Source organism: Nevskia sp., assembly GCF_051860985.1.
In the GTDB taxonomy this organism is placed as follows: Bacteria; Pseudomonadota; Gammaproteobacteria; order Nevskiales; family Nevskiaceae; genus Nevskia.
In genome coordinates this window covers 1-112,805 of record NZ_JBIMKV010000003.1, presented here as the reverse complement: position 1 = coordinate 112,805, position 112,805 = coordinate 1, and the positions used below count along the sequence as shown (strand labels likewise).

Sequence of the window (112,805 nt, the reverse complement as noted above, 5' to 3'; positions counted from 1 at the left end):
CCCTGAAATCGTTCACTCCCTTCGATGATCTACGAGAACCTGCCCGACGCCCGCGGCCACTTCGGCCCCTACGGCGGTCGCTTCGTCGCCGAAACGCTGATGGAGCCGCTGCGTGAACTCGAAGCCGCCTACCAGCAGCTGAAGAACGATCCGGCGTTCCGCGCCGAGATGGATCGCGATCTGGCGCTTTACGTCGGCCGTCCCAGCCCGCTGTACCCGGCCGAGCGGCTGACCAAGGAATGGGGCGGGGCGCAGATCTTCCTGAAACGCGAGGACCTGAACCACACCGGCGCGCACAAGATCAACAACACGGTCGGCCAGGCGCTGCTGGCCAAGCACCTGGGCAAGACCCGGATCATCGCCGAGACCGGCGCCGGCCAGCACGGCGTGGCGTCGGCGACGATCGCCGCCCGGCTCGGTCTGAAGTGCGTGGTGTACATGGGCGCCGACGACGTCGAACGGCAGAGCCCGAACGTCTACCGCATGAAGCTGCTCGGCGCCGAAGTGGTGCCGGTGACCAGTGGTACCCGCACGCTGAAGGACGCGCTGAACGAGGCGCTGCGCGACTGGGTCACCAATGTCGACGACACCTTCTACGTCATCGGTACCGTCGCCGGTCCGCATCCGTACCCGATGCTGGTGCGCGACTTCAACGCCGTGGTCGGTCGCGAACTGATCGGCCAGTCGCAGGACATGCTCGGCCGGCTGCCCGATGCGCTGGTCGCCTGCGTCGGCGGCGGCAGCAATGCCATCGGCATGTTCCATCCGTTCATTCCGTTCGACGGCACCGCGATGTACGGCGTGGAAGCCGGCGGCGATGGCGTCGAGACCGGTCGCCACGCCGCGCCGCTGTCGGCTGGCAAGCCGGGCGTGCTGCACGGCAATCGCACCTATGTGATGGCGGACGACAACGGCCAGATCATCGGCACCCATTCGATCTCTGCCGGCCTGGACTATCCCGGCGTTGGCCCGGAGCACGCGTGGCTGAAGGACATCGGCCGCGTCAACTACGTGTCGGTCACCGATACCGAAGCGCTCGATGCTTTCCACGAGTGCACCCGCACCGAGGGCATCATCCCGGCGCTGGAGCCTTCGCACGCGCTGGCCTATGCGAAGAAGCTGGCGCCGACGATGGCGCGCGACCAGATCATCGTCGTCAACCTGTCCGGCCGTGGCGACAAGGACATCTTCACGATCGCCAAGCGTGAAGGCATCAGCCTGCTGTGAACATCCTGTCCGGGCGAGCGGGCATCCGTATCCGGACCGCTACAGAAAGCACGAATCCATGAGCCGCATCGAAAGCACGCTGGCCGCGCTGAAGGCCGAAGGCCGCACGGCGCTGATCCCGTACATCACCGCCGGTGACCCGCACCCGAGCCATACCGTCGGCCTGATGCATGCGCTGGTCGACGGCGGCGCTGACATCATCGAACTGGGTGTGCCGTTCTCCGATCCGATGGCCGATGGTCCGACCATCCAGCTCGCCTGCGAGCGGGCGCTGCTGCACGACACCTCGCTGTGGAACTGCTGCGCGATGGTGGCCGAGTTCCGCAAGCGCGACAGCCGCACACCTGTGGTGCTGATGGGCTACCTGAATCCGATCGAGACCCGTGGCCTCGACGCCTTCTGCGCGCTGGCCAAGGCTTCCGGCGTCGACGGCGTGCTGATCGTCGATCTGGCGGTCGAGGAAGCGCCGGACTTCGCACCGGTGGTGCGCGCGCATGGGCTCGACCTGATCTTCCTGCTGGCGCCCACCTCGTCCGATGCCCGCATCGACGCGATCGTCCGGCAGGCCAGCGGTTACCTCTACTACGTGTCGCTGAAGGGCGTCACCGGCGCGGCGCTGCTGGATGTCGCCAGCGTCGAGGCCAAGCTCGGCCAGATCCGCCGCCACACGAGCCTGCCGATCGCGGTCGGCTTCGGCATTCGCGATGCCGCGTCGGCCGCGCTGGTCGGCACCGTGGCCGATGGCGTGGTGGTCGGCAGTGCGCTGGTTTCGCAGATCGAGAAGCACCAGGCCACGCCGGCCGTGCTGCCCGGCCTGCTGAAGGCTCAGCTGGCCGAGATGCGTGCCGCCCTCGATGCGCCGGCCGCCGTCACCCAAGTGGCTTGAACGTTGCGATTATCTTCGCTTGACCCCCGCCCCCATACGGAAGACTGCAGATGAGCTGGCTCGAAAAAATCTCCGGATCGAAGCTGCTGACCGGCGGCGTGCGCAAGAAGAGCGTGCCGGAAGGCCTGTGGATGAAGTGCGATTCCTGCCAGTCGGTGCTGTATCGCGCCGAGCTGGAACGCACGCTCGAGGTCTGCCCGAAGTGCGGCGCCCACCGGCCGATCGCGGCGCGGGCGCGCATCCATCATTTGCTGGATGCCGAGCCGCGCGTGGAGATCGGGGCCAAGGTGCGCGCCACCGATCCGCTGAAGTTCAAGGATTCGCGCAAGTACACCGAGCGCCTTGCCGAAGCGCGCGAGGACACCGACGAGGAAGACGCGCTGGTGGTCGTCCGCGGCCAGCTGATCGGCCTGCCGGTGGTGGTCTGCGTGTTCGAGTTCGGCTTCATGGGCGGCTCGATGGGCTCGGTGGTCGGCGAGAAGTTCGTCCGTGGCGTCAACGAGGCGCTTGCGCACGGCTGCCCGGTGATCTGCTTCGCGGCTTCCGGCGGTGCCCGCATGCAGGAGTCGCTGTTCTCGCTGATGCAGATGGCCAAGACCAGCGCCGCCCTCGCCAAGCTGGCCGAGCGCGGCCTGCCGTTCATCTCGGTGCTGACCCACCCGACGATGGGCGGCGTGTCGGCCTCGCTGGCGATGCTCGGCGACATTCACATCGCCGAGCCGAAGGCGCTCATCGGTTTTGCCGGTCCGCGCGTCATCGAGCAGACCGTGCGCCAGAAGCTGCCGGAAGGCTTCCAGCGCGCCGAATTCCTGCTGGAAAAGGGCGCGATCGACATGATCGTCGACCGTCGCGAACTGCGTGAAAAGCTGCACCGCCTGCTGGCGATCCTGACGCACTTCACGCCGGGCGTGCCAGCCGCTGCCCACTGACGCAGCGGTGTCGGCCGTGCGCCGGTCGCTGTCCGACTGGCTTGAATGGCAGGAGCGGCTGAACCCGCGCGCGATCGAACTGGGGCTTGATCGTTCGCGTACGGTGGCCGATCGCCTCGGCCTGCTGCCGCCGGCGTGCATGTCCGCCACCATCGGCGGCACCAACGGCAAGGGATCGTCGGCGACGCTCGCGGCCGGCATCTGGCAGGCGGCCGGCTACAAGGTCGGCCGGTACCTGTCGCCGCACCTGCTGCGTTACAACGAGCGGATCGCCATCGATGGCGTCGACGCCAGCGACGAGGCGATCTGCGCGGCCTTCGCCGCGATCGACGCTGCCCGTGGCGATCTGCCGCTGACCTATTTCGAGTTCGGCACGCTGGCCGCGCTGTGGCTGTTCCGCGAGGCACGGGTCGACGTGCAGGTGCTGGAGGTCGGGCTCGGCGGCCGGCTCGACGCCGTCAACATCGTCGATGCCGACGCCGCGCTGGTGACCAATATCGGCCTCGATCACACCGACTGGCTGGGCCCTGATCGCGAGGCGATCGGCGTCGAGAAGGCCGGCATCTTCCGGCCAGGCCGTCCGGCGATCTGCGCGGAAATCTCGCCGCCGGCGAGCCTGCGGCAGCAGGCCTCGCGCATCGCTGCCCGATGGCAGCAGGCAGGCGCGGACTTCGTCGCCCGTCGCGACGGCGATCGCTGGCACTGGCGGGCCTCGGATGTCCGCCACGCCGCGTTGCCGCTGCCGGCCTTGCCGGGCGCGATGCAGATCGACAACGCGGCCGGCGTACTGGCGCTGGTCACGGCGCTTGCGGACCGCCTGCCGGTCGACCGCGCAGCGATCGAGGCCGGACTGCGCGGTTTGTCCTTGCCGGGCCGCTACCAGAGGGTGGCGGGGCTGATCGTCGATGTCGCGCACAACCTCGAATCGGCCGCCGTGCTGGTCGAGCAGCTGCGAGCCGATGACAACGGCGGCGGTGTCACCCGGGTGGTGCTCGGCATGCTGTCTGACAAGCCGGTGGCGGCGGTCTGTGCGAGGCTTGCCGGCGTGGCGTCGCGGTTCTACTGCGCCGGCCTGCCGCCACCGCGCGGCCTGCCGGCCGAACGGCTGCTGGAGATGGCGGCCGCAAGCGGCGTGCCGGCCAGCGGCCATGACAACGTGGCCCTGGCGCTGGCGGCCGCCCGCGCCGATGCGGGGCCGAAGGATCGGATTGTCGTCTGCGGCTCATTCCTGACCGTGGCTGCGGCACTGGAGGAGGCGCGATGGGGGAGTTGATGAATGGGCTGCTCCGGCAGCGACTGGTTGGCCTGGCCGTGCTGCTGGCGGCCGCGTTCCTGCTGTCGCTGCTGCTGCCGGGCGCGCCGCAGCCCGACGAGGCCGAGCCGATGACGACGGTCAGCATCACCGGCGAAGAGCAGCTGACCGAGGCCGATGCGGTGCCGCCACCGGACGACCTGCTGCCGGAACCGGTCGACGACTCGCTGCCGGCGGTCGAGCCCTCGGTGACGATCGCCGATGTCGAGGCTGCCGCCGAAGCGCCGCCATTGCCGTCTGCACCGGCAGCTGCACCGACCGCCGCACCGGTACCGGCCCATCCGGCCGAAACCCCGAAGACAGCGCCGAAGATCGGTGTTCACCGCGCGCAGGATGTCATCGAACCCCGGCCATCGGCGAAGCCGAAACCTGCAGAGATCACGCCGCCGGCGCCGAAGCCGGTCGAGGCTGCGCCGAAGCCGAAGCTGGCCGAATCGGCACCGACGCCGACGAAGGAAGCAACGCCGGCAGCCGGCTGGTACGTGCAGATCGGCAGTTTTTCCGACGCCGGCAGCGCCGAGACCATCGTCGCCTTGCTGAGAAAGCTCGACGTCAAGGCGGCGATCACCCGCATCAACGGCGCCAAGGGCAAGCCGCTGAACCGGGTGCGCGCCGGCCCATATGGCAGCGAAGCGGCGGCCAAGGCCGCGCATGACAAGATCGCGCGCAACGGCTATCCGCAGGCGCGGATCGTTCAGGAACCGGGGCGCTAGCGTCGCCGTGCCGCCACCGGCGACGAGCCTGCACTAGAATGCGCGCGCGGCAACGCGGAGAGATGGCAGAGTGGTCTATTGCGGCGGTCTTGAAAACCGCTGACCTTCACCGGTCCGGGGGTTCGAATCCCTCTCTCTCCGCCATTTTTCAAAAGACCGACTCGATGTCGGTCTTTTGAAAAATCACTGGAAAGCCAGAGAGAGGGATTCGAAGCCGCGACAGCGGCCGGGCCCGAAGGGACGAATCCCGTTGCCGAGCAAAAGACCGACCTGATATCGGTTTTCTTAAGAATGCCGGTTCCTTCTACGCATCGGGCGCTCGGCATGGCTACCGTCAGTCGTTGGCTCGCAGTCGCCGCCGTTGGCGCGAAGCCTGAAAGTTCGTCAGCGCATTCCGTAAACTGACGCACTTTTCACGAGGCCGTTGCATGAACGATCTTCCCACGCCGTCGTCGCCGCGCCGCAAGGGCCCCACGAAGGGCATCTACCTGCTGCCGAACCTGTTCACCACCGGCACGCTGTTCGGGGCGTTCTACGCGATCGTGGCCTCGATGAATGGCAACTTCGACGAGGCGGCGCTCGGCATCCTGTTCGCGATGATCGCTGACGCGCTGGATGGCCGGATCGCGCGGATGACCAATACCTCGACCGATTTCGGCAAGGAGTACGACTCGCTGTGCGACATGGCGGCGTTCGGCATCGCCTCGTCGATCGTCGTCTACGCCTACAGCCTTCGCTTCCTGTCCGACTACCAGTGGCTGGGCGGCAAGCTGGGCGGGGTGCTGGCGATGACGTACGCGACCTGCGCCGCGCTGCGTCTGGCGCGTTTCAACGTGCTGGCGGCGATCAAGGGCAGCAGCAAGGACTTCTTTGGCCTGCCGAGTCCGGCGGCGGCGGCGCTGGTGGTGTTCTTCGTCTGGACCTGTTTCAAGTACGAACTCAGCGGGCTCGATGTGCTGATTCCGGCCAGCATCATCACGCTGGGGGCGGCGCTGCTGATGGTGTCGTCGATCCGCTACAACAGCTTCAAGAAGCTGGATCTGTCCGGCCGCATGCGCTTCCTGCCGTTCGTGGCGGTGATCGGCCTGCTGGCGCTGGTGTCGATCAACCCGCCGCTGATCCTGTTCCTCGGCTTCTTTGCCTACGCGATGTCCGGCCCGGTGGCGACCGTGGCCCGCCGCCTGCGCGGCAAGCCGACGCCGCCCTGAACGAGTGACCGCCATGCTGCCGCGCCTGAAGATCGATTACGTTTCCGACCTGGCCTGCCCCTGGTGCGCCATCGGCCTGGCCGGGCTCGTCGAAGCCGCCAGCCGGCTGCAGGGAATCCTGGAGGTGGAACTGCACTTCCAGCCGTTCGAGCTGAACCGCAACATGCCGCCGGAAGGCGTCAGCATGGGCGAACATCTGGCAGCGATCACCGGTGCATCCGCTGCCCAGATCGAGGACGAACGCCGCAATCTCACCGCGATTGCCGCCGAAGCCGGGCTGGCTTTCAAGCTCGATCGCGAGACGCGCATCTGGAACAGTTTCGACAGCCACCGGCTGGTCTACTGGGCCGAGCAGGCGGGCGATCCGCTGCTGCTGAAGACAACGCTGTTCAAGGCCAATTTCTGCGAAGGGCGGCAAATCTCCAACCACGAGGTGCTGGCCGACATCGCCGCCGAATGCGGGCTGGATCGCGCCCGGGCGAAGGAAATCCTGTCGACCGAAACCTATCTCGACGAGGTCGACGAGCGGATGAAGCTGTGGATGAGCCGCGGCATCCGCGGCGTGCCGGCGATCATCTTCAACGAGCGGCACATCGTCGAAGGCGGGCAGTCGGCGAGCACCTTCGTCAAGGTGATGCGGCAGATCGCCGGACTCGATCCGTCGCCGCCCCCCGCGGCCGCCTGAGCGAGGAACGGTCGCCGCCGGTATTTGCGCGGCGCGCGACTTCCTCTATCATCCGCGCTCATGCAAGCCCGCATCCGCTCTCTGAAGCTCATCGCGCCGATCTCGCTCGGCCGTGCGCTGCTGCTTGCCCTTCGACTGCTGCCGTAAGGCAGACCATCGAACCTGCCCGTCCGGGGGCCACAACCGGACCACTTCAGTACCCCATTTCCAAAGCCTGACACTGGCGGTATCGGCTGGCATCATGCCGGCCTGCCGTCGGCGATCCGTATTCGCGAGAACTCCATGAAAGACCAGCTCATCATCTTCGACACCACCTTGCGCGACGGCGAACAATCGCCCGGCGCAGCCATGACCCTCGACGAGAAGGTGCGCATCGCGCTGGCACTGCAGAAGCTGAAGGTCGACGTCATCGAAGCCGGCTTCGCGATCGCCAGCCCTGGCGACTTCGCGGCCGTGCAGGCCGTGGCCCGTGCGGTCAAGGAATCGACGGTCTGCTCGCTGGCGCGCGCCAATGCCGCCGACATCACCCGCGCCGGCGAAGCGCTGGCACCGGCGGCGCGCAAGCGTATCCACACCTTCATCGCCACCAGCGCCATCCACATGGAGAAGAAGCTCCGTCTGGCGCCGGACCAGGTGATCGACAACGCGGTCGCCGCCGTGAAGCTCGCCCGCACGTTCACCGACGATGTCGAGTTCTCGGCCGAAGACGCCGGCCGTTCCGACATCGATTTCCTGTGCCGCATCTTCGACGCCGTGATCAAGGCCGGCGCCACCACGCTGAACGTGCCGGACACCGTCGGCTACAACATCCCGAGCCTCTGGGGCGAGCGCTTCAAGACGCTGATCGAGCGGGTGCCGAACGCCGACAGGGTGATCTGGTCGACGCACTGCCACAACGACCTCGGCATGGCCGTCGCCAACTCGCTGGCGGCCGTGATGAACGGCGCGCGCCAGGTGGAGTGCACGATCAACGGTCTTGGCGAGCGGGCCGGCAATGCGGCGGTCGAGGAGATCGTCATGGCGATCCGCACCCGTCACGACGTGTTCCCGGTGACCACCCGCGTCGACGCGACGCAGATCGTGCCGTGCTCGCGGCTGGTGTCGAACATCACCGGCTACCCGGTGCAGCCGAACAAGGCCGTGGTCGGCGCCAATGCCTTCGCGCACGAGTCCGGCATCCACCAGGACGGCGTGCTCAAGCACCGCGAAACCTACGAGATCATGCGGGCGGAAGACGTCGGCTGGTCGTCGAACAAGCTGACGCTCGGCAAGCTTTCCGGCCGCAGCGCCTTCCGGGCGCGGCTTGAGGAACTCGGCTACCAGTTCAAGTCCGATGGCGAACTTGCCGAAGCCTTCGCCCGCTTCAAGGATCTGGCCGACAAGAAGCAGGAGATCTTCGACGAGGATCTTCAGGCCCTGGTCACCCAGGCCGAGCAGGCAAGGGCCGAAGACCGCGTCAGCCTGCAGTGGCTCGAAGTGACCTCGAAGACCGGCACCCGGCCGCTGGCCAAGGTGGCGCTTGCCGTCGACGGCGAGATCCGCGAGGTCGAAGCACTGGGCGATGGGCCGGTCGATGCCGTGTTCGCGGCGATCGAGCAGAGAGTCGGCACCGGTGCCAAGTTGCTGCTGTACTCGGTGAACAACATCACCACCGGCACCGATGCGCAGGGCGAAGTCACCGTTCGGCTGACCAAGGAAGGCCGGGTGGTCAACGGCCTCGGCGCCGACACCGACATCGTCATCGCTTCGGCGAAGGCCTACGTCAACGCGGTGAACCGGCTTGAAGTGCCAGTCAGCCGTGCCCATCCGCAGCACGCCGACTACGTGGCAACGCCGTAAGCGCAGCCCGGCAGGCGTAGCCGGAATCAAAAAAGCCGGCGATGGCAGCTGCCATCGCCGGCTTTTTCATGCCCCGCCGGCAGGCCGGCGAGGCATCCGGATTCAGCGCGGCGCCATGCGGATGGCGCCGTCCAGCCGCACCGATTCGCCGTTGAAGTAGCCGTTCGAGCACATCTCGACGACCAGGCTGGCGTATTCGGCCGGCGAGCCGAGACGCTTCGGGAACGGCACCGACGCCGCCAGCGCGTCCTGCACGTTCTGCGGCATCGACGCCATCATCGGGGTCAGGAAGATGCCCGGCAGGATGGTGTTGACGCGGACGCCTTCGTTCATCAGGTCGCGGGCGATCGGCAGGGTCATGCCGAGCACGCCGGCCTTCGAGGCCGAATAGGCCGACTGGCCGATCTGGCCATCCTGCGCTGCGACCGAAGCGGTATTGATCACCACACCGCGCTCGCCGTGTTCCAGCGGCGCGGCCGTGATCATGCCGGCGGCGCTCTTGGCGATGCAGCGGAAGGTGCCGATCAGATTGATCTGGATGGTCTTTTCCCAGGTCGCGAGATCGAAGTGCTTGATCTCGCCCGTCTTCTTGTCGAAGCCGGCGGTCTTGGCGGCGGTGGCGATGCCGGCGCAGTTGACCAGGATGCGTTCCTGGCCGTGGGCGGCACGGGCCTTGGCGAAGCCGGCGTCGACATCGGCATCGGACGTCACGTTCACCTTGCAGAACACGCCGCCCAGTTCGGCGGCCAGCGCTTCGCCGCGCGCTTCGTTCATGTCGAAGATGGCGACCTTGACGCCGAGGGAAGCGAGCTTGCGGGCAGTGGCTTCGCCGAGCCCGGAGGCGCCACCGGTGACGACGGCGGCGACGGATGCATCAAGAATCATGGGGAATCCTCATCGTTGATTGGAAGTTGATTATAACTTTCGTGCAAACCGCGCTGTCCCGCCGGAAATTTGCAAAGAAGCTGTGCGCCAGATCGCAATGGCAAGGGCTGCGTCAGATCCGGGTTTCGAGACTTGTCGGTATAAGCAAGCGGCGTGACCGGCTCCTGCCGCGACCGTTGATCGGCTGAAAGCGACCGTTCAGGTCGGCTTCGTTGATCCCCGACTGCGGTTTTCCGGTCCTTGGTCGATAGCAGCACATCCCTGCAACTCGCCGGACTCGCCTCCGGATCACGAGGAGAACCCGCACCATGCTCAGACTAGACGACAGCATCTTCGAGTACGCCCTGTACGACGTCTTCAACGCCGTCGGGGCCCAAGCCGGCACCGCCGTCGATCTCCAGACGCTGCGCGATCAGTGGCGCAGCACGGGCTTGCGACACACGGATTTGTACGTCGCGCTGGACCTGCTGACCACCGCCGAAAGTCTGGTGGCGGTCGGGCCCCAGGTCTGGGCACTGACGGCGGACGGCGCCAGCCGCGCACGGGCGCTCGGCGCGGTCGCCGCGCCGACGATGGCCGACCAGGTGGCCCGCAGCGTGCTCAAGCTGATCCGCGAGCGGGTGCCTGCCGGTGCCGCCGGTCCGCGTCATCCGGTCGGCCGTCGGGGCGTCACGACGCGCGTCCGGGTACGCACGTCGACGCGGCTCGGCGGCGCCTGAATCGTTCGCGATCGGCGCATCCGGCCCCGGATGTGCCGTGATTGCCCGCCGGAGCCGGCGCCGAAATGGCACCATATCGCGTGGAATTTTCCACGGATTTTCGATGCGGCAGTCCCGCAGGTGCAGAACATGAACGTCACCCGCTCGACCTTCAACGAGGTCATGGTTCCCAACTATCAGCCCGCCGACATGGTCATGGTGCGAGGCGAGGGCAGCCGCGTGTGGGACCAGGACGGCCGTGACTACGTCGACTTCGCCGGCGGCATCGCCGTCACCCTGCTCGGTCACTGCCATCCGAAGCTGGTCGCCGCGTTGACCGACCAGGCCGGCAAGCTCTGGCACCTGTCGAACGTGATGACCAACGAGCCGGCGCTGCGGCTGGCACAGAAGCTGGTCGACGCCACCTTTGCCGACCGCGTGTTCTTCTGCAATTCCGGCGCCGAAGCCAACGAGGCGGCGTTCAAGCTGGCCCGCCGCTACGGCAATTCGATCGACCCCGCGAAGCACGAGATCATCTCGTTCTACAACGCCTTCCACGGCCGCACGCTGTTCACCGTGTCGGTCGGCGGACAGGCCAAGTACACGCAGGGTTTCGAGCCGATCCCTGCCGGCATCACCCATCTGCCGTTCAACGACATCGCCGCACTCGAAGCGGCCGCGTCGTCGCGCACCTGCGCCATCGTCCTGGAGCCGATCCAGGGCGAGGGCGGCATCCTGCCGGCGACGCCGGCATTCATTGCTGCCGCACGCCGTCTCGCCGACCAGCACCAGGCGCTGCTGATCTTCGACGAGGTGCAGAGCGGCATGGGCCGCAGCGGGCATCTCTACGCCTATCAGCACTACGGCGTGACGCCGGACGTGCTGACCTCGGCGAAAGGTCTCGGCGGCGGCTTCCCGATTGGCGCGATGCTGGCCACCGAGGCGGCGGCTCAGGTGCTGGCCTTCGGCACCCACGGCTCGACCTACGGCGGCAACCCGCTGGCCTGCGCGGTCGGCGAAGCGGTGCTTGATCTGGTCAACACGCCAGCCGTGCTGGACGGCGTCGGGCAGCTCGCCCAGCGGATCCGCGACGGTCTCGATGCCATCGGCCGTCGTTATGGCGTTTTCGCGCCGAGCCGTGGCCTGGGCCTGCTGATCGGTGCGCCGATGAGCGAGGCCTGGCGTGGCCGTGCCAAGGACATCGTCAACGCCGCGATGGCCCACGGCGTCTGGACCCTGGTGGCCGGTCCGGACGTGTTGCGTCTGGCGCCGTCGCTGGTGATCAGCGAGGCCGACATCGCCGAAGGCCTGCGCCGGCTGGAAGCGGCGGTCGCCGGGCTGGTCGGCATGCCGAGCGCTGCCGCTGCCTGATCACCGTCAGTACCGCAGCCACGAAAAAGCCCGCCATCGGCGGGCTTTTTCGTGATGCAGCTCAGCGGTTCAGCGTGTAGAGCACGCGTTCGTTGCGCCAGTCGACCACCAGACCATCGGCCACGATCTCGGCGATCCGTGGCCCTTCGGCCAGCGGGTCGCCTTCGCGGTAACGCTTGCCGTTGACCAGCACGAAGCGGCGCTGCGGATCGGCGTTGTAGACGTGGACATCGACGGCCAGCGGCGGAAACTCCGCGCGATAGGCCGCCGGCATGTCCTTGAGCCGGCGCAGCCCGGGCGGCACTTCGGTTGTCGCTGCGGCGGGCCGTTCGGTGGCCGGCGGCTGGCCTTCAGGCGCGGAATGCACGGCCGTACCCGGGGCTGATGGATGCGATGCCGGCGAGACAGCGACCGATGACGCGGCATCGGTTTCGGCGGCGAGCGCCGGCGCAGGGTCCAGCGTGATCGGTGCCGGCCCCGGCGCGGGGGGTGCGGCGGCAACGACGGCGGCCGCAGCTGGGGCCGGCTTGGGCGCGGCTGGCTGCGCAGCCTGGCGTTCCGGCGCCATCGACGGCGTGTACAACGTCGGTCCGGGGGCCACTGGCGCAGCGCCGGGATTGGCCGGCGGGTCGGTTTCGACGGGCACGAAATCGTTGTCGGTGGTGACCGGCACTTCGCCGGTCAGATCGTCGAGCGAGGCGATGCTGTCGCCATCCTCGATCCGCGCGCTGGCCCGATCTTCCACGGGGGGCGCGGTTGGTTCGACCACCGCCGGCGCGGCGGCAGCGGGTTCCGGGCTTGCCACGGCTGGCGCAGCCTTGCCGGTGGCACGGAACCACAGCGCCGCAGCGGCCACCAGCAGCGCTGCTGCAACGGCCAGCGCCGCGATCCAGCGCTGCTGTTGCGGCCGGGATTCCGGCAGCGGCGGCGGCGCGGCCACTTCATCCAGCGGCGCCGGTGCTTGGCCGAGCTTGCGCTCGCGCTCGGCTCGCTTCAGGGCGTCGAGGATCAGACTCATGGCGCATCTCCCAGCGATGGCCAACCGGTGTTCGGTGCCAGGTTGGCGAGCAGCAGCAAGGTGCGGGCATCGGCCACGCCCTCGTCCGGCAGGCCATGGGCGACCTGGAAGCGCGACAGCTGGCTGCGCAGCTCCGGCCCGAAATTGGTCGGCAGCGCGCCGCTCAGCGTCTTGCCTTCGGCCTTGGCCAGCACCTTGCGCAGCCAGACGATCGAATCGCCCTTGGTGGTCCGGTTGATCTGGCTTTCCGGGATCGGCCGCTGCCACAGCAGCAGGAACTCGCCGTTCCACAGCGGATCGAGCATCGACAGCGACAGCCGCAGCGGGCCGTCGGCGGTATCGACGCTCATGTTGTCGCCGTCGATCGCGCGCAGCAGCACGTACTGGCGGCGGCCATCCTCGAACTCCAGCGTCAGGATCGCCGGGCGATTCATCTGCCGCAGTTCGTCCCAGCCGGCCTCGCCCTTGAAGCAGTCGAGGCCATTCTTGGCCAGCGCCTTGCAGACGTTCTCGCCGCGCGGAATGTTCAGCCCCGGCTGCCACAGGCCGATCAGCCGGGCCATCACCGCCGGCAGCGGCTGCGCGGTGGCGCGCAAGGCGCCGAGGCCGGAGGGCTTCGGTGCCGGCGGCGGCGTCCGCACGGCAGCGGTTGGTGTCGTCGTCGAGGCCGGCATTTCAGCGGCGGCGGCCGGTGCCGGCGTACTCGCCGCCGGTGCTGCCGGCGAGCGCGAACGACCCAGCGTCTGGTCGAGCAGCACGCCTGCGATCACCAGCGCCGCAACCGCCAGCGCTGCTTCCACCCACGGCAGCGGCAACGCCTGCGGACGCAGCCGGCCGAACCAGCGGCTCAGGCCCCGACGGCCGGACGGCGCGCCGAGCACCTCGACCGCCGCCTGATCGACGATCGCCGCCGTCACCGCGCGCACGCCACGGGCGTAGGCGCCGAGCAGCGCGCGGTCGCAGATGATGTTGATCTGGCGCGGAATGCCGCGCGAATAGTGGTGCACGCGGCGCATCGCGGCGTCGGTGAACAGGTCGGCCGGGCCGCCGACCACATGCAACCGGTGGATGATGTACTGCAGCGTCTCGACCACGCCGAGCGGCGTCAGGTGGAAGCGTGCGGTGATGCGGCTGGCCAGCTGGCGCAGGTCCGGCCGCGCCAGCAGCTCGCTGAGCTCGGGCTGGCCGATCAGCATGATCCGCAACAGCTTTTCCTTGTCGGTTTCCAGATTGGTCAGCAGCCGCACCTGTTCCAGCACCGGCTGCGGCAGGTTCTGCGCCTCGTCGATGATCAGCACCGTGCGGCGGCCGGCGGCGTGGCTGGCCAGCAGGTGCTGGTTCAGCGCATCGACCAGCACCTTGATCGACGGCTGGCCTGCTGCCGTGCCGCGACCGGGATAGTCGACATCCAGTTCGTCGCAGATCGAGGCCACGAACTCGATCTCGTTCTGGCGCGGGTTGTGGATCATCGCGATATCCACATTGGCCAGCTTCTGGGCCAGCAGGGTGCGGACGATCGTGGTCTTGCCAGTGCCGACCTCGCCGGTCAGCTGCACGAAGCCGCCGTACTGGCCAGTGCCGTAGAGCAGATGACCGAGCGCTTCCTGGTGGTGACCGCTCATGTACAGGAACGCCGGGTCCGGGGCGATCGAGAACGGCGGCTCGCGAAGGTTGTAATGCGCGGCGTACAAGGGCGGGAGCGGTTCGAAAAAGGCGCGGAACGCGAGTCGCGGGAGTATAGCGAATGGTCCGTGGCAGCCGATCGACGGCGGTTCCTACGTAGTTTCCGCAAGCGGCCTGCGGCAAGCGCGGATGTTGCGCAGGCGGGCCGCAGCCGACCATGACGGCAGTTCCCAGCACCGTGACCGCCATGACCACCGAAGCCGCCGCCCCGACCCTGAAGACCGACTGCCTGCTGTGCCCGGTGCGCAGCTGCCTCGTCCACCGCGATGGCGGCGAACAGGCCCAGGCCTGGAGCGACATGCTGGCACCGCGCCAGGCGCTGATGCCCGGCGACGGTGCGCTGCAGCGCGCGGGCGACCGGCTGGAGGCGCTGTACTCGGTACGCGGCGGCTGCGTGAAGACCTATACCGTCGATGCTGCCGGCCACGAGCGGATTCGCGGCTTCTATTTCCCGGGCGACCTGATCGGCCTCGACGCCATCGGCGGCGGCATCTGCCTGTCGACCGCCGTGGCGGTGGTGCCGTCGCAGGTCTGCGTCGCACCGCTGGCCGAGCTGCAGGGGCTGATGGGCCGCATGCCGATGGTCGCGATGCGGGTCATGGAGCAGACCAGCCGGGCGCTGGCGATGTCGCTGGCCATTGCCGGCGACTACACCGCCGAGCAGCGGCTGGCCGCGTTCCTGTTGCAGCTGCGCGACCGCATCGGCCTCGGGCTCAGCGGCTGCCTGCGCCTGCCGATGGCCCAGCGCGATGTCGGCAATTACCTGCGGCTGGCCAATGAAACCGTGTGCCGCAGCCTGAAGCGCTTCGAGCAGAAGGGCTGGCTGCAGGCCACCGAGCGCGGTCTGAAGCTGCTCGACGAGGCCGCGCTGCGCACAGCGGCAGCACCGGTCGGCCTTGATGTTCCGGCGAACCCGCGCATGATCCAGGGGGCCATCCGGCGGGCGGCCTGAGCGCCGCACTTCGCGGCCATCGAGCCGGCCCGAGGGCCGGCTTTTTTGTGCCGGTGGCGGTCGATGCCGCTCAGATCAGCCGCGAGTAGCGCGCCGTCGCCACGGCGGGTGCGGCCACCGCCGTGGCGGCCGGCGACAGGTAGGCATCGAACGGCATGGCGATGGCCCGCAGCAGGTAGCGGCCGGTCGGCGTCACGGTGATGCCGCTGCGGTCGATCACCACCAGGCCGTCCGCCGCCATCGCATCGAAGCGCGCCAGTTCGGCGACGAAATGGCTGCGGAAGTCGATCCCGTGCACGGCCTCGATGTCGGCGAAGCGCAGCCGTCCCTCGCACATCAGCGCGGCGACGACATCGCGACGCAGTCGGTCTTCCGCCGTCAACAGCAGGCCGCGATCAATCGCCAGCCGGCCGGCGTCGATCGCGGCATTCCAGTCGGCCAGGCTGCGGGCGTTCTGGCCGTAGCTGTCGCCGATGCTGGAAATGGCGCTGACACCGAGGCCGATCAGGTCCAGCCCGGCGCGGGTCGCATAGCCCTGGAAGTTGCGATGCAGGCTGCCATCGCGCAGCGCGCGGGCCAGTTCGTCCTGCGGCAGCGCGAAGTGATCCATGCCGATGTACTGGTAGCCGGCGGCCAGCAGCCGCTCGATCGACAGGTTCAGCAAGGCCAGCCGGGTTTCGCCATCGGGCAGCTCGTCGATGCGGATCTGCCGCTGCGCCTTGAAGCGGTCTGGGACGTGCGCATACGCGTAGGTCGAGATGCGGTCCGGACGCAGCGCAATCACCTGGTCGAGCGTGCGTGCGAAGCCGGCAAGCGTCTGCTTCGGCAGGCCGTAGATCAGGTCGGCCGACAGCGACTCGAAGCCGGCCGCGCGGGCCGCCTCGATCAGTGCCGCGACCTCGGCATAGGTCTGGCGGCGATTGACCGCGTCCTGCACCGCCGCATCGAAATCTTGGATGCCGAAGCTGGCACGGTTGAAGCCGAGCCGCGCCAGTTCGGCCAGCGTGGCCGGCGTGATCGAGCGCGGATCGATCTCGATCGAGTACTCGCGGCTTGCGTTGCGGGCCAGCTGGAAGTGGGCATCGAGCCCGTCGAGCAGCCGCTGCAGCTGGGCGATCGACAGGAAGGTCGGCGTGCCGCCGCCGAAGTGCAGCTGCTCGACGCTCGGCCGGCCCGGCAACAGTGCGGCCTGCAGCGCGGCCTCGCGGATCACGCGTTCGACATAGGCATCGCCGAGCGCGTGATCGCGCGTGATGATCCGGTTGCAGCCGCAGTAGAAGCACGGGCTTTCGCAGAACGGCACATGCACGTACAGCGAAAGCGGCGCGCCGATCGCCGCCGCGCTGCGCTGCGCCGCAGCGGCATGCTCGGCTGCGCCATGGGCGGGCGTGAACTGCATCGCCGTCGGGTAGGAGGTGTAGCGCGGGCCGTTGCCGTCATGACGGCGGATCAGCTCGGCGGACGGCAGCGGCGACAGCGGACGGGCGTGGCTCATGAGGCAGACACCGGGGCAGGCGCGGCGCACCAGCTGCGCAGCGGATCGGAAGGAACGAAGACGGTGGCGGCCAGGCTCAGCAGGCCGATCGCCACCAGCCACCAGCCGCTGCGGCGACGCGGCCAGAGCGCCCGGCTGCGCCAGCCGACCAGCGCCAGCAGCGGCGTGCCGCCGAGCGCGAAGGCGCCGGCCAGCAGCGCGCCGTCGACGGCGCGACCGGACAGCGCCGCCAGCAGCAGCACCGAATAGAGCAGGCCGCAGGGCAGCGCCGCCCAGGCGACGCCGCGCAGCAGCAGCGCCACCGCAGCGCCACGTCGCGGCGCCTGCAGGGACGGCCGGCAGCAGGCCGCACCCGCCGCCGGGCGCAGCAGCAGCGAGGCGCCGATCGCCACCAGCAGCGCCGCCGCCAGCAGCTGCAGCAGGCGACCCAGCGCGGGATCGGGCAGGTGACGCAGCAGCTGCTGGCCGATGCCGCCGGCCGCGGCGCCGAGTGCGGCGTAGCCGAGCAGACGCCCGCCGTGCAGCAGCGCCAGCGCGCGGCCGATCGGCAGTGCGCCGGCGGCGCGCGCCTGCTGGGCCGACAGCGCGCCGCACATCGCCACGCAATGAACGCTGGCGGCGGCGCCGGCCAGCAGCAGCGCGGGGGCGCCGAGGACGGTGACCGGCAGGGCGTTCATGGCCGCTCCCGGCCCGGTGTGTCGCGGGCGGGCGAACGCAGTGGCGAGCGCGGGTGATGGATCATGCCGCCAGTGTCGGCGCCGGCGGCGGTGGTCGCCTTGACCTGGGTCAAGCCCGGCTCAGCGTTCGTCGTCCGGCAGCTGGCGGGCCTGCTCGTCGAGTCGTTCGAACTGGCCGCCGAACACCGCGACCAGGAATACGGCGATGGCGCCGAAGACGATGACGACGCCAAGCGGAATCAGCAGGTAGAGACTGGTCATGGCAGCACCGGCCGCATCGGCGGCATGGGCGGGGTTGGGCCCGCGCTGCCGCGCTGGGCATTGAGCACCACCAGCAGCGAGGACAGCGACATGCCGGCGGCAGCCAGCCACGGCGGCAGCTGGCCGGTCATCGCCAGCGGCAGCACCAGCAGGTTGTAGCCCAGCGCCCAGCCGAGGTTCTCGCGGATCCGCCGCCGCGTGTCGTGCGCCACCGACAGCGCCAGCGGCAGCCCGGCCAGCGAATCGCCGAGCAGCAGCAGGTCGGCGCGCGACTGGGTCAGCGCAGCGCCGTTCGGCATCGCGGCGGAGACGTCGGCGGCGGCCAGCAGCGGCGCATCGTTGAGGCCATCGCCGACTGCCAGCACACGGTGACCGGCCGCCTGCAGCGCCTGCAGATGGGCCAGCTTGCCGGCCGGGGTCTGGCGCGCGGCGTGGCGCGCAATGCCGAGCCGCGCAGCCATCGCCGCGACCGCCGTCGCGCCGTCGCCGCTGAGCAGTTCCAGCCGCAGGCCGCGCTGTTCGAGGTCGCCGACGACGGTGGCCGATTCCTCGCGCACGCGGGCGGCCAGCACGAACAGTGCGGCCGCCACGCCATCGACGACCAGCGCGATCACGGTGTCGTCAGCGCGCAACTCAGCCGCCGCCGGCATCGCGATGGCCACCGGGCTGGCGTCGAGCGCGCCGAGCCAGCAGGCGCGGCCGTCGACCCGGCCTTCGATGCCGGCGCCGGGAAGCTGGCGGACCTGCTGCGCCGGCAGGCCGCGGTCGCGGTCGGCGAAGGCACTGGCGATCGGATGCCGGCTGCCGCGTTCCAGTGCGGCGGCGATGCCGGTGAGCGTGTCGGCATCCAGGCCGGTGGCGGCCTCGGCCAGCGGCAGCACCTGCCGCAACAGCAGCGCGTTGCGAGTCAGCGTGCCGGTCTTGTCGAACAGCACGGTATCGATGCCGGCCAGCGCGCTCAGCGCGCCGCCATTGGCCACCAGCACGCCCTGCTTGGCCAGCCGCGCACTGCCGGCCGCCAGCGCGACCGGCACCGCCAGCGACAGCGCGCAGGGACAGGACGCCACCAGCACTGCCAGCGCGATGCCGAAGGCGGCTTCACCGCCGGCACCCCGGTACAGCGCCAGCGCGGCGCCGACGGCGGCCAGCGCCAGCACCGCCGCGATGAAATGGGCGGCGATGCGGTCGGCGATCCGCTGCACGCGTGGCTTGGCGCGGCCGGCGTTGTCGAGCAGCCCGGCGATCTGCGCCAGCACGGTGTCATCGCCGAGCCGCTCCACCCGCAGCGCCAGTGCGCTGCTGCCGAGGTTCAGGCTGCCGGCCAGCAGGCGATCGCCGACTGCATGCAGCACCGGCCGCGATTCGCCGCTGAGCAGCGCCTCGTCGAGTTCCGCCGGCAGGTCGAGCAGCCGGCCATCGGCCGGCAGACTGTCGCCGGGCGCGACGATGGCGATGTCGCCGATCGCCAGCGCGTCGATCGCGATCGTCTCGACCACCGGGCCGACGCGGCGCTGCGCGGTCAGCGCCCGACGGCTGGCCAGCAGGCGCAGGTGCTCGCTGGCCTTGTCGCGTCTGCGGCCTTCGAGCTGCCGGCCGATCAGCAGGAACCAGACGAACATCGTCGCGGTGTCGAAATACAGCTCGCCGCTGCCGAGCGCGGTCCGCACCGCAGAGGCGATGAACGCGGCCAGCAGCGCCAGCGCCACCGGCACGTTCATGTCCAGCTGCCGGTCGCGCAGGCTGCGCCAGGCGGCCGACAGGAACGGCCAGCCGGCCCACAGCACGCCGGGAATCGACAGCAGCAGCTGTGCCGTGCGCAGCAGCGGCTCGATGTCCGGCCCGCTGTCGATGCCGAAGTAGCTCGGCCAGGCCAGCATCATCACCTGCATCGCGCAGATGGTGGCGACTCCGATCCGCGCCAGGCTCAGGCGCTGCGCGCGGCGGGCGCGGTCGGCGCCATCGGCGCTGGCCAGCAGGCGCGGCTCGAGGCCGCTCCGATCGAGCGCCGCCAGCAGCCCGGACAGCGGCGTCGCCGCCGGGTCGTAGCGGAAGCGCAGACTGCGGGTGGCGACATTGACGGCGACTTCGCGGGCGCCGGCGGCCACTGCCTTTTCGGCGCGCGCGGCGCAGGCGGCGCAGTGCATGCCGTCGAGCGCCACCGTCACCTCATAGCCGCCGGTGCGGGGCCGGGCGAAGCCGCCGCGCAGGTCGGCGCGGTCGTAGACGGTCCAGTCGCGATCGGTCATGGGTGGCAGTGCGGCAACGGTCGGGCGCGACGCTCAGACATCACGGCCGACGATCACGTTCAGGGATGATGGGTTGCTTCCGACACCACGCCGCCGCCGGCGGCCGGATGGCTGGCGATCTCGGTATAGCCCTGGGCATAGGCGATGAAGGCCAGCACGGCGCAGGCGGCGATCGACATCACAGGCAGGCCGAACAGCAGGAAAACTTCCAGCGACAGCCGCCGGCTGGCGAGGCGTTCGCTGTCGTCGGCGTGAGGGCGGGCGGGGGTCACGGTGTTCATCAGTGCTGGGCTCCTGTCAGGAATCGGGCGTTGCGGCGGGCGTGGATGCCCGGCTGGTCGAGGTCCTGCAATTCGATGGCCACCGTCTCCACCGGCCGCCGTGACGGATTCCCGTCATCGCGGGCTGCGGCGCGCAGCGCGATGGTCGTGGTGCCGGCTTCGCCCGGCTGGTGGGTGAAGGTCGACGGCGCGATCGCCAGCACTTCGCCATCGGCAAAGCGGGCGCTGAGCCGGTAGTGACGCGGCTGGTCGGCGGTGTCGCTGAGCTTGAGCGTGTAGACGTTCTCGATCTCGCCGCTGGCCAGCTCGCGGTACAGCGCGTGGCGGTCGCGCAGCACGTCGAAGCGCAGCGGCGAATGCAGGGCCAGCAGCGCGATGAAGCCGGCGCAGGCGGCCAGCCAGACCGCGCCATAGCCGAGCGTGCGCGGCCGCAGCAGCCGGAACGGCTTGCCGGCGTCGCGGTTGGCGCTGGTGTAGCGGATCAGGCCGCGCGGCTTGCCGACGCTCGTCATCACCGAATCGCAGGCGTCGATGCAGGCGGCGCAGGCGATGCACTCGTACTGCAGGCCATCGCGGATATCGATGCCGACCGGGCAGACCTGCACGCACAGCGTGCAGGACACGCAGTCGCCGCCGGTGGCCCCCTTGCCGCGGGCGTCCTTGCGCGGCTCGCCGCGCTTGTCGTCGTAGGCAATGATCAGCGTGTCGCGGTCGAACATCGCGCTCTGGAAGCGCGCGTACGGACACATGTACTTGCAGACCTGTTCGCGCATGAAGCCGGCATTGCCCCAGGTTGCAAAGCCGTAGAACAGCGACCAGAACAGCGCCCAGCCGCTCAAGGTTCCGGCCAGCAGGGCCGGGAACAGCTCGCGGGCCGGCACGAAGTAGGCGACGAAGCTCAAACCCGTGAACAGGCCGAACAGCGCCCAGGCCAGGTGCTTGCCGCCGCGCCTGAGCAGTTTCTCGCGGTGCCACGGCGCGCGGTCCAGCCGCAGCCGCTGATGGCGGTCGCCTTCGAAGGCCTGCTCGATCCACAGGAAGGCTTCGGTCCAGACCGTCTGCGGGCAGGCGTAGCCGCACCACAGCCGGCCGGCCAGCGAGGTGAACAGGAACAAGGTCAGCGCCGCCAGCAATAGCAGCGCGGTCAGCAGCAGCAGGTCCTGCGGCACCAGCGTCAGGCCGAGGATGTGGAAGCGCCGGTGCGGCAGATCGAACAGCACCAGCGGCTGGCCGTGCCAGCTCAGCCAGGGCACCAGGTAGTACAGGCCGAGCAGCGCGACGGTGGCGATCACCCGCAGGCGCGCATAACGGCCGTGGGCGCTGCGCGACTGGATCTTGGTCGACGCCTGATACATCAGCACCGATTCGGTGACCGCCGGCCTGGCCGCAGCCGAGCGCCGCTCGAACGCCGCCTTCTCCTTGCAGGACACGGTTCAACCCTCCTTGCGTGGCGCCAGCAGCAGCGCCGCGAATCCGGCCGGCACGGTCGAGGCCAGCCACAGCACCAGGAACATCAAGGCCTGATCGCGCATGTGCACCGGCGGCAGCAGCCAGGCATCGGGTGCCAGCGCCAGCAGCGCGGTCAGCAGCACCGCGCCGACGAACGCCGACCAGACCACCACCGCGCCACGCAGCAGGCGCGGGCGCTCGGCCAGGTCACGCGGGCCGGCGTTCACCGGGCGGCGCCGTCGTGGGTCGACTGGCCGTAGACCCAGGCCGCGACGACCCGGATCTCGTCGGCATCCAGCAGTTGCTCATGCGCCGGCATCTGGCCGCTGCGGCCGAACAGGATGGCCTGCCGCACCTTTTCGCGACCGCCGCCGTAGAGCCAGATGTCGTCGGTCAGGTTCGGGCTGCCGAGCGCGGTCAGGCCGCGGCCATCGGCGCCGTGGCAGCCGGAACAGCGGGCGGCGAACTGCTTCAGGCCGGCCTCGCGCTTGCGCACCGGCAGCGTGTCGTCCGACCAGAACGGCACGAAGTCGATCAGGTCCTGCAGTTCCTGGGCGGACAGCGTGCCGTTCAGCGGCGGCATCACTGCGGTGCGGCCGTGGCTGATGCTGGCGACGATGGCTTCCGGCGTGCCGCCGAACTTCCAGTCGCCATCGGTCAGGTTCGGAAAGCCGATCGCGCCCCGGGCGTCGGCGCCGTGGCAGCCGGCGCAGTTGGCCATGAACACCGCGCGGCCCAGCGACAGCGCCGCCGGGTCCTGCGCCAGCTCCGGGATCGACTTGCCGTCCAGCGCCTTGAACGCCGCATACCGGCTGGCGGTGATGCGCGCGAGATCGGCTTCCATCTGGCCGCGCGAGGTCCAGCCGAGTCGGCCGGACAGGTTGCCGAGCCCCGGATAGAACGCCAGGTAGCCGGCGGCGAACAGCACGGTCAGCACGAACAGGTTCAGCCACCAGCGCGGCAGCGGGTTGTTGTACTCGCGCAGGTCGTCGTCCCAGACGTGCTCGCCGGTCTGGCCGGGCACACCCTTGGCGTTGGCGAACAAGAGCCACAGGCAGGCGATCATCATCGCCACCGAGATCACGATGACGAAAGCACTCCAGAACGGACTCATGACTGCGACTCCCGGCAGCAGCAGGCGGGTGCCGGCGCGGCCTTCACGGTGGCGGGCTCGTCGACCAGCGGCAGCTGGGCGGCCTCGTCGAAACGGGCGGCGTTGCGGCGGGCGGAGGCCCACCAGCAGACGCCGATGAAGCTGCCGATGGCAGCCAGGGTGAACAGGCCGCTGATCATGGCCGGGCCCCCGCGCTGGCAACCGCCGCAGCCGGCTTCGGGAACTTGAGCGACTGCAGGAAGGCGATCACCGCATCGGCCTTGGTCTTGCCGGCGACATCGGCATCGGCCTTGGCGATCGCCGCGTCGTCGAACGGCACGCCGACGGTTTTCAGCGCCCGCATCATCGCCGGCACCTCGCCGGGTTCGAAGCCTTCCTCGGCCAGCCAGGGATAGCCCGGCATGTTCGATTCCGGCACCACGTCACGCGGGTTGTTCAGGTGGATGCGATGCCACTCGTCGTTGTAGCGGCCGCCGACCCGGGCCAGATCCGGCCCGGTGCGCTTGGAGCCCCACTGGAACGGGTGATCCCAGACCGATTCGCCGGCCGTCGACGCCGGGCCGTAGCGCAGCACTTCCTCGGCCAAGGTGCGGACCATCTGCGAATGGCAGCCGTAGCAGCCTTCGCGGATGTAGACATCGCGGCCGGCCACTTCGAGTGCGCTGCGCAGCGGCATGCCGGGTTCGGCGGTGACGGCCGCCTTGTCGTTCATCAGCGGCACGATCTCCGCCAGGCCGCCGAAGCTGATCGCGACCGCCGTCAGCACGGCCAGCCAGCCGACGTTCTTCTCGATGAATTCGTGTTTCATGCGTGCGACTCCTGGGCCGGCGCGGCGACAAGGGTGGGGACGCGCTCGGCCGGTCGGGCGAGGGTTTTCCAGACGTTCCAGGCCATCACGAGCATGCCGCCGAGGAACATCAGGCCGCCGGCCAGGCGCACCGCGTAGAACGGGTAGGTGGCCTTCAGCGACTCGACGAAGCTGTAGGTCAGGGTGCCGTCAGCTTCGGTGGCTCTCCACATCAGGCCCTGCATCAGGCCGGCACTCCACATCGCGGTGATGTACATCACGGTGCCGACGGTGGACATCCAGAAATGCAGGTTGATGGCCGGAATGGAGTGCATCGCCGGCCGGTTGAAGGCGCGTGGAATCAGCGCGTACATCGAGCCGATGGAGATCATCGCCACCCAGCCGAGCGCGCCGGAATGCACGTGGCCGATGCCCCAGTCGGTGTAGTGGCTGAGCGCGTTGACGGTCTTGATCGACATCATCGGACCTTCGAAGGTCGACATGCCGTAGAAGCTCAAGGACACGATCAGGAACTTCAGGATCGGGTCTTCGCGCAGCTTGTGCCAGGCGCCGCTGAGCGTCATCACGCCATTGATCATGCCGCCCCAGCTCGGCGCCAGCAGGATCAGCGAGAACACCATGCCGATCGACTGCACCCAATCCGGCAGCGCGGTGTAGTGGAGGTGATGCGGGCCGGCCCACATGTAGACCGCGATCAGCGCCCAGAAGTGGACGATCGACAGCCGGTACGAGTAGATCGGCTTGCCGACCTGCTTGGGCACGAAGTAGTACATCATCCCGAGGAAGCCGGCGGTCAGGAAAAAGCCGACCGCGTTGTGGCCGTACCACCACTGCACCATCGCATCGGTGGCGCCACTGTAGGCGGAGTAGGACTTGGTCCAGCTGATCGGGATCGCCACGCTGTTGACGATGTGCAGCAGCGCCACGGCGATGATGAAGGCGCCGAAGAACCAGTTGGCCACGTAGATGTGGCTGACCGTTCTTTTCGCGATGGTGCCGAAGAACACCACGCCGTAAGCGACCCAGACGATGGCGATCAGGATGTCGATCGGCCACTCCAGTTCGGCGTACTCCTTGCTCTGGGTGATGCCCAGCGGCAAGGTGATGGCGGCCAGCACGATGACCAGCATCCAGCCCCAGAACGTGAAGTCGGCGAGCTTCGGCAGGAACAGCGCGGTACGGCAGGTGCGCTGCACGCACCAGTAGCTGGAGGCGAACAGGGCGCTGCCGCCGAACGCGAAGATCACCGCATTGGTATGCAGCGGCCGCAGGCGGCTGTAGGTGAGCCAGGGCGTGTCGAAGTTCAGCGCCGGCCACATCAGCTGGGCGGCCAGCCAGACGCCGACCGTCATGCCGATGATCCCCCAGACCACGGTCATCACGGCAAAGCCGCGAACTGCCCGGTCCTCGTAGTGAATTGCTGGTGCTGCGGTGCCGCTGTCGTCTGCCATGGCCGATCCCCTGCGTTGATGGCGTGCAGGATCGGCCTCAGGCCTCGCCACCGCTTTGACCTGGATCAACGCACTGCCGGCCTCGGATGCTGAAACTCAAGCCATCGAAATCCGCAACCGGTGCTGCCCGATGAACACGCTGCGAACCATCCTGGTGCTGATGGCCCCCGATGCCCGTCCGGGGCCGGCGCTGCACCGGGCCATGGCCTATGCCCACCGCAGCGGTGCGACGCTGCATCTGGAAATCTTCGATCACTACGAGCCGATCGACTACGCCGGCACCGTGTTCGGCGTCGAGGTCGCCGACCGCGCACGCCGCGATTTCCTCGACGAGCGCATGAAGGCGCTGGCCGATGTCGCCCGGGGTCTGGCCGACAACGGCCTGCGCGTGGAATGCGATGTCAGCTGGGCGCGCGATCCGGCCCGGGCGATCGTCGCGCGCATCCGGGCGCTGCGGCCGGACCTGGTGATCAAGGACATCGACTGCGAACCGGTCACCGACGCCGAAGCCGGCCGGCTGCGGCCGTCGAGTGTCGACTGGAAGCTGATTCGTCTGGCCGCCGCGCCGCTGATGCTGGTGCATCCGCGCTCGGCGCTGGAGCCGCGCCGGGTGATGGCAGCGGTCGATGTCTCGATCAACGGCGCTGCCGGCGCCCTCAACGACCAGCTGCTGGCCGCCGCACGCGCCTGCCTGGTCGGCGACAGCAGCAGCCTGCACCTCGGCTCGGTGTTCTCTTGCCTGCCGCTCGGCAGCTACGACGCCGGCTTCATCGCCAACACCTGGGAGCTGATGGACGGCGCCCATGCCGAGCAGCTGAAGCGCTTCGCCAGCCGCCACCAGCTGCGGCCGGCGCAGGTGCTGCGCACCCGCCGGCTGGAGCCGGCCGATGGCATTGCCACGCTGGCGGCGCAGAACGCGATCGATCTCGTGGTGATCGGCTCCACCTATCACCCGGCGATCGACCGCCTGCTGTTCGGCTCCACTGCCGAGGCCCTGCTGCGGCGGCTGAGCTGCGACGTGCTACTGATCAAGCCGGCCGATTTCGATCTGGCCTCCGAAGCGCGCCCGAAGCGCGAACGGCGGCTGCCGCTCGGCCGCCATCGTTCCGATTCGGTGGCCTGAGCCGGCGAAGACGTTCTCCCCTCGATGGCCGTCCCTGCGGCCATCCCGTGATTCGGCGGCCCGCGTGGCCGCCTTTTTTTGGCCCGCGATCGGCGTGCCGGCAGACCGTTTCGCACTTGCAATGACCAGGGTCAAGGCGGCCGTGACGGCCGGCGGCGACGATGGCTTCGACATCAGTCCGATGCCTGTCTGAAGACCCCGACCATGACTGCCAAGACCTTGCTTCCGCTGCTCGCCAGCGCCCTGCTGCTGACGCCGATCGCCAGCCACGCCGCCTGTTTCGACGAGGCCCGTCCGTGGTCGCTGCGGCTTGGCGGCCATGTCGTCGATCCGGTCGGTGGCCACAACGACACCGCTGCCGGCGACATCACCGTGCGCAGCAAGGCGGCGGTGACCTTCAATGTCGACTACCGGATCTGCCGGCAGCTGAGCCTCGACCTGCTGGCGGCGCTGCCGGTGACCCAGGGCATCGCCATCAATGGCAGCCGCGTGGCCTCCACCCAGCACCTGCCGCCGGTGCTCGGCCTGCAATACCACCCGCTGGCCGATGGCCGCGTCGATCCCTACATCGGCGTCGGCGTCAATCGCACGCTGTTCTTCCGCGAAGCGCTGCCTGGCGCGCGCCTGCAGCTTTCGAACACCTGGGGTGTTGCGGCGCAGCTGGGCGTGGATTGGCATGTCAATGCCGACTGGGCCGTCGGTGCCGACCTGCGCTATCTGCAGATCGAACCGGATGCCAGCGTCGACGGCGCGCCGATCGGCAAGGTCAGAATCAATCCGCTGGCCTACGGCGCCACGGTTTCGTACCGCTTCTGATCCGGCTGTCCCACCAGCCACCGCCGCGCCCTGATCGGCGCGGCGGTGTTGTTTCAATTGCCGTCCGTTCGACGCCCGCCTCAGGCGAGCGGCGCCAGCGGCGGCCGCAGGAAATCGAAGGCGTAGGTCTTCAGGTGCCGGCGCTGCTCCAGCCGCCCGGCCAGCGCATCGAGCCGCGCCGGCAGCGCCATCAGCCGGTCGCGCGCGCGCCGCGCCTCGCCGCCGTGCGGCTCGATGCGCGCGATGCCCCAGTGGTTCAGCGATTCGTCGACCAGCGCCGCGTACTGGCGGGGGCCGAAGACGCCGGCCTGGCGCTCGACCTCCGCCATCATCTGAAAGCCCATGATGGTGCTGCCCGGCATCGACAGCGCCGGCGCCACATCGGCCAGTTCCAGCAGTGCGGCGTCGGGATCAGCGGCCAGCGCCAGCGCGAAGGCATCGCGATAGAACGCGCAATGGCGCGCCTCGTCGCCGGCCAGCCGGGCCAGCACCGTCTGCAGCAGCGGGTCGTGGGCGGCAGCCAGCCGCGCGGTATTGGCGTGCGAGATCTGCGTGGCCCGTTCCTGCAGGCTGGTGTAGGCCAGCAGCCGGTACGGGCTGCCTGCCCATTCGGGATCGAAGCCATCGCGCAGGAAGCCGAACTGCAGGCGGTCGAGCGCGGCTGGCGCGAACAGTGCGGCATCGCGGGCGTAGTCGCGCAGCACGTTGCCGTGGCGGTCTTCCTCGGCGGTCCACAGCCGGGTCCAGCGCTGCCAGATCGCCTGGCTGCCGACGTGCTCGGCGATGATCCGATGGAAGTGCGGCAGTCCTTCCTCGGTCAGCAGGTTCAGCATCACCGACACCTTCACCGCTGCCGGCAGGCCGCGTGCACGGTCGCGCAACGCGCCCAGCGCCGCCAGCTGCGGATCGTCGCCGAAGTCGACCAACTCGCCCGGCCACCACTCGTGGCGGCCGGCGAGATGGCGGTCGATCAGGGCCGTGATCGCGGGCGTGGCGGCGGCCAGCACGTCGAGCTGGGCGGCGAAGGCAGTGGGGCGACAGCAAGGGATCATGGTCAGTCCTCGGCAGGGGACGACAGTGAGGACTGTCGGCGCCGGCGTGGCCTTGACCTGGATCAAGGTGGCTACAATCCGCAGCGGTTACCGCCTGCCCACCGCCGCCGCCGCGACCATGTCCAGCCCTTCCGCACGCCCCAGCAACGGCCCCATTTCCGGGGACCGATTCGGCGCGCTGTTCGCGGCCGCCGTCGATCCGATCGTGCTGATCGACCGCGAAGGCCGCATCACCGGCTTCAATCTGGCCGCCGAGCAGGTGTTCGGCTGGCGCGAGGCCGACGTGCTGGGCGAGCGGGTGTCGATCCTGATGCCCGGCCCGTACCGCGACGAGCACGACGGCTACATGAGCCGCTACCTCGGCACCGGCCAGCGGCGGATCATCGGCATCGGCCGCGAAGTGGTGGCGCGGCGGCGCGATGGATCGACGTTTCCGATCGATCTGTCGGTCGGTGAGTTCGTCAGCGGCGCCGAGCACGGCTTCGTCGGCATCCTCCGTGACATCACCGCGCGCAAGGCGCAGGAAGCCGAGCTGCGGCGGACCACCGAGGAACTGCGGCTGATCTTCGAGCAGACGCCGACGGCGCTGGCGCTGCTCGATGCCGAGGGCCGTATCGTCGACGTCAACCGCGCCTGCGAAAGCCTGCTCGGCCGCGATGCCGAAGCGCTGCGCGGCCGCCATCACGGCGATCTGCTGGCCGACGCCGACCGGGCGGTGGTCGAGGGCGCGCTGTCGGAAGTGATCGCCGGCCGTGGCGAGACCTGGAGCCGCGATGTCCAGTACCTGCGCGGTGACGGCCGGCCGCTGCCGGCCCTGCTGCATGCCGGCGTCGCCCGCGATGTCGAGGGCCGACCGCTGCTGGCGATCTGCGAGATCGTCGACCGCAGCCAGCTGTTCGAAGCGACCCGCGAGGCCGAGGATCTGCGCACCCGGCTGGCCCACGTCGCGCGCATCGGCACGCTCGGCGAGATGGTCAGCGGCATCGCCCACGAGGTGAACCAGCCGCTGACCGCGATCGCCAACTACGCCAATGCCGCGCGCCGCTTCGTGCTGGCCGGCGACAGCGATCCGGCCGAGCTGGCCGGCATCCTCGACAAGATCGCCGCCCAGGCCGAACGCGCCGGCCAGGTGATCCGTGGCCTGCGCAATCTGACCCGCCGCCGCGATGCCGTGCGCGAGCCGCTGGACTGCGCGGCGTTGATCGCCGAGGTGGCGCGACTGGTGGAATTCGAGCTGCGCGCCCGCGGCTGGCGGCTGCTGACCCGGATCGACGGCCCGCTGCCGCCGGTCTACGGCGACGGCGTGCAGATCCAGCAGGTGCTGCTGAACCTGATCCGCAACGGCATCGAGGCGATGGCCGAGGCGGCGCAGGGCGATGCCATCGAGGTGCAGGCCGAGGCGGTCGACGGCGGCAACGTCGAGATCCGCGTCCGCGATCGCGGCCCGGGGCTGCGGCGCGAAGTCGAGGACCATCTGTTCGAGCCTTTCTTCACCACCAAGGCGCAGGGCATGGGTCTGGGGCTGTCGATCTGCAAGTCGCTGATGCGCGCCCACGACGGCGACCTGCGTTACCAGCCCGGCCGCGACGGCGGCGCCGAATTCATCATGCGGCTGCCGGCCGCCATGAACCGCGAGGAAGTCCGCGATGCGTGATGCCGAAACCCGCGTGTTCATCGTCGATGACGAGGAGCCGGTGCGCGATTCGATCGGCCTGCTGCTGCGCTCGGTCGGCCTGCGTTCGCAGGGCTTTCCGGACGCCCGCGCGTTTCTCGAGGCCTACTGTCCCGAACAGCCGGGCTGCCTGGTGCTCGACATCCGCATGCCGCGCATGAGCGGGCTGGAGCTGCAGCAGGAGCTGAACCGGCGCGGCTGGGGCATTCCGGTGATCTTCATCACCGGCCACGGCGATGTGCCGATGGCGGTGGAGGCGATGCGCGCCGGCGCGGTCGATTTCCTGCAGAAGCCGTTCAAGGATGACGAGCTGATTCGCCGCGTGCAGAAGGCGCTCGACCAGGACGAGCGGCTGCGCGAGCAGCTGAGCGGGCTGGAACAGGTTCGCGCCCGTTTCGAAGGCCTGACGCCGCGCGAGCGCGAGATCGCCCGGCGGCTGGTGGCCGGTGCGGCCAACAAGGTGATCGCCATCGAGCTGGCTTTGAGCGAGCGCACCGTCGAGCTGCATCGCGCCCACATCATGCAGAAGATGGAAGCGCGCGGGCTGGCCCAGCTGGTGCAGATGCTGATGCGGCTGCAGCCGGCCTGAGCCGCGCCGGCCGTTCAGCCGGGCAGGCGCATGTCGACGTGCCAGATGCCGTCTTCGAGGTACGGCGTGCTGATCGTCTTGAAGCCGAAGCTGCCGTAGAAGCGTTCCAGGTGCTGCTGGGCACCGATCCTGACCGCCGCGCCCGGATGACGCGCGCGGGTCAGTCGCAGCGCTTCCTGCATCAGCGCCCGGCCCAGCTGCCGGCCGCGCGCCTCGATGGCGGTGACGACGCGGCCGATCGACGCATCCTCGTGCTTCACGCCCGGCGCCAGCAGCCGCGCATAGGCCAGCAGCCGGCCGTCGTCATCGCAGCCGCACAGGTGCGTGCAGGCCGGGTCGAGGCCGTCCATGTCCGGGAACACGCAGTTCTGCTCGACCACGAAGATGGCGCTGCGCAGCTGCATCGCCGCGTACAGCAGGTCGTTCGACCACTCGTTCCAGCTCCACAGGCGCCAGTGCAGGCCGCCGGCCGCCGCCGTGCCGCTCAAGCGAGCAGGGCGTCGACTTTCGCCGCGCAGATGAAGTCGTTCTCGGAAAGGCCGTCGATGGCGTGGGTCCAGAACGTCACGTCGCAGTTCTTGTAGCTGAAGGCGATGTCCGGATGGTGGTCTTCGTGGATCGCGATCCAGGCCACGGCATTGACGAAGGCGGTGGTGCGGAAATAGTTCTTGAACTCGAAGTGGCCGCTGATTTTCCGGCCGTCCGCCGACAGCTGCCAGTTCGGGCCGAGCCGGGTCAGCAGCTCTCGGGCCTGTTCGGTGGTCAGCGGCGCCACGCCGCCTTCGCAGGGGACGCAGCGGCGTTCGGTGAGTTTGCTGGGCGTGGTCATCGGCATGGTTCCGGCGCGGGCGCGCCGCGCAATCGGTATTCGGGGATCAGGCTGCCTGTCGCTGGCCGACCGTTCCTGCAAGGTGGCCAGCGGTGGTGCGCGGCGATTATTCCAGAACCGGCAACGCCGGCTGCCGAGAGGCTTGCGTACAGCCGCATTCGAGGCGGACAGGCCGGCGATGGCAGGGGCAGGGCATCGATCCTGACGCGAGAATAATTTGCAAACGCGAATCGTTCGCATTAATCTGCACGCAGCCAGTCCCGCCGTGGCGCGACAGCCAGCCCCGTTTTCCGCCGGAGCCTGCGCATGTCGCTTTCATCCTCGTCGCCACACCTGCAGCCGCCGCCGCTCGCGGTGGTCTGCGACATCGAATCGCTGTTCGTCGACCGTGCCGCCGGCGTGCGACTGGCGCTCGACGCGGTCGCCCGTTCCCGGGGCCGCCGCTGGCGCAGCGCCATCGACGGCTCCGACCTGCACCAGCGTTCGCTGAGCGAATGCCTGGTCGAGATCGCCGGCGACGAAGCCGATCCGGCGCTGCCGGCGCTTGCCGAGCGCTACTGGTGCGAATACACCCGGCACGCGCGCTTCGCCGCGCCGCTGCACCGGGATGCGCGGGCGATCATCGAGCGGGTCGCCGATCTCGGCGCCGAATGGCACTTCGTCTCCACCGACGGCCCCGAGGTCGCGACCCGGCTGGTCCGCGCGCTCGGCCTGGCCGGCCAGCTGTCGACCGTCTACACGCCGCAGGCCGGCATCTGCCGCCGGGCGCGCAGCGCGCTGGTGGAGAACTACATCAAGTGCCGGCCGCAGCCGGCGGACGCCCATCTGGTGATTAGCGACGAGCTGTTCGAGATCGTCGCCGCGCACCGGCTCGGCGTGCCGACGCTGGCAGTCGCCAACGGCCAGACCCCGGTGCCGGTGCTGGAAGCGATTCCGCTGCCGGTCGGCGTGGCGCGGACGCTCGACGAGGCGGCCGACTGGATCGAGGCGCAGCTGCTGGCCCGCGACTGCCTGGCGGCATCGGCCGCGCGGCAGCAGGCGCGCCTGCATTGAACGCCGTGCCGAAGGACGGCCGCCAGGTGGCCCGCGACAGCCGGGACGCCGAGCGCATCGCCGATCGCCTGCTCGACGCGCGGCGGACGCTGGAACGCGACTACGCGCTGCCGCTGACCGTGCAGCGGCTGGCGCGCCACGCGCGGTTGCCGCATCTGAGCTTCAACCGCGCCTACCACGATGCCTTCGGCATCGCGCCGCTCGATCACCTGCGCCTGCTGCGGTTGCAGGCGGCGGCCCGCCTGCTGGTCGACGGCCGGGCGGCGGCGGACATCGCGGTCCGGGTCGGCTATCCGAATGTCGCGGTCTTCAAGGCCGAGTTCCGGCGCCTGTTCCGCGACGATGCGCAATTGCGCGCGCAGCTCGATCTTGCGCTGCAGCACACGGGCAATCCGCCGGCCAGCCAGCGGGCCGGCGCATGAACACCGATATCCACCACAACGTCTGTTGCCAGCGCGCACCCACGCCAGCCAGCGAAGACCTCCAAACGATGCATCAGGGAGCGTTTCAATGGCGATGGGCAAATGGGGCGTTGCAGGCGCCCTGGCGATGGCCGGTGCATCCGGCGCCGCCGAACTGGACCTGCTGGCGCGGGCCGGCGGCGCTGCGGGGGCGGACGCGCCGGTACTGGGCACCGTCACCGTCAGCGCCAGCAAGGACGCGCGCGAGATCGACGAAGTGCCGGCCAGCGTGACCGTGATCGACGCCGCCGACATGCAGCGGCAGGTGGTCGAGAACATCGCCGATCTGGTTCGCTACGAGCCGGGTGTCAGCGTGCCGATGCAGGGCTCGCGCTTCGGCCGCAGCGGCTTCACGATCCGCGGCCTCGGCGGCAACCGCATCCAGGTCGAGATCGACGGCGTGCCGATTCCGGACGGCTTCGCGATCGGCGATTTCGCCAACGCCGGCCGTGATCTCGTCGACCTCGACAACCTCAAGCGGGTGGAGATCGTGCGTGGCTCGGCGTCCAGCCTGTACGGCTCCGATGCGCTCGGCGGCGTGGTCAGTTTCACCACCCGCGATCCGGGCGACTACCTCGACGGTGCCGATGACCGGCTGGCTATCCATGCCCGTGGCGGCTACGCCAGCGCCGACGACACCTGGATCGGTGGCAGCACGATCGTCGCGCGCGGCGGTGCTGTCAGCGGCCTGCTGTCGACCGTGCTGCGCAGCGGTGACCAGCTGTCGACCAAGGGCGGCCAGGGCGGCACCGGCAGCAGCCGCACGCAGGCCGATCCGCACGCGTCGCGCAGCGTGAACCTGCTGGCCAAGCTGATGCATGGCGAGACCGGCGATGCGCCGATCAAGCTGACCTTGGAGCACTACCGCGACGACAGCCGCACCGAGGCGCTGAGCGCCGTGCGTGCGGTGTCGGCGACCACCCGCACCACGGCGCTGCACGCCGATGACCGGGTCAGCCGCAGCCGGCTGGCGCTGGAGCAGACGCTGTTCGAACTCGGCGCCGTCGACAGCGCGCTGTGGCGGCTCTATCTCAACGACAGCCGCACCCGCCAGGACACCCGGGAAGCGCGCAGCGTCAGCAGCGGCGGCGGCAGCCTGCGCGAACGCGAGCGGCGCGCGCTGTTCAAGCAGCAGGTGATCGGCGGCGAATCGACGCTGACCGGCCATGCCGACACCGGCGTGTTCGGTCACCGCTGGGTGGCCGGCGTCGAACTGGAGCGGATCCGCACCGCGCAGTCGCGCAGCGGCCGCGAACGCAACCTGACCACCGGCACCGACAGCACCACGGTCGGCCCGGATGCCTTCCCGGTCCGCGACTTTCCGATCACCCACACCATCGAGGCAGGCCTGTACCTGCAGGACGACATCCGCTGGGACCGGCTGACGGTGATTCCCGGCGTCCGGCTCGACTACTACAAGCTCGATCCGCGTCCGGACCGCATCTTCATCGAAGACAACCCGGGCATCGCGCCGCGCGGGCTGGACAAGCTCAAGCTGTCGCCGAAGCTCGGTCTGGTCTGGGCCTTCGATCCGCACTGGAGCGCCTACGGCAACTACGCCCGCGGCTTCCGGGCGCCGCCGTACTCGGATGTCAATGTCGGCTTCACCAACGTCCAGTTCGGCTACACCGCGATCCCGAATCCGGATCTGAAGCCGGAGACCAGCAACAGCTTCGAGATCGGCCTGCGCGCCGGCTATGACGAGGCGTCGGCCTCGCTGGCGCTGTTCGACAACCGCTACCACCAGTTCATCCAGAGCTTCGTTTCGCAAGGCGTCAACGCCGACGGCCTGCTGGTGTTCCAGTCGCAGAACCTGACCCGCGTGCGGATCTTCGGCGCCGAAGCCAAGGCCGAGCTGGGCGGCGCGCTGCTCGCGGAGACGCTGCGCGCGTTCCGTGTGCGCGGCGCGCTGGCCTGGGCCAAGGGCGACGACACCTCGGCCAACCGGCCGCTGAACTCGATCGATCCGCTGACCGGCGTGCTCGGCCTCGGCTGGCGGCCGTCGGCGCTGCCGGTGTCGGCCGAACTGGTGGCGACCATGAGCATCGAGGACAGCCGCACCGACAACAGCGCCGGGCAGGGCTACCAGGCGCCCGGACAGGCGCGCTTCGACCTGATCGGCGAATGGCGCGTGTCGCCGCAGGCCGACGTCAACCTCGGCCTGTTCAACCTCGGCGATCGCCGGATCGTGCCGGCCGCCAACGTCCAGGGCCGGCTGGCCGGCGATCCGTCGATCGACCGCTACAGCCAGCCCGGCTTCAACGTCGGCGCCAACCTGCGGCTGCGCTTCTGAGCGGCCGGCCTGCCCGTTCCCGGAGATCGTGATGACCCTGACAACCCGCAACATGATGCGAACACCGCTGTGGCTGGCGCCGCTGCTGCTCGCCGCCTGCAGCCTGCAGGGGCCGGCGGTGCCGGCGACCCCGGTCGCGCCGCCGACCACCCGCGCAGCGAACGTGATCGACCGCGCCGCCTTCGAGGCCGATCGCCGCGCGATCCTGGCGATGGCCGGCGAATACCAGGTGACGTTCCAGTTCGACGAGCCGGTGCCGCTGGCGCCCGGCTACACGCCGCATGCCCCGCACCGCAGCGGTGGCTTCGAGTTCATCGAGGTGCTGGAGGACAGCGGCAGCCGCATCGTGCTGCAGCACGTGCTGGTGATCGACGATCAGGTGGTCAAGCACTGGCGACAGGACTGGGCCTACCAGCGCACCCGGCTGTGGGCCTATGCCGGCGACAACACCTGGGTGCGCCGCGAGCTGACGGCGGCCGAGGCCGCCGGCACCTGGACGCAGGCGGTCTGGCAGGTCGATGACAGCCCCCGCTACGCCGGCATCGGCCGCTGGGATCACGCCGCCGGCACCGCGTCCTGGACGTCGGAAAGCGAGTGGCGGCCATTGCCGCGCCGCGAGCTGACCACCCGCAACGACTACGACAAGCTGATCGGCGTCAATCGCCAGACGATCACGCCGACCGGCTGGGTACACGAGCAGGACAACCTCAAGATCCGGCGGCGGGCCGACGGCGGCGAGCAGGCGCTGGTCCGCGAGCGCGGCCACAACGTCTACACGCGGGTCAGCGGCCATGACTTCGGCCCTGGCCGCGCCTACTGGCAGTCGACGCGCGACTACTGGGCCGTGGTCCGCGACGCCTGGGATGCCCGGCTGGCCGGCCATGCGCGGCTGGTGATCCTGCCGGCGATCGACGACGAGCGCCTCTACCAGACCCTTTTCGAGCAGGCCGAGGCCATGGGTGGCCGCGGACTCGCCGCACCCGACCTCCGCCGCGCCGTCGATGGCGTTCTCGATCGTTTCACCCGGCCGGCGGAGGTGGCCAGCAGCCAGCAGTGACCTTCTCGCACAAAGGTCTCTCTACTCCCGGGTCGTCGCCGAAAGGCGCGGCCCGGGCTTTTTGGGATCACCCCTCATTTCTGCCGTGACGGCTTGCCGCAGCCGTCACGCCGGTTCCACGTGAAGTCCGCACCGTCATGCGATTCATAGCCCGCACCTTTCCCGCGTTGCTGCTGTTGATCAGCAGCGTCAACCGCGCCCAGCCGAGCGCCCGTACGCCCGTCAGCGCCGATGGCGGGCAGGTGACCGGCGTGCGGCGGCCGGCCGACCGCCGATGACGACGGCCGCGAAGGCTGGGACGCGCATCGCCAGCCGTTGGCAGCCGGCCTTGGCGGTCGGCGTCCGGGTGCTGCTGGCGGTGGTCGGCGGTTATGCCTTCACGGCCGCCGCCGTGATGCTTGGTGGCGGGGTGCTGGCGGCCAGCGGCCTGTTCAGCCGCAGCGATGCCGTGGTGCTGGCGGCGCTGCTCGGCTTCCCGCTCTACCTCGGCCTGCTGCTGTGGGCGTTCGCCGAACGGCGGCTGGCCCGGCTGGCGCTGGTGCTGGCCGGCGGCAGCGCGCTGCTGCATGCCGGCGCCTGGCTGATGCGCCACTGATTCCTGCTGCGAGTACCCGAGACGATGGCCGAAACCTTCCGACGATCGATGAGCTGGCTGCACACCTGGGCTGGCGTGCTGCTCGGCAGCCTGCTGTTCGCGATGTTCTGGATGGGCTCGCTGAGCGTGTTCGATCGCGAGATCGACCGCTGGATGATGCCGGCCACCCGGCTGGCGGCAGCCACTGCGCCGGTGTCGCTGGATCGCGACGTGGTGCCGGTGCTGCAACAGCTGGCCGCCGACTCGCCGCAGTGGAGCATCAGCCTGCCGAGTACGCGGACGCCGGTGATCCGCCTGCAGTACCAGGACGCCGATCGCCAGCGCCAGCGGCGCGACATCGATCCGGCCAGCGGCCTGCTGCTGGCCGATCCGGGCAGCTTCGGCGGCACCGGCTTCCTGTATCCGTTCCACTACATGCTGCACATCAAGTGGCGGCAGCTGGGCTACTGGCTCGTCGGCCTGGCGGCGATGGCGATGCTGGTGCTGCTGGTCAGCGGCGTCGTCATCCACCGCAAGCTCATCACCGACTTCTTCCTGTTCCGGCCGCGCAAGTCGCTGCAGCGCGCCAGCCTGGATCTGCACAACCTGAGCGGCGTGCTGGCGCTGCCGTTCCACCTGCTGATCGTGCTGTCCGGGCTGATCATCTTCATGGGCATCTATTTCCCGATGGCGCCGCTGACCGCCTACGCCGACGCGGCCGATGCGCAGCAGGCGTTCACCGACGAGGCCTACGGCCGCTACAGCCGCGAGCCGGCCGGCCGGCCGGGATCGCTGGCGTCGCTCGACGCGATGGTCGCTCACGCGCAGCAGCAGTGGCGGGGCGGCCAGGTGTCGACGCTGCGGGTCCACCATCCGAGCGATGCGCGGGCGGTGGTCGAGCTGCGCCGCAGCGCGGCCGACGACCTGCGGATGAACCTCGACCAGATCTATTTCGATGGCGCCACCGGCGCCGTGCTGAGCCGCTTCGAGGCGGCGCCGGTGATGTCGTTCCAGCGCCTGCTCAGCGGTCTGCATCTGGTGCAGTTCCGCCACGCGGCGCTGCGCGGCCTGTATTTCCTGCTCGGCCTGAGCGGCTGCGTGATGATCGCCACCGGCTTCCTGTTCTGGCTGGAGGCGCGTCGGGCCAGCCATCTGAAGAAGGGCCTGAAAGGCGTGCGGATCGTCGAGGCGCTGACCATCGGCAGCGTCACCGGCATCGTCATCGCGACCTTGGCGTTCTTCGTGGCCAACCAGCTGCTGCCACCGGACGCGCAGTGGCTGGGCGTGGATCGCGCGGGGCTCGAAGTGCGGGTCTTCTACGCGGCCTGGCTGGCCGGCTTCGCGCACGCCACCGGGCGGCCGCGTCAGGGCTGGCGCGAGCAGACCGCCGTGATCGCGCTGCTGTCGGCGCTGGCCGCGCTGCTGGATGTGCGCGCCACCGGTGTGGTGCTGTTCACCGATGTGCCGGCGCAGCAGGCCGCGCTCGGCATGGATGCCGTGCTGCTGCTGGCCGCTGCCGGCGCCGGGCTGGCGCGGTGGCGCCTGCGCGACCGGCCAGCCTGGCTGCGCGACGGATCGCCAGCCGCTCCGATCGGCCAGGTGAAGCATGGTTGACGGCCTGCTGTTGCTGGCCGCACTGGCGGCGGCCTACGCCGGCTTCGCGCTGCTGGCGCTGAGCCAGTCGCGGCACTGGCAACAGGTGCTGCCTGGACACGGCCAGCAGCCGCCACATCGTCGCGCCCGGCGGGGGCTGGCCGGCTTCGCGCTGGCCCTGTCGCTGGCCGCCTGCCTGGCGCGCGACGGCGTGGCCTTCGGCGTCGTGCTGTGGCTGCTGCAGCTGAGCGTCGCCGCACCGCTGCTGGCCTTCACGCTGAGCTGGCGCCCGCTGTGGCTGCAGCGTCTGGCGCGCAGCCCCTGGCCACTTCGCCGGTCACACACATTGCCGATTCCCTCTGATTTCGCTCCTGCGACGGCATCCCGCCGTCGCCATTCCTCCACCAGCCAGCCCTTCGCCAGCCAGCCACCTGCCCAGAAGGACGCTGACCGACGTGAGCGTGAACAAGACCCTGAGCCTTGCCGTGCTGCTGGCATCCGCCGCCGGACCGGTGCTGGCCGAGACCGCCGCCGCCGACCCGGCTGAAGTGCCCGCCGAGACGGCGCCGCCGACGGCTGCCGAAACGGCGGTCACGCTGGCGCCGGTGCAGGTCACGGCCGAGCGGCCCGACGACGGCTATGTCGGCGACCTGAGCCTCGGCAAGACCGCGCAGTCGATCCGCGAGACGCCGCAGTCGGCGAGCGTCGTCACCCGCCAGCGGCTCGATGACCAGAACATCGTCAACATCGCCGAAGCCCTGAAATTCACCACCGGCGTCACCGTGCAGCGCTTTGACGCGGCGGGGCTGTTCAACAGCTACTTCGTGCGCGGCTATCAGGTCGACTCGATCCAGCTCGATGGTCTGCCGTTCGGCAGTTCCGGCAACATCGTCGACACCGATCCGGCGGTCTACGAGCGCATCGAACTGCTGCGCGGTCCGGGCGGGCTGTTCCAGGGCGCCGGCGAACCGGGCGCCTCGCTGAACCTGGTCCGCAAGCGCGCCTTGCCGAAGGCGGCGCTGAGCGGCGCGGTCACGGTCGGCTCCTGGGATCTGTATCGCGCCGAAGTCGACGGCAGCACGCCGCTGACCGCCGACGGCGCGCTGCGGGCGCGCGGCGTGGTCGTCCACGAGACGCGCGATTCCTACATCGACGTCATCAACGCCCAGAAGAAGACCGGCTACGGCACGATCGAGTACGACCTGGCGCCCGGCACCACGGTGTCGGTCGGCGGCCTGTTGCAGCGCGTCGATTCGGTCATCAACCAGGGCCTGCCGGCCTACCTCGATGGCCGGCTGGTCGACGTGCCGCGATCGACCTTCATCGGTGCCGACTGGAACGAGCTGGTGCCGAAGACCGAGGACCTGTTCGTCGAACTGGAACACCGGCTGGACGGCGGCGGCGAGCTGAAGTTCGCGGTCCGCCGCCTCGATCGCCGCATGCTCTACAAGGTGGCGCGCGCCAACAGCGCGATCGACGCCGAGGGCGAAACGGCGATCCAGACCGGCGTCTACACCGCCGACCGCCAGAACCTCAGCGCCGATGCCTATGCCAGCCTGCCGTTCGACCTTGGCGGCCATACCCACAACCTGATCGTCGGCGCCAACTGGCGTGACCAGGAGCAGAACAACTACACCTCGGCCTTCACCAACGTCACGCGCCAGGATGTCTTCGATCCCGACCATGCGATCAGCGAGCCGGCGATGCCGTACACGGCGGCCGACAAGACTGACACCACGCAGTTCGGCGGCTACGCGCAGCTGCGGGCGCGGGTGCTCGATCCGCTGACCCTGGTGGCGGGCGGCCGGATCAGCTGGTGGCAGTCGCGCAGCCGGAACGTCGGCACCGGCGCGTCGATTTCCGACTATGCGGTCGACGGCCAGCTGACGCCGTTCTTCGCGGTGATCTACGACCTCATCGAGCCGCTGTCGCTGTACGCCAGCTACGCCGACATCTTCCAGCCGCAGAACGCGGTGCAGGCGAGTGGCGAGCAGATCAAGCCGCGCACCGGCCGGCAGTACGAGACCGGCCTGAAGGCCGAGCTGCTGCAGCAGCGGCTGGTGGCCCAGTTCGCGCTGTTCCGGCTCGAGGACCGCAACCGTGCGATCGCCGATCCCAACGACTCGCGGCTGTCGGTGCCGTCCGGCGAGGTACGCAGCCAGGGCTTCGAATTCGAGCTGACCGGCCTGCTGCTGCCCGGCTGGAACCTGAGCGTCGGCTACACCAATGTCGATACCGAACACCGGGTCGGCACGGCCGCGCAGCAAGGGCAGGCGTTCGCGCCGTTCACGCCGCGTCACTCGGGCAACCTGTGGACCTCGTACCGGGTCGACAGCGGACCGCTGCAGGGTCTGAGCCTTGGCGGTGGGCTGCGGGCGGTCAGTTCGTTCTACAGCCAGCCGAGCGCGGCCAGCCCGGTGCGCTTCGTCGCCGATGCCTACACCGTGCTGTCGGCCCAGCTCGGCTACGAGCTGAACCGGCACTGGAGCGCCAACCTGACGGTCAGCAACCTGCTCGACGAGAAGTACTACGAGAAGGTCAGCATCGCCGCCCGCCAGAACTTCTACGGCGAGCCGCGCAGCGCCGTGCTGGCGCTGCGGGCACGGTTCTAGCGCGCGGCAGACGCTGGTTTCAACCGAGAATTCCTTTCACCCGATCCGAACCATGGGCTCGACACCTGCAATGCGTCCATCGCTGCACATTCCCCGCGCCTGGTTGCGCGGCATCCTGGCCGGGCCGGTCTGCTTCATCGCGGCGGCGCTGGTGATGACCGGCGGCGCGCTGTGGCTGCCGGAAGGCCCGGCCAGGATCGACAACATGGTGCTGCCGATCGTGCTGTTCCCGGTGATCTGGGCCGCGCTGTTCTTCTACCTGATGCTCGACCACCGGCTTGGCCGCGCCTGGCTGGTGGCGCTGCTGCTGGTCGCCGGCCATGCCGGAATGATCGCCCGGCACCTGCTCGCCGCGCCGGACGCGGCCGGGCAGGGCAGCGGTCATGACGCCGGTGGAGCGGCGCCGTGATCGCCCTGTCGCAGACCCGCACCAAGGAACTGCTGGCCATTCACGGCTGGAGCGCGGTGGGCCTCGGCCTGCTGCTGTACGCGGTGATCCTGACCGGCGTGGTGTCGGTGTTCGCCAGCGAGATCGGCACCTGGTCGGCGCCGCTGCCGGCACCGGCCAGCGCCGCGCTGCCCGAACGCGGGCTCGATGCCGCGCTCAAGCGGCTGGCCGCCGAGGTGCCGGCCGAGTTCCACGAAGACACCTTCTTCTTCCCGGACACCGCCGGCCGCATCCGCAGCTTCTTCCACAAGCACGACCAGCGCGCCGGCGAAGCGCAGCCGATGGACCGCGGCGTGGAGTTCGACCTCGATCCGGCGACGCTTGCCGTGCTCGATCGCCGAGAAGGCTGGAGCGACGAGATCCGGGCCCGCAACCTGCCGTCGGCGCTGGCTGATTTCTTCGTCGAACTGCACGTCAGCCTGCACCTGCCGGACCCCTGGGGTCTGCTGCTGACCGGCGTGCTTGGCCTGGCGATGTTGCTGGCGGCCGTCACCGGCTTTCTGGTGCACCGCCACCTGATCCGCGAGCTGTTCACCCTGCGCCGCCATCGCGAGCCACTGCTGGTGCAGCGCGATGCCCACGTGATCGCCGGCACCTGGAACCTGCCGTTCGCGTTCGTGCTGGCGTTCACCGGCAGCTTCTTCAGCTTCGCCGGCTCGTTCGGCATTCCGGCGATCGCCATGGTCGCCTTCGGCGGCGACCAGCAGAAGATGATCGAAACCGTGGTCGGCACGCCCGCGAAAGAGGACGCGACGCCAGCCCCGTTCGTGGATCTCGACGCCATGCTGGCCGATGCCCGCCGCCGCGCCGACGGCGATGCCGGCTTCGTGTCGATCGAGCACTACGGCCGCGCCGACGCGCTGGTGACGGTGTCGATGTTCGCGCCCGACGGCAAGCTCAACGGTGCGACCTACACCTACAACGGCGCCACCGGTGCTTTCATCCAGCAGAAGCCGACGTTTGGTCTGGTGCCGTCGCTCGGCAACGACCTGTTCTCGCTGATGGCGCCGCTGCACTTCGGCAATTTCGCCGGCCTGTGGAGCAAGGCCGTGTGGTTCGCGCTCGGCTTTGCCGGCGCATACGTGACCTTGACCGGCCTGCTGCTGTGGACCACCCGGCGCGCCGCCGAGCCGGCCTGGCAGCCGCTGGCGCGCGCCACCGGCTGGGTCGGCTATGGCCTGCCGCTGGCGCTGGCGGCTGTGCCGGTCGCGCGCTTCCTGGCGCCGCCGCTGGGGCTTGACCTCCATGCCGCGCAGAACACCGGCTTCATCGCTGGCGTTGCCGTCGCCAGCCTGCTGGCCTGGCGGCTGCGCGATGCCGACCGGCTGCGCCGCAGCCTGCTCGGCATCACCGGCGTGCTGATGGTGCTGACGCCGGCGCTGCGCGGCTGGTCCGGCGGGCCGGGCTGGATCACGGCGGCCGGGCAGGGCCTGATCACGGTGATCGCGGTCGACATCGCCGTGCTGCTGGGCGGGCTGCTGTGTCTGCGCAGCGCCACGCGCCCGCCGGCCGCCGAAGCGGTTGCCACGACCACCACTGAAGGCGCGCAGACCGCATGAGCCTGACCGCAACCGCTGCCGGCATCGCGCTGCTCTTGAGCCTGCTGCCGCTGATCCTGATCGGCTACCGCGATCCCAAGCGCCTGCGCAGCCGGCGCGGCAGCGCCACCGCCACACCGCCACTGGCACGCCGGCCACGACAGCTGCTGACCGCGCTGGTGCTGGCGCCGGGCGTGCTGCTGATCGGTAGCGGCCTGTGGCCGGCGCTGCTGATCTGGCTCGGCGCGCTGATCGCGCTCGGCTGGGCGCTGGTGCTGACGCTGGCGCGCTGGGCCTGACCCCGCGCGTGCTGCCGACGATGCGCCTGCTGCCGGAGCAGGCGCATCGTCGGCCGTGCTGGCTTCAGAGGCGCTCGATGATGATCGCCGGGGCCATGCCGCCGGCCGCGCACATGGTCACCAGGCCGCGCCGCAGGTTGCGGCGCTCCAGTTCGTCGAGCACGGTGCCGATCAGGATCGCGCCGGTTGCGCCGATCGGATGGCCGAGCGCGATCGAGCCGCCGTTGACGTTGACCTTGTCGCGATCGAGCTTCAGGTCGCGAATGAACTTCTCGGCGACCACGGCGAAGGCTTCGTTGATCTCGAACAGGTCGATGTCGTCGACCGTCAGCCCGGCCTTGGCCAGCACCTTGCGCGCGGCCGGCACCGGCGCATTGAGCATCAGGGTCGGCGAATCGCCGACGTTGGCGGTGGCGATCACCCGGGCCCGTGGCGTCCAGCCCTGCTTGCGCGCATAGGCTGGCGAGGCCAGCAGCAGGGCTGCGGCGCCATCGACGACGCCGGAGGAGTTGCCGGCGTGGTGGATCGGCTCGAACTGCAGGTCCGGGTAGAGCGCCTGCACCAGCTGGCGATAGGTGGTGCCGGCTTCGTCGAGCGGGCGGTCGGCGAACGCGCCGAAGGCCGGCTTCAGCTGGGCGAGGCTGTCCAGCGTGGTGCCGGCGCGCGGGTATTCGTCGCGGTCCAGCGCCAGCGAGCCGTCGTCGCGGTAGACCGGCACCAGGCTTTTCGCGAAGCGGCCTTCGGCGATCGCCGCAGCGGCGCGCTGCTGGCTGACGTAGCCGAGACGGTCGCAGTCCTCGCGGCCGATGCCTTCGAGCGCGGCGACCACGTCGGCGCAGACGCCCTGGTGCGGCTGGGGATGCAGTTCGCGCAGGTGCAGGTTGCCGTTGTCGAGGAAGGCCGGCAGGTCGTTACCGCCGAAGCCGTAGTTCGACATCATCTCGGTGCCGCCGGCGATCACGCAGTCTTCCATGCCCGACAGCACCGAGGCGGCGGCCAGGTTGACGCTGGTGATGCCGGAGCCGCAGAAGCGGTCCAGGGTCACGCCGCTGGCGCGCGGGTCGTAGCCGGCGTCGAGCGCCGACATGCGGCCCAGGTCGCCGCCCTGCTGGCCGCGCTGCGAGCTGGTTGCCCAGATGATGTCGTCGACCTCGGCGGTGTTCAGGCGGTTGCGCTCGGCCAGTGCCTTGAGCACGGTGGCGCCGAGGCGCTGCGGATGGATGCCGGTGTAGGCGCCCTTGCCGGCCTTGCCGATCGCGCGCGGCGTGCGGCAGGCATCAATGATCCAGGCTTCGTTCATGTCGGAGCTTTGTTGGGTGGGGACGGAAGCTTCCCCGAGTCGCCGCTGCCGCCGACCGGCAGAAAGTCTGGCGCTCAGCCGGGGCCGCGCTGGCGCAGGTCGGCCAGCACCGTCTTCAGGCGCACCAGTCCGAAGAAGCTCAGCAGGTGGGTCAGCGCGGCCTGCGCCATGTCGGCAGTCGGGTCTTCCTGCCGCCGGCCGACCATGCGATCGAGAAAGATCGCCAGTTCCTGGTGCGCCAGCGTTTCGGCGGCCTCGACATGCAGCCTGCAGATGTCCGGCGTGAAGCCGAGTTCCTCGGTGAAGCCGGCGGCCCGCATTTCCGCCCACAGGCCGATCAGCTGGGCATCGATGCGGCTGACCTGCAGGCCGCTCGGATGCTCGATGAGCGTGATCGCGCCGACTGAGGCCAGCGCCCGGGCGTCGGCTTCGGCGTGCGGATTGCGCGCGGCCAGCGAGGCCAGCGGCAGCTGGTCGTCGTTGACCCCGGCGCGGGCGGCGATGAGGCTGTCCAGATGAGGAAAGGCGCTGGCATCGGCCGGCAGCGCGTCGGTATCGCCGTCGAGCGCCCGGCGGATGCGCTCCAGCGGCAGCCGCTTCTCCTTCTGCAACTGGCGGATCGCCAGCACGCTGCGCACGTGTTCCTCGCCGTAGTCGGCCACGTTGGCTTTCGGCCGCTGCGGCTCCGGCATCAGGCCGTGGCGCAGGTAGACGCGGATCACCTCTCGGCTGACCCCGGTTCGCAGTTCCAGATCCCGCATTTTCATGGTGGCAGTTCGGTGACGTCTGTCGCGTGAGCGGCGCAGCAGTTTAATCGCACGCGGATTCAAGAACTTAACGACGAGTTGGCAGATCACCGCAAAAATGCGTTTGTTTTATACGCAATAACGCGTTTAAGGTAAACGCATAAATAGCGGGCCCGGTCTCGGGCACCTGTCCAGGAGCTGGCCCGGTTCTGGTGCGGGATTTCATAACCGGGCCGTGGCCAGTGCGAAAAGGAGAAATCTCATGGCAGCTCCCGTCATACCGGTGGAACTGATTGCCCCGGCGTTCAACCCGGCGACGTTCGGGATCGGCAAGCGCGAAGTGATCGACGCGCTGTTTGCGCGGCTGCGCAAGGACTATCCGCTGGCCAAGGCCGAGGTGCCGGGCTACGACCCGCACTGGATCGTCACCAAGTACGACGACATTCGCGAGATCACCCGGCAGGACCATCTGTTCCACAGCGCCGACCGCTCGAAGACCCTGGCCTCGCAGCTGGCCGAGCAGCTGATGCGCAGCTACACCGGCGGCCTGCCGACGATCTTCAAGACCCTGGTGCACATGGATGACCCGGAGCACGCCGAGCATCGCGCCGTCACCCAGCCGCACTTCTACCCGCAGGCGATCGCCAAGCTGGAACCGCAGATCCGGGAAACGGCACGCCGCTACATCGACGAGTTCCTGGCCAAGGGGCAGGGCGCCGACTTCGCCACCGAGCTGGCCTTCCGCTATCCGGCGGAAATCGTGCTGACCCTGATCGGCGTGCCGAAGCAGGACCACCAGAAGATGCTCGACCTGACCCATTGGCTATTCACCTACGCCGATCCGGACCTGTGCCGGCCGGGCGCGAACATCACCGACCCTCAGGAAATCATCAAGACCTGGGACATCGTCTACGGCGAGTTCAAGACCTACTACGAATCGATGATCCGCGACCGGCAGGCCTGCCCGGTCAACGATCTGACCTCGGTGATCGCCAACGGCAAGGTCGGCGGCTGCCCGATGAACGAACGCAACATGATCAGCTACCTGGTGATCGCCTCGACCGCCGGCCATGACACCACGTCGGCGACCACGGCGATGGGCATGTGGACCCTGGCCGAGAACCCGGACATCTTCCGCAAGGTGAAGGACAACCCGGCGCTGATTCCGGGTTTCGTCGAGGAAACCATCCGCTGGACCAGCCCCGTGCAGCAGTTCGTGCGCTCGGCCACCGAGGACTATGTGCTGCGCGGCCAGCAGATCAGGAAGGGCGATCTGCTGTACCTGTCGTACGTGTCCGGCAACCGCGACGAGGACGCTTTCCCCGAGCCGTTCAAGTTCGATCCGGAGCGCACGCCGAACCGCCACATCGGCTTCGGCTACGGCCCGCACATCTGTCTCGGCCAGCATCTGGCGCGGCTGGAAATGAAGATCCTCTGGGAAGAGCTGCTGCCGAGGCTGGCCTCGGTGTCGATGGCTGCGCCCGGCAAGTTCGCCGAATCCGAATTCGTCTGCGGGCCGAAGTACGTCCCGATCAACTACACGCTGGCCTGAGCCGGTACTGCGAGGAGAGAACAAGCATGAGTACCCAGCCCTGGCGGAAGTATCAGTGCGTGCTGTGCGGCGAGATCTACGACGAGGAACTTGGCGTGCCGGAATTCAACATCGCTCCCGGCACCCGCTGGGAGGACGTACGCGAAGACTGGCTGTGCATGGCCTGCGGCGCGCCGAAATCCGAGTACGTGCTGCTGGCAGATTGAGGCCGCCGTCGCTGGCCGATACGCGGCTTCATGGCGGGCAGGCCGTGCCGGCTGCCTGCATCCGCCCGGCCGGCTCGGCTGTCCGGGCGCTGTCTGCTTCCCGATACGGAGTTCATTCCATGACGGCATTTCGTGCGGCGATCCGTGCGCTGGCCCTGATCGCCCTGCTGACCGGCACCATCGACGTGGTGCTGGGCCTTCAGGCCCAGCAGACCATCGGCGCGGCGCTTGAAGAGGGGTACGGCGATCCGCTGCTGAACAGCCAGATCCGCTATCTCGGCGCGGTCTGGTTCGGCTTTGGCGCGCTGCTCTGGCACTGCCTGGGTGATCTGGCCCGACACGCCGCGATCCTGCGCGGCGCGCTGCTGATCGTGTTTCTCGGCGGCCTCGGCCGGCTGGCCTCGGTGCTGCAGTTCGGTTTCCCGGCGTCGGCGGTCGGCCACGGCTTCGTGGTGTTCGCCATCGTCATCGAGCTGATCGCCATGCCGCTGCTGCTGATCTCGCAGCGCCGCCTGTTCGGTCGCTGAAGGCGCGCGCCGAAGCAGCCGCAGGCTGAGCGAAAAGTGCGGCCGCCGCGTCCTGGACGCTGCGGCGACGACCGGCTGTGCCTTGCACCGACGTGAGCGGCCGCCAGCAAGCCCTTGCTCGCCCACCATCATCAAGAACATCAGCGCGTGCGATTCCGGCGCGCACCAGCACGAGGAGCACAACGTGAATTTCAGCAACAAGGTGGTGTTTGTCGCCGGTGGTACGACCGGCATCAATTTCGGCATCGCTGAAAGCTTCGTCGCGGCCGGCGCCCGGGTGGCGGTGCTGAGCCGCAAGCAGGACAAGGTCGATGCAGCGGTCGCCGCGCTGAAGGCCAAGGGCGGCGAGGCGATCGGCTTTGCCGCCGACGTTCGCAGCATCGAGGCGCTGGACGCGGCGATGGCGGCAACGGCGGCGCAATGGGGCGCGATCGACGTGCTGGTCTCGGGTGCGGCCGGCAACTTCGTGTCGGAAGCCGACCAGCTGTCGGCCAACGGCTTCAAGACCGTCATCGACATCGACCTGCTGGGCTGCTTCAACGTCATGAAGGCGGCGTTCCCGCACCTGAAGAAGCCGGGGGCATCGATCGTCAACATCAGCGCGCCGCAGTCCTGGCTGCCGACGCCGATGCAGATCCACGTCTGCGCGGCCAAGGCCGGCATCGATCAGGTGACCCGCACCGCCGCGATGGAATGGGGACCGAAGGGCATCCGCGTCAACGCCATCGCGCCCGGCCCGATCGCCGACACCGAAGGCATGAAGCGGCTGGCGCCGACGCCGGCCGCCGCGCAGGCCTGGACCGACAGCGTGCCGCTGCGCCGCTGGGGCACCCGGCAGGAAATCGCCCGGGTCACCCAGTGGCTGTGCAGCGACGACGCCAGCTACGTCAGCGGCGTGATCCTGCCGGTCGACGGCGGCTGGTCGCTCGGTGGTTCGAGCGCGATGTCCAGCGCGCTGCTGGCCTCATGAAGCGCCGCACGTCGCGGCTGGACGGACTGTCTTCGCCGACCGATGCCATGGAGCGGCACCTGCTGCGATAGCGATGGCAGAGGGACGCCGGGCAGCCGCTGGCATACTCCGGCCCTGCGGCGGGGCGCTGCCTGCGTTCCGCACCCGAGGAGACCCGCACCATGCCGTCCCTGTCCGAATCGGGCCTCGACCGTGCGCAGGAAGACCTGCTCGCCCGGCTGGATGCACGCGCCGCGTCGTCCACTTTCACGGAGCTGGCGGATCCCCGGCTGTTCCGCCGGTTCCTGCGCGCCTACTTCGAGACCGCCACCTACGAGTCGCTGATCCAGCGCGACGATGCGGCGCTGCTGGCGATGGCGCGGCAGCACCTGGCGCTGGCGCAGCAGCGGCCGCGCGATGCGATCCGCGTGCGGATCACGCCGCCGGCCGCTGGCGAGCGGCTGGCGGTGATCGAGACCGTGGCCCGCGACCAGCCGTTCCTGGTCGACACCCTGAGCATCGCCGTGCGCGCCACGGGTGCGGCGATCGACTGGAGCGTGCATCCGGTGATCCGGCTGGGGCGTGACGCCCATGGCCGGCTCGATGCGGTGCACGACGGTAGCGGCGATGCAGCGGCCGCCGAATCGTTGATCCGGCTGGAGTTCGAGCCGCTCGCGTCGGAGGACGCCTACGCGCGCCTCGAAGCGGACTGCCGGGCCGCACTTGGCGACGTCCAGCAGGTGGTCGACGATTTCCCGGCGCTGCTGGCGCGCACCCGGTCGCTGGCGGCCGAGCTGGCCCGCGTGCCGCCCGGCGGCGTGGCGGCCGACTACGCCGAGGCGCGCGCCTTTCTCGACTGGCTGGCCGATCGTCACTTCACCTTCCTCGGCGCGGTCGACAGTCAGGCCGAGCGCAGCGCCGATGGCCGCCTGCATTTCCGGCGCGAAGCGGCGTCCGGCCTCGGCCTGCTGCGCGCAGATTCGCCGTGGCTGGCGCAGGAGCTGGTGGCGCCGCAGGCGGAGCTCGACAAGTACGCCGATTCGACCCGGCTGGTGGTGATCACCAAGGCCAATCTGCGCTCGACCATCCACCGCGCCGAGCTGATGGATGTGATCTCGGTGAAGCGCTTCGATGCGGACGGTGCGCTGGTCGGCACCGTGCGGCTGCTGGGCCTGTTCTCGACCGAGGCCTATGTCGACCGGCCGCGGCAGATTCCGCTGGTGCGCGCCAAGGCCGATTACGTGCTCGCCCGTTCGCGGCTCGGCGAGCAGTCGCACTCCGGCAAGAAGCTGCGCGACATCCTCCACGGCCTGCCGCGCGACGAGCTGTTCCAGTCCAACGAGGACGAGCTGTTCCAGCTGTGTCGCGGCATCCGCGCCCTGCGCGACCGGCACGGCCTGCGCCTGTTCATGCGCCGCGACCGCTATGGCCGCTTCTACTCGTTTCTGGTCTACCTGCCGCGCGAGCGCTATTCGCGCGAACTGCGCGACGCGATCGGCCGCGCGCTGATGGCGATCTGCGGCGGCACGGCGCTGGACCGCAATGTCGAGGCGGTACGCGGCGACCTGACTCGCCTGCACCTGATCGTGCGCACGCCGGCCGGCACCACGATCGGACTCGATGCGGCCGCCGTCGAAGCGCGGGTGATCGCCGAAACCCGCAGCTGGCGCGAGCAGCTGCGCGACGCGCTGCTCGACCAGCCGATGCTGGCTGGCCGCTATGCCGATGCCTTCCCGCTGTCCTACGCCGAAGTCGCCAGCGCGGCTGCGGCCGCCGCCGATGTCCGCGTGCTGGCCGGCCTCGCGCCGGCCACCGCCGGCACGGCCGACGCGACGCGCGAGGACGTGCCGGCGCTGGCCGTGCGGCTGGAGGTGAGCGTCGGCGACGACGGCCGGGCGCGGCCGACCGGCCTGCGGCTGTACACGGTCGAGCAGCCGATTGCCTTGTCCGACGTGCTGCCGACGCTGGAGAACTTCGGCTTCCGGATCACCCGCCAGGACCCGACCGAAATCCGTCCGCGCGACGGTGCCCGCCAGTGGCTGCAGGTGTTCGATGTCACCCACGGCGGCTGCGAGCTGCCGCCCGAGCGCCAGGCCGCCTACTTCGAGGCCGCGCTGCTGGCCGTCTGGCGCGGCGAGATTGAGAACGACGGGCTCAATCGCCTGGTGCTCGGCGCCGGCCTGAACGCCCGGCAGGTGACTTTCCTGCGGGCGCTGACCAAGTACCTGCTGCAGACCGGCCTGCCGTTCAGCCAGTCGTACATCGAGGACATCCTGGCCCAGCACGCGGCGATTGCGCAGCGGCTGGTCGCGGCTTTCGAGGCCCGTTTCGATCCTGCGCTCGACGCCGACAGCCGCAGCGGCGCAGCGGCCGGCCATGCCCAGGCGATCGACCAGGCGCTGGATGAGGTGGCCAGCCTTGATGCCGACCGGGTGCTGCGCGCCTTCGTCGCGGTGATCAACGCCAGCCTGCGCACCAACGCCTGGCAGACCACGGCGGACGGCCAGCCGAAGCGCTGGCTGAGCCTCAAGCTGGACCCATCGAAGATTCCCGAACTGCCGCAGCCGAGGCCTATGTTCGAGATCTGGGTCTATGCGCCGGAGGTGGAAGGCGTGCATCTGCGCGGCGGCCGGGTGGCGCGCGGCGGGCTGCGCTGGTCCGATCGGCGGCAGGATTTCCGCACCGAGGTGCTGGGGCTGATGAAGGCCCAGCAGGTCAAGAACACGGTGATCGTGCCGGTCGGGGCCAAGGGCGGCTTCGTGGTCAAGAAGCCGGTCGACCCGGCGCAGCGCGACGCCTGGCTGGCCCAAGGCATCGCCTGCTACCGCAGCTTCCTGCGCGGCCTGCTGGATCTGACTGACAACCGTGTCGGCGCAGCGGTCGTGCCGCCGGCGCTCACGGTGCGCCACGACGGCGACGATCCCTACCTCGTGGTGGCCGCCGACAAGGGCACGGCCACCTTCTCCGACTACGCCAACGCGGTATCGGCCGAGTACGGCTTCTGGCTGGGCGATGCCTTCGCCAGCGGCGGCAGCGCCGGCTACGACCACAAGCGCATGGGCATCACCGCGCGCGGTGCCTGGGAATCGGTGAAGCGGCACTTCCGCGAGATGACCCCGGGGATCGACATCCAGCGCCAGCCGTTCACCGTCGTCGGCATCGGCGACATGAGCGGCGACGTGTTCGGCAACGGCATGCTGCTGTCGCCGGTATTGCGGCTGGTCGCCGCCTTCGACCATCGCCACATCTTTCTCGATCCTGACCCGGACCCGGCGATCAGCCTTGCCGAGCGCCGCCGGCTGTTCGAGCTGCCGCGCTCGTCGTGGGCGGACTACGACCCGCAACGGATGTCCCGGGGCGGCGGCGTCTATCCGCGCAGCGCCAAGCACATCGAGCTGAGTCCGGAGGCGCGCGCGGTGCTGGGAATCGAGGCGCAGTCGCTGACCCCGGCGGCGCTGATCCGCGCGATCCTGACCGCACCGGTCGACCTGCTGTGGAACGGCGGCATCGGCACCTACGTGAAGGCCAGCCTGCAGAGCCATGCCGACGTCGGCGACCGCGCCAACGACGCGATCCGCGTCAACGGCGGCGCGCTGCGCTGCAAGGTGGTCGGCGAGGGCGGCAACCTCGGCTTCACCCAGGCCGGCCGCATCGAGTACGCCCAGAACGGCGCGATCGGTGGCGGCCGGATCAACACCGATGCCATCGACAACGCCGCCGGTGTCCATACCTCCGATCGCGAGGTCAACATCAAGATCGCGCTGGCGCCGCTGGTGGCCGCCGGGCTGCTGCGCCGCGAGGATCGCGATCCGCTGCTGGCCTCGATGACCGAGGACATCGCCCGCTTCGTGCTGCGCGACAACGAGGTGCAGAGCCAGGCCATCAGCCTGCTGCAGCAGAACGCTGCCGCCCGGCTCGACGACCACGCCGAGCTGATGCGCATGCTGGAACGCGAAGGCCGGCTCGATCGCGCACTCGAAGGGCTGCCGGACGAAGACGAGATCAAGCGTCGTCGCGCCGCCGGCGTCGGCCTGACGCGGCCGGAGCTGAGCGTGCTGATCGCCTATTCGAAGATCTCGCTGTACGACGCCGTGCTGGCCTCGACGGTGCCGGACGATCCGTTCTTCACGCGCGATCTGCTGGCGAACTTTCCGCAGCCGCTGGTCGGCGGCTATCGCGAGGCGCTGGTGGCCCATCCGCTACGTCGCGAGATCATCGCCACGGTGCTGTCGAACGCGCTGGTCAATCGCATGGGCGCCGGCTTCGCCCAGCTGTGGGCCGACGACCACGGCCTCGGCCGCGCCGAACTGGTGAAGGCCTATGCCACCGCGCACGAGGTGGTCGGCGGCGATGCTTACTGGCGCGGCGTCGAGGCGCTGGATCTGCAGGTGCCGGCCGCCGTGCAGTACCGGCTGATGAACCTGGCGATCGGCCTGCTCAAGCACGTCACCGGCTGGCTGGCCGCCAGCCGCTGGGCGACGCAGCCGGTGGCGGCGGCGGTCGAACGCTTTGCCGGCCCGGTGGCGGAACTGCAGACATTGCTGCCCGAGGTGCTGCCACCCGGCTACCGCGAGGACTGGACGCGCAGCCTGACGGCGATGCTCGACGACGGCCTGCCCGAAGCGCTGGCGCGGCGGCTGGCCCACATGCGGGCGCTGGGCGCAGCGCTGGATCTTGCCGAACTGGCCGAACAGGCCGGCGTCGGCATGGCCGAGGCAGCGGCGGTGTACTTCCGCGTCGGCGAGCGCTTCCGCCTGCTGTGGCTGCTGTCGGCGATCAACGATCTGCCGACCGCCGGCAAGTGGCAGGCGCTGTCACGGGTCAACCTGCGCGACGACGCCTGGCGCCAGCATCGCCGGATCACGGCTGCTGTGCTGGCCGTCGACGGCGACGATGCCGAGGCCCGCATCAGCGCCTGGTTCGCTGGTCACGAACGCGCCGCCGCATTCGCGCAGGCGCGGCTCGCTGAACTGCAGGCAGCCGGCGCGCGGGACTTCGCCGGCCTGTCGGTAGCGTTACGGACGCTGGACCCGCTGACACAGGCCGGCTAGGCGGGTGGCGGCGGACGTTGCCGGCGCCCGGCTACTGGTACTGCACGGTGACCGGCACGGTCACCGACAGTGACTTGCTGAGCAGTGTCAGCAGCAGCCCCACCAGACTGGGCGGGAAGACCAGCGTGCCGCCGATCGCCAGCACGTCGTTGCCGGAACCGTTGAGCTGGGCCAGGTAGCCATTGCCGCCGCTGCCGCCCTTGGTCGACGACGAGAAGCGGAAGTCTTCGACGCTGAGCAGGTTCTTGCCCCATTTCAGGTCGATGCTCGCCGGCGCGCTGACCACGTAGGCCAGCTGCGGCTCGCCGGCCACCTTGGCCTCGCCCGGATGGCGGCCAGCGGCGAGCCAGACGGTGAGCAGACCTCCGGTGGCGCTGGCGTTGCCGGATGGCGACAGGGTCAGGCGGGCGCCACCCAGCACGTTCAGGTTGGCGACGACCAGCGAGCCGAAGTCCAGATCCTGGGTCGGCGTGACCTTGAGTGGCTTGATGATGCGGACGTCGGCTGACGTCTGCAGCGTTGCCGGTGCAGCGCGTGCCGGCCGAGCTGCCGGTGCACTGGCCAGCAGCAGCGTCAGGGTCAGCGTCAGACCGGTGGCGAAGCGACGGCCCAAAGGCGCAGCGCCGGATCGAGCTTGCAGGTTGTTGGCCATCATCGGGTCTCCCGGGCGCAGGGCGGCGGTCATTGGTAGTCGAAGCTGACGAGCACATCGGTGGTGTAGCGGCCGTCGGACGCATTGGCCGGCAGGTTCAAGGTCGACACGATCGTGAACGTCGCCAGGCCTGAGGCGTCCAGCGTCTGCACGGCGTTCGGCAACACCTGGAAGTTCGACATCTGCAGGCTGCCGCGCGCGCCCTGCAGCTGCACGGTGGCTGGCAGCAGCGCCGTCACCGGCTGGTTCGGCGAGCCCTTGACGCGAACCCGCGCGATGCTGCGCGTGCCCGACAAGGCGTCGCTGCCGCCGGTAACCAGCACGTTGCGGTTGCTGTCGAGGCGTACGGTGCCGGCTTGCTGGCGGTTGGAGACCACGCGCCCGAAGTCGATCTCCTCGAGCACTTCGACCTGCAGGTTGGCGAACTGCGTCGCGCCGATCCGGCCGGGCCCGCCGATGCCGCCGGCCGGTGGGAAGGCTGAATTGCCCTGGGCGAGCGCCGTGCCGGACAGCACGAGGCCAATGACCAGCAGAAAGCGTTGGATGGAAGGGTTCATGGATGAACTCGTTGCGTGAAGGCCCCGGGCAAGGCGTCCGCCGACGGCGCGCCCAGTAGCGTGGATTCCGGCGATACCCGTGCTTCCTCGAACGGCAGGCGTTCGATCACCAGGTCGATGCCGCGGATGTCGTTGGTCTGGCCGGGCTTCAGCAGCACGGCCTTCGGCTCGCCGATGACCAGCCGCTGGCGGATCATCTGGTCCGGGTCGATCGTCACCCGGTAGTCGCCGGGCGGGACCCGTTCGAACAGGTAGTAGCCGTCGTAATCGGTCTTGACCTCGGCCTGCACGCGGCCGGTCGCGGTGATCAGCATCATGCGGACGTTGGAGACCGCCGTCTTCGCATCGCCCTTGCGCAGGTACACCGTACCTTGCACCTCGCCGGTCGGCGTTACCGGGAAATCCAGCACGGTGACGCGGCCGGGACGCGCCACCGCGCGGTAACCCGGCACGGCGGCCACCCAGTAAGGATCATCGAGCGTCGATTCGTCCAGCCGCAGCGCCGCGCTCTGATAGGCGCTAGCGCCCGGCAGCAGGGCGTAGCCATCGGCGCGCGTGCGGATGGTTCTGGCGCTGCCGCTGAAGCCGACGTTCTCCAGCGGCGCATCGCCTTTCGAGAAGCGGCCGTCGGAATCGTTGTCGAGAAACGCCCGGGCGCCGACGACGCCGCCCGAAGCCATCGAATCCGCCCGCATCACCGGCCCGCCCGACGGACCCCGGCCGAAGCTGAAGAACGTGCTGATGCCGGCCAGCATGCCCTGGCCACTGCCGTAGCCGGCGAAGCTGCTGACCAGCATTTGCCGGAAGCGCTGCGAAATGCCGCCGACGACGCTGGTGCTGCGGTCGCCGCCGATGCTTTGCGAGGCATCGGCGCGCAGCTGTGTGTTGAGGCCGACCTGCCGCTGCCAGCCGGCCGTCACACTGTCGATACGGGGCCGCGGGCCGACGCTGTAGGTGACATTGGTACGAACCAGGTCGCGGGCACGGAGCCGGGCGCTGGCCAGCAGGTTGCCGCGCACGGCCACCGGGGCGCCGGCGTTCACCTGCGCGTCCAGCGTGTGGGAAAAGGCGAATGGCAGCACGAACAGCGCATGGCGGGCGCTGACGGTGGCGCGCTGCTGCCGGGACGCCAGGCTGTCGTAGCGCAGCTGGTAGGTGCCGTTGATCGGCGGCAGCTTGCCGAGCTGCATCGGCTGTTCGACGCGCGCCTCGGTGCGCAGCTTCAGGCCCGGGCCGGAGCGCAGCGTGTCCTCGCTCTCGAAGCCGGAGAACCAGCCCTGACGCAGCGAGAAGCTGGTTTCGCCGATCCGCGTCAAGGCGCTGACTTCCGCGCCGATGCCGCCCCGATCGTCGTAGGCGACGTCGAGACGTCCGAACAATCCGCCCAGCTGGCCGCGCAGGCCCACCATGCCGAAATCGCGCACCTTGTCGCCGACCGGCAGCCGCGCGAACGAAGTCGCCACCGACAGGTTCGGCGTGATGCCGGTCTCGACGCTGGCCAGCCAGCGATCCTTGCCGGTGCCCTGCTGGTCGCGCTCGGTTTCCTCGCCGGACCGGAACAGCCGCTGTTCGTGCTGGCCGATGAAGACGTCGTAGTACTGCTGGCCCGGCGTGATCAGCCCCGGGCCGGCGTAGTAGCGCTCCGCCACCTCGCGCCGCTGGCCCTGCGGGCCGAGCAGCACCACCAACATGTCGTTGACGCCGGGCAGCAGCGGCACATCGGTGAATTCGTAGCGACCGTCGCTGGTGGCCTGGGCGAAATCGAACAGCGAGCCGTTGCGGTACAGCTCAACGTCCCAGCCGGGGGTCACGTTGCCGCGCATCGTCACGCGGTCGAGATCGCTCAGGCGGTTCAGCGGCTGGTTGGTCAGGCTCAGTCCGAGCCCGTTGGAGCCGGCGGCGATCAGCGGCACATTGCGGGTGAAGGTGTCGCCGACGGCCGCACCGGTGACGCCCTTGAAGCCGAGCGCGTAGCCTTCCTCGTCGCGTCGTTCAAGGCGCAGACGCGGGTCCTGCAGGCGTCCGCGATCATCGAAGGAGGCGAAACCGCTGGCGCCGGCAAACAGCAGATCGCCCGTCACCAGCGCACTGGCTCGGGCCTGCCGCGCGCCATGCTGAACGGCGTCGCCATCGATGCTGATGTCGGCCATCGGCCAGCTGGCGAACGCGTAGTCGGGCGACACGCGCGGCAACGACACGCTGGTGTCGACCTCCGCTTCGCGCCGGCGGCCGCGCATCTGCTGCCGTTCCAGCGCCGCCTCGAACGGCATCCGCTCGCGGGCGCTGACGTCCACTACCAGCGAGCTGCTGTCGAACGCGAACTGCAGCGGGAACCATTCGGCCAGCAGCGGCGCAGCGACGTACATCTCGCCGTCCAGCACCTGCACGGCACCCGGTGGCCAGGTGCGGCGACGGCCTTCGACGATCACTTCGCCGCTGGCCATGTCCAGCTCGAAGCTGCGCGACTCGTGCAGGAACCAGCCTTGGGCGCGACCGACATCGGCTTCCACCGTGATCGCGAAATCTACCGCCCGGAACAGCGTGTCGAGCGGCAGCAGCAGGCCGCTGCCGGTCGGGTAGGCGATCACCGCATCGGCCAGCAGGAAGCGGCCGAAGGTCATCTGCACGATCAGTTCCTCTTCCGGGTTGGCGGCGGCGGCGCCATCGGCCGGCATCAGGCTGCCGCCGAGCAGCTGCGTGCTGGTGTTGGCCAGCGCGGTGGCGGCCGAGCCGATCAGCAGGCCTGCGGCGCCGGCACCGACCAGCCATGACGCGCGGCGTACAAGGCCGGACGCGGCAGGAGACGGGACCGGTGGCGACATGGCCTGCGGTACTCGGCGGCAGTAGGCAGGGCGTTCAGGGCAGGCTCAGTTCGCTGCTGGCCAGCACCGGCCGCTTGTCGCCGTCACCGGTGGCGCGGTAGGCGAGTTGCAGCGTGCCGCGTGCCAGCTTCATGCCGTCCGGCACTTTCAGGCCGAGGCGGGCGATACGCGCTTCGTTCGGATACAGCACCGACAGGCCGCGCACCAGTCCCAGGTCCACTGGCGCGCCGCCTCCGGCCGGCACGAAGCGCGCCTCCAGATCGCCGCGCACCGAGGCATTGCCTTCGCGCTGGATCTGCACTTCCACCAGCGCATTGCTGCTGGTGACTTCGGGGTCAACCTCGGCAATGCGGGCATCCACAAGCTTTGCCGTGGCCTGCGTCTGGCCTTCACGAACGATCACCGGAATCGACACGCCGACCAGCGGTATCAGCTTGACCGACACCTGATCTTTTTCCAGGTTCGGCTCGATCGACTGGCCGATATCCGGCGGCGGCAATTGCTGGAACAGCAGGTGTGAACGGTATTCGCCGGCCGGCAGATCCGCCGGCTTGCGCAGCATCACCCGGATGCTCTGCGGCTTGCCGGGCTCGACGGTGACCTGCCGGGGCGAGTAGCGCAGCAGCGATTCAGCCGGCTTTTCCAGCGGCTGCAGGTCTTCCGCGCGTTCGATCGCCTGGTAGTCGCCACTGGCGGTCTGACGCAGGTTCTGGAACGAGATTCGATAGGTGGCGGTCTGGGTGCTGCGATTGATCAGCGTGACCTCCACGCTGCGTTCGCGGCCGTCGAACAGGATATTGGTCGGGCTGACACCTAGCGCGCCGGGCGCTTGCGCAAGCGCAGGCCGTGCACCGAACAGGCCGATCATCGCGATGAACAGGATGGCAAGTCGGACGCGCATGCTGCTGCTATCCGCCAGCCGTACGCACCGCTGTGAATGGAGTGGAGTAGTCATGGGCTTCACCAAAAAGACCGCGCCGACTTGCCGGCGCGGTCAAAGGGACTCGGTTCCTTGCGCCTTGGGCACCGCTTGGATCACTGATACATCGCGGTGATCGTGTACGGACAGGTGTGCGAGCCAGGCACGGAATTTGAAGTCACAGTCAATCGGCCGCCGATCTTGACGTTCATCAATGGCAGTACGACGGGCACCGGCAGATCGATCTCGAGACCGGACAGTGCGATCGTATTGGTCGAGCAGGTTCCGCCCGAAGTGATCAGGACCGCCCCATTGTTCGCCGAACCCAGGATGTCATACTGGCCTGGGCGGTGGCCGCCAATGAACGATCCTCCCGTACCGCCTCCCGTGATCGAAGTGGTGCCGTCAGCGTTCACGATGAATGTCCGGCTGCCCGTTCGCGGCTTGTCGATCTTGCCAAAATCAAGATTGAAATCTTCCTTGATTTCAATCTGCTGCAACACCTGCACACTGGCCGAAAGCGACGTCGTGGCCGCCGGTGCGGCCTGGACCGTACCCGTGATCCACGTGGCAGCGGCCAGCACAGCAGCCCGCTGGATTAATCGTTTCTGTGGCATCTCAGGATCCTCTGGTTGGCAACCACACGGCCTTGCGGCCGTGGGTTGTCATCGTCCGGTCAGACTGCTCTCAGTACTTGGCGCTCACCGTGTAGCTGCAGGTGTAGCTACCGGCAACGGTGGCCGCCGGCACGGTCAGCGTGCCGCCGAGCCCGACGTTGAGTGCATCGAGCGTCACCGTGTTGGAAGGCGTCGAGAACGTCAGCGCCGACAGCGACAGACCGCCTCCGCAGCCGCCCGCGATGGCTTCGATGGTGGCCGGCTCGTTGTCGGTGCCGGTGAAGTCGTACGAGCCGGCCGTCGCATCGTTGCCGATGAAGCTGCCGTCGCCGGTATTGGATTTGAGACCAGCCGGGCTGATGGTGTATGTGGCGCTGCCGACGGAGACGGACGGCTTGTCGATCTTGCCGAAGTTCAGCGCGTTGTCTTCGCTGATTACGATCTGCTCGAGGATGGTGACCGAAGCAGTGCCGCCAAAGTTGGCCGGCGCAGCCTGCGAAGCGGTGGAAACGAGGCCGACGGCAGCAGCGGCGGCGATCAGTGCGATGTTCTTCATGTGTGACTCCGAATGGAATGGATTTTGGACTGCGTTCCCTGCAAATCGGCGCTTTGAAGTGGAGTGCTAAACCCCTGCTTTTTCTCCAATTCCACTGCAGCGCCTAGGACCCACTCTACTGATCGTTGCCGGACTCCCGCACTGCCCGTCTGGAGGGGGAGAACGACCGTTCATCGGCGCAGTTGGGTGGTGTTGTGACGCTCCACTCAGTTGATGCCGAACAGGTTCAGCGCGTGCATGAAACGCAGCGCCAGTTCGGTGCGGCCGCGGGAGCCGGTCTTGCTGAAAATGCGCTTCTGGTGCCAGCGCACGGTGTTGTCGGAGATCTGCATGCGCTCTGCGGTTTCGTCGACGTCGTGGCCCTGGACCATCGACAGCGCCACGTCGCGCTCGGCAGCAGTGAGGCCGAACGAGGCGCCGATCTCGAACATGGCCTCGTGATGCAGGTTGGCCGGATCGGCCAGCATCAGTTGCAACAGCGGGCTGTCGGCGCCGCCGAAGCTGCCGCGCCGGCTGTCGCCGCGCAACAGCACGAAATATGGCAGCGGAAAGCCCGGCCGTTCGATTTCCACCAGCGCCCGCGGTACCCGGCGTTCGCCGGTCACACGGCGGACCGCGTTGACCAGCGCCTGGTCGATCTGCGCGTTGCGGGCAATGATCTGGCGATCCAGCAGTCGCAGGCCATCGCCGCGTTCCAGCGCACGCTGCATCGTGGTGTTGCAGCCGTAAAGCTGACGGCGGACATCGATCAGCGCGAGGCCGTGCGCCATGGTGTCGAGCGTGCTGGCGTAGAGCTGTGACCAGCGGCAGCGCAGCAGGGTCTGCAGTGCCAGCGAGTAGCCGGGGATCAGCGCGATCAGCGCATCAAGATCGGCAAGGCGGTAGGCCGCACGTGGCGGCCGGCGACGGATTTCGATCAGGCCGACGGCGGCCGCACTGCCGCCCAGCGGTACATGGAGCGAGGAGGCGACCGAGCTGGCGTCCTCGACATTGTTGATGCGCGGCGTGGTGCATTCGAGCAGCGCCGCGACTTCGCGATCGGTCTGTTCGTGGATATGGCATTTCGCCGCTACGTCCGGCGACAGGTCCACCCGCAGTACACGCCGGAATGGCAGCGGCTGTTCGCTGTCTTCGACGATCATCACGGTAACGGCGTCCGCCTGCAGCTCGTGCATCAGCCCGGCGAGCAGCGGCTCGATCTGCGGTACCCAGGAACCCTGCGGCGGTTCGGGTGGCACGATATCCCGCGTGTTCGGAGCCGCCCCGCGAGGCGATCGACGCGGTCGATCCGGGGACGGCGGGCCCGACGATTCACGACTGCTCATCACCGGTGGTTCGTCTCGTCCCTGAGACCCAATGGCACTGGCCGCCCCGCCGTTCAACCTGGGCGCAATCCCTGCAGTCGTGATCATGGAAGCCTTTTCGTTGTTATCGGGCTTGTGTCCCCTCGTGATGTGAAGATTGAGTCATGTCGATGGGTGGTTCGCCATCCATCTGAGGTGGTTTGAGATGTCAATCACACTGTGACGCCCCTCAAATTTCGAGTTCGGCGCCGTTTGTCGGTGATTTGTGAAATTACTGTGAACGCTGATGGGCGCGGTTGCCGGCGCACCAGGTCAGGGCGTTCGAGAATCACAATGGCCCACGGAAGCGCACTGACGCGCGACCGGATGGTGCGCGGATGCCTCGTTTCCGCTCATCGGCATCCCCCCGGCAACCGGGGCGATGTCCGGCAGCTGCCGCCGTACCGGCCTCGGGCAAGGCCGGCACGGCAGATCGGGCGCGGCCGGATCAGGTCGGGCCGGGGGTTTCGTCCTTCAGCGCTTCGACCTGGATTTCCAGCGTGACCTTGCCATCCGGGATGGTCTTGCCGACGCCGTAGCCGACGCCGAACTCGGTGCGGTCGATCACGGCGCTGGCATCGGCGCCGCAGACTTCGCGCTTGTAGAACGGATGCGGGATGCACTTGAACTGGTTGACCGTCAGGGTCACCGGCTTGGTGACGCCATGCAGGGTCAGGTTGCCTTCGACCGAGCTGATGGCGTCGCCGGTGAACACGACCTTGGTCGATTTGTAGGTGGCGGTGGGGTACTTGGCGACGTCGAAGATGTCGTCCTTCTTCGCATGCTCGTTCATCTTTTCGTGACCGAAGTCGATCGAGGTCATGTCCATCAGGATTTCGATGGAGCCGGTCTTGGCCGCACGGTCCAGCGTCACCGCACCGCTGTTCTTGTCGATCTTGCCGCGCCAGAACGAGATGCCGCCGATGTGGGCTGCCTTGAAGCTCGGGTAGGTGTGGCTGGCGTCGATGGTGTAGGTCTCAGGTGCGGCGATCGCGGCACCGCTGGCGGAGACGGCGATGGCGGCGGACAGCAACAGGCGGCGGGCAGGGATCACTTCAGGGTCCTCGGGCAGGAGAAAAGCGGAGGTGGACAGCAGACGGCGCGCTTCAGCGCGCCGCAGGAACGAACAGCTGGAACTTGATCTTCACCGGATCTTCGACGGTGCCGTCCCAGGCCGGGTCGCCGATGCCGAAGGCTTTGCGCGACATCGTCACGACGCCGCTGTAGCGACTGCCGCCGGCTTCCGTCTTGACCGTCACCGGCGCCCTCAAATCGGCCTTGCGGCCCTTGAGCACCAGCGTGCCGGTGGCCTCGAAGCTGCCGTCAGCTGCCGGCTTGAGACCGTTAGCGGTGAACGTGGCCTTCGGGAAACGGGCGCTGTCGAACCATTCCGGCTTGCGGACTTCGGCGTTGTAGTCGTCATCGCCGATATCGAAGCTGGCCGTCTCGATGTCCAGCGTCGCCTTGGCGTCGGCCGGCTTGGCCGGATCGTGATCGACGCGGCCGGAAAAGCGCTTGAACGGCGCTTCGACTGGGACGCCCATCTGGGTGAACACGGCGCTGAGCGTGCTCCTGGACGGATCGATGGCGCGCTCGGCAGCCAGCAGGCCGTTGCTGGTGCCGAGCAGGGCGAAGGCGAAGACAACGGGAATCAGCTTCATGGCGGCGAGGACGGTGCGGGGATGATCGGAAAGCTCAGGCGCTGCGATGACGATGCCGCCACGGCAGCATCCGGGCGAGGGTGCCGTCGCGGTCGATCAGCTGGTGCTTCACTGCGGCGGCCGCGTGCACTGTGACCAGCGCCGCCATCGTCCAGTTCAGCCACTCGTGGACTTCCTTCAGCAGCGCTGCCAATTCCTTGTTCTTGTCGACCAGATCGGGCAACTGCAGCGCCTTGATGCCGAAGTAGACCACCGGGTAGCCGCTCGCCGAGCTGTACAGCCAGCCACTCATCGGCACCGCGACGATCAGCCCGTACAGCGCCAGATGCGCAGCGTGCGCCGCCTGCAACTGCCAGCGCGGCTGCCCCGGCAGCGGCGGTGGAGGCGGGTGGCGCCCGCGCCAGACGAGGCGCAATACGGCCAGCGCCAGCACGGTCATGCCGCTCCATTTGTGCCAGCTGTAGAGCTTCAGCTTGTCGGGCGACAGCTTCAGGCCAGTCATGTACAGGCCGACGGCGAAACCGCCGACGATCAGCAGTGCGATCAGCCAGTGCAGCGCGATGGCGGTCGTGGTGTAGCGATCGGCGGGCACAGGCGGGCTCGGCATGGTCATGGGACGAAGGACAGGGGTTGAACCCTAACGCCGCGTGTCGGCCGGTGCCAGCGGTACGGGCCCGCAAGGAAATGTGGATCTGACCCCAATTGATGGGTTTGACCGGTGATTGACGATTAATGACAATCGTCACATGAGAAGCGCAGCCATTACCCAACCGGCGATCCGGGATCGCATCCTGGCCGAGGCGGAACGCCTGTTCCGTGCCTACGGCTATTCCAAGACCACCGTCGCCGATGTCGCGCAGGCCTGCGAGATGTCGCCGGCCAACGTCTATCGGTTCTTCGAATCGAAGGCGGCGATCAACGAGGCCATCACCGAGGTGGTGCTGGCGCGCATGGAAGCGATGGCACAGGGCATCGCCCGCGAAGCGCGCCCGGCGTCCGAGCGGCTGAAGCGGCTGGTGATGGAAGGGCATCGCTTCACCTGCGAGCAGTACCTGAACGAATCGCGCGTCCACGAGATCGTCGCCATCGCGATGGACGAGCAGTGGAGTGTCATCGATGCCCATATCGAACGGGTGCGGGCCTGCTACCGCCTGGTGATCGAGGACGGCGCGCGCAGCGGCGAGTTTTCCGCCGACAAGCTCGAAGACCGCTGCCTGTGCGTGTTCAACGCGGTGATGCCGTTCTGCCACCCGCAGATGGTCGCCGAGCGCTACGCCGAGGACCGTGGCCGGCAGGCCGCGCTGATGGCGGAATTCCTGGTCGATTCGCTGCTGGCCCGGCCGGCCTGATGTCGCTTTCGACTGACAGAAAACCATGTTTCGTCAACTCGGCATCGTGCCGGTTGAGGCCCGCGCCGTGCGGCAAGGAGTGTTCGTGAACCGTTTTCCAATGGCCCCGCTGGCTCGCAGCGCCACACTCGCCCTGCCGCTGCTGCTCGCCGCCTGCAGCAAGCCGCCGGCGGCGCCGGAGGAAATCCGGGCGGTGCGCACCGTCGAAGTGACGGTCGGCAAGACCGACGGCTACAACACCTATGCCGGTGAAGTACGGCCCCGGTACGAGTCGAACCTTGGCTTCCGCGTCGGCGGCAAGATCGAGGATCGCCGGGTCAATGTCGGCGACCGGGTAAGGAAGGGCGATCTGCTGATGCGCCTCGATCCGAAGGATCTGGCGCTCAACGAGAGTGCCAGCCGCGCGACGGTCGCCGCGCAAGAAGCGCAGTTCGCGGTCGAGAAGGCCGATTTCGAGCGCTACGCGAAGCTGGCCGAATCCGGCTTCATCAGCCGTGCCGAGTTCGATCGCCAGAAGACCCGTTTCGAGGCCGCGAAGGCGCAGCTGGAATCGGTACGTGCGCAGGCGCGGGTCAGCGGCAACCAGACCGGCTATGCCGAGCTGCGCGCCGACGCCGACGGCACCATCACCGCGCTCGATGGCGAGGCCGGGCAGGTGGTCAGCGCCGGCCAGGTGGTGGTGCGGCTGGCGCGCAGCGGCACCCTGGAAGTGGCCGCCAACGTGCCGGAACAGCTGGTCGGCCGGCTGAAGCCCGGCGCGCCGGTGGACATCCTGCTGTGGGCCGGCGGCGGTACCTCGACGCCAGGCCACATCCGCGAACTCGCGCAGTCCGCCGACCCGGCCACCCGCACCTATGCGCTGCGGGTCAGCATCGACACGCCGCCGGCAACCATGCAGATCGGCATGACGGCCACCGTGCGGATCGTCGACGACGGCCTGCCGGCGCTGATTCATCTGCCGCTGTCGGCCTATGTCGAAAACGCCGGCGCCCAGGGCGTCTGGGTGTTCGACGAGGCCAGCGGCGCGGTGCAGTTCCGCCCGCTGCGGCTGGTCGGCTTCCAGCGCAACGAGGTGCTGGTGGCCGAAGGCCTGAAGCCCGGCGAACGCGTGGTCACGGCCGGCGCTGCGCTGCTGCGCGCCGGCCAGAAGGTGAAACGGATGGTGGAAAAGCCGGCGGTCGCGCCGTCGGCAGGCTGAGCCACACATGAGCGCACCGAAAGCTGCGAACGAGGGCGGCTTCAACCTGTCGCGCTGGGCCATCCAGCACGATTCGTTCACCCGCTTCATCGTCGTGCTGCTGATGCTGGCCGGCGTCGCCGCCTATCTGAACCTGGGACAGAAGGAAGATCCGGAGTTCACCTTCCGCATCATGGTGATCCGCACCATCTGGCCGGGCGCCACGGCGACCGAGATGGAACAGCAGGTCACCGACCGGATCGAGGAAAAGCTCGCCGAGACCCCGTGGCTGGACCGTACCCAGAGCTATTCCAAGCCGGGCGAGTCACAGGTGTTCGTGTTCCTGCGCGAGGACACGCCGCCGAAGGACATTCGCGCCACCTGGTACCAGGTGCGCAAGAAGGTTGGCGACGTCCAGGGCCAGCTGCCGCAGGGCGTGCAGGGGCCGTTCTTCAACGACGAGTTCGGCGACACCTACATCGCCATGTACGCCTTCGAGGCCGATGGCTTCAGCTACACCGAGCTGAAGGACTATGTCGACAACGCCCGCAAGGTGCTGGCCTCGGTGCCGGGTGTCGAGAAGGTGGATCTGCTCGGCGAGCAGCAGCCGCGCATCTACGTCGAGTTCAGCTATCGCAAGTTCGCCCAGCTCGGCATCACGTTCCAGCAACTGGGCGAAGCCCTGCGCGGCCAGAACATCGTGGCGCCGGCCGGACGCCTGGAAACGGCGGACCGCGCGGTGTTCGTCCGCGTCGGCGGCGAATACGACAGCATCCGGCAGATCGAGGACACCCGCTTCCGGGTCGGTTCGGCCACCATCAGGCTCGGCGATTTCGCCGAGGTCTATCGCGGCTGGGAAGACCCGCCGCGCACCAAGATCCGCCATCGCGGCGTTGACGCCATGGCGCTTGGCGTGGTGATGGAAAAGGACGGCGACGTGCTGAAGGTCGGCCGCGAGCTGGATGCGATCGTCGCCCGGCTGACGGCCGATCATCCGCTCGGCATCAGCGTCACCCAGATCACAGACCAGCCGGAGGTGGTCAAGCACGCGGTCGGCGAGTTCGTGCAGTCGCTGGCCGAAGCGGTGGTGATCGTGCTGGTGGTCAGCTTCTTCAGCCTTGGCCTGCGTACCGGCATGGTGGTGGCGCTGACCATCCCGTTCGTGCTCGGGGTCACCTTCCTGGCGATGGACTGGGCCGGCATCCAGCTGCAGAAGATCTCGCTGGGCGCGCTGGTGCTGTCGCTGGGCCTCCTGGTCGATGACGCGATGATCGCCGTCGAGATGATGGCGCGGAAGCTGGAGGAGGGTTACGACAAGCTCAAGGCGGCGTCGTACGCCTACACGTCCACCGCCTTCCCGATGCTGACCGGCACCTTGATCACCGCTGCCGGCTTTCTGCCGGTGGGTTTCGCCAAGTCGGCGGCCGGCGAGTACACGTTCTCGATCTTTGCCGTGGTCGGCATGTCGCTGGTGATTTCCTGGCTGGCTTCCGTGTACGTCACGCCGTGGCTCGGCATGCGGCTGCTGAAGGAGCGGCCGGCCGGTGATCACCACGAGCTCTACGACACGCCGTTCTATGCCCGCCTGCGCCGGTTGATCGACTGGTGCGTGGCGCATCGCATCACGGTCATGGCCGCCACGGTCGTCGCCTTCGTGCTCGGCGTCGCCAGCTTCAGCCTGATCCCCAAGCAGTTCTTTCCGGAGTCGGTGCGCAACGAGATCATGGTCGATCTGTGGCTGGCCGAAGGCGCCAGCTTCTCGGCCACCGAAGCGGTGGCCAAGCGCATGGAAGCCAAGCTGAAGGACGATCCCGACGTCGTCGACTACACCGCCTGGGTCGGTACCGGCGCGCCGCGCTTCTACCTGGCGCTGGACCAGCAGCTGTCACACGTGAACTTCTCGCAGTTCATGGTCGTGGCGCGTGACGCCAAGGCGCGCGAGGCCCTGCGCCAGCGCATCCGCCAGTGGCTGCTGGACGAGTTCCCAGAAGTGCGCGGCAAGGCCGATCCGCTGCCCAACGGGCCGCCGGTCGGCTGGCCGGTGCAGTTCCGCGTGCAGGGGCCGGACGCCGCGGTCGTACGCCAGTTCGCCGACGAGGTGCAGGCAGTCGTCGCCCGCAGTCCGCAGGTCCGCAACGTCCACGACAACTGGCACGAGAAGATCCTGGTGATCCGCGACGACATCGATCAGGACAAGCTGCGCGTGCTCGGCATCACCAGCGAACAGGTGCGCGGCGCCGGTCAGACCATCCTGTCCGGGACCACCATCGGCACCTATCGCGAAGCCAACCGCAACATCGAGATCGTCGCCCGCCAGCCGCTGGAAGAGCGCAACAACATCAGCGAGCTGGCCGATGCCTACATGCCGACCGCCAGTGGCGTGTCGGTGCCGTTCTCGCAGTTCGGCACCGCCCGGCCGGAGTTCGAGCCAGGCGTGATCTGGCGGCGCTCGCGGCTGCCGGCGATCACCATCCAGGCCGACAACCTGCCGGGCACCCAGCCGCCGGACGTGACGATGGCGATCGACCGTCAGCTCGACGAAATCCGCGCCCGGCTGCCGGTCGGTTACGAGATCGCCATCGCCGGTTCGCTGGAGCAGTCCAAGCTCGCCAACGATTCGATCAACGCACAGATGCCGATGATGCTGATCGCGATCCTGCTGCTGCTGATGATCCAGCTGCAGCACTTCGGCCGCACGGTGATGGTGCTGCTGACGGCGCCGCTGGGGATCATCGGCGCGGCGGCCGCGCTGCTGCTGACCGGGCTGCCGTTCGGCTTCGTGGCGCTGCTCGGGGTGATCGCGCTGGCCGGCATCATCATGCGCAACTCGGTGATCCTGGTGGACCAGATCGACCAGGACATCGCCGGTGGCCACGACCCGTGGACGGCGATCGTCGAATCCGCCGTGCGCCGATTCAGGCCCATCGTGCTGACCGCCGCCGCCGCCGTGCTGGCGTTGATTCCGCTGGTGCGCAGCGCTTTCTTCGGGCCGATGGCGGCCGCACTGATGGGCGGCCTGATCGTCGCCACGGTGCTGACCATGACCTTCCTGCCGGCGCTCTACGCCGCCTGGTTCCGGGTCCGCCGGCCGGTCCTCGCCTGAGGCCAGTCAGCCTGGATCGGACGACGCCGGGCCTTGCCCCGGCGTCGTGCGACCGGGCTGCCGGAAGCGGACATTTTGTCCATCCCTCGCTTTACCCCGCGCCAGACGGTACCTGCTGGCCCTTTTCGTGCAGTGCAACACGAGCGGACTCGAAGCGGCAGCTGCCGTGACGAGCCCGCCCAGTGGGGGCCGGATCCTCAGGGTTCGGCTGTCAGCGGCGGCACGGCACGGGCGGGAGTGAGCGGATGTTCCGAAGATCTGGCGGTTGCAAACGGGCCCGGCTGGCGGCGTTGCTGCTTGCGGGCCTGGTGGCCTGTGGCGCGGCGCGGGCCGACGACGACAGCATCGCCGAGCTGGTCCATTTCAGGAGCGGCCCATCCGGTATCGATCTGGCCGGCGTCCTCGAACGTCCGGCGCGGCTGGCCCGCGACCAGCCGTTGCCGGCGGTCGTGCTGATCCACGGCAGCGGCCCGAATGATCGCGACGAAACCATGTACGGCCACAAGCCGTTCCGGCTGCTGTCGGCCTGGCTGACCGAGGCCGGCTATGCGGTGCTGCGCTACGACAAGCGCGGCGTCGGGGAATCCGGCGGCACGACGCAGGGAGCGACGATCGTCGACTTCGCGGCCGACGCCGAAGCGGCCTTCGACTTCCTGCGCAGCCGGTCGGACATCGACGGCCGCCACATCGGCCTGCTCGGCCACAGCGAGGGCGGCATGGTGGCGCCGCTGATCGCCGCAGGGCGGCCGGAGGTGGCCTGGCTGGTGCTGCTGGCACCCCCCACCGTCAACGGCCGCGAGATCTCCCGTTACCAGAACACCCAGGGCGCGCTTGATCGCGGCGCCAGCGCACCTGACGCCGAGGCGGCGGCCGAGGAGGCCAGCGGCCTGTTCGACATCGTCAGCAGCGGCACCGACAGCGCCGAACGTGACCGCCAGCTGCTGGCGGCACTGAACCGTCTTGCCGGCCGGCGACGGCTGTCTGCGGCGATGGTCGAGGCACAGCGGGCCTCGCTGGCGTCGGCCTGGTTCCGACACATCCTGGCCTACGATCCGGCTCCGACCTTGCGCCAGCTGCGGGCGCCGACCCTGGTGCTGTTCGCCGCGCTCGATCACCAGATCGCGCCTGCGCTCAACGAGGCACCCGCACGGGCGGCACTGCAGGACAATCCGGCCGCCGAAGTGCGCGTGCTGCCCGGCGTCAACCACCTGTTCCTGCGCAGCAACTGGGGCGCGGTGGCGGAGTATCCTCGCGCCGCGCCCGGCCTTGCGCCGGTGCTGCACGAGGCGCTCGACCAATGGCTCGAGTGGATCGACCACCACCAGCCGACCTATACCGCCCGACGATGACGGCCCTGAACAACACCACGATCTGGATCACCGGCGCTTCCGGTGGCATCGGTGAAGCGCTGGCTCTGGATGCCGCGAAGCGCGGCGCGAAACTGGTGCTGAGTGCGCGCCGAGTCAGCGAGCTGGAACGGGTGCGCGCCGCCTGTCCGGACCCGTTGAAGGTGGCGCTGCTGCCGCTCGACCTGACCGATTTTGACGCCGATCAGGCGGTGCTGGCTGCCGAGCGCTGCTTCGGGCCGATCGACGTGCTGGTCAACAACGCCGGCCGCTCGCAGCGCAGCCTGCTGGTCGACACCTCGATGGACGTCTACCGGCAGTTGATGGAGCTGGATTACTTCGCGCCGGTGGCGCTGACCCGGGCGCTGGTGCCGTCGATGCGGGCGCGCAACACCGATCATGTGGTGATGATCTCGTCGATTGCCGGCCGCATCGGCGCGCCGCTGCGTACCGGCTACAGCGCCGCCAAGCACGCGCTGGCCGGGTTCACCGAAGCCGCGCGGGCCGAGCTGTGGCGCGATGGCCTGCGCTTCACCACGGTATTCCCTGGCTATGTGCAGACCGGCATTTCCGCCAATGCCCTGGCCGGCGACGGCAGCCGCTTCGGCGTCACCGATCGCAACATCGCGGGCGGCATTGCCGCAGCGGATTGCGCGGCCAGCATCTGGCGGGCCGTGGAAGCCGGCGACGAGGAAGTGTTCATGGGCGGCAAGGAAGTGCTCTTCGAGCGCCTCAAGCGCTACCTGCCGGGGCTGTTCTCGTATGCGCTGAAGCGCAGCAACGTCAACCGCTGATCGGGCTGCGCCCGCAGGCCGCTGTCGCGTTCAGAGGCGCGACAGCCATTCGACGACCCGCTTCTCGGCCCAGCTTTCCAGCGCCAGGTTCTCGATGAAGCCGCAGTGGCCACCGCGCCGCGGCGCATCGAAGGCGATCACCGAACCGCGTGCGCCCAAGCCGTCGAAATCGGCGAACGGGATCACCGTGTCGTCCTGCGCGGTGACGATCGCCAGCGGGCTGGCGGCGCCCATCAGCATCGGCGGCGTCAGCGTGTAGCGGGCCAGATAGTCCTCCAGGCACGCGAACTCGGTGTGCTCGGCGACGAAGCGGCGGGTGATCTCGACGAAGCTGCCGAGCGATGCCAGCGCGGTGAAATCGTGGCGGCCGGGCCAGGCAGCGGCCTTGGCGGCCAGCGTCTTGCGCCACTTGTCGAGGAAATAGCGCTTGAACACTGCCGGGCCGTCATCGATCGCCCGCAAGGTGGCGCCGGGGTCGATCGACGGCGAGATGCCGATCGACAGCTGCGGCGTAATGCCGGCGGCCGGACCGAGCAGACCGACCCGCAGCGCGAAGTTCCCGCCCAGCGAAAAGCCGATGACGGCCAGCGGCCGGTCGCTGCCGCCGTCGATCTGGCGGGCGGCGCGCACGCCGTGCAGCACCTCGTCGATCCGCGCCGAATGGAACAGCCTCGGGTTCAGCGCGTGGGTGCCGGCGTGGTCGCGCAGATTCAGCCGGAACACGTTCCAGCCGGCGGCGTAGACCTTCGAGGCCATCGAATACAGGTAGGCCGAGTCGTGGCTGCCTTCCCAGCCGTGGATCAGCACCACCAGCCCGCGCGACGCGCGCTCATCGGGCTGGCGGGCGTACAGGCCGGTCAGCTGCACCGGATCGCCGTCGGCGACGCCGCCGTCGAGCAGGTGCTGCACCGAGGCGCGGTGCATCGCGTGGTCGTGGCCGGCGAAGCGGCCGCGCACCGGCCGCTTGGTCGCCAGCACCGTCTGTATCAGCTGCGGTGCCAGCAACGGGTTCGGCCGAAAGCCGGCCACCGCGCCGGCGCTGCTCACGGCTGCACCAGCAGGCGCCGCATCAGGCCTTCGTAGACGGCGCTCAGCGCGTCGAGGTCGGCCACCCGCACATGCTCGTCGACCTTGTGGATCGAATCGTTGACCGGGCCGATCTCGACCACCTCGGTACCCATCGGCGCGATGAAGCGGGCGTCGGAGGTGCCGCCGCCGGTGAACAGGGTCGGCGTCAGGCCAGTCACCTGCTGGATCGCCGCCCGCGCGGCCGCGATCAGCGCGCCCTGGCGGGTCAGGAACGGCAGGCCGGACAGCCACCAGTCGGCCTCGTAACGCAGGCCGTGGCGATCCAGCACGTCGTGGACGCGGGCCTTCAGGCTGTCGGCGGTCGATTCGGTGCAGTAGCGGAAGTTGAACACCAGCTCGGTGGTGCCGGGGATGACATTGGTCGCACCGGTGCCCGAATGGATGTTCGAGATCTGGAACGAGGTCGGCGGGAAATGGGCGTTGCCGGCGTCCCATTCGATCGACACCAGCTCGGCCAGTGCCGGCGCCAGCCGGTGGATCGGGTTGTCCGCCTTCTGCGGATAGGCGACGTGGCCCTGCTTGCCGAACACCTTGAGGTTGCAGCCGAGCGAGCCGCGCCGGCCGATGGTGATGCGGTCGCCGAACTGCTGGTCACCGGTGGCTTCGCCGACGATTGCGTAATCCGGCCGGATGCCGCGCGACTTCAGCACTTCGACGACATGGCGGGTGCCGTGCAGCGCCACGCCTTCCTCGTCGCTGGTGATCAGGAAGGCGAGGGTGCCGGGCGGCTCGCCGTCTGCGAGCAGGCGTTCGACGGCGCAGACCATTGCCGCCAGCCCGCTCTTCATGTCGGCGGCGCCTCGGCCGTAGAGCACGCCATCGCGGATCTCGGGAACGAAGGGGTCGCTGGCCCAGGCGCTGGTCGGTCCGGGCGGCACGACGTCGGTGTGGCCGGCCAGCACCAGCAGCGGGCCGCCGCTGCCGCGCGTGGCCCACAGGTTGGTGATGCCTTCCGAATTGATCCATTCGATGCGGAAGCCGAGCGCGGCCAGGCGATCGGCCATCAGCTGGCAGCAGCCGGCGTCGTCAGGGGTCAGCGAGCGGCGGGCGATCAGCGCGCGCGTCAGGTCGAGCACCGGCGAAAGGCGGAGGTCATCAGGCATGGCAGTGAACCGGAAGGGTCGAAAGGAAAATCAGCGAAGCCGGCGGCCGCAGGTAGCAGCATCTGCGTCTTGCTGCAGCAGCGCGCGTTCGCCGGCATGGCGCGCGGAAGCGTCGCGCCGCGGAATGTTCGTCGTCCGCGTCTCGGCGTGCCTTCAGGCCGCGGCGGCCGCACGTCTCCGTGCGGCGCGCCCGCCACTGCTCAGTCGTTGCCGTCGACCGCGAAACCGATGATGTTGAAACCGGCGTCGACATAGACGATCTGGCCGGTGATGCCGGAGGCGAGGTCCGACGACAAGAAGGCGGCCGTGTTGCCGACTTCGTCGATCGAGACATTGCGCTTCAGCGCCGACACCTTCTCGGCGTTCGACAGCATGCTGCGGAAGCCCTTGATGCCGGCTGCCGCCAGCGTCTTGATCGGGCCGGCGGAAATGCCGTTGACGCGGATACCTTCCGGGCCGAGTTCGGCGGCCATGTAGCGAACATTGGCCTCGAGGCTGGCCTTGGCCGGCCCCATGACGTTGTACATCGGCACCGCGCGTTCGGCGCCGAGATAGCTCAAGGTCACCAGGCTGCCATTGCGGCCCTGCATCAGCGGCCGCGCGGCCTTGCCGAGCGCGGCGAACGAGTAGGCGCTGATGTCGTGAGCGAGCGCGAAGCCTTCGCGGGTCACCGATTCCAGATAGCCGCCCATCAGCAGTTCACGCGGCGCGAAGCCGATCGAGTGCACGACGATGTCGACGCCGCCCCAGCTGTCCTTCAGCTGGGCAAACACGGCATCGATTTCGGTATCGCGGGTGACGTCGAGCGGCATGACCAGGCTGGAACCCTGCTCGTGCGCGAATTCCTCGACGCGGCTCTTGAGCTTGTCGCCCTGATAGGTGAACGCCAGTTCCGCGCCTTCGCGCTTCATCGCTTCGGCGATGCCGGTGGCGATCGAGCGCTCGCTGGCGACGCCGGTGATCAGCGCTTTTTTACCCTGAAGAAAACCCATGGCTTCTTGCCTTTCGTTATTGGGGGTGGAGGACTACTGCGGGATGAACTGGATCGGATAGTCCATGGTGAACGGCGCGCCGCTCTTCGGTCCGAAATTGATCAGCTTGACCCGCTCGACCACCTTGCGCTCGAAATCGGCATCGCCATAGCTGCTGGAAACCAGCGTGCAGGCCGTCACCGCACCATTCGGGGCGATGGTCAGGCGGACCACGATCTTGCCGGCGCCGATGCTGGCGTTGTCACGCGCCGCACGGTTGAAGATCGCGTAGAACGGCCCCTGGTTGCGGTTGAACACGGCCTGCACTTCGGCCGGCGTGCGTCCGCCTTCCGGACCCGGGCTGCCGCCTCTCGGCGCGACCGTGCCGGTGCCCAGCGAACTGCTGACCTTGCCGGTCGACCGGTTGCCGACACCTGCGCCGGCCTGGTTCGACGTGACGTCGCCGCTGGCGCGGCCGATGCCGCCGCTGTTGGTCGAGGCGGTGGCGGCGATCGCCGCTGCCGAGCCGATGCCGCTCTTCGACGTGATGGCGGCGGTGTTCAGCGGCTGGTCGCTGACGGCGATGTTCTTGTCGGCAAGATCGCTGAGCTGGCTGGCCATCGCCATGATGCCGGTCTTGGCGGCCACTTCACGGGCCGTCGGTTCCGGCTTGACCGGCTTGGTTTCCTTGGCGACCGGCTCCACCTTCGGCTTCTCGACCGGCTTGACCGGCTTCGGCTCCACCTTCGGCTTTTCGACGACCTTCTCGGGCGGCGGCGGGGGCGGGGGTGGCGGCTTCACTTCCGGCAGCAGTTCGACGTACTGCGAGTTGTCGAACTTCTCCTGCTCGACCGGCGGCGGTTGCTGCCACAGCCTCGACGCGACGATCAGCACGATCGCCGGCACGAACGTCGAAGTGGCGATTCGCCGGAAGCGGCGATCGGCCTCGGCACTGAGCTGCCAGGACTCCCAGCGGATGACGCGCGACATCGTCGAGGCCGTCATGGATTTTCTCCGCCGCCGATCATCGACCGACGGTTCACCGACAGCGAGATGCGCGCGAACTTGGCATCACCACAGGTGGCCATGATCTTCTTCAGCAAGGCGTAGGGGATGGCACGATCGGCCACGATGTTGATCTCGCCACGGGTCAGGTTGCCGCTGTCTTCGCCCTGAACGGTGACCAGCGGCGCCAGCATCAGCCGGTTCTTCAGATCGGCCAGGATGGCGTTGCTGTCGGCCTGGGCCTGCTGCAGCGTCATCACGACCTCACCCTGCAGGGTGATGTTCTCCGACGACACGGTCAGCACCGGCGTGTCGTTCGGCGGCTGCGCCGAAGCCGACAGCGGCAGCGTCAGCGACTTCGGCGTGCGCAGGGTCTGCACGGTCGTCGAGGTCAGCATCAGGAAGATCAGCAGCGACGTGAAGATGTCGATCATCGGCACCAGGTTCAGGCCGATGGCGCCGGGTTCATCGCGACCGGCACGGCGCAGGATGCGCTTGCGGATCGCCTTGCTGCGCAGGCTCATGGCTTGGCTCCCGGCGCCGGTGCGTCACCGAGCGAGATCAGCGGAAACAGTTCGACGGTATCCGGCCCGACCGAGGTCAGGTCGACGCGTACCGCGTCCATCACCGACACCAGCACCTCGTAGGCCACACCGGGCTCGGAGAGCAGCGTGATCTTCGATTCGGTCGGCAGACGCTTCTTGGTTTCCTTCATCAGCTCCGCCAGCGCCGTGTAGTCGTAGGCGCCACCAACGTTCGGCACTGACTTGATCATGAAGCCGTTGTCGGTCAGCGACAGGTCGCCGGCGCGGATCAGCACCGCCAGATTGTGTGGCGGCGGTTCCGAGGCGCTGGGGCTGTCGTTCGGCAGGTTGATGCCGAGGATCGACACGCCGATCGAGTTGACCAGCAGGAAGAACATCAGCACGGTCAGGATGTCGATCATCGACACCAGATTGAGTTCCGTGCTGCGCTTGCGCCGGACCCGGCGCAGCGCGCGTCGGGTTTCGCGGGAAATGCCCTGCATCATCGGTTGCGTGTCCCCGTGGTGCCGCCGGTCATTACTTCTTGAAGCCGAGGCTGTTCAGGAACTTTACGGACGCGATTTCCAGGCTGTCGACCAGTTCATCGGTCTTGGTGACCAGCCAGGCATGGACCAGCAGCAGCGGGATCGCGGTCATCAGGCCGAAGGCGGTGCAGTTCATGGCCACGGCAACGGCCTGCGACAGCTGGTCCTGCTTTTGTGCCGGGTTGACACCGGACACGGCGGTGAAGCCCTGGATCAGACCGATGACGGTGCCGAGCAGGCCGAACAGCGTGGCGACGTTGGCGAAGGTGGCCAGATAGTGGGTGCGCCGTTCCAGCTGCGGCGTCACTTCCATCAGGCTTTCTTCCATCGCCAGTTCCACTTCGTCGCGGCCGGTGGCGCCGCGCGAACGGGCGATGCCATAGCCGAGCACGCGGCCGATGGCGGTGGAGGACGTCGAGGCGACCTTCTCGGCCTCGTCATGACGGCCCTGATTGACCAGCGGCATCAGCTTCGACCAGACCTCGCGGTTCTCGGTCTGGGCGCGGCGCAGGTAGAGAACACGTTCGATGGTGATCGCCAGGCCGAACACGCCGACGATGAGGATCGGGTACATGAATTCACCGCCGGCCTGGAAGAAGCGGATGACGGTGGCAAAGAACTCCATGATGTTTCCTCGATTTGCGGTTGCGTGACTAAAAGGAGCGCCGTATGGCGCACGACAGGGGTTTGCTTACTTCGCTTCGCCGCGCTGCTTGCGGCGGTACTCGGTGATCGTTTCGTAGTACTCGATCTGACGCCGGAACGTGGCCGGGTCGATGGGCTCCATCGCCTCGTCCAGCAGCCGCGCCGGACGGTCGAGACCACGCTCGGCATAGTCATCCTTCCACGGCGTGATGTACAGGCCAATTGGGGCTTCCTGCTCACCGACAATCGTCGTTCCGATACCGTCTGGCGTCGGCACCGTCGTCTGTGCCACTGCAGCCGGTCCGGCAGCGCTGGAAGCGCCTGCGGAGGGACGCGGACTGCTCTGCACGGTGAAGCCCGTCGACGGCTGCGCCGGCATCACCACCGGGCGGCTCGGCGTCGGCGCGGCAGCCGGCGACGGCGCCGTCATGCCTGGATTGGTCTGGATGGTGACCGTCGGCGCGGACAGGCCCTGCGGGTTCTGCACCGGCGCGGCCGCGGGGGCAGGCGCAGCGGCCTGCGTCTGCGGCTGTTGCGGACGGGCCTGCTGCTGCGAAGGGTTCGATTCGATGACCACCCGGGGCGCGGCCGGCAACTGAGCGCCGGCGTCCAGCGACCAGAGCGCCGCGAGCGCCAGCAGAGACCAACGGGAATGGCGTGCAGCCTGGGTCATGGGGTGGCTCCGGTGGCAGCGGGCGGGGTCGCCTGGCTTTCAAGTTCCTTGATCCAGGCGGTGACGATCAGCTTGTCGCCGCCGGCCAGCCGCTGATACTCGCGGTAGTGCTGCAGCGCATCGTTCGGACGCCGGCTGTACAGGTCGTACAGAAGGCCGAGATTGAAGTGCGCAGCGGCGTAGTCCGGCTTGACCTTCAGCGCCTCGTTGTAGGCGGCCTCGGCTTTCGCGTAGTCGCGATTCTCGCGGGCGATGGTTCCCAGCCAGTTCCAGGCAACGGCGTTCTGCGGATTCAGCCGGGTGGCTTTCTCGAAGTTGCTGACCGCCAGTGCCGGCTGCTTGGACTGGTACTGGGCAATCGCCAGATCGGTGAACGGTCCGGAGAACTGCGGGAAGTCCTTGGCCAGTTCAAGGAAGGCATCGCGTGCTTCGGCCATCTGGCGATCCTTCAGCAGCTTCAGCGCCGCCGTGAAACGGGCGTCGGGATCGCCCTTGTCCGCCGCCTTGCCGGCCGCCGGAGCGGCCGGTTCCTGCACCGGTGCGGCCTCCTTGACCGGCGTCGGTGCCGGCTTGCGGGCCTGGCCGGCGCAACCGGCCAGCAGAGCGGCGGCAAGCACCATCGCCAGCCAGCCGCCGGCGGTTGTCGTCGGGCGCGTCATCCGATCGAGACGGGCCATTTCAGCGCAGCGATTCATAGCTGTCCTCACGGGTTTCGCGCTTGCCGTACTTGGCCGGCGCCAGTTCGCCGAGGGCCTTGACGCTGGCCGCGATCGACTTGTTCCAGACGTTCTGCTTCACGCGCTTGAGGTTGACTTCATGCGCTTCGATCGCCTTCTGGTCGAACGGATCGGCCTGTTCCTCGATCAGCAGGTTGTACTGATCGAGTTCTTCCGGCTTCAGGCCGCGCGGCCGTTCAGACTCGACCAGTGCGCGGCTGAAGTCGCGGTAGACCACGCCCAGTTCGTAGGTGGCGGCCGTGGCGCTGTCGGCGAAGCCATAGCCGGACACCCGGTTCAGCGCCTGCACCGCAGCTTCGGTGGCGGCCTTGCGGGCCGGCAGGCTCTTCTCGACCGGCAGGGTCAGGCGAATGCCGCGGGCATCCTGCGCGGCGGCGAGGCCCAGTTCGAGCGCTGCCTGCGCACCGGCCTGCTTGCTGACATCGGTCCGCAGCGAGCCAGCCGTTTCGTCGGCCTTGACCAGTTCCCGCAACCAGTAGAGGTAACGGCCACGATCGCGGGTTTCCTGCGCGTAGTCGGCCAGCCGGCGGCGGCCTGAAATGCCGCGTTCGATCGGCTGCGGGAAGTTGACGATGTAGTACTCGTAAGCCTTCGCCGCCTGCGGCTTCTGGCGGGCTTCGTCGTACAGCGTCGCAGCCAGCCATGCCGATTCGCGACGGGTGTCCACCGGCTCGCCCGGACGCACGGCAATGCGTTGCAGCGCGCCGGCCGCCTCGGCCGGTTTGCCGTCCTTCTGGTAGGCGGCGGCCAGCTGCTTGTCGACGTCGCCGGCCAGGGCATGCGTCGGGTAGCGGTTGCGGAAGCCTTCCAGGGTGGCGGTGGCCTTCGGCCAGTCTTCCAGCTTCAGGTAGGCGCTGGCGGCGTCGAAGTCGGCGTTCGGACGGATGCTGGCGTCCGGCACCACGGTACCGACGCGCAGGAAGGCATCGGCGGCGCCGCGCAGATTGCCGGCTTCGCGGGCTGCTTCGCCCTGCTTGTAGATCGACGCCGCCAGCTGCTCGACGACCAGCTTGCGATCGGTCGCATTGGCGGGCAGCAGCGCCAACAGCCGGCCGTAGGCCGCCTCGGCCTCCGGATAGCGACCCTGGGCGAAGCGGGCGTCGGCAACCACGCCGAAGGCGATCTTGCGCTGCTCGGCCGTGGCCGGCGGCGTGCGGGCGATCAGCCGCTCGGCGACCGTCACCGCCTCGTCGGTGGCCTTGATCTCGTACAGATCCTGGGCAGCGCGGGTGACCGCGACCGTCCACTGCGGATGGTTGTTGAAGGTGTCGGCCAGCTTCAGGCTGGCGTCGATCGACTTGCGCAGCGCTTTCGGCCGCTCGGTCGCCGACACTTCCTTGGCCAGTCGCTGCAGCGCCTGGACGGCTGCATAGGCAGCTTCCTGGGCCTTGCCGTGATTGCCGTAGCCATAGGCGGTCTTCAGGTACTGCTCGGCGGCATCGGAGGTGCGGCCGCCGTCGTACAGCGCATCGGCGTACAGCAGGTTGATGTCAGCGATCTTCGGATCGTTCGGGAAGTTGTCGAGGATCTTCTTGTACCAGCCGGAGGCCTTGACGAAGTTCGCCGCATTGCCGGGAGCCGTGCCGGCCTGGGCCATTGCCTGATAGTGGCGGCCGAGGTCTTCCATGCTCTTGCGCAACTCGGCGAGCACTTCCGGCGTCGGCGCGCGGCCGTTCCAGTAGGCCGACGAGATCTCGTAGGCGGTGACGTAGCGTTCCTTCTCGCGCACCACCAGATCGTTGAAGCCGCCTTCGCCATACGCCTTGATCACGCCGAGCTGGAACTTCGGCGCGCTCGGGTGCATCGGGTAGCGTTCGATGAAGGCGCTGTAGGTCAGCGCGGCATCGCTGAAGCGGCGCTTTTCGACGAACAGGTCGCCGAGCGCGTTGTAGACCAGCGGATAGAAGCGCGGCTCGCGGCCCGACTTCTTGAAATAGGCATTGATCGAACTACCGCCGCCAAGGGCTGCGAACGACAGGCTCGACACCCGCAGGCTCGACGACGCCAGGTCCAGCTTTTCCTTGGCCACGGCGGCGAGCGCGGCATCCGGGTCTTCGAGCTCGCCCTGCGGCAGCTCGCGCTCCAGGATCGTGAAGAACACCGGCAGGCACTGGTTGTACTTGTCCTGCTTGTACAGCGACCAGCCGTACTTGTACTGCGCCGACTGGTAGAAGCTTGCCCCGGTACCGAGGCCGAGCACGAACTCGTAGTCGGCCTCGGCCTGGTCGTAGCGGCCGAGGTTGTACAGCAGCTCCGCACGGCGGAAGCGGGCGTCGCCGATCAAGCTCGACTTCGGATACTCCTGCGCCAGCCGGCGCAGGGTCGCGATCGCCTGATCGGTCTGACCGATGTTCTGGTAGCCGCGGGCAAGCTGGTACAGCACGCGGTCGTTGTCCGGCGCGCCCGGCCGCTGCGACAGCAACTGGTTGTAGGTCTGGATCGACTTGTTGATGACCGCCGGATCGGTATTGCCCTTGGCGTCCTCGACCTGCAACTGCAAGTCGGCCTGCCGCCGCATCGCCTCGTTGCGGGTGTCATCGTCCGGCGCCAGCTTCAGCAGCTCGCGATAGTTCTGCAGCGCCTTGTCGGGATCGGGTGCGACCGGCTCGGAGCGCACGATCGGCAGCTGCGATGGGTTCGGCGCCGGTTGCCGGCTGATCGAACGGATCGGCGGCGATGCGTTCTTCGGCGGCGGTGCCGCGCAGCTGGCCAGGAACAGCGCCGCAACGGACGCGGCCAGCGGCGCGCCTACACCAAGGGTTCGGCGCAGGGTCGGGCGCGTCACGGGGCTTCTCCTCTCATTTGCTTGTCATAAACCCGCGCCAGTGCGAAGCGGGCCTCGATCAGATATTTCTCGGTGAGGCGGCGCTGCTCGGCGAGATTGTCCTGCGCCATCTTGTCGATCATCCGCGACTGCCGTTCGCTGATCGCCTTGGCCTGCGGCAGCAGCACGGCGACGCGTGTCTTGATCGCCTCCAGCTTCTCGAACGGGCCGACGAAAGCGCTGGCCGCCGGTGCGGACGCCGCCTGCAGCGGCAGCGGCTGCTCGCCGCCTGCCTGCGCCGCTGGCGCGGCGGTGGCGCGACCGGATGCGTTCAGGGACTCGCTGCTGCGCAAGGTCACGGCCGGCGTCGGCACGACGGGCGCAGCCGCCGAGGTTTCCGGCGCGCGGTTCAGACGTCGCGCCACCAGCACGTCGGTCGGCACGTCGGGCTGCTGCTTGCCGAGCCAGGCGCCCTGCAGTTCTTCCGCCCGCTTGGCCCAGCCTTCGAGGCTGCGCACCAGCAGCAGGGCGTCACGATAGTTTTTCAGCTGCTCCTGGAAGCGGTTGCCGACGATGACGCTCTGCAGATAGTAGGTTTCTTCCGCATCCGGAAGATCCTTGAGTTCCCAGGCCCAGCCGGATTCGGCGTTGTAGGTGCGGCGGACCATCGTCGACACCATGCGGCCGCTCTTGACGTAGTAGATCGACTCGTCGATCCGCTTGCGCGAGGCTTCCAGTGCTCTGATCGCCTGCTCGTAGTACTGCTGGGCCTGCAGATGGGCGCCAAGCCGGTCGAGCGTGTAGGGGATCGCCAGGAAGCCCTCCTGCACGGCAGGATCGATCGGATCGCGGGCGATCAGTTCCAGCCACGGCACCAGCGCCCGCTTGAGCCCTTCTTCCTCGTCTGCCGAGGCCTTGGTCAGCCGGAACGCACTGAGGCCGGCGCGCTGGTAGATGTCGTCGTCGAGAAAGCCGGGGCGCAGCAGCACGCCGATGGTCGACAGCGTCTTCAGCGTGCTCGACGGCGCCTTCTCATCGCCGGTGGGAACCTTCTTCTGCTTGCCGCCAGCTGGCGCCAGGTAGGCCCAGCCAAGGCCGAGCAGTGCGCGGTTGGAAAACGGTCCCTCGCTGCGGATGCGCTGGAACACGTTGACGGCCGTGCCGGCCTGCTGCTGGCGCAGGAAGTGGTAACCCAGCACCAGGTTCGCCTTGTCGCGGATCGCCAGTTCGTCGTCGTCGGCCGCGTCGATCTGGCCGACGCGGTCGAGCACGCTCAGGCCCTGGGCCACGCGGCCATCCTTGACCAAGGCCACGCCGAGGTTGTACCGAGTGAACGCCCGCTGCGGGCCGGCGTCCTTGATTTCGGTGAGCACTGAGGCCGCTTCGCCATAGCGCCGCTGGGCCAGCAAGGCACGCCCCATCAGGTCCTGCCAGTCGAGCAGCGCTTCCTTCGGCAGGCTGTTGCGGACCGCTTCCAGATCAGCGATCGATTCGCGGTAGCGGCCGCGCTGGTACAGGTATTCCGCCACCTGGATGCGCGCTCGCGCCACCGACAGGGCGTTGCCACGATCGATCGCCAGTTCGCGGTAGATCGTTTCGGCGCGCTGGGTGATGCCGAAGTTCAGCGTGGCATCGGCGAGCCGCCGGTGGAACGAAGGCGACAGGCGCTGGGCCGGCTTGTCGCCGAGAATCTGCAGCAGTTCGGTGGCCGCCGAGTAATAGCGCTCGCCGCCGAGCAGGAAGTCGGCGGATCGCACGCGCGGATCGCTGTCGCTGCCCGGCTGGTAGCGGTCGATGGCCGCCGCCGGCAGTGCGACGGCGACAGCGGACATCAGCATCAGCTTGCGAAGCATGGTGATGCGGCTCACGGATTCGGTCTCCAGTCGCGCAGCCGGATGGTCGCCGGCTTGCCGTATGCAGCGACGCTGACCAGCACTTCGAGGTCGCTCGGCTGCACGGTTTTTTCAAACACGCCTTCGTAATGGCTGCGCAGCGGCGGTGTGCCGGGCTTGGCGTCCACGTAGCGACCGCTGAAGTCGACGCGGATTCGATGGCTGCCCTGCGTCGTGTTCAGCCGCAGCGCCCGGTACAGACCGCGCCGCTGCAGCGACACCGATTCGATGACGTCGAACTTGCGCACGGTCGGCGGATTGTTGTCGATGGTGATCACCACGTCCTCGACCAGCAGACCGGGCGCTTGCAGGCCGACAAAGATCGACACCCGCGTCTCGTCCGGATACTGGAACGCCGTCTCGGTCCGAAGCGCGCTCTGGTTGAGGTCCAGAACCTCCGCCTTCAGGGCCTGGAGTTCCTGATCGATGGTCAGCATCTCGTCTTCAGATGCCGCTCCGCACGTCAAGGGAAGACACGCAATCAGCGCGCACCACAGTGCGCGGTTCGACGAACGAAGGGCCATGTGGTTCAGGAGTGATGGGACCATGTGAAATGGGGCGCGAGTCTAACAAAAGGCTCGTCGCGCACGGAAACCAATCGGGCGTTCAGCGGATGCGCGGTCGGTGTCCGTCCTTCCAACGGCGCAGGGCCGCGAAGATGGCCACCGGATCGTCGATTTCGCGTCCTTCGTGGGCGGCCACGGCGCGCGCGATCGCCGGGTCCGCACTGCGCAAGAAGGGGTTGAATTCGCGTTCCTGCGCAAGCGGACCGGGCACCGTCGCCACACCGTGGGCGCGGCGCGCCTGGACCTGCGCGAAAGCTTCGGACAGACGCGCGTTGTCGGGCTCCACGGCAGTCGCGAAGTCATAGTTCGAGGCGGTGTATTCGTGGGCGCAGTAGACCGCCGTATCGTCCGGCAGCGCCGCCAGACGCGACAGCGATTCGTGCATCTGCTCGGGTGTGCCTTCGAACAGTCGCCCGCAGCCGCCGATGAACAGCGTGTCGCCGCAGAACAGCAATCGCTGCCGAGCTTCGAAATAGGCGATGTGGCCCAGCGTGTGTCCGGGTACCGCCAGCACCTGCAGTTGCACGTCCAGCGCCTCCAGTTGCACGGTATCGCCGTCGTCGAGCAGCACGTCGAGCCCAGGGATCCTGGCCTGCTCGGCGCGCGGGCCGTAGACCCTGGCGCCGGTAGCGGCCGCCAGCGCCGCCAGGCCGCCGATGTGATCGGGGTGATGGTGGGTGATCAGGATTGCGGCCAGTTCAAGCTGGCGGGCCGCCAGCGCGGTCTGGACGACAGCAGCGTCGCCGGGATCGACGACGGCGGCCCGTCCGTCGTGTTCCAGCAGCCAGAGGTAGTTGTCGGAGAACGCGGGAAGAGCGGTGACGGTTATCATCCGCGCATCCTGTCCACGCCCGTCCGGTGCGTCAACCATGTCCAAGCGACTTGCTGTCAGCGGGGGCCAGCCCTTCAACCGCCAGGCACTCAATGCCTGGCTGGCGAGCCCGCGTGGCAAGCGCCTGCTGGCGATCGAGGAAAGCGAACTGTCGCGGATTCTGCCCAACCTGTTCGGCCGGCATTGCCTGCAGATCGGCAACTGGGGCGGCCAGCGCCTGCTGGCATCGGCGGACATGCTGCATCGCGCCGTGATCGGCAGCTTCATCGACAGCGGCGGCGGCACCCAGGCGGTGATTCATCCGGAATCGCTGCCGATTCTCGACAACAGCGTCGACGCCGTGCTGCTGCCGCACACGCTGGAGTTCTCGCCGGCGCCGCACAACCTGCTGCGCGAGGTTGATCGGGTGCTGACTGATCGCGGCCGGTTGATGATCATCGGCTTCAATCCCTGGAGCCTCTGGGGCTTGCGGCGCCTGCTCGGACTTGGCCACCGGGCCTTTCCGCGCGGCGCGCGCTTCCACGGCACCGGCCGGATCGGCGACTGGCTGGAACTGCTGGATTTCGAAGTGACCGAACTGCGCCGCTTCGGCGTCGGTTTCCCGTGGAGCGCGCCGAGCACGGCCGGCGAACCGTTCAGCCTCGGCAGCCTCGTGAAGCCGTGGATGGAGGGCTACCTGCTGGTGGCCCGCAAGCGCGTGATTCCGATGACCCTGGTCGGCAAGCTGGCCCGGGCTTCGGTACGACCGATGGTCGGTCGCGCACTCGGTACCGCTGCCAATACCCGCGCCGTCGATCCGGACATCAACGCTCCCGCTGAATGAAAGCTGTCATCGCGTACACCGACGGCGCCTGCCGCGGCAATCCGGGCCCCGGCGGATGGGGCGTGTTCCTGCAGTACGGAGAGCACCGGAAGGAGTTCAGCGGCGGCGAAGCGCCGACCACCAACAACCGCATGGAACTGATGGCGGCGATCTCGGCGCTCGAATCGCTGCGTGAACCGTGCGAGGTCACCTTGCACACTGATTCCAAGTACGTGCTGCAGGGCCTGACTGAATGGCTGCCCGGCTGGAAAAAACGTGGCTGGAAGACGGCCGACAAGAAGCCGGTCAAAAACCAGGATCTCTGGGAACGGCTTGATGCCGCTGCCGCGCGGCACCAGGTGGACTGGCAGTGGGTCAAGGGCCACGCCGGCGATCCCGGCAACGAGAACGCCGACCGCCTGGCCAACCAGGGACTGGAAGCAGCGCAGGCGATAGCCGGCCGCTGAACGACGCCCAGGGTCAGGCAGCCGCCGGCCGCTGATCGACGCCCAAAAGAAAAGCCGGGGCAGCGCGTTCGGCGCTGCCCCGGCTCAGATGTCGCGGCTTACTTTTTGCTTTTGCCGCGCGGCTTCTCGCCGGCCTTGATCGCGGCCTTCTTCGACTCGCGCGACGACTCTTCGTTGTAGACCTTCAGGTACTCGGCGCCACCGTCGAGACGGAACTCGACGCGACGGTTGTCGGCACGGCCTTCCGGCGAGTCATTGCTGCTGATCGGACGGGATTCGCCGTAGCCCTTTGCCGTGATGTTGTCAGCATTGGCGCCCTTGCTGACCAGGTAAGCCTTCACTGCATCGGCGCGGCGCTGCGACAGCTTCAGGTTGTAGGCGTCGCTGCCCTTGGAGTCGGTGTGGCCGCCGACTTCGAGCTTCAGGTTCGGCTGCGACTTGAACACCGCGTAGACCTCGTCGATCGACGTCTTCGACGGTTCGGTCAGGTCGGCGGTATCGAACACGAAGTTGATCGCCCGCAGCACGATGGTCTGGGTGATCACGCAACCGTCCGAATCCACTTTCAGGCCCTTCGGCGTGCCCGGGCACTTGTCGAGTGCGTCCTCGACGCCATCGCCATCGCTGTCGACGCGCGGCGGCACGACGCAGGCGGCGCACACCACCGGCTCGGCAACCGTGGCCGCCGGCGGCGGCACCGGACGGACACCGCCGATCTGCCAGGTGACGCCGAAGGTGTATTCGACGTTGTCGATCGACGGGCTGAAGCCGATCGCATGGCGGATGTCGGCGCGCAGCGCGAAGTCATCGGACACGAAGTACTTCAGGCCGCCGCCATATTCGGCCAACGACTTGTTGGTCTTCGGCCGGTTCAGGTCCGGCACCGTGATGTTGTAGCGGCCGTAGCCGACTGCAACGAACGGCACCAGCTTCTTGGTCGGCTGGAAGTGGTACAGCAGGTTGCCGCCGAAGCGGTAGACATTGCGCTCGACATTGGCATCCGGCCCGGAATCGCGGTCGGATTCAGTCAGCAGATAGCTGCCGAACAGCTCCGCGCCGATGTTGGCGTTGAAGTTGTAGCCCGCGCGCAGGCCGAAGATCGGGGCGGATTCGAGATCCTGCTTGGAGTCGAACAGGTAGCCACCGACATAAGGCGTCAGCGTCCAGGCTTCTGGACGGTTCTGAGCCTGCGGCGAAGCCGCGATGCCGAGCAGTGAGGCGCCGAGCAGGCCGGCTTTGATGCGTGAATTCATGAGCGTATCCCGTAGGTAGGGCAGTTTTTCGGCGACGGACCGGCGTTATTGGATTTCAACGAGATTGCGACGCAGCGTGACCGCTCCGTTGCTCGACAACAGGCGGCCCAGGACGCGGGAACCGTTATCGACGTTGATATTGCCGTTGACGAAGAGCGAGCCCGCAACGATGACGTTGCGACCCACCAGCAGGTTGCCATCGACCACCCAGAACACGTTCTTCGACTGCGCGCCGCGCAGCGACTGCAGGCGGGCGCGATCGCCGATGCTGAGGTCACCGCCGACCTGGAACACCCAGACCGCGTTGGTATCGCCCAGCGCGTCGAGGCTCAAGGTTGCATCGCTGGCCAGCGACATCGTCGCCGCCGTGTAGACGCCGGGGGTCAGTGTGCGGCCATCCAGCACGCCGGTGTCGGCACGCTGCAGGCGGCCCTTGGCGTCGTTGATCGCAAGTACCAGGTCGCTCTGCGCCTGCGCCGCCACGCCAGCCACGTCATTCTGGTACAGCGTGCCGTTCAGGCCGAGGAATGGCGTCGTGCAGCGGGTGCAGGTATCGACCGGCGACAGGCCGATATCACCGGTGATCGCCATGACCGCCGGGTTCGGATCCGGCACGTCGCTGATCGTCAGCCCGGCGCCAGCCACCACGGCGAAGCTCGACAGCGAGCGCAGCGGCACCGGTGCCTGGCAGACCAGCGTCGTCTCGCCGATGGTGAACGTCCACGGATTCGGGATGGCACCGGCGACCAGCGGATTGCCGGCGCGGTCGGTGATGGCGTTGGTGACCGTCGCCGTGTAGACCGTGTTCGGCTGGAAGTTGACCGACTGCGTGAAGGTCGCGATCCGCGACGTGGCGTTGTAGCTCAGCGAACCGTCAAGAGGACGGCCATCCGGCCCGGCGACGAAGAAGTTGTCGCTGGTCAGCGTCCGCACGTCGATGTTCTCGTTAAACGTCACCGTGACCACCGAGTTGATGCAGATCGAGGTGGCGCCAGCCGGCGGATAGGTCAGCGTCGTGAACGGCGAGGTGACATCCGGCGCAAGACCGGTGGTGAACGTCCACGGATTGGACACCACGCCCGACGTCAGCGCGTTGCCGGCCAGATCGGTCACGGCATTGGTGACGGTGACGGTGTAGCCGGTCGACGCCGCGAGCGGCGAGGTCGGGGTGAACGTCGCCGTCGTACCGGAATAGGTGAAGCTGCCCGGGACCGCCGTGCCGCCCGGGCCGGTCACGACGAACGAGCTGGCGGTCAGCGTGGCAACATTGATCGGCTCGCTGAAGGTCGCCGAGATCGTCGCATTGACGGCCACGTTGGTCTCGGCCGCAGCCGGCTCGGTCAGGGCCAGCGTCGGTGCCGTGGTGTCGAGAACGGCACCGGTGGTGAAGGTCCAGACGCGGCCTGCAGCCAGCGGGTTGCCGGCCAGATCAGTGATGACCGTGCCGACCGTGCCGGTGTAGACGGTGTTCGGCGCCAGCAGCGCGGTTGCGCCTGCAGAGCCCGGCGTGAAGGTCAGCGTGTTGCCGGACACCGACAGCGTGCCGGCGACGGCGCTGCCATCGGGCGCGGTGAGCGTGAAGCCGGTGCTGCCGACGGAAGCGGGATCGATCGCTTCGCTGAACGTCACCGTCACGCGCCGGTTGGCAGGCACGTTGCCGGCCGCATCGGCCGGGTCGACGGAACTGATCGTCGGCGCCGTCACGTCCGGCGCCGGGCCGGTCGTGAACTCCCAGGTGAACGTGTTCGGAGCCGGATTGCCGGCCAGGTCGAGCACGGCAGTGGTGATCGTCGCGACATAGGTCGTGTTCGGCGTCAGCGCGCCGGCCAGCGTGTAGCTGGCGACCACGCCGCTGTAGCTCACGGTGCCGGCAACGGCCGCACCGCTGACCTTTTCGCGAAGCAGGAAGCTGGCGGCGTTGACCGACGCCGGGTCGGCGGCTTCGCTGAAGGTGGCGGTGACCACCGGCGTGCCGACCGGCACGCCGGTCTGGGTGGCGATCGGCGACGTGGCGATGACGTTGGGACCGACGACATCGCCGATCTTGTTCTCTCCGCAGGCCGCGACCAGCAGCGTCAGGAGCATGATCGTCAGCCAACCGCCGACGTTTCTCGTGCTTGCAATACGTTCACGCATGGGTGCAGTTCTCGATCCGGTAAACTTCTGGAAGGGGGTGCATTCTTGGCGACTGCCCCGAAACTGCCGGCGCCGCTCAGAATTGGTCTCCGCCAATATTTTGACTGTCAGCGGAATGTACTGGTTGCGGCGAAAGAAAGCACTATCTTCCATCAACGTCCGGCAACTCGCGGGCAGCAGCCTGCATGAAGTCGATGACAATTGCGGACACGCAACACGGATCGACCCTGCATGAGCCGCCAGATCGTCCTGGATACCGAAACCACCGGGCTCGATGCCCGCGACCACCGCATCATCGAGATCGGCTGCATCGAGATGCGCGGCCGGCGCTTCGTCGGCGAGCACCGCTGGTACCTGAATCCGGATCGCGACAGTGACCCCGGCGCGCTGGAAGTTCATGGCCTGACGACCGCGTTCCTTGCCGACAAGCCCCGATTCGGACAGATCGTCGATGACCTGCTGGCATTGCTGACCGGCGCCGAGATCATCATCCACAACGCCCCGTTCGACGTCGGCTTCCTCGACGCCGAACTGCAGCGCCTCGGCCGCAGCGAGCGCGTCGCCTCGCTCGGGCGGGTGACCGACACGGTGCCGCTGGCCAAGAAGCTGCACCCCGGCCAGCGCGCCAGCCTCGATGCGCTGTGCAAGCGCTACGGCGTCGACAATTCGCACCGCGACCTGCACGGTGCGCTGCTCGATGCGCGGCTGCTTGCCGAGGTCTATCTGGCGATGACCGGCGGGCAGGGCGCGCTCGGGCTGGCCGGCGATGTCGACCGCGAAGGCGGCGACACGGCACCCGCGCGCCAAGCGCGGGCGCTGCTGTCCGCCGGTAGCGGTGGGCCGCTGCGGGTGATCCAGCCGACGGCGGAAGAACTGGCCGACCACCAGCAGCGGATCGCCGGGATAATCAAGAAAAGCGGCAAGTCGCTTTGGCCGGGAGAACTTCCCGTCGAGGCCAGCGGGCCGCACTGAACCGAGCCCGCCCGGCGGATCCGCGCGTTTGGGGTGCTCCCGCTGCCGCGTTTTGCGGCCTGCGGCTATCCTTGCCGCCGCATTCGTCCGTCCACCTGCCGCGTTGCCCGAACCGCCCTTGAACGCCCAACTGCAACCCGGCTGGACCATTGCGCCGATGGCCCTCGAACGGCTCGCCGAGGTGATGGTGGTGGAGCGCCGCGCCTACGAGTTCCCGTGGACGGAAAGCATCCTGCGCGACTGTCTGAAAGCCGGCTACAGCGCCTGGGTGCTCGCCGATGGCGACGGCCTGCTGGTCGGTCATGCGCTGATGAGCATGGCGGTCGACGAGGCGCACGTGCTGAATCTTTGCGTCGATCCGGCTTACCAGCGGCAGGGCCTCGGCCTGATGCTGCTCAAGCACCTGATGAAACTGGCGCGCGCGGCACAGGCGTCGATCGTGCTGCTGGAGGTCCGCAAGTCGAACAAGGCGGCGCTGCGGCTGTACGAGAACGTCGGCTTCCAGCGCATCGGGGTTCGCAAGGCCTACTACCCGGCGAGCGACGGTCGCGAGGACGCCCTGGTCCTCGGCTTCGACATCCTGTGACCACCATCGACCCGCAGCGCCGTCGCGCGCAATGGGCCTGGGCGCTGAACGACTGGGCCAATTCGGCGTTCGCAACCACCGTCCTGGTCGGCTTCTTCCCGATCTTCTTCAAGCAGTACTGGGCGCGGGACCTGGCGCCGACCGATGCGACGTTGTACCTGGGATTCGGCAACTCGGTGGCCGCCTTCCTGGTGATGCTGCTGTCGCCGTGGCTCGGCGCGCTGGCCGATCGGCTGGCCGCCAAGAAGCGTTTTCTCGCGATGTTCACCGGCATCGGCGTGGCCGGCACCTTGGCGCTGGCCTTCGTCGGCCCTGGGCAATGGCCGCTGGCAATCGCCGTGTTCACGCTCGCCTCGGTCGGTTTCTTTGGCGGCCTGACCTTCAACGACGCCCTGCTGGTCAACGTCGCGCATCGCGACGAGGCCGATCGCGTGTCGGCATTCGGCTACGGGCTTGGCTATCTCGGCGGCGGCCTGCTGTTCCTGATCAACGTGGCGATGGTGCTGAAGCCGGAAGTCTTCGGCATTGCCGACAAGGTGGCGGCGACCCGCGCCGCCTTCATCAGCGTCGCGCTGTGGTGGCTGCTGTTCTCGCTGCCGCTGTTCCTGCGAGTGCGCGAGGCCCGGGTGACGGACGACAGCCCGGTCGGCTGGCGTGAACTGCTGGCCACGGTGCGTCAGATCGCCCAGCACCGGCCGGTCTGGATGTTCCTGCTGGCCTACTTCCTCTATATCGACGCGGTCAACACGCTGGCGCAGATGGCGGTGGATTTCGGCCTCAACCTCGGCTTTGCATCGGACAGCCTGATCAAGGCGCTGCTGCTGGTGCAGTTCGTGAGCTTTCCCGCCGCCATCGCGTTCGGCCACCTGGCGGGGCGGATCGGCACCAAGGCATCGATCCATCTGGCGCTCGCGGTCTACATCGCGGTCAGCGGTTGGGGCTACTTCATGCAGACCGAAGCGCAGTTTTACCAGATGGCAGCGGCGATCGGTCTGGTACAGGGCGGGGTGCAATCGTTGAGCCGCTCGTACTTCACGCGGTTGATTCCGGCGGCCCAGGCCGGCCAGTTCTTCGGCTTCTACAACATGCTCGGCAAGTTCGCCGCCGTGCTCGGCCCGCTGGTGGTCGGCGTGGTCGCCGCCAGCACCGGCAACCCGCGGTTGTCGATCCTGGCGCTGATCGCGTTCTTCGTGATCGGCATGGCGCTGCTGTCGCGGGTCCGCGAGCCGCGTTCGACCTGAGTCAGGGCCGGACTCGGGCGACTGCCGCCGCCAGCGCCCGGGCCGTGTCGCGGTCGCCGTTCTGCAGGTAGCGCAGCCGGATGTAGAGCGTGGCGGCCTCGTCGATCGCCCGGGCCAGGTCGGGACGTGCCGCCGAGACACGCGCCGCGTAGTCGGCTGGGCCTTCGCAAGCGGCCTGCACCAGTCCGGCGCGGGCCAGACGCCGTTGCAGCCGCTGCCAGAGACGGCTCGGTTCGTCGACCGCCCGGCGGGGCGTTGCCCGCCGCATCAGCAGCAGGCCGTAACCGCTAAGCGCGAGGGTCAGCAGGGCGGTCAGCGCCAGCAGCATGTCGCGCACGCCATCGAGGCCGAATCGCTGCAGCAGCGCGGCTTGCAGCTCCGGGCCATAGCCGAGCACCCACTGGTTCCAGCGCGCATTCAGCCAGTCCCAGCGGGCGCGCAGGTCGAAGCGGAAGCCGTCACGCGCTGCCGGGTTCAGGAAATCCGGCAGCTCGGTGTCGTCGAGTGCGCCGCCGATGCCGCGCTCGATGCGCTCGGGTGCGACCGCTGCCGTCGGGTCGATGCGCAGCCAGCCCCGGCCAGCGAGCCAGACCTCGGTCCAGGCATGGGCGTCGCTCTGGCGGACGATCCAGTAGTCGCCGATGGCGTTGCGCTCGCCACCGAGATAGCCGGTGACCACGCGCGCCGGAATGCCTGCCGCCCGCATCAGCACGGCGAAGCTCGACGCGAAGTGCTCGCAGAAGCCGCGCCGGCTGTCGAACAGGAAGGCGTCGACCGGATCGCGGCCGGCTGTCGGCGGGTTCAGCGTGTAGTGGAACGGTTGCTCGCGAAACAGCCGCAAGGCCTTCTCGACGATCGCCGCGCCGTCTTTCGCCGCTCGCCGCCATTGCCGGCCAAGCGCCACCGCGCGCGGATTGCTGGCGGGCGGCAGCAGCAGCGTCTGCGCCCGCAGCGCTGCCGGCAGTTCGCGCTGCAGGCGGTAGCCGGCATGCGATTGCAGGCGGTAGCGGCGGCGTTCGCGGACTTCGCCCCGGACCAGCACCAGCTGGTGGTCGGCGTTGATGTGCGCGTCCTCGGGTAGCCCCTGCCGCGCCGGCAGGTCAAGCGCGAACAGCCAGGGCGTACGGGTCGGCTCCAAGGTCAGCTCGTAGCGATAGCCGGCGCCATGAAGTTCGGCGTCCGGCGCCAGGTCGGCGGCGCCACGGCTGCCGGCGTCCCAGCGACGGCCGTCAAAACGCTGGAACACCGGCCCGCGCCAGTAGCGTTCGGACGGCGGTGGAACTGCGCCGTCGAAGCGCACCCGGAACGCCACCGCATCGGAGCCGATGAGCCGCGCGATCTCGCCTGGCGCCATCGAATCGGACAGGCCGGAGCGCGCCGCGCCGGCGTCGGCGGGCAGTCCCCAGATCGGCCCCGGCAGACGTGGAAACAGCACGAACATCAGCGCCATCAGGGGCAGGGCGCGCAGCAGCAGCCGGCTGGCCATCGTCAGGCCGGTGCGCAGCGGCAGCACGCTGCCCGGATGGTTGGCGTCGATCAGCAGCGCGGTGATCAGCGTCGCGGCCGCCAGCAGGTAGGCGGCGGTCCAGAGTTCCTGCGAGAACAGGAAATGGGTGACCAGCACGAAATAGAGCAGGAACACCATCACCATCAGGTCGCGACGACGATCGAGTTCGCTGAGTTTCAGAGCCGCCATCACCGTGATCAGCGCCACGCCGGCGGTCTGGCCGCTGACACTCCCGAAGCTTGCGTAGACGCCGCCGAACGCGCCCAGGGTCAGCAGCACGCGCAGCCCCCCGGGCAGCAGCGGCCAGTCGCGCAGCGCGGTGAGGGTGCGCCAGACCAGCATGGCCACCACCAGCAACGCCGCCCAGGGCGGCAGCCGCGGCAGGTGCGGTGCCAGCACCAGCGCCAGCACGGCCAGCAGCCGCAGCTGCACGGCGCGCGGCAGGCGCGGTTCCGGGCTGACTGGTGAGCGCGTCATCAAAACAGAGCCAGGGCCGCGAGACAGGCGTGGCGATGGCTGCTGCCGCTGCCCGGCGGGCAAACCCTGCGCGGCAGGCGCAGTCCGTAGCGCCGCTGCTGTGCCTCGGCATCAAGCACCCAGCGGGCGAGCTGGGCCAGCCGTTGCTCGACTGGCCACTCGGCCGGCAGTGCCTGCCAGTCCAGCCACAGGGTGCCGGCTGCGGGCTCGGCGAACTGCTTGATCTGCGGCTGGCCCAACGGCGGTGGTTGGCGGGCCAGGCTTTTCCAGTCGATCGCCTGCAGCGGATCGCCGGGCCGATAGCCGCGCAGGCCGACGAAGCTGTCGATGCCGGGACGCGCTTCGCGCTGGGCGCCGTCGCCCTGCAGGCCGGGCGGCGGCGCGCTGCCGGCCTCTGCCGGTCGCGGATAGACGAGGCCCGCGATGTCCAGCTCCAGCCAGGTCCAGGCCTGGAACAGGCCGAGGGGGAACGCAGTGGCGACCGCGAACCGCGACGCCGGCAGCCAGCCCCGGCGGGTGCTGGCCAGCGACAGGGTCAGCCGGGCTGTTTCACCGGCGGCGATGTCGACCTGCTGGCCGGCAGCGACAGCGGGCCAATGGACGCCGATCGCATGCCGGGCGTGGCGGCTGGGGTTGTCGAGGCGCAGCCTGAACTGCAGCTCGTCGCCGGCGAACACCGGGGCCACCGGCTCAGCGGCGATCGACAGGTTGACCAGGTTCGCATGGGTGTCATGCATCGCCAGCAGGCCGACGCCGGCCAGCAGGAAGGTCAAGGCGAAGGCCATGCTGTTGGAATAGTTCATCGCGCCCAGCAGCATCGTGAACAGCAGCAGCCCGTAGCCGTAGCCGTAACGGGTCGGGACGATGTAGACGCGCCGCCGATGAATCCGCCACGGGCCGGGCACGCGCGGCGTGCGGGTGGCGATCCAGCGGTGCAGGCGCTGGCGCAGCGCGCGGATCACCGGCCGGTTGCGCTCAGGGTACGGACACGCGCGCCAGGATCTCCGCCGCCACGCGCGCGGGATCGGCATCGTCGGCCACGCTGAGCCGATGCCCGGCGACCGCCGTGAACACCGCCTGCAGGTCTTCCGGAATCACGCCGTGGCGGCCTTCCAGCAGCGCCCAGGCCTGGGCTGCGCGCTTCAGCGCCAGCCCGGCGCGCGGCGACAGGCCGTGGCGCAGCGCCGGATGGTCGCGGGTGGCCTGCACCAGCGCCAGCAGGTAGTCGATCAGCGCCGGCGCGGTGCGTACTGCCTGCACCTCCGCCTGCAGCGCGCGCAGCCGGGCGGCATCGAGCACCGGCGGCAGCGTGGCCAGCAGGTCCCGCCGCTCCGGCTCGACCAGCAGCGCGCGTTCGGCGGCGGCGGCCGGATAGCCGAGCGACAGCCGCATCAGGAAGCGATCCAGCTGCGATTCGGGCAGCGGATAGGTGCCGATCTGGACATCCGGGTTGCGGGTGGCGACGACGAAGAACGGATCGGGCAAGGCGCGCGTGGTGCCGTCGGCCGTCACCTGGCGCTCCTCCATCGCTTCCAGCAGCGCGCTCTGGGTCTTGGGGCTGGCGCGGTTGATCTCGTCGGCCAACACCACTTCCGAGAACACCGGGCCGGGATGGAAGCGGAAGCCGCCGGTGGCGGCCTCGAACACCGACATGCCGAGGATGTCGGCCGGCAGCAGATCGCTGGTGAACTGCAGGCGCTGGAAATGCAGGCCGAACACCCGTGCCAGGGCCAGCGCCAGCGTGGTCTTGCCGACGCCCGGCAGGTCCTCGATCAGCAGATGGCCGCGCGCCAGCAGGCAGCTCAGTGCCAGCCGCAGCGGTCGCTCCTTGCCGAGGATGATGGTCGACAGCGCGGCGAGGGCAGCGCCCAGCTCGGGAACCGGATGCGGGCTCATGCCCGGCCCGCGGTCTCGCTCATGCGGTGACCCGCTGCAGCACGCGCGCCAGCGGCTGCCCCAGCTGCAACGGCTGGCCGGCCGCCAGTGTCTCGTCCCATTCCAGCGCGCCCTTCGGGGCCAGCAGCACCACGGTGGACCCCATGTGGAAGCGGCCCAGCTCGTCGCCGCGCGCCAGCGCCACGGTCTGCTCCGGCGTGTGGTGATGCGGCCGCTGGCCGCGATCGTGCGGCGGCGTCAGCCGGCCGCCCCAGACCGTTTCGATGCCGCCGACGAACAGCGCGCCGACCATCACCACCGCCAGCGGCCCGAATGCGGTGTCGAACACCGCCACCATCCGCTCGTTGCGCGAGAACAGCCGGGGCATCGAGCGCGCCGTTGCCGGGTTGACGCTGAACAGCCGGCCCGGCACGTAGGTCCAGTTGCGCAGCCGGCCACCGAACGGCAGATGCACGCGGTGATAGTTGTGCGGCGCTAGGTAGATGGTCGCGAAGCTGCCGCCGTCGAAGGCGCGGGCCAGCGTCTCGTCGGCCAGCAGTTCGGCGGCCGTGTAGTCGTGGCCCTTGGCCTGGAAGATGCGGCCGTTCTCGATCGGGCCGAGCTGGCTGATCCGGCCGTCGACCGGGCTCGACAGCAGGCCCGGCTCCTTCGGTTGCAGGCGTGCACCGTGCTTCAGCGCCCGCGTGAAGAAATCATTGAAATGACGGTATTCCTCGACCGTCTCGCGCTCGGCTTCGGAAAGGTCGATCGGATAGCCGCGCATGAAGGCCCGGATCAGCGGGTTCTTGAACGCGGGCGCGTCGATCTCGGCGATCCGGTACATCAGCGCCGACAGCGCCCGCGTCGGCAGGCAGCGCTGCACGGCGGCGAACAGCTGGTCGCCGAGGCTGGCGTCGGAAGTCGTGGCGGCGGTGTTGCGGGTGGTCGTGGTCATGGCGGTCAGGGTGCGGCAGCGACGATGGCCTTGAGATCGGTCGCCATCGTGTCTGGCTTGAATGGAGGCGTCAGATAACCAGCGACCCGGGCCTGCGGGTCGATCAGGATCAGCGCCGTGGAATGGTCGATCGTGTAGCTCTCCGGCGTCGCGCCGGGCACCTTGGCATAGACGAAGCCGAGATTGGCGCCGAGCTTCTCGAGGCTCGCGGCATCGCCGGTGGCGCCGATGAAGCCGGGATCGAAGAAGCGCAGGTACTGGCCGATCTTCTCCGGCGTGTCGCGTTCCGGATCGACCGACAGGAACAGGAAGCGGATCGCGTCGGCACTGTCGCCGAGTTGGGCCTTGACCGCTTTCAGCTCGGTCAGCGTGGTCGGGCAGACATCCGGGCAGAACGTGAAGCCGGCGAACACCACGGTCCAGTGACCGCCCAGGTCGGCGCGGGTGAACGGTGTGCCGGCGGCCGACTGCAGCGTGAATTCATCGATCGGGCGGGGCGTGCCGAGCAGCGTGCCGGAGGTGATCGACACGCCATGCGGCCGCAGGCTCAGGGTGCCGGCAGCAATGCCCAGCAGCACGGCCAGTCCACCCGCCAGCGCCCACTTCCAGACTCCGTTGCTCACGCCTGTCCACCTGTCCTGTGATTGGCACGGGCCGGATGCGACCCGCATACTTTGCGGATTATCCCGGCTTTCCCGACGCGATGTCCGCTCCTGATGCAGTGCCCGCCGTTCTGTCACCGCTGCGCAGCCTGCGCGATTTCATCCGTTGGGGGGCATCGGAGTTCACCCGCCATGAGCTGCATTTCGGCCACGGTACCGACAACGCGCTCGACGAAGCCTTTCATCTTGTGCTGGCGACGCTGAAGCTGCCGTTCGATCTGCCGGCCGTCTATCTGGAATCCCAGCTGGCCGAGGACGAACGGGCCGCCGTGCATGCGGTGCTGCAGGCGAGGGTAACGAGCCGCAAGCCGGCGCCGTATCTAACCGGCACCGCCTGGTTCTGCGGCCTGCAGTTCGAGATCGACGAACGGGCGCTGATTCCGCGTTCGCCGATCGGCGAGATGATCCAGAGCCAGTTCCAGCCATGGCTGCCGCGTGAGCCGGAACGCATTCTCGATCTCTGTTCCGGTTCCGGCTGCATCGGCATCGCGGCCGCCTATGCGTTCCCGAACGCCACCGTCGACCTGGCCGAGATCGATGCCGGCGCGCTCGACCTGATGGCCCGCAACATCATTCGCCACCATCTCCGGGACCGCGTGCGGCCGGTGGTTGGCGACCTGTTCGCACCGCTGGCCGGCCGACGCTACGACTTGATCGTCAGCAATCCGCCGTACGTGCCGACCGCCGAATGGGCCGCGCTGGCGCCGGAATTCCAGCATGAACCCAAGCTGGCGCTGGAAGCCGGAGCCGATGGCATGGACGTGGTCGAGCGGATTCTCAACGAAGCGCCGTCACACCTGACCGACGACGGCGTGCTGGTCTGCGAGATCGGCGGTTCGGACGACGAATTCGAAGCGCGTTTCCCCGGCATTCCGGTGGCCTGGCCGGAGTTCGAGCGCGGCGGCGACGGCGTGTTCGTGATTGGCCGCGAGGAACTGGCGGGCTGGCTGCGCGGCCGTCGCCGCCGCAAGTAATCACCACGAGATCGAAATCACGATGTCCGGCAATACCTTCGGCAAGCTGTTCTGCGTCACATCCTTTGGCGAAAGCCACGGCCCGGCGATCGGCTGCGTGGTCGACGGCTGTCCGCCGGGGCTGGAACTCTCGGAAGCGGACATCCAGCCGGATCTCGACCGCCGCAAGCCCGGCACCTCGAAGTACGTCACCCAGCGCAAGGAAGCCGACCAGGTACGCATCCTGTCCGGTGTCTACCAGGGCCGCACCACGGGCACGCCGATCGCGCTGCTGATCGAGAACACCGACCAGCGCTCTTACGACTACGACAAGATCAAGGACGTGTTCCGGCCCAACCACGCCGACTACGCCTACGTGCAGAAGTACGGCCTGCGCGATCCGCGCGGCGGAGGGCGCTCGTCAGCCCGGGAAACCGCCGTGCGGGTGGCGGCGGCGGCGATCGCCAAGAAGTGGCTGCGGCAGACGCACGGCATCGAGATCCGCGGCTGGTGCGCGCAGATCGGTGAGCATCCGATGCCGCTGAAGGACTGGACACAGGTCGAGCAGAACCCGTTCTTCTGCGGTGACGCTGCACTGATTCCGACGCTCGAGCACTACATCGACCAGCTGCGCCGCGACGGCGATTCGGTCGGCGCGCGGGTCAATGTCATGGCCACCGGCGTGCCGCCGGGCCTCGGCGAGCCGGTGTTCGACCGCCTGGACGCCGAACTGGCCTTCGGCCTGATGAGCATCAATGCGGTCAAGGGTGTGGAAATCGGCGACGGCTTCGGCGTGGTCAGCCAGCGCGGCACCGAAGGCCGCGACGAAATGACGCCGACCGGTTTCCTGGCCAACCATTCGGGCGGCGTGTCGGGCGGCATTTCCACCGGCCAGGACATCGTCGCGTCGATCGCGATCAAGCCGACCTCCAGCATCACCACGCCGGGCCGCAGCATCGACGCCGACGGCAACGCCGTCGACATGCGCACGACCGGCCGCCACGATCCCTGTGTCGGCATCCGCGCCACGCCGATTGCCGAAGCCATGGTTGCGCTGGTGCTGATCGATCACTGCCTGCGCCATCGCGGCCAGTGCGGCGACGTCCGACCAACGACGCCGGACATTGCGCGCACAGACCGTCGCTGAGACCGGCTGACGGGGCTCGGGCAGCGCGAAAACCCGGGTTCGAAGTGTTTTGAACGGCAATTTCATATGTCCGACAATTACACTTGTCGGACATATGAAACACGCCGAATCATCCAGCGGCAGCATCCGGCGGCCCGGCGGCGGCGCATCGGTTCAAGTCGATACGCGGCCGGACGATACAGCGGCATGATCACCGAACTCGCGTCGTCGCCGACCATCTCCCGGCTCTCCACCGTCATCGCCGACCTCGACCGCGCGTTCGTCGATCCGCGTGCGGTGCTGGTGCATGTCGACATTCGCGGCCTGCGGGCCATCAACCGGATTGCCGACGCTGCCGAGGGCGATCGCGTGATCGCCGCTGTCGACGATGTGCTGCGGCGCTGGAGCGGCCGTAACGGCCACGCAACGCGGCTGTGGAGCAACGAGTTCGTCGCCATCAAGCCGATCGACCACACGCAGATGGCGGTTGATGAAGCGACCGACCTGCGCGACCGCCTGGCGACGCTGCAATACCGCTCCAGCCTTGGCGAGAACCCGGTGTCGGTATCGATCGGCGTCCAGGTGATCGCCCAGGGGCTCGATTGGGCCGAGGCGTTGCGGGTGGTCGGCGAAGCCAGCCAGCAAAGCAAGCTGCGCGGCCTGAACCAGATCGTCATCCATAACGGCGACGGCCCGCGCCGCGTCAAAGGCCCGGCCAGCGCCGCCGCCGTCACCGAATTCCGGCGTCTGCTCGCCAACGGCCGCCTGGCGTTGCATCCGCAGCCGATCATGGACATCCATCACGCCGAACCACGGCTGCGCAAGGCGGAATTCCTGCTGCGCATGGAAAAGAAAGGCGTCCACATGCCGGTGCCGGCCGGCACCATCGAAACGCTCGAATACTTCGGGCTGGTCAGCGAACTGGACCGCTTTTCCAGCCATTCCATCCTCGACTGGCTCGCCGACAACCGCAGCGCGCTCGACCGCCTGCACAGCGTGTCGATCAACCTGTCGGCGCGCTCGATCGTCGACGGTCGCCTGATGGACGATCTGCTGCGCGAAGTCCGCAATGCCCAGTTGCCGCCGGGCAAGCTGTGCTTCGAGATCACCGAAACCGCCGCGATCGAAAACCTTGAAGTCGCCGCCGACGTGATCCAGACCTTCCGCGCCATCGGCTGCGGTTTCAGCCTCGATGACTTCGGCTCCGGCCTGTGCTCGTTCGGCTACCTGCAGAGCCTGCCGGTCGACGAGGTGAAGATCGACGGCTGCTTCATCAAGGAAGTCGCACAGGCCGGCGCCTCGCGGGAGATCGTCCGCGCCATTCACCAGGTTGCCCATGCCACCGGCAAGCGCACGGTGGCCGAATTCGTCGACGATCCGCGCAAGCTCGCCGCGCTGCGCGAGATCGGCGTCGACTATGCCCAAGGCTGGCTGTTCTACCCGACGGTCACGCCGGAAAAGTTCCTCGAACTGCTCGCGCTGCGCGACTGATCCCTGCCCTCGCCGCCCGCCGGCTGGCTGCTTCCTGGCGGCGGCTACCATGCGGCCTCGCGACATAAATCTTTCTTAAACAGCGTCTTGGGCTTCAATTGAAGTCCATTTGAATTCCGATGGAATTCCGATAGGACTTGCCGACACGCCGACCGGATGGTGCTGCCACGCCCTTCCCGCCGAGCGTGAGCCATGAATCCTGCCAGCAGCGTCTACGACGCCGACCTGTGTCATTCCCCCCTGCCGTCCATCCCGCTGCTGTCGCCAGCAGCGGCCTCTGCGCCGGTTCGCCGCCGCCAGCCGCGACTGTCGGTCGAACTGGTGTCCGGCGAGCGCCTGCGCCGCAACAGCTGGCTGCAGACCGAACTGGCGCTGATCGCCGCGCCCAGCTACGACGATGCCAGCGCCATCCTGGCGCGCGAGGTGGCAGCCTGCACGCACCTCTACATCGGCCGCGACAGCGCCGGGCTGCTGGCTGGCTTTTTCATGACCGGTCGCGAGCTGATGCCGGCGGCGCTTGGCCCGCCGCTGGTCCATGTCGGTTGGAGCGCCACCCGCCACGACCTGAAGAACAGCGGCGCGACGATGGCGCTGTTCGAGCGCTGCATCCGCGATGTGCAGCGCTGGGAACGGCGCATCGGCCGGCGCGCGCTGCTGTGGTCGACCACGGCATCGCCGACGATCTATCTCGGCGTATCGCGCTACCTGGCCGAGGTCGAGCCGGCCGCCGACGGGCACTACAGCCGCGAGGGCGCCCATTACGCACGCCGGCTGCGCGAGCGCCTCGGTGCGCCGCCGCCGGTCGACGGCGGCCATCCGTTCGTGCTGCACGGCGTCGCCCGCGCCACCCGGTACTCGCTGGCCGAGCGTCAGCGCATCGCCCGCATCTGCGATCGCAAGGGTTTTTCGCTGTTCACGCGGCTCGACATCGACGAGCAGCGCGAAGACCGGCTGATCTTCATCGCCCGGACGCCGGATGACATCGGCACCACGCTGTCGCGTGCCTCGGCGCTGGCCCTGGCGCGGCGCGATCGCAACGAACGCCGCCGGAGCGCCTGATGGGGTTATCTGGTTGAAGAAGGAAAAAGCGGCGGTTTGCGATTCTTTATAAATCAATGACTTACAAGCATTATTTTCAGATAACCTATAATAATCAATAGGTTATGGTAGCCCCCTAAGTTTGCGGGCAAGCGAAACCCACAGACTGGTCGGTCCGAAGACCGGACCGGGTTCAGTATTTATTCCCAGAGCGCGCTGATACATTCGGGTAACTCCGTCACAGGGGATGCCAGTGTCGCAGTGGAAAGAACGGTTTCTCGGGATCGATGAACTGCCCGGCGAATTGACTCCCTTTGAGATGGAAGAGTTTTTCACGCTCGCCCCCAAGGACATCGAGGCGATCTGCGCGGGGTTCAACAAGCAGTTCAGGATTGCTGTTGCGATCCAGCTGGGGTTTGTCCGGCTGTCTGGTGGCCGACTCAACTCCTTCAATACCCTCCCCCGACCGCTGCTGAAGTTCGTTGGTGATCAGTTAGGCTTGGAAGCGCCGTCTATCGCTTCAATTCGAGGGATCTACAAACGCAAGAATACCCGCATTCAACATCAAGCCTGGGCGATGACCTATCTGGGAATCCAGGCCATTACCAAAAGGCAGGAAGCCATGCTGCTCGCTGCCATGAGGGCTGCGAGCAATGGCACGAGTTCGGTTGACCGGCTGATAGATCTCGCCTGTCGATGGCTGGTGGATCGCAAGGTGCTGATCCCTGGTCTTTATGCGATTCGGGAACTTTGCGTCCGAGCTTCAAGTGATACCGAGCAGTCCACCTATGTCACGATCTGCAAGGCGACGACGCCGGAGCAACGCCAAGTATGGGCAGATGCGCTGCTCGCCAGCCGCAAAGACGGTCGCTCCACCCTGGAATGGTTGCAAAGCGCGCCCCGGCGACGCTCCCCGAAAAATGTTGCGTCGATATTCGAGAAGATCGACTTTCTGACCAGCCTTGGCATCCACGCGGTCGAGCTACCCGGTGTTTCCTCGCAGCGACTACAGGACTATGCGCGCCTGATGCAGCAGCGAAGCCCGCGAAGCTTCAAGCGTCTGAAGCTGGAATCGCAAATCCTGCAGCTGGTGTCATTTCTCAAGGTCAGTCTCAGCCAAGCCTCAGATGCCGCTATCCAGCTGACCGGCAAGATGACCTCCGACATTGTCAGCCGCGCGGCCCAGAACGTAAAAAAGGCAGATGCCACCACCGTCGTAAGCTATCGCGAGGCACTGACCGCCATCTTCGGCATGGCGAACAACGAAAAGCTTGAGGCAACTGCGCTGCGCGAGAAAATTCTCGAATTTCAGCAGACCTTCGGCGACAAGGTGTTCCCGACACGGGCAGCAGCAGTGCGTTCGGAATTGGTCGATCAGAACAAGTCGATCCGCCCACTTCTCAAGCGGCTGGCCAATCTGGATGTCAAAGGCAACGACGACGACAAAGGTCTCGCCGGGCTCGGCACCCTCCGCGATCTCTACGAGAAAAACCGCACGGCCCTGCCGGACCACGTAAAGGGGCATTCCAAACTCTGGGAACCGCTGGTTGGGGAGCAGGCGGATCGCGAGCGCGCGATGCGCGCGTTCGAGGCAGAGACCCTTTTGAATCTCAGGAAAGGCTTCCGTCGTGGCAGCTGCTGGGTGGACTACAGCAACACTTTCCGTGATCGCGACCATCTGCTGATTCCGGCTGCAGAGTGGGAAAAACAGAAGCGTCGTCACTATGGCCTGCTGCGTCTCCCCCACAACGTCGACGACTATCTCAATCCCTTAATCAAGGCCGCTGAGCAAGGGCTTAAAGCAGTCGCTTCGGCGCTGAGGCGCGGCGAGCTGGACATCAAGGAAAACGACATCAGCCTCGACCGTCTTGAGGCCGAGGGAGAGGCGCCCGAAGTCGCCGCAGTGCGCCTCATGATCGATCAGGAGATCGGCAGCATCCAGCTGCCTGAGCTGATGCTTGAGATGGATGTGCTGACGCGGTTTTCCAAAGCACTGCAAGGCCGGCTTCCAAGAAGCGATCGCGAGTTGCTCCTGAATTACGCTGGCGTCCTGGGTTTGGGCACAGACATGACAGCTTCGGGTGTCGCCATGATGGTGACGGAGCTGACTTCAGCGGATGTCGCAGGCGCGATGAAGGGCTTGGAGTTTGATAACGCCATCGACAAGGCCAATACCCTCGTCCTGGAGTTCATCAACCAGCTGCCGATCATCGCGATGTGGGGCGACGGCAAGTCGGCGTCTTCCGACATGATGAGCCTGACAACCTCCCGGCATCTCTGGAACGCACGGCTTGATCCGCGCCGCCAGACGCCTTCGGTGGGCATGTACACCCATGTGCATGATCGCTGGTCGATCATCTACCACCAGCCAATTGTGCTCGGCGAACGCCAAGCTGGTGTCGCCATTGAAGGCGTCATTCGTCAGACCCAGCTCGACCTGAATCGTCTGGCTGTCGACACCCATGGCTACACCGACGTGGCGATGGCTGTTTCCCACGGTCTGGGATTCGACCTCTGCCCGCGCCTCCGCAACTTGCGCGAGCGGCGCTTGACGGTGCCGCGAGGCATGGCCGTTCCTGAATCCATCAAGGAGGTGGTCGATTCGACCCTTAATCTCGAACATGTGCGCGCCCACTGGGACGATCTGGTGCGGGTTCTAGCTTCCATCAGCAATGGAACAATCAGTGCCGTCACTGCCCTGCAGCGATTTGGGTCTGCGGCCCAGGGCGATCCGATCTACCGGGCTGCCCAGCAGTTGGGTCGCCTGCTGCGGACCATTTACCTCTGCGACTATTTCACCAATCCGATCTTTCGGCGCGAGATCACACGGCTTTTGAATCGCGGCGAGCATGTTCACACGCTCCAGCATGCGATCCATCTCGGGGCTGTGCGGCATGACCGCGGTCGCCGTCCTGACGAGATGATTGCCATCTCTGGCGCCCTCACTTTGCTTTCCAACCTGGTGATCGCCTGGCAGGCGAATCGCATGCAAACTGCTGTCACATCGCTTGAGGCCAAAGGGGTCTCGGTCAGCAAAGAAATGCTGCGCCACATCAGTCCGGTTCGGTATTCCAGCGTCAATTTCCGGGGCACATTCCGTTTCCCGATCGATCGCTACCGGCAGTCGCTGATCATCGATGGGGCTCCGAGCCTTAAGGTCATTCGGTCCAACTAAAAGCCTGAGGTCGATCATCCGAATTTGAAGCCACCATTGGCCAGCACGCGCCCGTCTCGTAGACGTACGGTACTCCTTGAGGGGGTTGCGGTCGCGGAATCTTGGAAACGGCGACGACTGCGGACGGATTTCGCTTGACTCACTTGCGCGTGCCGATGACGGCATCGCGATGGGCGTCGTCGACCGATGCCGCTGTGCACTCGGCCGGGGTGATCTTGCGGCGCAGCGATCGACGAGCACACCAAGGCACGATCGCATCGTCGGCTTGTTTAATGGGTGCTATAGTTACCCTTAAACAATAATTTATGTATTATTGAAGCCATTATGGAAGCGATCAAATATCCTGCCAGTGTCCTCTCCCTTGCCTCGCGATTCGGAGAACTGATGCGGCTTGCTCGTGCCGAGCGGGGCTGGACGCAGACCGAAATGGCGGAGCGACTGCGCGTTTCTGGCACCACGATCAAGAAGATCGAATCCGGAGCACCGGGTACCGCTTTCGGCACCATCATCGAAGCATGCAACCTGCTGGGGCTGTCCCCAGACCCAGCGGCAGGAAGCAACGAGGACGTGCGGCAGCACGCTCTGAAGTACGCGCCGAAAAGGGTTCGACGAAAGCTTTCGCGGCCCGAGCTTGACGTTTGACCGATGAAAGCCATTGGCTCGTACGTCTGGATCTGGCTGCCAGGAGATGGCAATCCAACTCTGTGCGGGTTCTTGCGTTGGCAGGGGCGTGCAGCCGATTTCGCGTATGTGAAGAGCTATCAGACCAACGCACGCGCCATCTCCGTGCTACCTGACTGGCCGATAGCGAAAGGCTCGGATTCCCTTTACCCGGCTCAAGACGATGCGTTGCCCGGCTTTATCGCCGATGTCGCCCCAGGGCGCTGGGCCGAATTCGTGCTCGAACGATTGAACGGCGCGAAAGCGAATGCCTACGAACGCTTGCTTCAGGGGGTGCACGCGCAGACGGGTGCGCTTGAATTCGGGCCAAGTCACCGCGAGCCGCCTGCCGATGACAGCAACGCATTCGATTTCGAGACCATCGCCTCAGCGGTAGCCGACCTTGATGCAGAGCGTCCGGTCGATCCCCGACTCCGAGCCGTCTTTCGGCACGGCCCCAGTCTGGGCGGTCGTCGGCCCAAGGCAACGATCGCGATCGACGGCGAACCCTGGATCGGCAAATTCTGCAGCGTGCAAGATCGCGGTCCGGAACCGCCGCGGATGGAAGCTTTCGGTCTGACACTGGCCCGGGACTGCGGCCTCGATGTGCCGGATTTCAAGCTGGTCGAAGCTGTCGGAAAGCCAGTGCTTCTGGTCAAACGATTCGACCGGCAGTCTGGGGGTCGTCGGCATCATGTGCTCTCGGCGCGCACGCTTCTCAATCTCAGTGAACGTCAGAGCCTGATCGACGGCTCTTATGTGTCGATTGCTCAACAGTTGCGCCGCCACGGGCTCAGACCCGACGAAGCATCCCGCTGGTTTGATCGCATGCTGTTCAATGTCGCGATCGGCAACACGGACGACCATCCCTTGAATCATCTGTTTGGATGGGACGGACGTCATTTGTCGCTCATGCCCGCGTTCGATCTTGAGCCTCAGCTCAGTGCAGCCGAGGACCGCTTGCATGAGATGGTCATCGGTCGGGCTGGAAAAGAAGGCTCGCTGGAGAACGTCCTGTCGCAGCACGCAGAGTTTGGCTTGCGGCGTGATCAAGCAGAGGAGCGGGTTCAGAGAATGCTCGCCGTCATTCGTTCAAATTGGCGCCAGGCATTGGAAATGGTCGACCTGCCCGACACCTCGTCAGTTCGATACGCGTTGATGGCCAGTGCTCGCGAACATCCAGCTACTCGTGGTGACAATGAGGGTGAGGACCAAGGCGCGTCGATGTCGATGTGATCAGCGCTGCGCCTGAGCTCGCTCCGATCAATGACGCGGCTTGACTCTGGACTATGGTCCAAGGTTTACAGTGTTGCCATGGCAGGTCAGCTGGTTGATCCGCTCGGTGGCGGTCTCGCAACGGCCGTCAATCTTGAACTTCGTTGCACACCCTGCCGATTTCGGTTCAGACTGCCGCTATGCGATTCCTCCGTACCTTGCTGACCGTGCTGCTGGCCTTGAGCTTCTCGCTCCAGGCTGCCGGTGGCATGGCCCGAGGTAAGTGCGATCACACGTCGAGAACGTCGCACCAGGGAGCTGCGGGTCACATAGCTCTTGCCTCGGCCGATGACCCTCATAAGGGACATCACATGGCCGGTCATGTCATGTCCGGTGACGGTACTGACAAGCCATCAACAGAAAAGGGCCCTGGCTGTACCTGCGACTGCTCGTGCCAGGTCGGTCATTGCGCCAGCCATGGCACGATCTCGGTGGCAAAGTCATCTCAATTCGTTTTGACAGGTCTAGGCGACGATGTTCGCCTACCGCTGATCGTCGTCAATCTGACCGCCGCGCACGGGTCAGGTCTGTTGCGTCCACCCAGTATCGCCTGATGTGAAGCCGCGGTCGGCGGCGACGGGTTTCCGTTGCCGTTCGACGCCTCGCTCACCGGGTTCTCCTTGTTTCTCTGGAGCCCCGTCGTCAGGTTGGTCTGGAGGTTCTTGTGTTTTCCATTCGATTTTCCGTGTCCGCGAGCCTGCTCGCGTTGACGCTGGCTGGCTGTGCCAGCCTCCCCGCGGACTGGGGACGCCCTGAGGTCGCGAAGCTGACCGCCGACCGTGGTCGAGCGCTTCCGCAGCCCTCAGATATCGCAGCATTCAACCGCGAGTTGCTCGAAAAGCCGCTGACAGCAACCGCTGCGGTGCAACTGGCGCTGGTCAACAACCCCGCAGTCCGTGCCGAGACCGCACGGTTGGGCTTTGCGGCCGCAGATGTCTACGAAGCGGGCCGTCTTGCCAATCCGGTGTTCTCGTTTGCACTGTTAACCCCGGGGCCACCCGATGCGGTCGCGCGTCAGGTCACGCTCGGCGTCGCCGTCAGCTTCATCGACCTGCTGTTCCTTCCAGCCCGTCAGCGCTATGCCGACACTCAGTTCGAAGCCGCGAAGCTGTCGGTCGGCTCCGTCGCCATCAATCTTGCTGCCGACACCGAGCGCGCCTGGTACGAAGCTGTCGGTGCCCAGCAGCTCGCCGTGATGAGGGAAACCGTTTCGAAGGCGACCCGCGCTTCGGCTGATCTGGCTCAACGATTCGTCGACGCCGGCACCTTGTCCAAGCGAGAGCTGGCGCTGGAACAGGCTGCTGCCAGCCAGGCCTATCTGGATCTGATCGGTGCTCAGGCGAAAGCTGTGGAAACGCGTACGGCGCTCATTCGCCTGATGGGCCTACCAGCGGTCGACGACCGCTGGGTACTCGATGCCCGGCTCGCCGAGCCGCTGATCGATGAAGACTCGACCGACGAGTTGCTGAAGCTCGCGGTCGACGGGCGGCTCGACGTTGCAGCCGCTGACAAGCGCGCTGCGGCTTTCGCCGCTCGCTACCGGCTGGAACGCCATTCCCGCCTGGTCGACAACATCCAGATCGGCTACCAGCGGCAGAAGGATTACGACGGCAGCGTCAACGACGGCCCGACGCTGTCACTCGGCATCCCGATCTTCAACTGGGGCAGCGGTCGTGTCGCCGCCGCGCAAGCCCAACTCCAGCAGGCGGAAGCCGAACTCGACAGTCTGGTGCTTGATCGCGCCAACGACATCAAGCTGGCGCAGGCGCAGGTCCTGGCAGCCAAGGCGCGTGCCACTGGCTACCGCACGCAGCTGATCCCGCAGCGCGAAGAAGTCGTCGCCAGGATGCAGCAGGAAGTGAACTTCATGTTCATCGGCATCTTCGAACTGCTGGTCGCCAAGCAGCAGGAATACGACGCCTACGCGGGGTATCTGGAGTCGGTACGCGACTACTGGATAGCCCGTGTCGAGCTGGCCCGCGCCGTCGGTCGGAACCTCCCGAGCAGCGCCCAAGCTGCACAGCCGGTGCTCGATCCGGTGCAACTGATCGTTCCCAAGAGCGGCGGCATGGATCACAGCCAGCATTCGATGGGGGGCATGTCGACGGACATGCCGGGTATGGACGGCACGCAGGGCATGGACCATTCCCAGATGGGAAAGCCTGCCACTCCCGAGGCGGCGCCGGCTTCGAGCAACCCCCACGCCGGCCACACCATGGGCGGCATGACTAACAAGGAGCCCGCTGCCGACAAGATGCGCGGCATGGACATGAAGGACATGCCCGACATGAAGGGTATGGACCACTCCCAGATGGGAAAGCCAACCACTCCCGAATCAGCACCGGCTTCGGGCAACCCTCACGCCGGCCATGACATGGGCGGCATGCAGCTGAAAACGGAAGCACCGCCGGACTGCGCGTCGATGAAGACGATGAACCTGTCAAAGCTCGACCCGACCGTCGTCAAAGCGATGCGCGAGCAGTGCAAGGGTTCCGGAAAAGCCGGGAGCGCAGCCCCCGTCAGCGCCGATCCGCATGCCGGCCACGACATGAAAGACATGCCGATGAAAGACATGGATCACGGCACCCCGAACAACAGCGAACCGGCGACTACGCCGAAGCCCCCGCATGAGCACTGAAATTTTCATCCCTGGCGCATTGCGCCGATCCCACTGGAGTTTTGCCATGAACCACAGCACCCGCTTTCTCTCGATCCTCGCACTGACCGTCTCGATGCCGCTCGCTTACGCCCATGACCCCAAGGAGCATGCCAAGGAAGCAGCAGCAGCCAAGGCGGCCCCCGACTGCGCCGCGATGAAGGACATGGATCACTCGAAGATGGACCCGAAGGACCCGGTCATGAAAGCCATGATGGCCAAGTGCAGCGGCGCCATGAACCACGATGACATGAAGGGCATGGACCACTCGAAGACACCGGCCAGCCCGGCCGCGCCCGACGCCCCGGCGCACGGCGCTCACGGGAGTCACTGATGGACGAGACAACGCCTAAGGGGCTCACACGACGCCATCTGTTGCAGATTGCCGGAGGTGCCGGTCTGATGGCCGGCGCGCCGCATCTCGCCCAGGCACAGCACGAAGGGCATGACATGTCGGCCATGGCCGGCATGAAGATTCCGGCTGACGAAGCGATACCGACCGCTGCCGAGCCACCGCCAACAGCCCTGCGCCGCCATCCGCAGGGCTATCTGCCGGTGCGCACACTAAACGGCTGGACGCTGCCCTACAAGCTCAACGGCGGCGTCAAGGAATTCCACTTGGTTGCTGAAGAAATCGAGCACGAATTCGCGCCCGGCTCGCGGGCGATCTGCTGGGGCTACAACGGCACCACGCCGGGGCCGACGATCGAAGTGGTCGAGGGCGACCGCGTGCGGATCTTCGTCACCAACACCCTCAAGGAATGGACCAGCGTCCACTGGCACGGCATCGACTTGCCCAGCGGCTACGACGGCGTTGGCGGCCTCAATCAGCCGCACATCAATCCCGGCGAAACCTTCGTTTACGAGTTCACGCTGAAGCAGCACGGCACGCACATGTATCACCCGCATGCCGATGAAATGACCCAGATGGCATTCGGCATGATGGGGCTGTTCATCATTCACCCGAAGGCCGGTGAAGAGCTGACGATCGACCGGGACTACGCTTTCCTGCTGCACAACTGGGCGTTGCATCCCGGCACTTACCGGCCGGACCCGGCGGTCATGCAGGATTTCGATCTCTGGACCTTCAACAGCAAGGTGTTTCCGGCGATCGAGAATCTGGTGATGCGTACCGGCGAGCGCATGCGCATCCGCATGGGCAACCTGTCGATGTGGAATCACCCGATCCACCTGCATAGCAATCCTTTCTGGGTGACAGGCTCGGATGGCGGCCGCTGGCCACGCAACCAATGGCGTCGCGAAGTGACCGAGATCGTTGGTGTCGGCCAGATGCGCGACATCGAATTCGTTGCCACCGAACCCGGCGACTGGGCGTTCCATTGCCACATGGCCCATCACACGATGGGGCCGATGGGCCATGTCGTCCCGAACACCTTCGGCGTCGACCAGAGCGGGGTTGAGGCCGACATCCGCCAGATGCTGCCGGGCTACGCCGCGATGGGCGCCAATGGCATGGCCGAACACGCTGGCCACGTATCGATGGGGCTTCAGGGACCGGAGAACACGTTGCCGATGATGAGCGGCGAAGGCCAGTTCGGTCCCATCGAAATGGGCGGCATGTTCACGGTGGTCAAGGTCCGCGATGGCCAGAAGCCCGGCGATTTTACCGACCCCGGCTGGTATCGCTTTCCGAAGGACAAGATCGCGCGCGTGGTCAGCAAAGATCCGAACTTCGGCACCCCTGAGCGCCGACAGCCTTACGCGAAGTCCACCTCTGGCCCACTGGCGCGGCCGACTCTTCCGAAGGCTGAGTCAATGCCAGGAATGGATCACTCGTCCATGCCCGGGATGGTTCACTCGAAGCACGGACAATGAGCTGAAGGAAAGAAGCCATGAAGACTGTCAAAACGCTCCTAGTCACCGTCTTGCTCGGTGGTCTTGCCGGGCTCGCGGTCCTGTATTTGGGTCTTTATCCGATGGGGGCCGACGTGCCGCATAACCGTCTTACTTATTGGGCGCTCGAAACCATGCGTGAGCGCTCCATCGCCCGCGCAATCCGTGATATCGAGGTGCCACCGCTCGACGACGCGGGCTTGTTGCTCGCCGGCGGCGAGGACTACAACGACATGTGTACGGGTTGTCATCTGAAGCCAGGCAAGACCGAATCCGAGTTAACCCTTGGGCTCTATCCGCAACCCCCGAATCTGGCGATGAGCGCTGCGGCGCATCACCATGTCGAGGCGGGTAAAGGTAGCGGTCATGGCGACACGAAGGCCAGCGCCGCTCGCCAGTTCTGGATCATCAAGCACGGCATCAAAGCCAGCGGCATGGCCGCGTTCGGTGCCACCCATGACGATGGAAGGATCTGGGCGATGGTCGCCTTCTTGCAGAAATTGCCGGAGCTGACACCCGCGCAGTACCAGATCCTGACAGCGAGAAATTCGGTGGAGCCTGCCGAGGACGCAAGTCCGGCTGAACCTTTGGCCGCTGGCGCACCTGAAGCATCCGGCCATGAAAGCCATCGTCATTGATCACACGGAGCCGCTCATGTCGAATCGAATTCCATGCCTGATCCACACCGGCTGCCTGCTTCTAGTCAGCCTGATCCTCGCGGCCTGCAAACCGGGCGCTGAGCCGGTTTCCGCTGCGACTGCCGGCCCCCTGGTCGAAGTCTGGAAAAGCCCGACCTGTTCGTGTTGCTCGAAATGGGTGGAGCACTTAAAGGCCAATGGTTTCCGGGTCGAGGTCCACAACGAAGGGCAGATGAATCCGCTGAAAACCAAGCTCGGCATCCCGCAGGGGCTCGCGTCCTGCCACACCGCGCGCGTCGACGGATATCTGGTCGAAGGACACGTCCCTGCATCGGACATCAAACGCTTGCTTGCCGAACGTCCTGCCGGCCGCGGCATCGCGGTGCCGGACATGCCGATCGGCTCGCCCGGCATGGAACAGGGTGATCGACAGGACCCGTTTGATGTCGTCCTGTTTGGCGACAACGATCAACACCAAGTGTTCTCGAAGCATGGGGACGGCCAAGCCGGCAACGCAACAGCAAGGAGACCACAGCCGTGAGTTCACCCCGAGAATTGACCGGGGACGCTTCAGCTTGGACTTGTCCGGTGTTGGGCGGGTTCGGCCCGAACCTCACGGGCCGTCTCGGCAACGATTTCCTGAGTATCGAGCAGCAAGTCAACCTCTATCATCTGATGAGTCAAGTGATTGCTTACAGAGTTCCCGGCGAAGCCTTGGAGGTGGGACCAGCGACTGGCACTTCGGCAGTCATGCTTCAGGGCATCCTGGATGTCGAGGCCTGAACCGCCCCGTCTTTCTCGGAGGCTTCAAACCTTGAGAGGATGAAGCCATGAACAAGTTGACGCGTTACGCACCGGAGGTGCGAGATCGGGCGGTCCGGATGGTGCTGGAGCATCGGGATGAGTACCCGTCGCAGTGGGCGGCGATCGAGTCGGTAGCGGGGAAGATTGGCTGCAAGGCCGAGACGCTGCGACAGTGGCTGCGTCAGGCCGAGCGAGATGCCGGTGTTCGCCCCGGGCCGACAACGAGCGAGACCGAGCGGATCAAGCAGTTGGAGCGCGAAGTTCGCGAGCTCCGGCAGGCCAACGAGATCTTGCGGAAGGCGTCCGCGTTTTTTGCGCAGGCGGAGCTCGACCGCCCGTTTCGGCGATGAAGGCGTTCATCGACGCCCATCGCGAGGTCCACGGCGTTGAGCCGATCTGCCGAGTCTTGCCGATCGCACCGTCGACCTACTA

At 67.8% G+C, this 112,805-nt stretch carries 105 protein-coding genes, 1 tRNA gene, 1 pseudogene and 1 other annotated feature (1 of these 108 running past the window's edge); of the genes and pseudogenes, 58 read left to right on the top strand and 49 right to left on the bottom strand.

Annotated features, from left to right (window positions below; translation table 11 throughout):
- The 10 genes from ACTIGJ_RS04180 to ACTIGJ_RS04135 all read left to right on the top strand — a co-directional run.
- Positions 1-6, top strand: partial view of a phosphoribosylanthranilate isomerase gene (locus ACTIGJ_RS04180; RefSeq protein ID WP_439639028.1) — the 3' end only. The gene continues 645 nt to the left of window position 1, outside the view; 6 of the gene's 651 nt are visible here — the last part of the coding sequence; its start codon lies beyond the left edge, outside the window; it ends in the stop codon at positions 4-6.
- Positions 7-24: 18 nt separating this feature from the next.
- Entirely contained in the window at positions 25-1,227 is a 1,203-nt protein-coding gene (trpB, locus tag ACTIGJ_RS04175) for a tryptophan synthase subunit beta (protein ID WP_439639027.1), read from the top strand.
- 58 nt (positions 1,228-1,285) lie between these two features.
- A complete protein-coding gene (trpA, locus tag ACTIGJ_RS04170) occupies positions 1,286-2,113 on the top strand; it encodes a tryptophan synthase subunit alpha (protein WP_439639026.1) in 828 nt (275 codons plus the stop codon).
- Positions 2,114-2,163: 50 nt separating this feature from the next.
- Entirely contained in the window at positions 2,164-3,042 is an 879-nt protein-coding gene (gene accD, locus ACTIGJ_RS04165) for an acetyl-CoA carboxylase, carboxyltransferase subunit beta (RefSeq protein ID WP_439639025.1), read from the top strand.
- A gap of 7 nt (positions 3,043-3,049) precedes the next feature.
- Positions 3,050-4,315 (top strand): bifunctional tetrahydrofolate synthase/dihydrofolate synthase, encoded by a 1,266-nt coding sequence (gene folC / locus ACTIGJ_RS04160; protein ID WP_439639024.1) that lies wholly within the window; start codon positions 3,050-3,052, stop codon positions 4,313-4,315.
- Positions 4,315-5,067, top strand: coding sequence for an SPOR domain-containing protein (locus ACTIGJ_RS04155; protein WP_439639023.1), 753 nt, complete (start codon positions 4,315-4,317; stop codon positions 5,065-5,067). The genes folC and ACTIGJ_RS04155 overlap by 1 nt, the downstream gene beginning before the upstream one ends.
- 56 nt (positions 5,068-5,123) lie before the next feature.
- Positions 5,124-5,211: transfer RNA gene (locus ACTIGJ_RS04150), tRNA-Ser, on the top strand.
- Positions 5,212-5,495: 284 nt separating this feature from the next.
- Complete coding sequence (locus ACTIGJ_RS04145) at positions 5,496-6,275, top strand: CDP-alcohol phosphatidyltransferase family protein (protein ID WP_439639022.1); 780 nt, start codon at positions 5,496-5,498, stop codon at positions 6,273-6,275.
- A gap of 13 nt (positions 6,276-6,288) precedes the next feature.
- The gene (locus ACTIGJ_RS04140) at positions 6,289-6,960 is read left to right on the top strand and encodes a DsbA family oxidoreductase (protein WP_439639021.1); all 672 of its coding nucleotides are present in this window, start codon (positions 6,289-6,291) and stop codon (positions 6,958-6,960) included.
- A gap of 282 nt (positions 6,961-7,242) precedes the next feature.
- Complete coding sequence (locus ACTIGJ_RS04135; RefSeq protein WP_439639020.1) at positions 7,243-8,799, top strand: 2-isopropylmalate synthase; 1,557 nt, start codon at positions 7,243-7,245, stop codon at positions 8,797-8,799.
- A gap of 102 nt (positions 8,800-8,901) precedes the next feature.
- Here ACTIGJ_RS04135 and ACTIGJ_RS04130 read toward each other — a convergent pair whose 3' ends face one another.
- Positions 8,902-9,684, bottom strand: coding sequence for an SDR family NAD(P)-dependent oxidoreductase (locus tag ACTIGJ_RS04130; RefSeq protein WP_439639019.1), 783 nt, complete (start codon positions 9,682-9,684; stop codon positions 8,902-8,904).
- Between the two features lie 308 nt (positions 9,685-9,992).
- Here ACTIGJ_RS04130 and ACTIGJ_RS04125 point away from each other — a divergent pair, with 308 nt between their 5' ends.
- Positions 9,993-10,403 (top strand): hypothetical protein, encoded by a 411-nt coding sequence (locus ACTIGJ_RS04125; protein WP_439639018.1) that lies wholly within the window; start codon positions 9,993-9,995, stop codon positions 10,401-10,403.
- A gap of 129 nt (positions 10,404-10,532) precedes the next feature.
- Entirely contained in the window at positions 10,533-11,753 is a 1,221-nt protein-coding gene (locus ACTIGJ_RS04120) for an aspartate aminotransferase family protein (protein WP_439639017.1), read from the top strand.
- 61 nt (positions 11,754-11,814) lie between these two features.
- On the opposite strand, the gene ACTIGJ_RS04115 is transcribed toward ACTIGJ_RS04120, so the two are convergent.
- A complete protein-coding gene (locus tag ACTIGJ_RS04115; RefSeq protein WP_439639016.1) occupies positions 11,815-12,771 on the bottom strand; it encodes a general secretion pathway protein GspB in 957 nt (318 codons plus the stop codon).
- Entirely contained in the window at positions 12,768-14,462 is a 1,695-nt protein-coding gene (locus ACTIGJ_RS04110; RefSeq protein ID WP_439639015.1) for an ExeA family protein, read from the bottom strand. Before ACTIGJ_RS04110 ends, ACTIGJ_RS04115 begins: the two co-directional genes overlap by 4 nt.
- Before the next feature lie 149 nt (positions 14,463-14,611).
- On the opposite strand from ACTIGJ_RS04110, the gene ACTIGJ_RS04105 reads away from it, so the two are divergent.
- Positions 14,612-15,406: a Crp/Fnr family transcriptional regulator gene (locus ACTIGJ_RS04105; protein ID WP_439639014.1), complete on the top strand. Its 795-nt coding sequence runs from the start codon at positions 14,612-14,614 to the stop codon at positions 15,404-15,406.
- 70 nt (positions 15,407-15,476) lie between these two features.
- On the opposite strand, the gene hemN is transcribed toward ACTIGJ_RS04105, so the two are convergent.
- From hemN to ccoN, 11 genes are all read right to left on the bottom strand, one after another.
- Complete coding sequence (hemN, locus tag ACTIGJ_RS04100; RefSeq protein ID WP_439639013.1) at positions 15,477-16,901, bottom strand: oxygen-independent coproporphyrinogen III oxidase; 1,425 nt, start codon at positions 16,899-16,901, stop codon at positions 15,477-15,479.
- Positions 16,898-17,578: an urease accessory protein UreH domain-containing protein gene (locus ACTIGJ_RS04095; protein WP_439639012.1), complete on the bottom strand. Its 681-nt coding sequence runs from the start codon at positions 17,576-17,578 to the stop codon at positions 16,898-16,900. Before ACTIGJ_RS04095 ends, hemN begins: the two co-directional genes overlap by 4 nt.
- A gap of 120 nt (positions 17,579-17,698) precedes the next feature.
- The gene (locus ACTIGJ_RS04090) at positions 17,699-17,839 is read right to left on the bottom strand and encodes a cbb3-type cytochrome oxidase assembly protein (RefSeq protein WP_439639011.1); all 141 of its coding nucleotides are present in this window, start codon (positions 17,837-17,839) and stop codon (positions 17,699-17,701) included.
- Positions 17,836-20,085: a heavy metal translocating P-type ATPase gene (locus ACTIGJ_RS04085; RefSeq protein ID WP_439639010.1), complete on the bottom strand. Its 2,250-nt coding sequence runs from the start codon at positions 20,083-20,085 to the stop codon at positions 17,836-17,838. The genes ACTIGJ_RS04090 and ACTIGJ_RS04085 overlap by 4 nt, the downstream gene beginning before the upstream one ends.
- A 59-nt stretch (positions 20,086-20,144) precedes the next feature.
- On the bottom strand, positions 20,145-20,366 hold the full coding sequence (locus ACTIGJ_RS04080; protein ID WP_439639009.1) for a hypothetical protein: 222 nt from the start codon (positions 20,364-20,366) through the stop codon (positions 20,145-20,147).
- Complete coding sequence (ccoG, locus tag ACTIGJ_RS04075; RefSeq protein ID WP_439639008.1) at positions 20,366-21,796, bottom strand: cytochrome c oxidase accessory protein CcoG; 1,431 nt, start codon at positions 21,794-21,796, stop codon at positions 20,366-20,368. Before ccoG ends, ACTIGJ_RS04080 begins: the two co-directional genes overlap by 1 nt.
- 3 nt (positions 21,797-21,799) lie before the next feature.
- Positions 21,800-22,042, bottom strand: a complete 243-nt coding sequence (locus ACTIGJ_RS04070) for a hypothetical protein (RefSeq protein WP_439639007.1) — start codon at positions 22,040-22,042, stop codon at positions 21,800-21,802.
- Positions 22,039-22,929 carry a cytochrome-c oxidase, cbb3-type subunit III gene (gene ccoP / locus ACTIGJ_RS04065; protein ID WP_439639006.1) on the bottom strand — a complete coding sequence of 297 codons (891 nt, stop codon included), beginning with the start codon at positions 22,927-22,929 and terminating at the stop codon, positions 22,039-22,041. The genes ACTIGJ_RS04070 and ccoP overlap by 4 nt, the downstream gene beginning before the upstream one ends.
- On the bottom strand, positions 22,926-23,108 hold the full coding sequence (locus tag ACTIGJ_RS04060; protein ID WP_439639005.1) for a cbb3-type cytochrome oxidase subunit 3: 183 nt from the start codon (positions 23,106-23,108) through the stop codon (positions 22,926-22,928). Before ACTIGJ_RS04060 ends, ccoP begins: the two co-directional genes overlap by 4 nt.
- Positions 23,105-23,737: a cytochrome-c oxidase, cbb3-type subunit II gene (gene ccoO, locus ACTIGJ_RS04055; protein ID WP_439639004.1), complete on the bottom strand. Its 633-nt coding sequence runs from the start codon at positions 23,735-23,737 to the stop codon at positions 23,105-23,107. The genes ACTIGJ_RS04060 and ccoO overlap by 4 nt, the downstream gene beginning before the upstream one ends.
- The gene (gene ccoN / locus ACTIGJ_RS04050; RefSeq protein WP_439639179.1) at positions 23,734-25,116 is read right to left on the bottom strand and encodes a cytochrome-c oxidase, cbb3-type subunit I; all 1,383 of its coding nucleotides are present in this window, start codon (positions 25,114-25,116) and stop codon (positions 23,734-23,736) included. The genes ccoO and ccoN overlap by 4 nt, the downstream gene beginning before the upstream one ends.
- A gap of 202 nt (positions 25,117-25,318) precedes the next feature.
- Here ccoN and ACTIGJ_RS04045 point away from each other — a divergent pair, with 202 nt between their 5' ends.
- A complete protein-coding gene (locus ACTIGJ_RS04045; RefSeq protein ID WP_439639003.1) occupies positions 25,319-26,311 on the top strand; it encodes a universal stress protein in 993 nt (330 codons plus the stop codon).
- Between the two features lie 204 nt (positions 26,312-26,515).
- The gene (locus tag ACTIGJ_RS04040) at positions 26,516-27,127 is read left to right on the top strand and encodes an OmpW/AlkL family protein (RefSeq protein WP_439639002.1); all 612 of its coding nucleotides are present in this window, start codon (positions 26,516-26,518) and stop codon (positions 27,125-27,127) included.
- An 80-nt stretch (positions 27,128-27,207) separates the two neighbouring features.
- Here the strand turns inward: ACTIGJ_RS04040 and ACTIGJ_RS04035 are convergent, their stop codons facing one another.
- Positions 27,208-28,179: an acyl-ACP desaturase gene (locus tag ACTIGJ_RS04035; protein ID WP_439639001.1), complete on the bottom strand. Its 972-nt coding sequence runs from the start codon at positions 28,177-28,179 to the stop codon at positions 27,208-27,210.
- Between the two features lie 118 nt (positions 28,180-28,297).
- On the opposite strand from ACTIGJ_RS04035, the gene ACTIGJ_RS04030 reads away from it, so the two are divergent.
- A complete protein-coding gene (locus ACTIGJ_RS04030) occupies positions 28,298-29,833 on the top strand; it encodes a PAS domain S-box protein (protein WP_439639000.1) in 1,536 nt (511 codons plus the stop codon).
- A complete protein-coding gene (locus ACTIGJ_RS04025) occupies positions 29,826-30,440 on the top strand; it encodes a response regulator transcription factor (RefSeq protein ID WP_439638999.1) in 615 nt (204 codons plus the stop codon). The genes ACTIGJ_RS04030 and ACTIGJ_RS04025 overlap by 8 nt, the downstream gene beginning before the upstream one ends.
- A 14-nt stretch (positions 30,441-30,454) precedes the next feature.
- Here the strand turns inward: ACTIGJ_RS04025 and ACTIGJ_RS04020 are convergent, their stop codons facing one another.
- The gene (locus tag ACTIGJ_RS04020; protein ID WP_439638998.1) at positions 30,455-30,928 is read right to left on the bottom strand and encodes a GNAT family N-acetyltransferase; all 474 of its coding nucleotides are present in this window, start codon (positions 30,926-30,928) and stop codon (positions 30,455-30,457) included.
- Entirely contained in the window at positions 30,925-31,269 is a 345-nt protein-coding gene (locus ACTIGJ_RS04015) for a 4a-hydroxytetrahydrobiopterin dehydratase (protein ID WP_439638997.1), read from the bottom strand. The genes ACTIGJ_RS04020 and ACTIGJ_RS04015 overlap by 4 nt, the downstream gene beginning before the upstream one ends.
- 306 nt (positions 31,270-31,575) lie before the next feature.
- Here ACTIGJ_RS04015 and ACTIGJ_RS04010 point away from each other — a divergent pair, with 306 nt between their 5' ends.
- The 11 genes from ACTIGJ_RS04010 (at position 31,576) to ACTIGJ_RS03960 (ending at position 43,197) form a co-directional block, all read left to right on the top strand.
- Entirely contained in the window at positions 31,576-32,322 is a 747-nt protein-coding gene (locus ACTIGJ_RS04010) for an HAD family hydrolase (protein WP_439638996.1), read from the top strand.
- A 5-nt stretch (positions 32,323-32,327) separates the two neighbouring features.
- Positions 32,328-32,744 carry a helix-turn-helix domain-containing protein gene (locus ACTIGJ_RS04005; RefSeq protein ID WP_439639178.1) on the top strand — a complete coding sequence of 139 codons (417 nt, stop codon included), beginning with the start codon at positions 32,328-32,330 and terminating at the stop codon, positions 32,742-32,744.
- An 88-nt stretch (positions 32,745-32,832) separates the two neighbouring features.
- Positions 32,833-35,076, top strand: coding sequence for a TonB-dependent hemoglobin/transferrin/lactoferrin family receptor (locus tag ACTIGJ_RS04000; RefSeq protein ID WP_439638995.1), 2,244 nt, complete (start codon positions 32,833-32,835; stop codon positions 35,074-35,076).
- Between the two features lie 31 nt (positions 35,077-35,107).
- Entirely contained in the window at positions 35,108-36,133 is a 1,026-nt protein-coding gene (locus tag ACTIGJ_RS03995) for a DUF6607 family protein (protein WP_439638994.1), read from the top strand.
- Positions 36,134-36,407: 274 nt separating this feature from the next.
- Positions 36,408-36,728, top strand: coding sequence for a hypothetical protein (locus ACTIGJ_RS03990; protein ID WP_439638993.1), 321 nt, complete (start codon positions 36,408-36,410; stop codon positions 36,726-36,728).
- A gap of 24 nt (positions 36,729-36,752) precedes the next feature.
- Positions 36,753-38,321, top strand: a complete 1,569-nt coding sequence (locus ACTIGJ_RS03985; RefSeq protein WP_439638992.1) for a PepSY-associated TM helix domain-containing protein — start codon at positions 36,753-36,755, stop codon at positions 38,319-38,321.
- Positions 38,314-38,847, top strand: a complete 534-nt coding sequence (locus ACTIGJ_RS03980) for a DUF3325 domain-containing protein (RefSeq protein ID WP_439638991.1) — start codon at positions 38,314-38,316, stop codon at positions 38,845-38,847. Before ACTIGJ_RS03985 ends, ACTIGJ_RS03980 begins: the two co-directional genes overlap by 8 nt.
- Positions 38,756-40,912, top strand: a complete 2,157-nt coding sequence (locus ACTIGJ_RS03975; protein ID WP_439638990.1) for a TonB-dependent siderophore receptor — start codon at positions 38,756-38,758, stop codon at positions 40,910-40,912. The genes ACTIGJ_RS03980 and ACTIGJ_RS03975 overlap by 92 nt, the downstream gene beginning before the upstream one ends.
- Before the next feature lie 70 nt (positions 40,913-40,982).
- Positions 40,983-41,321, top strand: coding sequence for a hypothetical protein (locus ACTIGJ_RS03970; RefSeq protein ID WP_439638989.1), 339 nt, complete (start codon positions 40,983-40,985; stop codon positions 41,319-41,321).
- Complete coding sequence (locus tag ACTIGJ_RS03965; RefSeq protein WP_439638988.1) at positions 41,318-42,919, top strand: PepSY-associated TM helix domain-containing protein; 1,602 nt, start codon at positions 41,318-41,320, stop codon at positions 42,917-42,919. The genes ACTIGJ_RS03970 and ACTIGJ_RS03965 overlap by 4 nt, the downstream gene beginning before the upstream one ends.
- On the top strand, positions 42,916-43,197 hold the full coding sequence (locus ACTIGJ_RS03960) for a hypothetical protein (RefSeq protein WP_439638987.1): 282 nt from the start codon (positions 42,916-42,918) through the stop codon (positions 43,195-43,197). The genes ACTIGJ_RS03965 and ACTIGJ_RS03960 overlap by 4 nt, the downstream gene beginning before the upstream one ends.
- Positions 43,198-43,261: 64 nt before the next feature.
- On the opposite strand, the gene ACTIGJ_RS03955 is transcribed toward ACTIGJ_RS03960, so the two are convergent.
- Entirely contained in the window at positions 43,262-44,497 is a 1,236-nt protein-coding gene (locus tag ACTIGJ_RS03955; protein ID WP_439638986.1) for an acetyl-CoA C-acetyltransferase, read from the bottom strand.
- Between the two features lie 74 nt (positions 44,498-44,571).
- Entirely contained in the window at positions 44,572-45,264 is a 693-nt protein-coding gene (locus ACTIGJ_RS03950; protein WP_439638985.1) for a MerR family transcriptional regulator, read from the bottom strand.
- A 241-nt stretch (positions 45,265-45,505) separates the two neighbouring features.
- Here ACTIGJ_RS03950 and ACTIGJ_RS03945 point away from each other — a divergent pair, with 241 nt between their 5' ends.
- The 5 genes from ACTIGJ_RS03945 to ACTIGJ_RS03925 all read left to right on the top strand — a co-directional run bounded on the left by ACTIGJ_RS03945 (position 45,506) and on the right by ACTIGJ_RS03925 (position 53,528).
- Entirely contained in the window at positions 45,506-46,795 is a 1,290-nt protein-coding gene (locus tag ACTIGJ_RS03945) for a cytochrome P450 (protein WP_439638984.1), read from the top strand.
- 26 nt (positions 46,796-46,821) lie between these two features.
- On the top strand, positions 46,822-47,001 hold the full coding sequence (locus ACTIGJ_RS03940; RefSeq protein ID WP_439638983.1) for a rubredoxin: 180 nt from the start codon (positions 46,822-46,824) through the stop codon (positions 46,999-47,001).
- 119 nt (positions 47,002-47,120) lie between these two features.
- Entirely contained in the window at positions 47,121-47,528 is a 408-nt protein-coding gene (locus ACTIGJ_RS03935; protein ID WP_439638982.1) for a DUF4345 domain-containing protein, read from the top strand.
- A gap of 184 nt (positions 47,529-47,712) precedes the next feature.
- The gene (locus ACTIGJ_RS03930) at positions 47,713-48,498 is read left to right on the top strand and encodes an SDR family oxidoreductase (protein WP_439638981.1); all 786 of its coding nucleotides are present in this window, start codon (positions 47,713-47,715) and stop codon (positions 48,496-48,498) included.
- Positions 48,499-48,659: 161 nt separating this feature from the next.
- Entirely contained in the window at positions 48,660-53,528 is a 4,869-nt protein-coding gene (locus tag ACTIGJ_RS03925) for an NAD-glutamate dehydrogenase (RefSeq protein ID WP_439638980.1), read from the top strand.
- Between the two features lie 31 nt (positions 53,529-53,559).
- On the opposite strand, the gene ACTIGJ_RS03920 is transcribed toward ACTIGJ_RS03925, so the two are convergent.
- The 10 genes from ACTIGJ_RS03920 to ACTIGJ_RS03875 all read right to left on the bottom strand — a co-directional run bounded on the left by ACTIGJ_RS03920 (position 53,560) and on the right by ACTIGJ_RS03875 (position 63,262).
- Positions 53,560-54,183 carry a DUF4402 domain-containing protein gene (locus ACTIGJ_RS03920; RefSeq protein WP_439638979.1) on the bottom strand — a complete coding sequence of 208 codons (624 nt, stop codon included), beginning with the start codon at positions 54,181-54,183 and terminating at the stop codon, positions 53,560-53,562.
- A 26-nt stretch (positions 54,184-54,209) separates the two neighbouring features.
- Positions 54,210-54,737, bottom strand: a complete 528-nt coding sequence (locus ACTIGJ_RS03915; protein ID WP_439638978.1) for a DUF4402 domain-containing protein — start codon at positions 54,735-54,737, stop codon at positions 54,210-54,212.
- On the bottom strand, positions 54,734-57,559 hold the full coding sequence (locus ACTIGJ_RS03910; RefSeq protein WP_439638977.1) for a hypothetical protein: 2,826 nt from the start codon (positions 57,557-57,559) through the stop codon (positions 54,734-54,736). Before ACTIGJ_RS03910 ends, ACTIGJ_RS03915 begins: the two co-directional genes overlap by 4 nt.
- A gap of 34 nt (positions 57,560-57,593) precedes the next feature.
- Positions 57,594-58,460: a fimbrial biogenesis chaperone gene (locus ACTIGJ_RS03905; RefSeq protein WP_439638976.1), complete on the bottom strand. Its 867-nt coding sequence runs from the start codon at positions 58,458-58,460 to the stop codon at positions 57,594-57,596.
- Between the two features lie 134 nt (positions 58,461-58,594).
- Positions 58,595-59,095 (bottom strand): DUF4402 domain-containing protein, encoded by a 501-nt coding sequence (locus tag ACTIGJ_RS03900; protein WP_439638975.1) that lies wholly within the window; start codon positions 59,093-59,095, stop codon positions 58,595-58,597.
- A gap of 70 nt (positions 59,096-59,165) precedes the next feature.
- A complete protein-coding gene (locus ACTIGJ_RS03895; protein ID WP_439638974.1) occupies positions 59,166-59,651 on the bottom strand; it encodes a DUF4402 domain-containing protein in 486 nt (161 codons plus the stop codon).
- 206 nt (positions 59,652-59,857) lie between these two features.
- On the bottom strand, positions 59,858-60,889 hold the full coding sequence (locus ACTIGJ_RS03890) for a helix-turn-helix transcriptional regulator (protein WP_439638973.1): 1,032 nt from the start codon (positions 60,887-60,889) through the stop codon (positions 59,858-59,860).
- A 553-nt stretch (positions 60,890-61,442) separates the two neighbouring features.
- Entirely contained in the window at positions 61,443-62,045 is a 603-nt protein-coding gene (locus ACTIGJ_RS03885) for a YceI family protein (RefSeq protein WP_439639177.1), read from the bottom strand.
- A gap of 55 nt (positions 62,046-62,100) precedes the next feature.
- Complete coding sequence (locus tag ACTIGJ_RS03880) at positions 62,101-62,655, bottom strand: YceI family protein (RefSeq protein ID WP_439638972.1); 555 nt, start codon at positions 62,653-62,655, stop codon at positions 62,101-62,103.
- 34 nt (positions 62,656-62,689) lie between these two features.
- A complete protein-coding gene (locus ACTIGJ_RS03875) occupies positions 62,690-63,262 on the bottom strand; it encodes a cytochrome b (protein ID WP_439639176.1) in 573 nt (190 codons plus the stop codon).
- Between the two features lie 139 nt (positions 63,263-63,401).
- Between ACTIGJ_RS03875 and ACTIGJ_RS03870 the strand changes: the two genes are divergently transcribed.
- The 5 genes from ACTIGJ_RS03870 (at position 63,402) to ACTIGJ_RS03850 (ending at position 70,424) form a co-directional block, all read left to right on the top strand.
- Positions 63,402-64,004 carry a TetR family transcriptional regulator gene (locus tag ACTIGJ_RS03870; RefSeq protein ID WP_439638971.1) on the top strand — a complete coding sequence of 201 codons (603 nt, stop codon included), beginning with the start codon at positions 63,402-63,404 and terminating at the stop codon, positions 64,002-64,004.
- An 85-nt stretch (positions 64,005-64,089) separates the two neighbouring features.
- Positions 64,090-65,202: an efflux RND transporter periplasmic adaptor subunit gene (locus tag ACTIGJ_RS03865; protein WP_439638970.1), complete on the top strand. Its 1,113-nt coding sequence runs from the start codon at positions 64,090-64,092 to the stop codon at positions 65,200-65,202.
- Between the two features lie 7 nt (positions 65,203-65,209).
- Positions 65,210-68,284, top strand: a complete 3,075-nt coding sequence (locus ACTIGJ_RS03860; RefSeq protein ID WP_439638969.1) for an efflux RND transporter permease subunit — start codon at positions 65,210-65,212, stop codon at positions 68,282-68,284.
- A gap of 245 nt (positions 68,285-68,529) precedes the next feature.
- Positions 68,530-69,633: an alpha/beta hydrolase family protein gene (locus ACTIGJ_RS03855; RefSeq protein ID WP_439638968.1), complete on the top strand. Its 1,104-nt coding sequence runs from the start codon at positions 68,530-68,532 to the stop codon at positions 69,631-69,633.
- Positions 69,630-70,424 carry an SDR family NAD(P)-dependent oxidoreductase gene (locus ACTIGJ_RS03850; RefSeq protein WP_439638967.1) on the top strand — a complete coding sequence of 265 codons (795 nt, stop codon included), beginning with the start codon at positions 69,630-69,632 and terminating at the stop codon, positions 70,422-70,424. The genes ACTIGJ_RS03855 and ACTIGJ_RS03850 overlap by 4 nt, the downstream gene beginning before the upstream one ends.
- Positions 70,425-70,454: 30 nt before the next feature.
- Here the strand turns inward: ACTIGJ_RS03850 and ACTIGJ_RS03845 are convergent, their stop codons facing one another.
- From ACTIGJ_RS03845 to gloB, 13 genes are all read right to left on the bottom strand, one after another.
- Positions 70,455-71,471: a YheT family hydrolase gene (locus ACTIGJ_RS03845; RefSeq protein WP_439638966.1), complete on the bottom strand. Its 1,017-nt coding sequence runs from the start codon at positions 71,469-71,471 to the stop codon at positions 70,455-70,457.
- On the bottom strand, positions 71,468-72,616 hold the full coding sequence (dapE, locus tag ACTIGJ_RS03840; RefSeq protein WP_439638965.1) for a succinyl-diaminopimelate desuccinylase: 1,149 nt from the start codon (positions 72,614-72,616) through the stop codon (positions 71,468-71,470). The genes ACTIGJ_RS03845 and dapE overlap by 4 nt, the downstream gene beginning before the upstream one ends.
- Before the next feature lie 200 nt (positions 72,617-72,816).
- Complete coding sequence (locus tag ACTIGJ_RS03835) at positions 72,817-73,608, bottom strand: enoyl-ACP reductase FabI (protein WP_439638964.1); 792 nt, start codon at positions 73,606-73,608, stop codon at positions 72,817-72,819.
- A gap of 33 nt (positions 73,609-73,641) precedes the next feature.
- Positions 73,642-74,592: a TonB family protein gene (locus ACTIGJ_RS03830; RefSeq protein ID WP_439638963.1), complete on the bottom strand. Its 951-nt coding sequence runs from the start codon at positions 74,590-74,592 to the stop codon at positions 73,642-73,644.
- Positions 74,589-75,116, bottom strand: a complete 528-nt coding sequence (locus tag ACTIGJ_RS03825; RefSeq protein WP_439638962.1) for an ExbD/TolR family protein — start codon at positions 75,114-75,116, stop codon at positions 74,589-74,591. Before ACTIGJ_RS03825 ends, ACTIGJ_RS03830 begins: the two co-directional genes overlap by 4 nt.
- Positions 75,113-75,622, bottom strand: a complete 510-nt coding sequence (locus ACTIGJ_RS03820) for an ExbD/TolR family protein (RefSeq protein ID WP_439638961.1) — start codon at positions 75,620-75,622, stop codon at positions 75,113-75,115. The genes ACTIGJ_RS03825 and ACTIGJ_RS03820 overlap by 4 nt, the downstream gene beginning before the upstream one ends.
- Before the next feature lie 31 nt (positions 75,623-75,653).
- Entirely contained in the window at positions 75,654-76,286 is a 633-nt protein-coding gene (locus tag ACTIGJ_RS03815) for a MotA/TolQ/ExbB proton channel family protein (protein WP_439638960.1), read from the bottom strand.
- 66 nt (positions 76,287-76,352) lie between these two features.
- Positions 76,353-76,979: a hypothetical protein gene (locus ACTIGJ_RS03810; protein WP_439638959.1), complete on the bottom strand. Its 627-nt coding sequence runs from the start codon at positions 76,977-76,979 to the stop codon at positions 76,353-76,355.
- Positions 76,976-77,674 (bottom strand): tetratricopeptide repeat protein, encoded by a 699-nt coding sequence (locus tag ACTIGJ_RS03805; RefSeq protein WP_439638958.1) that lies wholly within the window; start codon positions 77,672-77,674, stop codon positions 76,976-76,978. The genes ACTIGJ_RS03810 and ACTIGJ_RS03805 overlap by 4 nt, the downstream gene beginning before the upstream one ends.
- The gene (locus ACTIGJ_RS03800; protein ID WP_439638957.1) at positions 77,658-80,501 is read right to left on the bottom strand and encodes a tetratricopeptide repeat protein; all 2,844 of its coding nucleotides are present in this window, start codon (positions 80,499-80,501) and stop codon (positions 77,658-77,660) included. The genes ACTIGJ_RS03805 and ACTIGJ_RS03800 overlap by 17 nt, the downstream gene beginning before the upstream one ends.
- Positions 80,498-82,348 (bottom strand): tetratricopeptide repeat protein, encoded by a 1,851-nt coding sequence (locus tag ACTIGJ_RS03795; RefSeq protein WP_439638956.1) that lies wholly within the window; start codon positions 82,346-82,348, stop codon positions 80,498-80,500. The genes ACTIGJ_RS03800 and ACTIGJ_RS03795 overlap by 4 nt, the downstream gene beginning before the upstream one ends.
- Positions 82,345-82,809: a hypothetical protein gene (locus ACTIGJ_RS03790; RefSeq protein ID WP_439638955.1), complete on the bottom strand. Its 465-nt coding sequence runs from the start codon at positions 82,807-82,809 to the stop codon at positions 82,345-82,347. Before ACTIGJ_RS03790 ends, ACTIGJ_RS03795 begins: the two co-directional genes overlap by 4 nt.
- 169 nt (positions 82,810-82,978) lie before the next feature.
- Entirely contained in the window at positions 82,979-83,770 is a 792-nt protein-coding gene (gene gloB / locus ACTIGJ_RS03785; protein ID WP_439639175.1) for a hydroxyacylglutathione hydrolase, read from the bottom strand.
- 37 nt (positions 83,771-83,807) lie between these two features.
- Here gloB and ACTIGJ_RS03780 point away from each other — a divergent pair, with 37 nt between their 5' ends.
- Both ACTIGJ_RS03780 and rnhA read left to right on the top strand, forming a co-directional pair.
- Positions 83,808-84,593, top strand: coding sequence for a class I SAM-dependent methyltransferase (locus ACTIGJ_RS03780; protein ID WP_439638954.1), 786 nt, complete (start codon positions 83,808-83,810; stop codon positions 84,591-84,593).
- Positions 84,590-85,039: a ribonuclease HI gene (rnhA, locus tag ACTIGJ_RS03775; RefSeq protein ID WP_439638953.1), complete on the top strand. Its 450-nt coding sequence runs from the start codon at positions 84,590-84,592 to the stop codon at positions 85,037-85,039. Before ACTIGJ_RS03780 ends, rnhA begins: the two co-directional genes overlap by 4 nt.
- A 98-nt stretch (positions 85,040-85,137) precedes the next feature.
- Here the strand turns inward: rnhA and ACTIGJ_RS03770 are convergent, their stop codons facing one another.
- Together ACTIGJ_RS03770 and ACTIGJ_RS03765 are read right to left on the bottom strand one after the other, a co-directional pair.
- On the bottom strand, positions 85,138-86,292 hold the full coding sequence (locus tag ACTIGJ_RS03770) for an OmpA family protein (RefSeq protein ID WP_439638952.1): 1,155 nt from the start codon (positions 86,290-86,292) through the stop codon (positions 85,138-85,140).
- Between the two features lie 45 nt (positions 86,293-86,337).
- Positions 86,338-88,377 (bottom strand): Ig-like domain-containing protein, encoded by a 2,040-nt coding sequence (locus tag ACTIGJ_RS03765; RefSeq protein ID WP_439638951.1) that lies wholly within the window; start codon positions 88,375-88,377, stop codon positions 86,338-86,340.
- Here ACTIGJ_RS03765 and ACTIGJ_RS03760 point away from each other — a divergent pair.
- The 4 genes from ACTIGJ_RS03760 to ACTIGJ_RS03745 all read left to right on the top strand — a co-directional run bounded on the left by ACTIGJ_RS03760 (position 88,376) and on the right by ACTIGJ_RS03745 (position 91,227).
- Positions 88,376-88,663 (top strand): hypothetical protein, encoded by a 288-nt coding sequence (locus ACTIGJ_RS03760; RefSeq protein ID WP_439638950.1) that lies wholly within the window; start codon positions 88,376-88,378, stop codon positions 88,661-88,663. The genes ACTIGJ_RS03765 and ACTIGJ_RS03760 overlap by 2 nt on opposite strands.
- Positions 88,660-89,400 (top strand): DNA polymerase III subunit epsilon, encoded by a 741-nt coding sequence (dnaQ, locus tag ACTIGJ_RS03755; protein ID WP_439638949.1) that lies wholly within the window; start codon positions 88,660-88,662, stop codon positions 89,398-89,400. The genes ACTIGJ_RS03760 and dnaQ overlap by 4 nt, the downstream gene beginning before the upstream one ends.
- 118 nt (positions 89,401-89,518) lie before the next feature.
- Complete coding sequence (rimI, locus tag ACTIGJ_RS03750; protein ID WP_439638948.1) at positions 89,519-89,986, top strand: ribosomal protein S18-alanine N-acetyltransferase; 468 nt, start codon at positions 89,519-89,521, stop codon at positions 89,984-89,986.
- On the top strand, positions 89,983-91,227 hold the full coding sequence (locus ACTIGJ_RS03745) for an MFS transporter (protein ID WP_439638947.1): 1,245 nt from the start codon (positions 89,983-89,985) through the stop codon (positions 91,225-91,227). Before rimI ends, ACTIGJ_RS03745 begins: the two co-directional genes overlap by 4 nt.
- Before the next feature lies 1 nt (position 91,228).
- On the opposite strand, the gene ACTIGJ_RS03740 is transcribed toward ACTIGJ_RS03745, so the two are convergent.
- The 5 genes from ACTIGJ_RS03740 to ACTIGJ_RS03720 are packed head-to-tail and all read right to left on the bottom strand — an operon-like array spanning position 91,229 to position 96,664.
- Complete coding sequence (locus ACTIGJ_RS03740; RefSeq protein WP_439638946.1) at positions 91,229-93,211, bottom strand: transglutaminase TgpA family protein; 1,983 nt, start codon at positions 93,209-93,211, stop codon at positions 91,229-91,231.
- On the bottom strand, positions 93,211-94,173 hold the full coding sequence (locus ACTIGJ_RS03735) for a DUF58 domain-containing protein (protein WP_439638945.1): 963 nt from the start codon (positions 94,171-94,173) through the stop codon (positions 93,211-93,213). The genes ACTIGJ_RS03740 and ACTIGJ_RS03735 overlap by 1 nt, the downstream gene beginning before the upstream one ends.
- Before the next feature lie 13 nt (positions 94,174-94,186).
- Positions 94,187-95,107: an AAA family ATPase gene (locus ACTIGJ_RS03730; protein ID WP_439638944.1), complete on the bottom strand. Its 921-nt coding sequence runs from the start codon at positions 95,105-95,107 to the stop codon at positions 94,187-94,189.
- A gap of 19 nt (positions 95,108-95,126) precedes the next feature.
- A complete protein-coding gene (gene asd / locus ACTIGJ_RS03725) occupies positions 95,127-96,041 on the bottom strand; it encodes an archaetidylserine decarboxylase (RefSeq protein WP_439638943.1) in 915 nt (304 codons plus the stop codon).
- Between the two features lie 5 nt (positions 96,042-96,046).
- Positions 96,047-96,664, bottom strand: coding sequence for an SCO family protein (locus tag ACTIGJ_RS03720; RefSeq protein ID WP_439638942.1), 618 nt, complete (start codon positions 96,662-96,664; stop codon positions 96,047-96,049).
- A 98-nt stretch (positions 96,665-96,762) separates the two neighbouring features.
- On the opposite strand from ACTIGJ_RS03720, the gene prmB reads away from it, so the two are divergent.
- The 14 genes and pseudogenes from prmB to ACTIGJ_RS03650 all read left to right on the top strand — a co-directional run.
- Complete coding sequence (gene prmB / locus ACTIGJ_RS03715; RefSeq protein WP_439638941.1) at positions 96,763-97,677, top strand: 50S ribosomal protein L3 N(5)-glutamine methyltransferase; 915 nt, start codon at positions 96,763-96,765, stop codon at positions 97,675-97,677.
- A 22-nt stretch (positions 97,678-97,699) separates the two neighbouring features.
- Positions 97,700-98,803, top strand: a complete 1,104-nt coding sequence (aroC, locus tag ACTIGJ_RS03710) for a chorismate synthase (RefSeq protein WP_439638940.1) — start codon at positions 97,700-97,702, stop codon at positions 98,801-98,803.
- 186 nt (positions 98,804-98,989) lie between these two features.
- Positions 98,990-100,273: an EAL domain-containing protein gene (locus ACTIGJ_RS03705; protein ID WP_439638939.1), complete on the top strand. Its 1,284-nt coding sequence runs from the start codon at positions 98,990-98,992 to the stop codon at positions 100,271-100,273.
- A gap of 192 nt (positions 100,274-100,465) precedes the next feature.
- Complete coding sequence (locus tag ACTIGJ_RS03700) at positions 100,466-101,332, top strand: hypothetical protein (protein ID WP_439638938.1); 867 nt, start codon at positions 100,466-100,468, stop codon at positions 101,330-101,332.
- Between the two features lie 232 nt (positions 101,333-101,564).
- Positions 101,565-104,486: a Tn3 family transposase gene (locus tag ACTIGJ_RS03695; RefSeq protein ID WP_439638937.1), complete on the top strand. Its 2,922-nt coding sequence runs from the start codon at positions 101,565-101,567 to the stop codon at positions 104,484-104,486.
- Positions 104,487-104,810: 324 nt separating this feature from the next.
- Complete coding sequence (locus ACTIGJ_RS03690) at positions 104,811-105,128, top strand: helix-turn-helix domain-containing protein (RefSeq protein ID WP_295684223.1); 318 nt, start codon at positions 104,811-104,813, stop codon at positions 105,126-105,128.
- Between the two features lie 3 nt (positions 105,129-105,131).
- A complete protein-coding gene (locus ACTIGJ_RS03685; RefSeq protein ID WP_439638936.1) occupies positions 105,132-106,382 on the top strand; it encodes a type II toxin-antitoxin system HipA family toxin in 1,251 nt (416 codons plus the stop codon).
- Between the two features lie 724 nt (positions 106,383-107,106).
- Positions 107,107-109,059 carry a TolC family protein gene (locus tag ACTIGJ_RS03680; protein ID WP_439638935.1) on the top strand — a complete coding sequence of 651 codons (1,953 nt, stop codon included), beginning with the start codon at positions 107,107-107,109 and terminating at the stop codon, positions 109,057-109,059.
- Positions 109,060-109,105: 46 nt separating this feature from the next.
- Positions 109,106-109,411, top strand: a complete 306-nt coding sequence (locus ACTIGJ_RS03675; RefSeq protein WP_439638934.1) for a hypothetical protein — start codon at positions 109,106-109,108, stop codon at positions 109,409-109,411.
- Positions 109,411-110,913, top strand: a complete 1,503-nt coding sequence (locus tag ACTIGJ_RS03670) for a multicopper oxidase family protein (RefSeq protein WP_439638933.1) — start codon at positions 109,411-109,413, stop codon at positions 110,911-110,913. The genes ACTIGJ_RS03675 and ACTIGJ_RS03670 overlap by 1 nt, the downstream gene beginning before the upstream one ends.
- A 17-nt stretch (positions 110,914-110,930) precedes the next feature.
- Positions 110,931-111,569 (top strand): c-type cytochrome, encoded by a 639-nt coding sequence (locus ACTIGJ_RS03665; protein ID WP_439638932.1) that lies wholly within the window; start codon positions 110,931-110,933, stop codon positions 111,567-111,569.
- Entirely contained in the window at positions 111,550-112,110 is a 561-nt protein-coding gene (locus ACTIGJ_RS03660; RefSeq protein ID WP_439638931.1) for a DUF411 domain-containing protein, read from the top strand. The genes ACTIGJ_RS03665 and ACTIGJ_RS03660 overlap by 20 nt, the downstream gene beginning before the upstream one ends.
- Entirely contained in the window at positions 112,107-112,352 is a 246-nt protein-coding gene (locus tag ACTIGJ_RS03655) for a hypothetical protein (protein WP_439638930.1), read from the top strand. The genes ACTIGJ_RS03660 and ACTIGJ_RS03655 overlap by 4 nt, the downstream gene beginning before the upstream one ends.
- A 47-nt stretch (positions 112,353-112,399) precedes the next feature.
- Positions 112,400-112,805: pseudogene (locus ACTIGJ_RS03650) on the top strand (transposase); the annotation flags it as partial.
- Positions 112,678-112,794 (top strand) — a sequence feature (AL1L pseudoknot). It overlaps the preceding pseudogene by 117 nt.

Coding starts and splice junctions, on each gene's coding strand:
- ACTIGJ_RS04010 (WP_439638996.1), top strand. CDS start 31,576: ATGTCGCTTTCATCCTCGTCGCCACACCTGCAGCCGCCGCCGCTCGCG.
- ACTIGJ_RS03915 (WP_439638978.1), bottom strand. CDS start 54,737: ATGAACCCTTCCATCCAACGCTTTCTGCTGGTCATTGGCCTCGTGCTG.
- ACTIGJ_RS03850 (WP_439638967.1), top strand. CDS start 69,630: ATGACGGCCCTGAACAACACCACGATCTGGATCACCGGCGCTTCCGGT.
- ACTIGJ_RS04035 (WP_439639001.1), bottom strand. CDS start 28,179: ATGATCCCTTGCTGTCGCCCCACTGCCTTCGCCGCCCAGCTCGACGTG.
- ACTIGJ_RS03810 (WP_439638959.1), bottom strand. CDS start 76,979: ATGACCCAGGCTGCACGCCATTCCCGTTGGTCTCTGCTGGCGCTCGCG.
- ACTIGJ_RS03805 (WP_439638958.1), bottom strand. CDS start 77,674: ATGAATCGCTGCGCTGAAATGGCCCGTCTCGATCGGATGACGCGCCCG.
- ACTIGJ_RS04130 (WP_439639019.1), bottom strand. CDS start 9,684: ATGATTCTTGATGCATCCGTCGCCGCCGTCGTCACCGGTGGCGCCTCC.
- ACTIGJ_RS04000 (WP_439638995.1), top strand. CDS start 32,833: ATGGCGATGGGCAAATGGGGCGTTGCAGGCGCCCTGGCGATGGCCGGT.
- ACTIGJ_RS03675 (WP_439638934.1), top strand. CDS start 109,106: ATGAACCACAGCACCCGCTTTCTCTCGATCCTCGCACTGACCGTCTCG.
- ACTIGJ_RS03790 (WP_439638955.1), bottom strand. CDS start 82,809: ATGCTGACCATCGATCAGGAACTCCAGGCCCTGAAGGCGGAGGTTCTG.
- ACTIGJ_RS04105 (WP_439639014.1), top strand. CDS start 14,612: ATGACGGCAGTTCCCAGCACCGTGACCGCCATGACCACCGAAGCCGCC.
- ACTIGJ_RS03700 (WP_439638938.1), top strand. CDS start 100,466: ATGAATCCTGCCAGCAGCGTCTACGACGCCGACCTGTGTCATTCCCCC.
- ACTIGJ_RS04060 (WP_439639005.1), bottom strand. CDS start 23,108: ATGATCAGCGGCCTGTTCACCCTGGCTGCCATCGGCAGCTTCATCGGC.
- ACTIGJ_RS04155 (WP_439639023.1), top strand. CDS start 4,315: ATGAATGGGCTGCTCCGGCAGCGACTGGTTGGCCTGGCCGTGCTGCTG.
- hemN (WP_439639013.1), bottom strand. CDS start 16,901: ATGAGCCACGCCCGTCCGCTGTCGCCGCTGCCGTCCGCCGAGCTGATC.
- ACTIGJ_RS04025 (WP_439638999.1), top strand. CDS start 29,826: ATGCGTGATGCCGAAACCCGCGTGTTCATCGTCGATGACGAGGAGCCG.
- ACTIGJ_RS03765 (WP_439638951.1), bottom strand. CDS start 88,377: ATGCTCCTGACGCTGCTGGTCGCGGCCTGCGGAGAGAACAAGATCGGC.
- ACTIGJ_RS03685 (WP_439638936.1), top strand. CDS start 105,132: ATGAAAGCCATTGGCTCGTACGTCTGGATCTGGCTGCCAGGAGATGGC.
- ACTIGJ_RS03820 (WP_439638961.1), bottom strand. CDS start 75,622: ATGATGCAGGGCATTTCCCGCGAAACCCGACGCGCGCTGCGCCGGGTC.
- ACTIGJ_RS04095 (WP_439639012.1), bottom strand. CDS start 17,578: ATGAACGCCCTGCCGGTCACCGTCCTCGGCGCCCCCGCGCTGCTGCTG.
- trpA (WP_439639026.1), top strand. CDS start 1,286: ATGAGCCGCATCGAAAGCACGCTGGCCGCGCTGAAGGCCGAAGGCCGC.
- ACTIGJ_RS04140 (WP_439639021.1), top strand. CDS start 6,289: ATGCTGCCGCGCCTGAAGATCGATTACGTTTCCGACCTGGCCTGCCCC.
- ACTIGJ_RS03920 (WP_439638979.1), bottom strand. CDS start 54,183: ATGATGGCCAACAACCTGCAAGCTCGATCCGGCGCTGCGCCTTTGGGC.
- ACTIGJ_RS03995 (WP_439638994.1), top strand. CDS start 35,108: ATGACCCTGACAACCCGCAACATGATGCGAACACCGCTGTGGCTGGCG.
- asd (WP_439638943.1), bottom strand. CDS start 96,041: ATGACCACGACCACCCGCAACACCGCCGCCACGACTTCCGACGCCAGC.
- ACTIGJ_RS03770 (WP_439638952.1), bottom strand. CDS start 86,292: ATGAATTCACGCATCAAAGCCGGCCTGCTCGGCGCCTCACTGCTCGGC.
- ACTIGJ_RS03760 (WP_439638950.1), top strand. CDS start 88,376: ATGATCGTCAGCCAACCGCCGACGTTTCTCGTGCTTGCAATACGTTCA.
- dnaQ (WP_439638949.1), top strand. CDS start 88,660: ATGAGCCGCCAGATCGTCCTGGATACCGAAACCACCGGGCTCGATGCC.
- ACTIGJ_RS03895 (WP_439638974.1), bottom strand. CDS start 59,651: ATGAAGAACATCGCACTGATCGCCGCCGCTGCTGCCGTCGGCCTCGTT.
- ACTIGJ_RS03910 (WP_439638977.1), bottom strand. CDS start 57,559: ATGTCGCCACCGGTCCCGTCTCCTGCCGCGTCCGGCCTTGTACGCCGC.
- ACTIGJ_RS03825 (WP_439638962.1), bottom strand. CDS start 75,116: ATGAGCCTGCGCAGCAAGGCGATCCGCAAGCGCATCCTGCGCCGTGCC.
- ccoN (WP_439639179.1), bottom strand. CDS start 25,116: ATGACCGTGGTCTGGGGGATCATCGGCATGACGGTCGGCGTCTGGCTG.
- ACTIGJ_RS03935 (WP_439638982.1), top strand. CDS start 47,121: ATGACGGCATTTCGTGCGGCGATCCGTGCGCTGGCCCTGATCGCCCTG.
- ACTIGJ_RS03900 (WP_439638975.1), bottom strand. CDS start 59,095: ATGCCACAGAAACGATTAATCCAGCGGGCTGCTGTGCTGGCCGCTGCC.
- ACTIGJ_RS03945 (WP_439638984.1), top strand. CDS start 45,506: ATGGCAGCTCCCGTCATACCGGTGGAACTGATTGCCCCGGCGTTCAAC.
- aroC (WP_439638940.1), top strand. CDS start 97,700: ATGTCCGGCAATACCTTCGGCAAGCTGTTCTGCGTCACATCCTTTGGC.
- ACTIGJ_RS04145 (WP_439639022.1), top strand. CDS start 5,496: ATGAACGATCTTCCCACGCCGTCGTCGCCGCGCCGCAAGGGCCCCACG.
- ACTIGJ_RS03780 (WP_439638954.1), top strand. CDS start 83,808: ATGTCCAAGCGACTTGCTGTCAGCGGGGGCCAGCCCTTCAACCGCCAG.
- ACTIGJ_RS03940 (WP_439638983.1), top strand. CDS start 46,822: ATGAGTACCCAGCCCTGGCGGAAGTATCAGTGCGTGCTGTGCGGCGAG.
- gloB (WP_439639175.1), bottom strand. CDS start 83,770: ATGATAACCGTCACCGCTCTTCCCGCGTTCTCCGACAACTACCTCTGG.
- ACTIGJ_RS04015 (WP_439638997.1), bottom strand. CDS start 31,269: ATGACCACGCCCAGCAAACTCACCGAACGCCGCTGCGTCCCCTGCGAA.
- ACTIGJ_RS03705 (WP_439638939.1), top strand. CDS start 98,990: ATGATCACCGAACTCGCGTCGTCGCCGACCATCTCCCGGCTCTCCACC.
- ACTIGJ_RS04090 (WP_439639011.1), bottom strand. CDS start 17,839: ATGACCAGTCTCTACCTGCTGATTCCGCTTGGCGTCGTCATCGTCTTC.
- ACTIGJ_RS03960 (WP_439638987.1), top strand. CDS start 42,916: ATGAGCCTGACCGCAACCGCTGCCGGCATCGCGCTGCTCTTGAGCCTG.
- ACTIGJ_RS03870 (WP_439638971.1), top strand. CDS start 63,402: ATGAGAAGCGCAGCCATTACCCAACCGGCGATCCGGGATCGCATCCTG.
- dapE (WP_439638965.1), bottom strand. CDS start 72,616: ATGCCTGATGACCTCCGCCTTTCGCCGGTGCTCGACCTGACGCGCGCG.
- ACTIGJ_RS03815 (WP_439638960.1), bottom strand. CDS start 76,286: ATGGAGTTCTTTGCCACCGTCATCCGCTTCTTCCAGGCCGGCGGTGAA.
- ACTIGJ_RS04040 (WP_439639002.1), top strand. CDS start 26,516: ATGACTGCCAAGACCTTGCTTCCGCTGCTCGCCAGCGCCCTGCTGCTG.
- ACTIGJ_RS04080 (WP_439639009.1), bottom strand. CDS start 20,366: ATGAACACCGTGACCCCCGCCCGCCCTCACGCCGACGACAGCGAACGC.
- ACTIGJ_RS03925 (WP_439638980.1), top strand. CDS start 48,660: ATGCCGTCCCTGTCCGAATCGGGCCTCGACCGTGCGCAGGAAGACCTG.
- ACTIGJ_RS03990 (WP_439638993.1), top strand. CDS start 36,408: ATGACGACGGCCGCGAAGGCTGGGACGCGCATCGCCAGCCGTTGGCAG.
- ACTIGJ_RS03955 (WP_439638986.1), bottom strand. CDS start 44,497: ATGAACGAAGCCTGGATCATTGATGCCTGCCGCACGCCGCGCGCGATC.
- trpB (WP_439639027.1), top strand. CDS start 25: ATGATCTACGAGAACCTGCCCGACGCCCGCGGCCACTTCGGCCCCTAC.
- ACTIGJ_RS03860 (WP_439638969.1), top strand. CDS start 65,210: ATGAGCGCACCGAAAGCTGCGAACGAGGGCGGCTTCAACCTGTCGCGC.
- ACTIGJ_RS03970 (WP_439638989.1), top strand. CDS start 40,983: ATGCGTCCATCGCTGCACATTCCCCGCGCCTGGTTGCGCGGCATCCTG.
- ACTIGJ_RS04030 (WP_439639000.1), top strand. CDS start 28,298: ATGTCCAGCCCTTCCGCACGCCCCAGCAACGGCCCCATTTCCGGGGAC.
- ACTIGJ_RS03980 (WP_439638991.1), top strand. CDS start 38,314: ATGGTTGACGGCCTGCTGTTGCTGGCCGCACTGGCGGCGGCCTACGCC.
- ACTIGJ_RS03670 (WP_439638933.1), top strand. CDS start 109,411: ATGGACGAGACAACGCCTAAGGGGCTCACACGACGCCATCTGTTGCAG.
- ccoO (WP_439639004.1), bottom strand. CDS start 23,737: ATGAAACACGAATTCATCGAGAAGAACGTCGGCTGGCTGGCCGTGCTG.
- ACTIGJ_RS03740 (WP_439638946.1), bottom strand. CDS start 93,211: ATGACGCGCTCACCAGTCAGCCCGGAACCGCGCCTGCCGCGCGCCGTG.
- rnhA (WP_439638953.1), top strand. CDS start 84,590: ATGAAAGCTGTCATCGCGTACACCGACGGCGCCTGCCGCGGCAATCCG.
- ACTIGJ_RS04115 (WP_439639016.1), bottom strand. CDS start 12,771: ATGAGTCTGATCCTCGACGCCCTGAAGCGAGCCGAGCGCGAGCGCAAG.
- ACTIGJ_RS03660 (WP_439638931.1), top strand. CDS start 111,550: ATGAAAGCCATCGTCATTGATCACACGGAGCCGCTCATGTCGAATCGA.
- accD (WP_439639025.1), top strand. CDS start 2,164: ATGAGCTGGCTCGAAAAAATCTCCGGATCGAAGCTGCTGACCGGCGGC.
- ACTIGJ_RS04085 (WP_439639010.1), bottom strand. CDS start 20,085: ATGACCGATCGCGACTGGACCGTCTACGACCGCGCCGACCTGCGCGGC.
- ccoP (WP_439639006.1), bottom strand. CDS start 22,929: ATGAGTCCGTTCTGGAGTGCTTTCGTCATCGTGATCTCGGTGGCGATG.
- ACTIGJ_RS04135 (WP_439639020.1), top strand. CDS start 7,243: ATGAAAGACCAGCTCATCATCTTCGACACCACCTTGCGCGACGGCGAA.
- ACTIGJ_RS03875 (WP_439639176.1), bottom strand. CDS start 63,262: ATGCCGAGCCCGCCTGTGCCCGCCGATCGCTACACCACGACCGCCATC.
- ACTIGJ_RS04045 (WP_439639003.1), top strand. CDS start 25,319: ATGAACACGCTGCGAACCATCCTGGTGCTGATGGCCCCCGATGCCCGT.
- ACTIGJ_RS03855 (WP_439638968.1), top strand. CDS start 68,530: ATGTTCCGAAGATCTGGCGGTTGCAAACGGGCCCGGCTGGCGGCGTTG.
- ACTIGJ_RS03985 (WP_439638992.1), top strand. CDS start 36,753: ATGGCCGAAACCTTCCGACGATCGATGAGCTGGCTGCACACCTGGGCT.
- ACTIGJ_RS04120 (WP_439639017.1), top strand. CDS start 10,533: ATGAACGTCACCCGCTCGACCTTCAACGAGGTCATGGTTCCCAACTAT.
- ACTIGJ_RS03665 (WP_439638932.1), top strand. CDS start 110,931: ATGAAGACTGTCAAAACGCTCCTAGTCACCGTCTTGCTCGGTGGTCTT.
- ACTIGJ_RS03830 (WP_439638963.1), bottom strand. CDS start 74,592: ATGACGGCCTCGACGATGTCGCGCGTCATCCGCTGGGAGTCCTGGCAG.
- ACTIGJ_RS03835 (WP_439638964.1), bottom strand. CDS start 73,608: ATGGGTTTTCTTCAGGGTAAAAAAGCGCTGATCACCGGCGTCGCCAGC.
- ACTIGJ_RS03730 (WP_439638944.1), bottom strand. CDS start 95,107: ATGAGCCCGCATCCGGTTCCCGAGCTGGGCGCTGCCCTCGCCGCGCTG.
- ACTIGJ_RS04125 (WP_439639018.1), top strand. CDS start 9,993: ATGCTCAGACTAGACGACAGCATCTTCGAGTACGCCCTGTACGACGTC.
- ACTIGJ_RS03880 (WP_439638972.1), bottom strand. CDS start 62,655: ATGAAGCTGATTCCCGTTGTCTTCGCCTTCGCCCTGCTCGGCACCAGC.
- ACTIGJ_RS03690 (WP_295684223.1), top strand. CDS start 104,811: ATGGAAGCGATCAAATATCCTGCCAGTGTCCTCTCCCTTGCCTCGCGA.
- ACTIGJ_RS03905 (WP_439638976.1), bottom strand. CDS start 58,460: ATGCGCGTCCGACTTGCCATCCTGTTCATCGCGATGATCGGCCTGTTC.
- ACTIGJ_RS03950 (WP_439638985.1), bottom strand. CDS start 45,264: ATGAAAATGCGGGATCTGGAACTGCGAACCGGGGTCAGCCGAGAGGTG.